This window comes from Ruegeria sp. SAZD011 (assembly GCF_059612545.1).
Genome location: NZ_JBXWQU010000013.1, coordinates 1 through 113214, shown reverse-complemented (window position 1 = coordinate 113214; position 113214 = coordinate 1). Strand labels below are relative to the sequence as shown.

General features: G+C 63.6%; 105 protein-coding genes, 3 tRNA genes and 3 pseudogenes. 46 read left to right on the top strand and 65 right to left on the bottom strand.

Annotated elements, in window-relative coordinates; translation table 11 throughout:
* Positions 1–74: 74 nt before the first annotated feature.
* Together AC2FLM_RS03140 and AC2FLM_RS03135 are read right to left on the bottom strand one after the other, a co-directional pair.
* A complete protein-coding gene (locus AC2FLM_RS03140; protein ID WP_496855486.1) occupies positions 75–1820 on the bottom strand; it encodes a SulP family inorganic anion transporter in 1746 nt (581 codons plus the stop codon).
* A gap of 142 nt (positions 1821–1962) precedes the next feature.
* Positions 1963–3189 carry an acyl-CoA dehydrogenase gene (locus AC2FLM_RS03135; RefSeq protein ID WP_496855484.1) on the bottom strand — a complete coding sequence of 409 codons (1227 nt, stop codon included), beginning with the start codon at positions 3187–3189 and terminating at the stop codon, positions 1963–1965.
* A 97-nt stretch (positions 3190–3286) separates the two neighbouring features.
* Here AC2FLM_RS03135 and AC2FLM_RS03130 point away from each other — a divergent pair, with 97 nt between their 5' ends.
* On the top strand, positions 3287–4198 hold the full coding sequence (locus tag AC2FLM_RS03130; RefSeq protein WP_496855482.1) for a LysR family transcriptional regulator: 912 nt from the start codon (positions 3287–3289) through the stop codon (positions 4196–4198).
* A 16-nt stretch (positions 4199–4214) separates the two neighbouring features.
* Here AC2FLM_RS03130 and phoB read toward each other — a convergent pair whose 3' ends face one another.
* The 10 genes from phoB to AC2FLM_RS03080 all read right to left on the bottom strand — a co-directional run bounded on the left by phoB (position 4215) and on the right by AC2FLM_RS03080 (position 13737).
* A complete protein-coding gene (gene phoB, locus AC2FLM_RS03125; protein ID WP_496855480.1) occupies positions 4215–4904 on the bottom strand; it encodes a phosphate regulon transcriptional regulator PhoB in 690 nt (229 codons plus the stop codon).
* 15 nt (positions 4905–4919) lie between these two features.
* Positions 4920–5621 (bottom strand): phosphate signaling complex protein PhoU, encoded by a 702-nt coding sequence (gene phoU, locus AC2FLM_RS03120; RefSeq protein WP_234144245.1) that lies wholly within the window; start codon positions 5619–5621, stop codon positions 4920–4922.
* A 17-nt stretch (positions 5622–5638) separates the two neighbouring features.
* Positions 5639–6436, bottom strand: a complete 798-nt coding sequence (pstB, locus tag AC2FLM_RS03115) for a phosphate ABC transporter ATP-binding protein PstB (RefSeq protein WP_496855478.1) — start codon at positions 6434–6436, stop codon at positions 5639–5641.
* Positions 6437–6449: 13 nt separating this feature from the next.
* A complete protein-coding gene (pstA, locus tag AC2FLM_RS03110; protein WP_496855476.1) occupies positions 6450–7802 on the bottom strand; it encodes a phosphate ABC transporter permease PstA in 1353 nt (450 codons plus the stop codon).
* The gene (gene pstC, locus AC2FLM_RS03105; protein WP_496855474.1) at positions 7799–9271 is read right to left on the bottom strand and encodes a phosphate ABC transporter permease subunit PstC; all 1473 of its coding nucleotides are present in this window, start codon (positions 9269–9271) and stop codon (positions 7799–7801) included. Before pstC ends, pstA begins: the two co-directional genes overlap by 4 nt.
* An 80-nt stretch (positions 9272–9351) precedes the next feature.
* Complete coding sequence (locus AC2FLM_RS03100) at positions 9352–10392, bottom strand: substrate-binding domain-containing protein (RefSeq protein WP_496855472.1); 1041 nt, start codon at positions 10390–10392, stop codon at positions 9352–9354.
* 212 nt (positions 10393–10604) lie between these two features.
* Positions 10605–11651 (bottom strand): sensor histidine kinase, encoded by a 1047-nt coding sequence (locus AC2FLM_RS03095; protein WP_496855470.1) that lies wholly within the window; start codon positions 11649–11651, stop codon positions 10605–10607.
* 14 nt (positions 11652–11665) lie between these two features.
* On the bottom strand, positions 11666–12190 hold the full coding sequence (locus AC2FLM_RS03090) for a gamma carbonic anhydrase family protein (protein WP_496855468.1): 525 nt from the start codon (positions 12188–12190) through the stop codon (positions 11666–11668).
* The gene (gene gmk, locus AC2FLM_RS03085) at positions 12187–12828 is read right to left on the bottom strand and encodes a guanylate kinase (RefSeq protein ID WP_234136715.1); all 642 of its coding nucleotides are present in this window, start codon (positions 12826–12828) and stop codon (positions 12187–12189) included. Before gmk ends, AC2FLM_RS03090 begins: the two co-directional genes overlap by 4 nt.
* A gap of 18 nt (positions 12829–12846) precedes the next feature.
* The gene (locus AC2FLM_RS03080; RefSeq protein WP_496855465.1) at positions 12847–13737 is read right to left on the bottom strand and encodes a YicC/YloC family endoribonuclease; all 891 of its coding nucleotides are present in this window, start codon (positions 13735–13737) and stop codon (positions 12847–12849) included.
* A 244-nt stretch (positions 13738–13981) separates the two neighbouring features.
* Between AC2FLM_RS03080 and AC2FLM_RS03075 the strand changes: the two genes are divergently transcribed.
* The gene (locus AC2FLM_RS03075) at positions 13982–14677 is read left to right on the top strand and encodes a PAS domain-containing protein (RefSeq protein ID WP_496855463.1); all 696 of its coding nucleotides are present in this window, start codon (positions 13982–13984) and stop codon (positions 14675–14677) included.
* Positions 14678–14752: 75 nt separating this feature from the next.
* Here AC2FLM_RS03075 and AC2FLM_RS03070 read toward each other — a convergent pair whose 3' ends face one another.
* Positions 14753–16123, bottom strand: coding sequence for a class II 3-deoxy-7-phosphoheptulonate synthase (locus AC2FLM_RS03070; RefSeq protein WP_496855461.1), 1371 nt, complete (start codon positions 16121–16123; stop codon positions 14753–14755).
* Between the two features lie 171 nt (positions 16124–16294).
* Between AC2FLM_RS03070 and AC2FLM_RS03065 the strand changes: the two genes are divergently transcribed.
* Entirely contained in the window at positions 16295–17299 is a 1005-nt protein-coding gene (locus AC2FLM_RS03065; RefSeq protein ID WP_234136711.1) for a GlxA family transcriptional regulator, read from the top strand.
* Between the two features lie 107 nt (positions 17300–17406).
* Here AC2FLM_RS03065 and AC2FLM_RS03060 read toward each other — a convergent pair whose 3' ends face one another.
* Positions 17407–18519 carry a PQQ-dependent sugar dehydrogenase gene (locus AC2FLM_RS03060; RefSeq protein ID WP_496855459.1) on the bottom strand — a complete coding sequence of 371 codons (1113 nt, stop codon included), beginning with the start codon at positions 18517–18519 and terminating at the stop codon, positions 17407–17409.
* A gap of 159 nt (positions 18520–18678) precedes the next feature.
* Between AC2FLM_RS03060 and AC2FLM_RS03055 the strand changes: the two genes are divergently transcribed.
* From AC2FLM_RS03055 to AC2FLM_RS03030, 6 genes are all read left to right on the top strand, one after another.
* On the top strand, positions 18679–19872 hold the full coding sequence (locus tag AC2FLM_RS03055; RefSeq protein WP_234136709.1) for an ABC transporter substrate-binding protein: 1194 nt from the start codon (positions 18679–18681) through the stop codon (positions 19870–19872).
* Between the two features lie 191 nt (positions 19873–20063).
* A complete protein-coding gene (locus AC2FLM_RS03050; RefSeq protein WP_234218040.1) occupies positions 20064–21251 on the top strand; it encodes an ABC transporter substrate-binding protein in 1188 nt (395 codons plus the stop codon).
* 136 nt (positions 21252–21387) lie between these two features.
* Complete coding sequence (locus tag AC2FLM_RS03045) at positions 21388–22176, top strand: ABC transporter ATP-binding protein (protein ID WP_496855456.1); 789 nt, start codon at positions 21388–21390, stop codon at positions 22174–22176.
* Entirely contained in the window at positions 22173–23003 is an 831-nt protein-coding gene (locus AC2FLM_RS03040) for an ABC transporter ATP-binding protein (RefSeq protein ID WP_234144259.1), read from the top strand. Before AC2FLM_RS03045 ends, AC2FLM_RS03040 begins: the two co-directional genes overlap by 4 nt.
* Before the next feature lie 3 nt (positions 23004–23006).
* Positions 23007–24017 carry a branched-chain amino acid ABC transporter permease gene (locus AC2FLM_RS03035; protein WP_234136706.1) on the top strand — a complete coding sequence of 337 codons (1011 nt, stop codon included), beginning with the start codon at positions 23007–23009 and terminating at the stop codon, positions 24015–24017.
* The gene (locus tag AC2FLM_RS03030) at positions 24014–25318 is read left to right on the top strand and encodes a branched-chain amino acid ABC transporter permease (protein ID WP_496855453.1); all 1305 of its coding nucleotides are present in this window, start codon (positions 24014–24016) and stop codon (positions 25316–25318) included. Before AC2FLM_RS03035 ends, AC2FLM_RS03030 begins: the two co-directional genes overlap by 4 nt.
* 125 nt (positions 25319–25443) lie before the next feature.
* On the opposite strand, the gene AC2FLM_RS03025 is transcribed toward AC2FLM_RS03030, so the two are convergent.
* Positions 25444–26997 carry a helicase HerA-like domain-containing protein gene (locus tag AC2FLM_RS03025; RefSeq protein ID WP_496855451.1) on the bottom strand — a complete coding sequence of 518 codons (1554 nt, stop codon included), beginning with the start codon at positions 26995–26997 and terminating at the stop codon, positions 25444–25446.
* 435 nt (positions 26998–27432) lie between these two features.
* On the opposite strand from AC2FLM_RS03025, the gene AC2FLM_RS03020 reads away from it, so the two are divergent.
* Positions 27433–28053 carry an invasion associated locus B family protein gene (locus tag AC2FLM_RS03020; RefSeq protein WP_234136703.1) on the top strand — a complete coding sequence of 207 codons (621 nt, stop codon included), beginning with the start codon at positions 27433–27435 and terminating at the stop codon, positions 28051–28053.
* 82 nt (positions 28054–28135) lie between these two features.
* Here AC2FLM_RS03020 and AC2FLM_RS03015 read toward each other — a convergent pair whose 3' ends face one another.
* The 4 genes from AC2FLM_RS03015 to AC2FLM_RS03000 are packed head-to-tail and all read right to left on the bottom strand — an operon-like array spanning position 28136 to position 32381.
* Complete coding sequence (locus tag AC2FLM_RS03015; protein ID WP_496855448.1) at positions 28136–29344, bottom strand: beta-ketoacyl-[acyl-carrier-protein] synthase family protein; 1209 nt, start codon at positions 29342–29344, stop codon at positions 28136–28138.
* Between the two features lie 8 nt (positions 29345–29352).
* Entirely contained in the window at positions 29353–29610 is a 258-nt protein-coding gene (locus tag AC2FLM_RS03010; protein WP_234144262.1) for an acyl carrier protein, read from the bottom strand.
* A gap of 31 nt (positions 29611–29641) precedes the next feature.
* On the bottom strand, positions 29642–30733 hold the full coding sequence (lpxD, locus tag AC2FLM_RS03005; protein WP_496855446.1) for a UDP-3-O-(3-hydroxymyristoyl)glucosamine N-acyltransferase: 1092 nt from the start codon (positions 30731–30733) through the stop codon (positions 29642–29644).
* Positions 30734–30767: 34 nt separating this feature from the next.
* The gene (locus tag AC2FLM_RS03000) at positions 30768–32381 is read right to left on the bottom strand and encodes a L,D-transpeptidase family protein (protein ID WP_496855444.1); all 1614 of its coding nucleotides are present in this window, start codon (positions 32379–32381) and stop codon (positions 30768–30770) included.
* A gap of 365 nt (positions 32382–32746) precedes the next feature.
* Here AC2FLM_RS03000 and mepK point away from each other — a divergent pair, with 365 nt between their 5' ends.
* Positions 32747–33316, top strand: coding sequence for a peptidoglycan L,D-endopeptidase MepK (gene mepK / locus AC2FLM_RS02995; RefSeq protein ID WP_234144265.1), 570 nt, complete (start codon positions 32747–32749; stop codon positions 33314–33316).
* Positions 33317–33643: 327 nt separating this feature from the next.
* On the opposite strand, the gene AC2FLM_RS02990 is transcribed toward mepK, so the two are convergent.
* The 9 genes from AC2FLM_RS02990 to AC2FLM_RS02950 form a co-directional block, all read right to left on the bottom strand.
* Complete coding sequence (locus tag AC2FLM_RS02990) at positions 33644–35344, bottom strand: alkaline phosphatase family protein (protein WP_496855442.1); 1701 nt, start codon at positions 35342–35344, stop codon at positions 33644–33646.
* Between the two features lie 45 nt (positions 35345–35389).
* Positions 35390–37348, bottom strand: a complete 1959-nt coding sequence (locus AC2FLM_RS02985) for a multiheme c-type cytochrome (RefSeq protein WP_496855440.1) — start codon at positions 37346–37348, stop codon at positions 35390–35392.
* 21 nt (positions 37349–37369) lie between these two features.
* Complete coding sequence (locus tag AC2FLM_RS02980; RefSeq protein ID WP_496855438.1) at positions 37370–38629, bottom strand: hypothetical protein; 1260 nt, start codon at positions 38627–38629, stop codon at positions 37370–37372.
* Positions 38626–40167, bottom strand: a complete 1542-nt coding sequence (locus AC2FLM_RS02975; RefSeq protein WP_496855436.1) for a VWA domain-containing protein — start codon at positions 40165–40167, stop codon at positions 38626–38628. Before AC2FLM_RS02975 ends, AC2FLM_RS02980 begins: the two co-directional genes overlap by 4 nt.
* Entirely contained in the window at positions 40164–41147 is a 984-nt protein-coding gene (locus AC2FLM_RS02970) for a VWA domain-containing protein (protein ID WP_496855434.1), read from the bottom strand. The genes AC2FLM_RS02975 and AC2FLM_RS02970 overlap by 4 nt, the downstream gene beginning before the upstream one ends.
* Complete coding sequence (locus tag AC2FLM_RS02965; RefSeq protein WP_496855432.1) at positions 41144–41629, bottom strand: DUF4381 domain-containing protein; 486 nt, start codon at positions 41627–41629, stop codon at positions 41144–41146. The genes AC2FLM_RS02970 and AC2FLM_RS02965 overlap by 4 nt, the downstream gene beginning before the upstream one ends.
* Positions 41626–42609: a DUF58 domain-containing protein gene (locus tag AC2FLM_RS02960; RefSeq protein ID WP_496855430.1), complete on the bottom strand. Its 984-nt coding sequence runs from the start codon at positions 42607–42609 to the stop codon at positions 41626–41628. The genes AC2FLM_RS02965 and AC2FLM_RS02960 overlap by 4 nt, the downstream gene beginning before the upstream one ends.
* A 10-nt stretch (positions 42610–42619) precedes the next feature.
* Positions 42620–43612: an AAA family ATPase gene (locus AC2FLM_RS02955; RefSeq protein ID WP_496855428.1), complete on the bottom strand. Its 993-nt coding sequence runs from the start codon at positions 43610–43612 to the stop codon at positions 42620–42622.
* A 129-nt stretch (positions 43613–43741) separates the two neighbouring features.
* Entirely contained in the window at positions 43742–45298 is a 1557-nt protein-coding gene (locus AC2FLM_RS02950; RefSeq protein WP_496855426.1) for an arylsulfatase, read from the bottom strand.
* A 138-nt stretch (positions 45299–45436) separates the two neighbouring features.
* Here AC2FLM_RS02950 and AC2FLM_RS02945 point away from each other — a divergent pair, with 138 nt between their 5' ends.
* Entirely contained in the window at positions 45437–46111 is a 675-nt protein-coding gene (locus tag AC2FLM_RS02945) for a Crp/Fnr family transcriptional regulator (RefSeq protein ID WP_496855424.1), read from the top strand.
* A 406-nt stretch (positions 46112–46517) separates the two neighbouring features.
* Here the strand turns inward: AC2FLM_RS02945 and AC2FLM_RS02940 are convergent, their stop codons facing one another.
* From AC2FLM_RS02940 to AC2FLM_RS02930, 3 genes are all read right to left on the bottom strand, one after another.
* Positions 46518–47387 carry a hypothetical protein gene (locus AC2FLM_RS02940; protein WP_496855422.1) on the bottom strand — a complete coding sequence of 290 codons (870 nt, stop codon included), beginning with the start codon at positions 47385–47387 and terminating at the stop codon, positions 46518–46520.
* A 418-nt stretch (positions 47388–47805) separates the two neighbouring features.
* Positions 47806–48135: a chaperone modulator CbpM gene (locus AC2FLM_RS02935; RefSeq protein ID WP_496855420.1), complete on the bottom strand. Its 330-nt coding sequence runs from the start codon at positions 48133–48135 to the stop codon at positions 47806–47808.
* On the bottom strand, positions 48132–49076 hold the full coding sequence (locus AC2FLM_RS02930; protein WP_496855418.1) for a DnaJ C-terminal domain-containing protein: 945 nt from the start codon (positions 49074–49076) through the stop codon (positions 48132–48134). The genes AC2FLM_RS02935 and AC2FLM_RS02930 overlap by 4 nt, the downstream gene beginning before the upstream one ends.
* A gap of 400 nt (positions 49077–49476) precedes the next feature.
* Here AC2FLM_RS02930 and AC2FLM_RS02925 point away from each other — a divergent pair, with 400 nt between their 5' ends.
* From AC2FLM_RS02925 to AC2FLM_RS02915, 3 genes are read left to right on the top strand one after another with little or no spacing between them, the layout of a single operon-like run.
* Positions 49477–50442: an efflux RND transporter periplasmic adaptor subunit gene (locus tag AC2FLM_RS02925; RefSeq protein WP_496855416.1), complete on the top strand. Its 966-nt coding sequence runs from the start codon at positions 49477–49479 to the stop codon at positions 50440–50442.
* Positions 50442–51647 carry an ABC transporter permease gene (locus AC2FLM_RS02920; RefSeq protein WP_496855414.1) on the top strand — a complete coding sequence of 402 codons (1206 nt, stop codon included), beginning with the start codon at positions 50442–50444 and terminating at the stop codon, positions 51645–51647. Before AC2FLM_RS02925 ends, AC2FLM_RS02920 begins: the two co-directional genes overlap by 1 nt.
* Positions 51644–52321, top strand: a complete 678-nt coding sequence (locus tag AC2FLM_RS02915; RefSeq protein ID WP_496855412.1) for an ABC transporter ATP-binding protein — start codon at positions 51644–51646, stop codon at positions 52319–52321. The genes AC2FLM_RS02920 and AC2FLM_RS02915 overlap by 4 nt, the downstream gene beginning before the upstream one ends.
* Positions 52322–52338: 17 nt before the next feature.
* On the opposite strand, the gene AC2FLM_RS02910 is transcribed toward AC2FLM_RS02915, so the two are convergent.
* From AC2FLM_RS02910 to AC2FLM_RS02895, 4 genes are all read right to left on the bottom strand, one after another.
* Positions 52339–53094 carry an SDR family NAD(P)-dependent oxidoreductase gene (locus AC2FLM_RS02910; RefSeq protein ID WP_496855410.1) on the bottom strand — a complete coding sequence of 252 codons (756 nt, stop codon included), beginning with the start codon at positions 53092–53094 and terminating at the stop codon, positions 52339–52341.
* Positions 53095–53179: 85 nt separating this feature from the next.
* Positions 53180–53503 carry a hypothetical protein gene (locus AC2FLM_RS02905; protein WP_496855408.1) on the bottom strand — a complete coding sequence of 108 codons (324 nt, stop codon included), beginning with the start codon at positions 53501–53503 and terminating at the stop codon, positions 53180–53182.
* Between the two features lie 62 nt (positions 53504–53565).
* The gene (locus AC2FLM_RS02900) at positions 53566–53877 is read right to left on the bottom strand and encodes an ElaB/YgaM/YqjD family protein (protein WP_496855406.1); all 312 of its coding nucleotides are present in this window, start codon (positions 53875–53877) and stop codon (positions 53566–53568) included.
* 81 nt (positions 53878–53958) lie between these two features.
* A complete protein-coding gene (locus AC2FLM_RS02895) occupies positions 53959–54390 on the bottom strand; it encodes a cupin domain-containing protein (RefSeq protein WP_456039443.1) in 432 nt (143 codons plus the stop codon).
* Positions 54391–54974: 584 nt separating this feature from the next.
* Here AC2FLM_RS02895 and atpD point away from each other — a divergent pair.
* The 18 genes and pseudogenes from atpD to AC2FLM_RS02805 form a co-directional block, all read left to right on the top strand.
* Positions 54975–56453, top strand: coding sequence for a F0F1 ATP synthase subunit beta (gene atpD, locus AC2FLM_RS02890; protein WP_496855404.1), 1479 nt, complete (start codon positions 54975–54977; stop codon positions 56451–56453).
* Positions 56450–56860 carry a F0F1 ATP synthase subunit epsilon gene (locus tag AC2FLM_RS02885; RefSeq protein WP_496855402.1) on the top strand — a complete coding sequence of 137 codons (411 nt, stop codon included), beginning with the start codon at positions 56450–56452 and terminating at the stop codon, positions 56858–56860. The genes atpD and AC2FLM_RS02885 overlap by 4 nt, the downstream gene beginning before the upstream one ends.
* Positions 56857–57150 carry an AtpZ/AtpI family protein gene (locus AC2FLM_RS02880; protein WP_496855400.1) on the top strand — a complete coding sequence of 98 codons (294 nt, stop codon included), beginning with the start codon at positions 56857–56859 and terminating at the stop codon, positions 57148–57150. Before AC2FLM_RS02885 ends, AC2FLM_RS02880 begins: the two co-directional genes overlap by 4 nt.
* Positions 57132–57437 (top strand): N-ATPase subunit AtpR, encoded by a 306-nt coding sequence (locus tag AC2FLM_RS02875; protein WP_456039446.1) that lies wholly within the window; start codon positions 57132–57134, stop codon positions 57435–57437. Before AC2FLM_RS02880 ends, AC2FLM_RS02875 begins: the two co-directional genes overlap by 19 nt.
* Positions 57434–58147 carry a F0F1 ATP synthase subunit A gene (locus tag AC2FLM_RS02870; protein ID WP_496855398.1) on the top strand — a complete coding sequence of 238 codons (714 nt, stop codon included), beginning with the start codon at positions 57434–57436 and terminating at the stop codon, positions 58145–58147. The genes AC2FLM_RS02875 and AC2FLM_RS02870 overlap by 4 nt, the downstream gene beginning before the upstream one ends.
* Positions 58147–58392 (top strand): F0F1 ATP synthase subunit C, encoded by a 246-nt coding sequence (locus AC2FLM_RS02865; protein ID WP_213633090.1) that lies wholly within the window; start codon positions 58147–58149, stop codon positions 58390–58392. Before AC2FLM_RS02870 ends, AC2FLM_RS02865 begins: the two co-directional genes overlap by 1 nt.
* Positions 58393–58396: 4 nt before the next feature.
* The gene (locus AC2FLM_RS02860; RefSeq protein WP_496855396.1) at positions 58397–59134 is read left to right on the top strand and encodes a F0F1 ATP synthase subunit delta; all 738 of its coding nucleotides are present in this window, start codon (positions 58397–58399) and stop codon (positions 59132–59134) included.
* The gene (locus AC2FLM_RS02855) at positions 59124–60647 is read left to right on the top strand and encodes a F0F1 ATP synthase subunit alpha (RefSeq protein WP_496855394.1); all 1524 of its coding nucleotides are present in this window, start codon (positions 59124–59126) and stop codon (positions 60645–60647) included. The genes AC2FLM_RS02860 and AC2FLM_RS02855 overlap by 11 nt, the downstream gene beginning before the upstream one ends.
* On the top strand, positions 60644–61498 hold the full coding sequence (locus tag AC2FLM_RS02850) for a F0F1 ATP synthase subunit gamma (protein ID WP_496855392.1): 855 nt from the start codon (positions 60644–60646) through the stop codon (positions 61496–61498). The genes AC2FLM_RS02855 and AC2FLM_RS02850 overlap by 4 nt, the downstream gene beginning before the upstream one ends.
* Positions 61499–61562: 64 nt before the next feature.
* A complete protein-coding gene (locus AC2FLM_RS02845) occupies positions 61563–62084 on the top strand; it encodes a hypothetical protein (RefSeq protein ID WP_496855390.1) in 522 nt (173 codons plus the stop codon).
* 63 nt (positions 62085–62147) lie between these two features.
* Positions 62148–62495 (top strand): hypothetical protein, encoded by a 348-nt coding sequence (locus AC2FLM_RS02840; RefSeq protein ID WP_496855389.1) that lies wholly within the window; start codon positions 62148–62150, stop codon positions 62493–62495.
* A 194-nt stretch (positions 62496–62689) separates the two neighbouring features.
* Positions 62690–64141, top strand: coding sequence for a YfcC family protein (locus AC2FLM_RS02835; protein WP_496855388.1), 1452 nt, complete (start codon positions 62690–62692; stop codon positions 64139–64141).
* On the top strand, positions 64138–65361 hold the full coding sequence (locus AC2FLM_RS02830) for an arginine deiminase (protein WP_496855387.1): 1224 nt from the start codon (positions 64138–64140) through the stop codon (positions 65359–65361). The genes AC2FLM_RS02835 and AC2FLM_RS02830 overlap by 4 nt, the downstream gene beginning before the upstream one ends.
* 10 nt (positions 65362–65371) lie before the next feature.
* Complete coding sequence (argF, locus tag AC2FLM_RS02825) at positions 65372–66373, top strand: ornithine carbamoyltransferase (RefSeq protein WP_496855386.1); 1002 nt, start codon at positions 65372–65374, stop codon at positions 66371–66373.
* Between the two features lies 1 nt (position 66374).
* Positions 66375–67364, top strand: coding sequence for a carbamate kinase (locus AC2FLM_RS02820; protein ID WP_496855384.1), 990 nt, complete (start codon positions 66375–66377; stop codon positions 67362–67364).
* Positions 67361–68065, top strand: a complete 705-nt coding sequence (locus AC2FLM_RS02815) for a GNAT family N-acetyltransferase (protein WP_496855382.1) — start codon at positions 67361–67363, stop codon at positions 68063–68065. Before AC2FLM_RS02820 ends, AC2FLM_RS02815 begins: the two co-directional genes overlap by 4 nt.
* A 127-nt stretch (positions 68066–68192) precedes the next feature.
* A complete protein-coding gene (locus AC2FLM_RS02810; protein ID WP_496855380.1) occupies positions 68193–68390 on the top strand; it encodes a hypothetical protein in 198 nt (65 codons plus the stop codon).
* 351 nt (positions 68391–68741) lie between these two features.
* A pseudogene (locus AC2FLM_RS02805) lies at positions 68742–68957 on the top strand (YMGG-like glycine zipper-containing protein); the annotation flags it as partial.
* Between the two features lie 102 nt (positions 68958–69059).
* Here the strand turns inward: AC2FLM_RS02805 and AC2FLM_RS02800 are convergent.
* From AC2FLM_RS02800 to AC2FLM_RS02785, 4 genes and pseudogenes are all read right to left on the bottom strand, one after another.
* Positions 69060–69149: pseudogene (locus tag AC2FLM_RS02800) on the bottom strand (DNA -binding domain-containing protein); the annotation flags it as partial.
* A pseudogene (locus AC2FLM_RS02795) lies at positions 69137–69361 on the bottom strand (DUF932 domain-containing protein); the annotation flags it as partial. The pseudogenes AC2FLM_RS02795 and AC2FLM_RS02800, both read right to left, overlap by 13 nt.
* Before the next feature lie 150 nt (positions 69362–69511).
* Positions 69512–69588 (bottom strand) — tRNA-Arg (locus tag AC2FLM_RS02790).
* Between the two features lie 55 nt (positions 69589–69643).
* Positions 69644–69755: transfer RNA gene (locus AC2FLM_RS02785), tRNA-Arg, on the bottom strand.
* Between the two features lie 96 nt (positions 69756–69851).
* Here AC2FLM_RS02785 and AC2FLM_RS02780 point away from each other — a divergent pair.
* Entirely contained in the window at positions 69852–71339 is a 1488-nt protein-coding gene (locus AC2FLM_RS02780) for a fused MFS/spermidine synthase (RefSeq protein ID WP_496855378.1), read from the top strand.
* A gap of 101 nt (positions 71340–71440) precedes the next feature.
* Here AC2FLM_RS02780 and AC2FLM_RS02775 read toward each other — a convergent pair whose 3' ends face one another.
* From AC2FLM_RS02775 to iscR, 12 genes are all read right to left on the bottom strand, one after another.
* Positions 71441–72661: a cysteine desulfurase gene (locus AC2FLM_RS02775; RefSeq protein WP_496855376.1), complete on the bottom strand. Its 1221-nt coding sequence runs from the start codon at positions 72659–72661 to the stop codon at positions 71441–71443.
* On the bottom strand, positions 72654–73241 hold the full coding sequence (locus AC2FLM_RS02770; RefSeq protein ID WP_496855374.1) for a Yip1 family protein: 588 nt from the start codon (positions 73239–73241) through the stop codon (positions 72654–72656). The genes AC2FLM_RS02775 and AC2FLM_RS02770 overlap by 8 nt, the downstream gene beginning before the upstream one ends.
* Positions 73238–73723, bottom strand: coding sequence for a YIP1 family protein (locus AC2FLM_RS02765; RefSeq protein ID WP_234136684.1), 486 nt, complete (start codon positions 73721–73723; stop codon positions 73238–73240). The genes AC2FLM_RS02770 and AC2FLM_RS02765 overlap by 4 nt, the downstream gene beginning before the upstream one ends.
* Complete coding sequence (gene sufD / locus AC2FLM_RS02760) at positions 73723–75003, bottom strand: Fe-S cluster assembly protein SufD (protein WP_496855371.1); 1281 nt, start codon at positions 75001–75003, stop codon at positions 73723–73725. Before sufD ends, AC2FLM_RS02765 begins: the two co-directional genes overlap by 1 nt.
* On the bottom strand, positions 75003–75758 hold the full coding sequence (gene sufC / locus AC2FLM_RS02755) for a Fe-S cluster assembly ATPase SufC (RefSeq protein WP_496855369.1): 756 nt from the start codon (positions 75756–75758) through the stop codon (positions 75003–75005). The genes sufD and sufC overlap by 1 nt, the downstream gene beginning before the upstream one ends.
* 12 nt (positions 75759–75770) lie before the next feature.
* Positions 75771–76607, bottom strand: coding sequence for a polysaccharide pyruvyl transferase family protein (locus AC2FLM_RS02750; protein WP_496855367.1), 837 nt, complete (start codon positions 76605–76607; stop codon positions 75771–75773).
* 1 nt (position 76608) lies between these two features.
* Positions 76609–77538, bottom strand: a complete 930-nt coding sequence (locus AC2FLM_RS02745) for an FkbM family methyltransferase (protein WP_496855365.1) — start codon at positions 77536–77538, stop codon at positions 76609–76611.
* A gap of 16 nt (positions 77539–77554) precedes the next feature.
* The gene (locus AC2FLM_RS02740) at positions 77555–77869 is read right to left on the bottom strand and encodes a heavy metal-binding domain-containing protein (RefSeq protein WP_234136679.1); all 315 of its coding nucleotides are present in this window, start codon (positions 77867–77869) and stop codon (positions 77555–77557) included.
* A 27-nt stretch (positions 77870–77896) separates the two neighbouring features.
* Positions 77897–78502, bottom strand: coding sequence for a hypothetical protein (locus tag AC2FLM_RS02735; protein WP_496855363.1), 606 nt, complete (start codon positions 78500–78502; stop codon positions 77897–77899).
* 36 nt (positions 78503–78538) lie between these two features.
* On the bottom strand, positions 78539–80059 hold the full coding sequence (sufB, locus tag AC2FLM_RS02730) for a Fe-S cluster assembly protein SufB (RefSeq protein ID WP_234145611.1): 1521 nt from the start codon (positions 80057–80059) through the stop codon (positions 78539–78541).
* A gap of 40 nt (positions 80060–80099) precedes the next feature.
* Entirely contained in the window at positions 80100–81143 is a 1044-nt protein-coding gene (locus AC2FLM_RS02725; protein WP_496855490.1) for a cysteine desulfurase family protein, read from the bottom strand.
* A gap of 75 nt (positions 81144–81218) precedes the next feature.
* Positions 81219–81677, bottom strand: a complete 459-nt coding sequence (gene iscR / locus AC2FLM_RS02720) for a Fe-S cluster assembly transcriptional regulator IscR (RefSeq protein WP_234136676.1) — start codon at positions 81675–81677, stop codon at positions 81219–81221.
* 184 nt (positions 81678–81861) lie between these two features.
* On the opposite strand from iscR, the gene AC2FLM_RS02715 reads away from it, so the two are divergent.
* Genes AC2FLM_RS02715 through AC2FLM_RS02705 form a run of 3 tightly spaced genes read left to right on the top strand, consistent with a single transcriptional unit; the run spans position 81862 to position 83911 of the window.
* Positions 81862–82515, top strand: a complete 654-nt coding sequence (locus AC2FLM_RS02715) for an alpha/beta hydrolase (RefSeq protein ID WP_011047753.1) — start codon at positions 81862–81864, stop codon at positions 82513–82515.
* Positions 82515–82754, top strand: coding sequence for a hypothetical protein (locus AC2FLM_RS02710; protein WP_234218018.1), 240 nt, complete (start codon positions 82515–82517; stop codon positions 82752–82754). Before AC2FLM_RS02715 ends, AC2FLM_RS02710 begins: the two co-directional genes overlap by 1 nt.
* Positions 82751–83911 (top strand): HD domain-containing protein, encoded by a 1161-nt coding sequence (locus AC2FLM_RS02705; RefSeq protein WP_496855360.1) that lies wholly within the window; start codon positions 82751–82753, stop codon positions 83909–83911. Before AC2FLM_RS02710 ends, AC2FLM_RS02705 begins: the two co-directional genes overlap by 4 nt.
* Positions 83912–83916: 5 nt before the next feature.
* On the opposite strand, the gene AC2FLM_RS02700 is transcribed toward AC2FLM_RS02705, so the two are convergent.
* Together AC2FLM_RS02700 and AC2FLM_RS02695 are read right to left on the bottom strand one after the other, a co-directional pair.
* The gene (locus tag AC2FLM_RS02700) at positions 83917–84054 is read right to left on the bottom strand and encodes a hypothetical protein (protein ID WP_234170105.1); all 138 of its coding nucleotides are present in this window, start codon (positions 84052–84054) and stop codon (positions 83917–83919) included.
* 349 nt (positions 84055–84403) lie between these two features.
* Positions 84404–85198, bottom strand: coding sequence for a class II glutamine amidotransferase (locus AC2FLM_RS02695; RefSeq protein ID WP_234145607.1), 795 nt, complete (start codon positions 85196–85198; stop codon positions 84404–84406).
* 227 nt (positions 85199–85425) lie between these two features.
* Between AC2FLM_RS02695 and AC2FLM_RS02690 the strand changes: the two genes are divergently transcribed.
* Both AC2FLM_RS02690 and typA read left to right on the top strand, forming a co-directional pair.
* Positions 85426–85761 carry a DMT family transporter gene (locus AC2FLM_RS02690; protein WP_234136672.1) on the top strand — a complete coding sequence of 112 codons (336 nt, stop codon included), beginning with the start codon at positions 85426–85428 and terminating at the stop codon, positions 85759–85761.
* A 103-nt stretch (positions 85762–85864) separates the two neighbouring features.
* Positions 85865–87685, top strand: coding sequence for a translational GTPase TypA (gene typA / locus AC2FLM_RS02685; RefSeq protein ID WP_496855357.1), 1821 nt, complete (start codon positions 85865–85867; stop codon positions 87683–87685).
* A gap of 94 nt (positions 87686–87779) precedes the next feature.
* Here typA and AC2FLM_RS02680 read toward each other — a convergent pair whose 3' ends face one another.
* The 3 genes from AC2FLM_RS02680 to recA form a co-directional block, all read right to left on the bottom strand.
* On the bottom strand, positions 87780–88067 hold the full coding sequence (locus tag AC2FLM_RS02680) for a DUF1330 domain-containing protein (RefSeq protein WP_234170108.1): 288 nt from the start codon (positions 88065–88067) through the stop codon (positions 87780–87782).
* A 4-nt stretch (positions 88068–88071) separates the two neighbouring features.
* The gene (gene alaS / locus AC2FLM_RS02675) at positions 88072–90744 is read right to left on the bottom strand and encodes an alanine--tRNA ligase (RefSeq protein WP_496855355.1); all 2673 of its coding nucleotides are present in this window, start codon (positions 90742–90744) and stop codon (positions 88072–88074) included.
* 148 nt (positions 90745–90892) lie between these two features.
* On the bottom strand, positions 90893–91954 hold the full coding sequence (recA, locus tag AC2FLM_RS02670) for a recombinase RecA (RefSeq protein ID WP_234136668.1): 1062 nt from the start codon (positions 91952–91954) through the stop codon (positions 90893–90895).
* Between the two features lie 192 nt (positions 91955–92146).
* On the opposite strand from recA, the gene AC2FLM_RS02665 reads away from it, so the two are divergent.
* Complete coding sequence (locus tag AC2FLM_RS02665) at positions 92147–92740, top strand: gamma-glutamyl kinase (RefSeq protein WP_496855353.1); 594 nt, start codon at positions 92147–92149, stop codon at positions 92738–92740.
* 6 nt (positions 92741–92746) lie between these two features.
* On the opposite strand, the gene AC2FLM_RS02660 is transcribed toward AC2FLM_RS02665, so the two are convergent.
* The 4 genes from AC2FLM_RS02660 to guaB form a co-directional block, all read right to left on the bottom strand.
* Complete coding sequence (locus AC2FLM_RS02660) at positions 92747–94981, bottom strand: hybrid sensor histidine kinase/response regulator (protein ID WP_496855488.1); 2235 nt, start codon at positions 94979–94981, stop codon at positions 92747–92749.
* 176 nt (positions 94982–95157) lie between these two features.
* A complete protein-coding gene (locus AC2FLM_RS02655; protein ID WP_496855351.1) occupies positions 95158–96333 on the bottom strand; it encodes an RsmB/NOP family class I SAM-dependent RNA methyltransferase in 1176 nt (391 codons plus the stop codon).
* Positions 96334–96336: 3 nt separating this feature from the next.
* Positions 96337–97122: an MBL fold metallo-hydrolase gene (locus tag AC2FLM_RS02650; RefSeq protein WP_496855349.1), complete on the bottom strand. Its 786-nt coding sequence runs from the start codon at positions 97120–97122 to the stop codon at positions 96337–96339.
* Positions 97122–98570 (bottom strand): IMP dehydrogenase, encoded by a 1449-nt coding sequence (gene guaB / locus AC2FLM_RS02645; RefSeq protein WP_234136663.1) that lies wholly within the window; start codon positions 98568–98570, stop codon positions 97122–97124. Before guaB ends, AC2FLM_RS02650 begins: the two co-directional genes overlap by 1 nt.
* A gap of 172 nt (positions 98571–98742) precedes the next feature.
* Here guaB and AC2FLM_RS02640 point away from each other — a divergent pair, with 172 nt between their 5' ends.
* The 4 genes from AC2FLM_RS02640 to AC2FLM_RS02625 all read left to right on the top strand — a co-directional run bounded on the left by AC2FLM_RS02640 (position 98743) and on the right by AC2FLM_RS02625 (position 103064).
* On the top strand, positions 98743–99900 hold the full coding sequence (locus AC2FLM_RS02640) for a CaiB/BaiF CoA transferase family protein (protein ID WP_496855347.1): 1158 nt from the start codon (positions 98743–98745) through the stop codon (positions 99898–99900).
* Between the two features lie 130 nt (positions 99901–100030).
* A complete protein-coding gene (locus AC2FLM_RS02635) occupies positions 100031–102073 on the top strand; it encodes an ASKHA domain-containing protein (RefSeq protein ID WP_496855345.1) in 2043 nt (680 codons plus the stop codon).
* 22 nt (positions 102074–102095) lie between these two features.
* Complete coding sequence (locus AC2FLM_RS02630; RefSeq protein ID WP_496855343.1) at positions 102096–102953, top strand: class I SAM-dependent methyltransferase; 858 nt, start codon at positions 102096–102098, stop codon at positions 102951–102953.
* Between the two features lie 37 nt (positions 102954–102990).
* Positions 102991–103064 (top strand) — tRNA-Gly (locus AC2FLM_RS02625).
* A 106-nt stretch (positions 103065–103170) separates the two neighbouring features.
* Here AC2FLM_RS02625 and dmdB read toward each other — a convergent pair.
* From dmdB to zwf, 4 genes are all read right to left on the bottom strand, one after another.
* The gene (gene dmdB / locus AC2FLM_RS02620; RefSeq protein ID WP_496855341.1) at positions 103171–104790 is read right to left on the bottom strand and encodes a 3-methylmercaptopropionyl-CoA ligase; all 1620 of its coding nucleotides are present in this window, start codon (positions 104788–104790) and stop codon (positions 103171–103173) included.
* 161 nt (positions 104791–104951) lie between these two features.
* Positions 104952–106571 (bottom strand): glucose-6-phosphate isomerase, encoded by a 1620-nt coding sequence (gene pgi, locus AC2FLM_RS02615; protein ID WP_496855339.1) that lies wholly within the window; start codon positions 106569–106571, stop codon positions 104952–104954.
* Between the two features lie 8 nt (positions 106572–106579).
* A complete protein-coding gene (gene pgl, locus AC2FLM_RS02610; protein ID WP_496855337.1) occupies positions 106580–107251 on the bottom strand; it encodes a 6-phosphogluconolactonase in 672 nt (223 codons plus the stop codon).
* On the bottom strand, positions 107248–108705 hold the full coding sequence (gene zwf / locus AC2FLM_RS02605) for a glucose-6-phosphate dehydrogenase (RefSeq protein ID WP_234218002.1): 1458 nt from the start codon (positions 108703–108705) through the stop codon (positions 107248–107250). The genes pgl and zwf overlap by 4 nt, the downstream gene beginning before the upstream one ends.
* A gap of 158 nt (positions 108706–108863) precedes the next feature.
* Here zwf and AC2FLM_RS02600 point away from each other — a divergent pair, with 158 nt between their 5' ends.
* The gene (locus AC2FLM_RS02600; RefSeq protein ID WP_496855335.1) at positions 108864–109817 is read left to right on the top strand and encodes a radical SAM protein; all 954 of its coding nucleotides are present in this window, start codon (positions 108864–108866) and stop codon (positions 109815–109817) included.
* Positions 109818–109837: 20 nt separating this feature from the next.
* Here AC2FLM_RS02600 and AC2FLM_RS02595 read toward each other — a convergent pair whose 3' ends face one another.
* Positions 109838–110107, bottom strand: a complete 270-nt coding sequence (locus tag AC2FLM_RS02595) for an usg protein (protein WP_234218000.1) — start codon at positions 110105–110107, stop codon at positions 109838–109840.
* A 191-nt stretch (positions 110108–110298) separates the two neighbouring features.
* Between AC2FLM_RS02595 and gyrA the strand changes: the two genes are divergently transcribed.
* Positions 110299–113037, top strand: coding sequence for a DNA gyrase subunit A (gyrA, locus tag AC2FLM_RS02590; protein ID WP_234217999.1), 2739 nt, complete (start codon positions 110299–110301; stop codon positions 113035–113037).
* The last annotated feature ends 177 nt before the right edge of the window (positions 113038–113214 follow it).

The following is a 113214-nucleotide window of genomic DNA, read 5'->3' as shown; positions in this document are numbered from 1 at the left end:
ACCCCAACCGAGGCCTTCAGAGAAGAAATGATGAAACTGAGATAGCGGAAACCGTCGCAACGACCCTTGAGCCATCAAGATTGGGCGTTCTTCGACCTAAGCGCAGCAAAGGCATCGTATTGCGACAGGAACACCCGCCCTGTCAGATCCTCAAGAAAATGACTGCGGGCCAGTCGGTCCATCACCGGGCCTTTGACCTCGGACAGATGCAGTTTGACTCCCAGATCGCCCAGCCGCCGATTGATCGCTTCAAGCGATTCCAGCGCGCTGAAATCGACCTCGTTCACCGCCGAACACATCAGGATTACATGGCGCAAAGTATCGCGGTCGCGCAGGACCCGGTTCAGGATCAGGTCCTCCATCCGGCGGGCATTGGCGAAATAGAGGCTCTCGTCTATGCGCAGCGTCACCACGCCGGGATCGGTTTCCACCTTGTGACGCAGGATGTTACGGAAATGCTGGCTGCCGGGCACCTGCCCCACCTCGGCCACATGCGGTCGCGAGGTTTTCCAGACGAACAGCAGCAGAGAGATCAGCACGCCGCTGGCGACACCTATTTCAACACCCGCCAACAAAGTCAGCGCGATGGTGGCAAAGACGGCGGCGAAATCGGCGCGCGAATAGCCCCAGGCCCGAGACAGGATCGACAGATCGACCAGCGACAGCACCGCCACGATGATGGTGGCGGCCAGCGTCGCCTTGGGCAGGAAATACAAGAGTGGCGTGAGAAACAGCGCCGCCACCAGCAGGCCCACGGCGGTAAAGGCGCCGGCGGCAGGCGTTTCGGCCCCGGCATCGAAATTCACCACGGACCGCGCGAAACCTCCTGTCACCGGATAGCCCCCGGACAGCGAAGACGAGATATTGGCGGCCCCCAGCGCGATCAGTTCCTGATTGGGGTCGATGCGCTGTTTGCGTTTGGTGGCAAGGGTTTGCGCGACCGAAACGCTTTCGACATAGCCGATGATCGAAAGCAGCGCGGCCGGGCCGATCAGTGCCGGTATGAGGGCCCAATCGACGCCAGACAGGCCTAGGGGCGGTAGGCCGGTGGGTACTTCGCCCACCACCGCCACGCCAAGTGAAGGCAGGTTCAGCATCCAGGCGGCCAGCGTGGTACCGATCACCGCAAAGATCGGGCCGATCCGTGCCAAAGTCGCGGCCAGAGGTTTCGCCAGACCCAGTTTTGCATGAAGAACCTGCGACAGCCCCTTGCGAACCCAGAACAAAAAGGCAAGCGCGACAATCCCCGTCACCAGCGTTGCCAGATTGACCTGCCCCAGATGCCGCGCCAGATCGAGCAGGATTTCGGGCAGCGTATGCCCATGCACCGGCACACCCAGGATATGCTTCAACTGGCTTGCCGCAATCAGCAGGCCCGAGGCGGTGATGAAACCCGCGATCACCGGATGGCTGAGGAAATTGGCCACGACACCCAGCCTGAGCGCGCCCATCGCCAGCAGCATCGCGCCCGACAACAGCGCCAGCACCCCCGCTGCCGCCACATATTCGGGAACGCTCGACAGGTTCAGCGGCGCCAGCGCCGAGGCAGTCATCAGCGAGATCACCGCCACCGGCCCCACCGCCAGCGCCCGGCTGGTACCAAACAGCGCATAGGCCACCAGAGGCAGGATCGAGGCATATAGCCCCACCTCGGCCGGCAGACCCGCCAGCAACGCATAGGCCAGCGATTGCGGGATCAGCATCACGGTCACGATGACTGCGGCGATCAGGTCGCCGCTAAACTCGGTCCTTCCATAGCTGCGGCCCCAGTCGAGGATCGGCAGATAGGTCCGGGCCAGCCCGCGTATCCGTTGATTCATCCCTACCCCCTGCCCGATCCGTGTCAGTAATACATATTCACTTTGTCTTATATGAAGGAAACACGGCGAATGTGAAGGGGGCGAGATGAAAAAAGCGCGAGGCCTGAGCCCCGCGCCTTTGATTTCAAAACCCGAGGGAGGGTCAGAAAAATGCCTGCAACCCGGTCTGGGCCCGGCCCAGGATCAGGGCATGCACGTCATGGGTGCCCTCATAGGTGTTCACCGTCTCCAGGTTCACCATGTGGCGGATCACCTGGAACTCCAGGCTGATGCCGTTGCCGCCATGCATGTCGCGGGCGTGGCGGGCAATTTCCAGCGCCTTGCCGCAGTTGTTGCGCTTGACGATCGAGATCATCTCGGGCGCGGCATTGGCCTCGTCCATCAGACGGCCGACGCGCAGGCTGGCTTGCAGGCCCAGCGCGATCTCGGTCTGCATATTGGCCAGTTTCAGCTGGAACAGCTGGGTCTGGGCCAGCGGGCGGTTGAACTGTTTGCGGTCCAGACCATACTGCCGCGCACCGTGCCAGCAGGCCTCGGCGGCGCCCATCACGCCCCAGCTGATGCCATAGCGGGCGCGGTTCAGACAGCCGAACGGGCCTTTCAGGCCCGAGACATGTGGCAACAGTGCTTCTTCGCCCACCTCGACACCGTCCATGACGATCTCGCCGGTGATCGAGGCGCGCAGCGACATCTTGTTCTCGATCTTGGGCGCGCTCAGCCCCTTCATGCCCTTTTCCAGCACAAAGCCGCGGATCTTGCCGTCATGCGCGTCCGACTTGGCCCAGACAACAAAAACATCGGCGATCGGCGCGTTCGAGATCCACATCTTGGTCCCGCTGAGCCGATACCCGCCCTCGGTCTTGACGGCGCGGGTCTTCATGCTGGCCGGGTCCGACCCGGCATCGGGCTCGGTCAGGCCGAAACAGCCGATCCATTCGCCGCTGGCGAGCTTGGGCAGGTATTTCATCCTCTGCTCTTCGCTGCCATAGGCATAGATCGGGTACATCACCAACGAGCTTTGTACCGACATCATCGAGCGATAGCCGCTATCGACCCGCTCGACCTCGCGCGCCACCAGGCCATAGGTCACATAGCCCGCGCCGATGCCGCCATATTGTTCTGGGATGGTGGTGCCCAACAGGCCCATTTCACCCATCTCGCGAAAGATCTCGGGGTCGGTATGTTCGGTCTGGAACGCTTGCGTGACGCGCGGTTGCAGCTTTTCCTGCGCATAGGCGCGGGCGGCATCGGCGATCATGCGTTCGTCTTCGGTCAACTGGTCGGCCAGACGGAACGGATCCTCCCAGTCGAAACCGCCCAGATCGGGCTTGTCCTTGTCACGCAGGGCGGGCTTGGCGGCGATATCCATCGGAAAACTCCTGAAATCCTGATTGGCCGCAAGATATCTTTCCTGAACCGCAAAATACAGCAAGACTTTTGCGGGTTTTCATGAGTAAAACGCATACATGCTGACCTCACGCAAGTTCTTTCCGTCGATCTCCTCGCTGCGCGCGCTCGAAGCGCTGGACCGGCTCGGCTCGGCCTCGGCGGTGGCCGAGGAACTGGCGCTGACGCAAAGCGCGGTCAGCCGTCAGTTGCAGACGCTGGAGGGGCAGATGGGGGTGGAGCTGATCCGGCGCGACCGCAAGCGGCTGTCGCTGACACCGGCGGCGCAGGACTACGTGACCGAGATCCGCGAGGCGCTGAACCGGATTGCGCAAGCCTCGCTCAGGTTGCAGGTGGCGCCAGCGGGCGGCACCGTCAATCTGGCGATCCTGCCCACGTTCGGGATGCGTTGGCTGATGCCGCGCCTGCCCGAGTTCTCGCGCCTGCATCCGGATATCACCATCAACATGACCACCCGGCTGCGTCCGTTCAACTTTGCCACAGAACCCTTTGATGCTGCGCTTCATTTTGGCGAACCAGACTGGCCAGGCACCGACAGGCTGCTGCTCAAGTCCGAGCGGGTGCTGCCGGTCTGTGCGCCCGGCCTTCTGCCACATGGCGCGCCGAAATCGCCCGGCGACCTGCTGCGCCTGCCGCTGTTGCACATCCAGACCCGCCCGCGCGCCTGGCAGGATTGGTTTGCCCAGATGGGGGTCGCCTGCCCCGAAACGCTGCCCGGCACGCTTTACGACCAGTTCGCCACCATCGGACAGGCGGCGCTGCATGGGCTGGGGGTAGCCTTGCTGCCAAATTACGTGGTCGAACAGGATCTGGCCACCGGGCGCCTGGTTGCCGCCTATCCCGACGCGGTCGAAACGCTCGGCGCCTATTACCTGGCCTGGCCACGCGCGCGCGGCAACGACCCGTCGCTGCGCGCCTTTCGCCACTGGCTGGCGGCACAGGCCGAGCCCGAGGAGGGCTTGCCGCGCTAGGTGCGCCCTGCCCGCCTCAGCCCAGCGCGTAACCCGCGCCGCGCACCGTGCGCACCGGATCGTCTCCGCCATGCTGGGTCAGCGCCTTGCGCAGCCGTCCGATATGCACGTCGACGGTGCGGGTATCGACATAGATGTCGCGCCCCCAGACCCGGTCCAGCAGTTGTTCGCGGCTCCAGACCCGGCCCGGTTTCTCCATGAAGGTCGACAGCAGCCGAAACTCGGTCGGGCCCAGCTTCAGCGGCTGGCCCGAGCGGCTGACCTTGTGGGTTTCGGCATCCAGCACGATATCCTCGTATTCCAGCCTGAGGCCCACGGTCGAGGGGCGGACCCGGCGCAACTGGCTGCGCACGCGGGCCATCAGCTCGACCACGGAATAGGGTTTGACCACGTAATCGTCGGCCCCGGTTTCCAGCCCGCGCACCTTGTCCACCTCTTCGCTGCGTGCCGACAGCATGATGATGGGGATGCTGCGGGTTTCGGGCCGGGTCTTGAGCCGCCGACAGACCTCGATACCGCTCAGGTTCGGCATCATCCAGTCCAGCACGATGATATCGGGCGTGTCCTCATCCACCAGCAGCATCGCCTCTTCGCCGTTCTCGGCGCGGATCACGCGAAACCCCTCTGCCTCGAGATTATAGGCCAGCACCTCGCGCTGGGCCATTTCATCCTCGACCACCAGAACGCTGGGTTGATCGGCTGACATCTGTCCCGTGCCTCCTTATGCGGTGGTCGAGGTCACATCGCCCTTGGGGCGCATCTCGTCGGGGCGGTTGCCGGTGACGAGATAGACGACCTGCTCGGCGATCGAGGTGACATGGTCGCCCATGCGCTCGACATTCTTGGCGATGAAATGCAAATGCATGCAGGGAGTGATGTTGCGCGGATCCTCGGCCATGAAGGTCAGGAACTGGCGGAACAGCGCGTTATACATCTGGTCCACCTCGTGGTCGCGCTCGATCACATCCGCGCCCAGTTCGGCGTCGCGCTGGATATAGGCATCCAGCGCATCCTTGAGCATCAGTTCGACCTCGCGCGCCATCCGGCGCAGGGCTGCGGCGCTGTCTCCAACCTGCGGCTGATCGACCAGAACCGTGGTCCGCTTGGCGATGTTCTTGGCATAATCGCCGATCCGCTCAAGGTTCGAGGCGATTTTGAGCACCGTCAGCACAAGCCGCAGATCGCCCGCCGTGGGCGCGCGCAGCGCGATCAGGCGCGCGGTTTCCTGGTTGATCAGCTCTTCGAGCGCGTCGATGGCCTTGTCGCCCGCGCGCACCTCGTTTGCCAGTTCCGCGTCGCGGGTTTCCAGCGAGCGGGCCGAAGCCATGATCGCCGCCTCGACCAGGCCGCCCATCTTCATGATATGGGCCTGGATCGCCTCCAGATCCCGGTCATAGACCGAGGTGATATGTTGTTGAGCCATGTGTCCTGCTCCTGTCCTCAGCCGATCCGGCCGGTGATATAGCTTTCGGTCCGGGGGTCTTCGGGATTGGTGAAGATCTGACCGGTTTCGCCGAATTCCACCAACTGGCCGAGGTGGAAAAAGGCGGTTTTCTGGCTGACCCGCGCGGCCTGTTGCATCGAGTGGGTGACGATCACCACCGAATAGTTCTGCCGCAGCTCGTCGATCAGCTCCTCGACCTGGGCGGTGGCGATAGGGTCGAGCGCCGAACAGGGCTCGTCCATCAGCAACACCTCGGGTTCGGTGGCGATGGCGCGGGCGATGCACAGGCGCTGTTGCTGGCCGCCCGACAGGCCGGTGCCCGGCGCGTCCAGCCGGTCCTTGACCTCGTCCCAGATGGCGCCGCGACGCAGCGCCTTTTCGACGATCTCGTCCATCTCGGCCCGGTTGCGGGCCAGACCGTGGATGCGCGGGCCATAGGCGACGTTGTCATAGATCGACTTGGGGAACGGGTTGGGTTTCTGAAACACCATGCCGACCTTGGCGCGCAACTGCACCGGATCGACCCGCTTGTCATAGATATCCTCGCCGTCCAGCATGAACGAGCCCTGGACCCGCGCCCCGGCGATGGTGTCGTTCATGCGGTTCAGACAGCGCAGGAAAGTCGACTTGCCGCAGCCCGAGGGACCGATAAAGGCGGTCACGGTCTTGTCCTCGATATCGACATTCACGTTCTTGATGGCGTGGGTGTCGCCGTAATAGACGTGGCAGTCCCGGCACTCCATCTTGGTTTGCTTGATTTCCACGGCTCTCTCCACTCGGGACATATCGTTCATTGTCTGCCTCCTTCTACCAGCGGCGTTCAAAGCGGCGGCGCAGGATCACGGCCAGCGTATTCATGGTGACGAGGAACACCAAGAGGATGATGATGCCCCCCCAGGCGCGTTCGTAAAAGGCCGGATCGGCCCGTTTGGCCCATTCATAGATCTGGGCGGGCATGGCCGAGTTCGGCGACAACAGGCCCGCCGCGATCCCGTCGGGCGGGTTCGAAGCGATGAAACCCACCATCCCGATCAGCAAGAGCGGCGCGGTTTCCCCCAGCGCCTGCGCCAGGCCGATGATGGTGCCGGTCAGGATGCCGGGCGCGGCCAGCGGCAGCACGTGGTGGAACACCGCCTGCATCTTGGACGCCCCAACCCCCAGCGCCGCATCGCGGATCGAGGGCGGCACCGATTTCAGCGAGGCGCGGGTCGAGATGATGATGGTGGGCAGGGTCATCAGCGTCAGCACCAGACCGCCCACCAGCGGTGCCGACATCGGCAGGTGCATGTAGTTGATGAAGACCGCCAGGCCCAGGATACCGAACACGATGGACGGGACGGCGGCCAGGTTCGAGATATTCACCTCGATCACGTCGGTCAGCCAATTCTTGGGCGCAAATTCCTCGAGATAAATCGAGGCGGCGACACCGATGGGCAGCGCCAGCACCAGCACCACCAGCATCATGAACAGCGAGCCGACCATCGACACGCCCATGCCGGCGGCCTCGGGCCGCTGGTCCGAGGCGTCCGAGCCCAAGATGAAATCGAGGTTGAAGGTCTTCCTGATCATGCCCGCCGCGATCAGCTGATCGACGAAATCCAGCTGCTCGGCGCTGATCGACTTGTCATTGGCGATGCTCTCGCGGGTGACGCGCCCCTTCAAGTAGCCATCAACCCGCGAATTGGCCAGAAAGCGAAAGCTGACGGTCTGGCCGATCCAGTCAGGATCGGCAATGACATAGTCGCGCAGCTGCGCGGCGGCGCTTTTCGACAGGATGGCGGCCTGATCCTTGGGCTTCAGCCCGGTCTCGATCCCGGCCTTGTCCGTGGCGGATTCAAAGGCCGCGTTGATCAGCGGCGCATAGCCGAAGGTCGAGACCTTCTTGATCGCCTCGATATCGCGGGTGCCTTTCTTGTCGAGCTTGCTTTCCAGCAGCTCCACATCCAGCGTCACAAAGGTCTGGGTATAGGCGCCGGTGCCGCGCGAGACGATGGTAACGACCAGCACCACCAGCATCAGAAGGCCGATCAGGATGGCGCCGATGCCATAGGCGCGGAACCGGGCCTCGGCACGGTTGCGGCGGCGGGTGCGTGCGTCCAGCGTCAGCAGCGACCCGCCATGGCGGCGGCCGGGGGCGGCGTCGGGGGTAAGGTCGGTCATTCGTACTGCTCCCGGAATTTGCGCACGATATAAAGCGCCAGGACATTAAGCCCCAGCGTCAGGACAAACAGGGTCAGGCCCAGGGCAAAGGCCACCAGCGTCTCGGGGCTGGCGAAATCCGTGTCCCCGGTCAGCTGGCTGACGATGCGGGTGGTGATCGTGGTCATCGATTCCAGCGGGTTGAGCGAGAATTTGGCAATCGCGCCCGCCCCCATCACCACGATCATCGTCTCACCGATGGCGCGCGATGCGGCCAGCAGGATGGCGCCCACAATGCCCGGCAGCGCGGCGGGCAGCACTACGCTGCGCACCGTCTCGGACCGGGTCGCGCCCAGCCCCAGCGAGCCGTCGCGCATGGATTGCGGCACCGCGTTGATGATATCGTCGCTCAGCGAGCTGACAAAGGGGATCAGCATGATGCCCATCACCACACCGGCGGTCAGGACCGAGGTGGCCCCCGCCATCCAGTCGACCCCCAGCGCGCCGCCCTTGCCAAAGATATCGGCAAGCATCGGCCCCACGGTGAGCAGCGCGAACAGGCCATAAACGATGGTCGGGATACCGGCGAGGATTTCGAGCAGCGGCTTGGCAAAGCTGCGGGTCGCCTTGCCGGCATATTCCGACAGATAGATCGCCGCGAACAGACCGATCGGCACCGAAACCAGCAGCGCGATCAGCGAGATATAGAGCGTGCCCCACAACAGCGGCAGGATCGACAACTCGCTGTCACCGCGAAAGTTGGGCGCCCAGGTGCTGCCAAAGAAAAAGTCGCGCCAGTCATGCAGGCCAAAGAAATTGGCGGTTTCGAACAGCATCGACAGCACGATGCCGATGGTGGTCAGGATGGCCAGCGAGGCGGCAAGGATCAGCAGCGCCAGAACCCCACGTTCGACCACGTTGCGGGCGCGGTAATCGCGGTGGGTGCGGGCATAGGACCAGGCCAGACCGGCCAGTGACAGGCCCGCAACCACGGCTGCCATTACCAGCGTGCCCGCATGGCTGAGCGCGCGATAACTGCGTGCCGCCGCCAGGACCTCGGGGCGCACATCCGAACCCAGCGCCACACCGACCTCGCCCAGCCGGGCGCGGATGTCGGAACTTCCGGCCTTCAGCGCACCGACCTCGGCCTCGCTCAGCGCGCCCTGCGCCACGGCGATATCCAGACCCTCGGCCACGCGGCGCACATCGGACATGACCAGTTCGCGGGTCAAGTCGGCGGGAATGCTGTCCTCGGGGAGCAGCGAGGACACGCGGGTGTCGATCAGCATCGGCTGCGCCAGAAGCCAGACCGCCAGCACGCCAAGCGCCGGAACCAGCCCGCTGAGGGCCACGTTCAGCCCGTAATAGACCGGCAGGGAATGCAGCTTGCGGGGGTCGCCACCGGCGGATTTCAACGCCCGTGCGCGACCGGCGAAAAATCCAAGGGTGGAAAGCAGGAGGAGGAACAGCACCAGCCAGAGGGTCGGCATTACAAAGCGTCCGTCATCTGAGGATCAAAAGCCGGGGCGAACATTGTCGCCCCGGCGGGTATCACGATCTGGGTCAACCCTTAGGAGTTGCCGCCCATGACCTTTTCGTCAGCCACGGCTTCCTGGGTCTCGACCAGTTCCGGGTCCGAGACCAGCCCGTATTCTGCCAGCGGGCCATCGGGGCCTGCAATCTCGTCGGCGATGAAGAATTCGGCATATTCCTTGAGGCCGGGGATCACGCCGATATGCGCCTTCTTGACGTAGAAGTAGAGCGGGCGCGACACCGGGTATTCACCGGTTGCAATCGACTCGGTCGAGGGAACGACGCCCGACATGGTCGCCACTTGCAGCTTGTCGGTGTTGTTCTCGTAGAAGGCCAGGCCAAAGACGCCGATGCCGTCCTTGTTGCTTTCGATGCGGGCCAGCGTTTCGGTATAGTCGCCGTCGATATCAACCGACACACCGTCGGTGCGCAGCGCGATACAGGCTTTCTCGGCGGCTTTCTTGTCGTCGCCATTGGCGGCCTTGAAGGCCTCGAAGGCACCGGTTTCCTCGCAACCTGCCAGGATCACCTTTTCTTCGAACACTTCGCGGGTGCCGTGCTTGGTGCCCGGGATGAAGGCCTGGATCGGCTGCGCCGGGAAGGCGGCGTTCACGTCGGCCCAGGTGCTGTTGGGGTTGTCGACCAGCTGGCCGTCGACCAGGATCTTGTCGGACAGGGCGAGGAACCAGTCGGTCGGGGTGAATTCAAACCCGTTGCCACCGATGTCGCTGGCAAACACGATGCCGTCATAGCCGATGCGGACCTCGATGATGTCGGTCACGCCGTTCTCGGCGCAGACGGCGATTTCCTTGTCCTTGATCTTGCGCGAGGCGTTGGCCACGTCGATGGTGTTTTCGCCCACACCCTCGCAGAAGCGCTTGAGACCGGCAGACGAGCCGCCCGATTCCACGACCGGGGTCGGGAAGTCGAAGTTTTCGCCAAAGGCTTCGGCGACGATCGAGGCGTAGGGCAGTACGGTCGAGGACCCGGCCACCTGGACCTGATCACGTGCAGCGGCAGCGGTGGCCGAAACAGCAGCAATTGTCAGGGCCGAAGCCGACAGTTTCACAAAGGACATTGCAGTCTCCTTGACAGCGGTAATCTAGCGATCATCCCCATGATGATCTCGGGCCGACTTCTAGGGGTCGTGCATGAGGCTTTTGTGACGGCTATGTAACAGGGATATGACAAAGCCCGGATTTGTGACGGCAAGTTTGCATGACAGCCATGTAAAGGCCGCATGACAGCCGGAGGCTATCGGCGATGACCGTCCCGGCGCCTGGATTGGCGCTATTTCGGTAGAATCACGGTAAAGGTGGTACCGCTGCCCAGCGTGCTTTCCACCCGCATCCGACCACGATGGCGGTTGACGATATGCTTGACGATGGCCAGCCCCAGCCCGGTGCCGCCCTTCTGCCGCGAGCGGTGGCTGTCGGCGCGATAGAAGCGCTCGGTCAGGCGCGGCAGGTGGACCGGATCGATACCTGCGCCTTTGTCCGACACCTGGATACGGGCGGCGGGGCCGCGCACCGCGGGGTCGCGCTCGGCCTCGCTGAGGGTGACACGCACCTCGCCGCCGCTGCCGCCATATTTGATCGCGTTCTCGATCAGGTTGGTCAGGACCTGGCGGATCTGGTCCTCGTCCCCGGTCACGTTGACCGGCGTTTCGGGGCCGGTGCTGTGCAGTTCGACCCCTGCCTCGGTTGCCAGCGGGCGCAGCGAATTGAGGGTCGAGGCGATCTGCGCCGTCAGATCCAACGCCCCCCGGGGGCGGATCCGCTCTTCGCTTTCGACCCGGTTGAGTGACAGCAGGTCACCCACCAGCCGGTTCATCCGGCCCGCCTCCTGCTCCATGATGCCCAGGAACCGGTCCTGGGCTGCGGGATCGTTGCGCGCCGGGCCGCGCAGGGTTTCGATGAAGCCCATGATCGCGGTCAGCGGCGTGCGCAGCTCGTGGCTGACATTGGCGACGAAATCGCGCCGCATCTGCCCTGCCTGTTCCATCGGGGTGACGTCGGTAAAGCTGACCAGCACCGCGCCGCCCGCCACCGCGCCGATCCCGTTCACATAGCGGCAGGTCACCTCGAACGTGGTATCCTGTGCGCCATCATTGGCCAGGTGGCGGCTGCGGCTGGAGCCCTTGTCGCGCAACGCCCGCTCGATCGCCTCGATCACCTGCGGCTGGCGCAGGATGGTGGCATAGTGCCGCCCGACGATCTGCTGCCCCAACAGCGTCTGCGCCTCGGTGTTGGCGGCGATGATGCGTTCAGACTGATCGACCAGCAGGGCCGCCAGTGGCATGGCGGCCAGGAAATCATGGTTCAGTTCGTCGCTCATGGCAGCGGTCGGGATCAGTCGACCGCGACCAGCGTGTCGCGGAACCGGCGCATGTTGTCATGATAGTGCTTGGCGCTCCAGGCGATACGGGCCACGGCGGCCTCGTCCAGCTGGCGCACCACCTTGCCGGGCGCCCCCATCACCAGCGAGTTGTCGGGGATTTCCTTGTTCTCGGTGATCAGCGCCCCCGCCCCGATCAGGCAGTTGCGGCCGATCCTGGCGCCGTTCAGCACGGTTGCGCCCATGCCGATCAGCGAGTTTTCCCCGATGGTGCAGCCATGCAGCATGACCTTGTGGCCGATGGTGCAATTCGCCCCGATGGTCAGGGGATAGCCCGCATCGATATGCATGACACAGTTTTCCTGCACGTTACTGCCCTGCCCGATCCGGATCTCTTCGTGATCGGCGCGGATGGTGCAGCCGAACCAGACCGAGGCGCCCTCTTCCAGCACCACCTTGCCGATCAGGTTGGCATCGGGGGCGACCCAGGTGTCGGGATGGATCTCGGGGCGGTGTTCGCCCAGGGCATAGATGGTCATGACAGGTCCTCGAATTCGCTTTGCAGCTTGCGCACATGTTCTTGCAGCGCCGGTTGCTGGATGCGGCGCATCCGCTCGGCACTGACAATGGTTTTCAGCCGTTCCTCGGTGGCGTCCAGATCGTCGTTGATCAGGACGTAATCGTAATAGCCCCAATGGCTGATCTCGTCCCAGCTTTTGAGCATCCGGCGCGAGATCACCTCGGCGCTGTCCTGGCCCCGGCTTTCCAGCCTGCGGCGCAATTCCTTGATCGACGGCGGCAGGATGAAGATCGACAGCGCATGCTTGCCCAGATCCGAGTTGCGGATCTGGATCTCGCCCTGCCAGTCGACATCGAACAGCACGTCCTGTCCGGCTTCGATCGTATCGCGCACGGGGCCTGCGGGCGAGCCGTAGAAATTGCCGAACACATGGGCATGTTCCAGCATTTCGCCGCGCCGCACCTGTCCCTTGAACTGCTCTTCGCTCAGAAAATAGTACTCGCGGCCATGTTCCTCGCCCGGTCGGGGCGCGCGGGTGGTGGCCGAGACCGAGAATTTCAGACCCGGATCCCAGGCCATCAACCGGCGGGCGAGCGTGGATTTCCCCGCGCCCGAGGGTGAGGAGAGAATGATCAAGAGGCCACGGCGGTCTGTCATCTGTCTTGCTTCCTGTCTTTATTCCACATTCTGCACCTGCTCGCGCATCTGGTCGATCACCGCCTTCAGCTCCAACCCTACCCCGGTCAGATCAGCGTTTTGTGACTTTGAACAGAGTGTGTTCGCCTCTCGATTGAATTCCTGCATCAGGAAATCCAGCTTGCGGCCCACCGCGCCGCCCTTGGCCAGCAGGTCGCGGGCGGCCTTGATATGGGCGTGCAGGCGGTCCAGCTCCTCGGTCACGTCTGCCTTGACGGCGAGCATGGCCAGTTCCTGCGCCACCCGGTCGGGATCGGCGCTGTCGCTGTTGCCCAGCACGCGGGCCAGATTGGCGCGCAGGGTTTCTGCCACCAGCGGTTTGCGCGCCTCGGCCAGATCCGCCGCCTGCGCGGTCAGTTCCGCGACGCGGGTCAGGTTGTTTTGCAGAATTTCGGCCAGCGCCTTGCCTTCGGTCTCGCGCATTTGCAGGAATGCGGCGATCAGCGGACCCAGTTCGGCCTTCAGCCGTTTCACCAGCGGGGCCGGATCGTCGCCGCCGCCACCGGCCTCCAGCACACCGCGCAGCGCCAGCAGATCGGCCGCGCGCGAGGGCGCCAGCGTCATGCCGCGCGCCAACGCCTGATCCTCGACCTCCGACAGCGCCTCCAGCACCGCAGCCAGCGCCGCGGGGTTCAGAGACAGCACCGCGCCCTCCTCGCCCCGGCTCAGCCGCAGGCTGAGCGTCACGCTGCCGCGCGTCAGCGCCTTGCCCAGATCGGCGCGGATCGCGGTTTCCAGACCTTCGAGCCAGTCCGGCACGCGCAGGCGCAGATCCAGCCCCTTGGCGTTCACGCTGCGCAGCTCCCAGCTCCAGCTGAACGGCGCCAATTCGCCGCGCGCCGAGGCGAAACCGGTCATGGATCTGATCATCGCTGCCCTCTCTGGTGGTTCCGGCCCAGCCGGAAATGCCCCCGCACCTAATGCCAAGCCCGCCCCTTGGGCAAGGCCCGGCCGGATTTTCGTCAAGTTTTACCCAGTTAACCATTCGTTAAGAAATAGGTCCAAGATTGGGGCAACCCGTGGCAGGTTAACGTTTAGGTAACCTGTCTTAAGCTTAGCCCTTGCCGTGCAAGACGCGAGCCAAGGCAGGAGAGCGGCGAGCAACAGGGTAACGATGATGAAGACTTTTTTTGGTAGCAGATCCCGGCCGGGTACCGGGGACAGCGCGGGGAATGTGATCTCGATGGACCGGTTTCGCAGCGGACGTACCGTGTCGCCGCTTCGGCAGGCCGAAGCCTATTGGGCGGCCCTGCGCGACGGTGACGGGGTGCCGAAACGCTCGGATATCGACCCGCGCGGGCTGGAAAACATCCTGGAATACACGTTCATTCTGGAACGGATTGCACCCGGTATCGCCCGGTTCCGCCTGGCCGGCAGCCATCTGAGCGAGATGGCCGGGATGGAGGTGCGCGGCATGCCGCTGACCGCGTTTTTCACCGCCGGTGCCCGGTCCGAGATCGGCGCCACGCTTGAACATGTCTTCGATACGCCGGCCATCGCCGAAATGACGCTGAACGCAGAACGGCGGTTCACCGCTCCTCGGGTCGAGGCGCGGATGATCCTCTTGCCGCTGCAAAGCGATTTCGGCGATGTCAGCCGGGCCTTGGGTATCATGATCTCGGATGGGCCGCTGGGCACTGGCGGGCGCCGCTTCGAGATCGCCGGATCGACCCTGCGCGACCTTCCTGCGGCAGCGGACACGGCAAAGGAACAGGTCTCTGGGCCTGCTGAAACTGTGGGGTTTGCCGAACCACGCACGGGATTTGCGGGCGGCAAGCCGCAGTTGCGCCTGGTTCTGCCCGAGGATTGAAGGAAAACTCGGGGTCACAACGGAAATGGCCCGGGACAATGTCCCGGGCCGCTTTGTCTAAGGTCTGATACTGCTTCAGCCCGCCGCGCGGCGGCGCTGATCGGCGCGCAGCCGGGTCAGTTCCTCGGCCACGAGAAAGGCCAGTTCGAGCGACTGGCTGGCATTCAGGCGCGGATCGCAGGCGGTGTGATAGCGGTCGCTCAGATCCTCGTCCGTCACCGCCCGCACGCCGCCGGTGCATTCGGTCACGTCCTGGCCGGTCATCTCGAAATGCACGCCACCGGGTACGGTGCCCTCGGCTTGGTGCACGGCGAAGAAGTCGCGCACCTCGCGCAGAACCGAATCAAAGGGCCGGGTCTTGTAGCCCGAGGCCGATTTGATCGTGTTGCCATGCATCGGGTCACAGACCCAAGTCACCTTGGCACCTTCCTCCCGCACCGCCTTGATCAGGCGCGGCAGGTGATCGCCCGCCTTGCCCGCGCCAAAGCGTGCGATCAGGGTCAGCTTGCCCTCTTCGTTTTCGGGGTTCAGCTTGGCCATCAGCACCTTGAGATCTTCGGCGGTGGTGGTGGGGCCGCATTTCAACCCGATCGGGTTCAGCACGCCGCGGCAGTATTCCACATGCGCACCGTCCGGCTGCCGGGTACGGTCGCCGATCCAGATCATGTGGCCCGACCCCGCCAGCCAGTTGCCCGAGGTCGAATCAAGCCGCGTCAGCGCCTCTTCATACTCCAGCAGCAGCCCTTCGTGGCTGGTGTAGAACTCGACCGTCGAGAACTGATGCGTGGTATCGGCGGTGATGCCGGCCGCGCCCATGAAGTCGATCGTGTCCTGGATGCGATCGGCGATCTCGGAGTATTTCTGCACATCCTGTTCGTCGGTAAAGCCCAGCGTCCAGGAATGCACCCGGTTCATGTCGGCGAAACCACCGGTCGAAAAGGCGCGTAACAGGTTCAGCGTCGCCGCCGCCTGGGTATAGGCCTGCAGCATCTTCTGCGGGTTGGGGATACGCGCCTCGGGCGTAAAGGCCAGCTCGTTGATGATATCACCGCGATAGCTGGGCAGTTCCACGCCATCGACCACCTCGGTCGGCGCGCTGCGCGGCTTGGCGAACTGACCCGCCATGCGGCCGACCTTGACCACCGGCACCTTGGCGCCAAAGGTCAGCACCATCGCCATTTGCAGCATCACCTTGAACGTGTCGCGTATGCCGTCGGCGCTGAACTGGTCAAAGCTCTCGGCGCAATCGCCGCCTTGCAGCAGAAAGGCCTCGCCGCGCCCGGCTGCGCCCAGATGCCGTTTCAGCCGCCGGGCCTCGCCGGCAAAGACCAAGGGCGGATACTGGGAAAGCTGCGCCTCGACCCGGGCCAGTTCGGCCTGATCGGTATAATCGGGCATCTGGACCCGCGGTTTCGCGCGCCAGGTCGATTTTTGCCACTCGCTCATCGCTCTCATCTCCGCAAGGATATTCACAGGGGGCCTCTATACAAAATGACCCGGGCAGAGACCATATCAGATTTGCGCCTCTTGACGTCGCAAACAAGCTCTGAGCAATGTGAATGACAACCCAGCGCAGACGCCCCCGACGTAGCGTCACATAAGCCAAGGAACGCGCGCATGAAAGAGCAACGCCAAGTTGTCAGAGTGGATACCGGCCAGAAGAAGCCGCAGAGGTTTGTCTTTGTCCTGCTCGACCAGTTCACGATGTTGTGTTTCGCCTGCGCTGTCGAGGCGTTGCGCATCGCCAACCGGATGGCGGGACAGCAGCTGTATGAATGGTCCGTCGTGGGCGAAGGCGGTGCCTCGGCCACCTGTTCCAACGGCACGGTGTTCAAGCTCGACGGCGATCTGGACGAGTTGCGGCGCGAGGATGTGGTGCTGGTCTGCGGCGGCATCGATGTGCAAAAGGCCACCACGAAAAAGGTGGTCAGCTGGCTCCGGCGCGAGGCGCGGCGCGGTCCGGTGATCGGTGGGCTCTGCACCGCCGGTTATACCCTGGCCAAGGCCGGTCTGCTGGACGGCAAGCGCGCCACCATTCACTGGGAGAACCAGGACAGTTTCATCGAGGAATTCGAAGAGGTCACGCTGACCAAGTCGGTTTTTGTCATCGACGGGCCGCGCATCACCACGGCGGGTGGTACCGCCTCGATCGACCTGATGCTGAAACTCATCGCCAATGCCCATGGCGAGGAACTGGCCAACGCGGTGGCCGACCAGCTGATCTATTCCTCGATCCGTACCGATCAGGACACCCAGCGCCTGTCGACGCCGACCCGCATCGGCGTGCGCCACCCCAAGCTGAGCCAGGTCATCCAGATGATGGAGCGCAATATCGAAGAGCCGATCTCGCCTGCGCTGCTGGCCAAGGATGTGGGCATGTCCACCCGCCAGCTGGAACGGCTGTTCCGCCGCTATCTCAGCCGCAGCCCCAAGCGCTATTACATGGAACTCAGGCTGCAAAAGGCGCGCAACCTGCTGATGCAGACGGATATGAGCGTGATCAACGTGGCACTGGCCTGCGGCTTTGCCTCGCCCAGCCATTTCTCGAAATGCTACCGCGCGCATTACAACACCACGCCCTATCGCGAACGCGGCGCGCAAAGCGCGCGACTGTCGGTCTAGCATCACGCGCCGCTTGTGTCGCCGCTACCAGCCAGAGGCTTGTGTTTTCGACACCAGGGCGCGTTCGGGCCCGATGAAAGACACCCGAAACAAGTGGCGAGCAGGGACTAACCCCCCGGCGCCACGCGATAAACCGCGCCCCGACCTTCGGAGATGAACCAGATCGTGCCGTCGGACGCCTCGACGATGTCGCGGACGCGCTCGGTCTCGAGGCCCTCGATCCGCTCGGCTTCGCGCAGGGGGCTGCCGGTCAGCCTGACAATATGGTCGAATTTCAGCGACCCGACAAAGATGTCTCCGGCCCAATCCGGCCAGAGCGCGCCGGAATAGACCAGCAGGCCAGACGGGGCGATTGACGGATCCCAATGGAATTGCGGCTGTTCCATCCCCGCCTTGTGGGTGCCTTCGCCGATCTTGGCCCCTGAGTAATGCCGGCCATATGAGATCACCGGCCAGCCGTAATTGGCACCGGGCCGGATCAGGTTCACCTCGTCACCGCCGCGCGCGCCATGTTCCGACGTCCAGAGCCGCCCCTGTGCATCCAGACCCGCGCCTTGCGGGTTGCGATGGCCCAGCGACCAAATCTCGGGCCGGATACCGCTTTGTCCCACAAAGGGATTGTCGGCGGGAATGCTGCCGTCGGGATTGATGCGGATGATCGAACCTTGCGGGTTGGTCGGATCCTGCGCGCTGGCGTCGTCGCCGCGATCGCCCAGGGTGACGAATAGCGTCCCATCCGGCGCCTCGACCACGCGGCTGCCAAAATGGCGACCGCCCTGCCCGCCCGCTGGAACCTGATAGATCTGGCGAAGGCCGGTCAGGCGGCGGCTGTCCTCGGACAACCGCGCCACCGCCACCGCCGTGCCGGCACCGCCGCCCGCCTGCGGCTGCGCATAGGTAAGGTACAGCCGCCGGCTGCGGGCGAAATCGCCTGCAAGGGTGACATCCAGCAGACCGCCCTGCCCCGCGACGCGTACCCGAGGCAGGCCGGCAACCTCACTCTTGCGGCCCTGTGCGACATGCACCAACACACCGTCCCGCTCGGTGACAAGAAATCCGCCGTCAGGCAGCGGTGCCACCGCCCAGGGCGAATCCAGCCCTTCTGCCATGGCTTCGATCCTGAGCGGCCCCGCCCGCGAGGACAGTTCGGCCCTGGCCTGCCCCGAGGCAAGCAGGCTCGCGATCGTCAGAATCACGCTGCCAAGTTGTACGAATGTCATCCCGTTTCCTCCCGTCCGCCCAGTCTCAATTCAAGACCAGAGTAACCAAAACATCCATGATTTCCGGCACCAAACCACTTTTTCGTTAGGACTTTTCTTTTGGTGACAGCTTGCCTAGGGTTTCGTCAGAACGATTACGTTCCAACAAGGGAGTAACACATGAAAAAGCTTCTCACGGCCACTGCGGCCTCTGCCCTGATGGCGAGCGCGGCCTTTGCCGGTGGTCATGCCAAAGAGGTGAAGATCGGCGTGATTCTGGGCTTTACCGGCCCGATCGAATCGCTGACCCCCTCGATGGCCGACGGCGCCGAACTGGCGATGAAGGAAGTCACCGATTCGGGCCTGCTGCTGGATGGGGCCACCGTGACCTCGGTCCGCGCTGACTCGACCTGCGTCGATGCCGCCGCCGCCACCGCTGCCGCCGAACGTCTGGTGACCTCGGACAAGGTCGACGGCATCATGGGCGCCGACTGTTCGGGCGTGACCGGTGCGATCCTGTCCAACGTTGCCGTGCCGAACGGCGTCGTGATGATCTCGCCCTCGGCCACCTCGCCCGCGCTGTCGACCGCCGAAGACAACGGCCTGTTCTTCCGCACCGCGCCCTCGGATGCCCGCCAGGGTGTCGTGATGACCGAAGTGCTGATGGAAGAAGGCATCAAGGAAGTCGCGCTGACCTATACCAACAACGACTATGGCAAGGGTCTGGCTGACAGCTTCCAGGCCGCGTTCGAGGCCGCTGGCGGCACCGTGACCATCTCGGCCGCGCATGAGGACGGCAAGGCCGACTATTCGGCCGAAGTGGGCGCACTGGCGGCCGCTGGCGGCGACCGTCTGGTGGTTGCCGGTTACGTCGATCAGGGCGGTTCGGGCATCGTGCGTTCGGCCATCGACTCGGGCGCGTTCGACACCTTCCACTTCCCCGACGGCATGATCGGCGCCAAGCTCGAAGAGAATTTCGGCGACGAAATCGAAGGCTCGAGCGGCCAGCATCCCGGCACCGACAGCCCGGGCGTGGCCAAGTTCTCGGAAATGGTGGGCGGCGCGTTCGATTCCACCTCGCCCTTTACCCCGGAATCCTATGACGCGGCGGCCCTGATCATGCTGGCCATGCAGGCGGCCAACTCCAAGGACTCGGGCGATTACAAGGATCACGTGATGCATGTGGCCAACGCACCGGGCGAGAAGATCTATCCCGGCGAACTGGCCAAGGCGCTTCAGATCATCAAGGACGGCGGCGAGGTCGACTATGTCGGCGCCACCGCGGTCGAGCTGATCGGACCCGGCGAAAGCGCCGGCAACTACCGCCAGATTACCATCGAAGGCGGCAAGATCACCACGGCCAAGTACCGTTGATAGGCTACTGATCGCAGATCGGGTCCGAGCGCTGAGCGTTCGGGCCCCTTTTTTTGTCCAACTTCAAAATTTTCCTATCCGAAAATTTTTCTTGTATGATTGGTTTGTTCTGAATTAAGCCTGATCGAATAAAGGTCGCGGTTAAAAAATTCGTATCCAACGCCGCGCAGTTTGATAACGGGAGGACAATGATGATAACCAAAGCACTCGCAATCGGAACGGCAACCGCCGCACTTCTGGCCGGCGCGACGATGGCCGACGAGGTCAAGATCGGTCTGATTGCCGGCTTCACCGGCCCCATCGAAAGCCTGGCTGGCCCGATCGCAGCGGCCTCGGAAATGGCCTTCGAGGAAGCCAGCGACAGCGGCAAGTTCCTTGGCGGTTCGACCATCCTTTCTGTTCGTGGCGACGGTACCTGCATCGACGCCGCGGCAGCCACCGCGACTGCGGTGCGACTTGTCACTGCTGATGGCGTGAAGGGCATCATTGGCGAGAACTGCTCGGGCGTCACCGGAGCAATTTTGTCAAACGTCGCCGTTCCCAACGGTATCGTGCAGATTTCACCGTCGGCCACGTCGCCGGCGCTCTCGACCGCCGAAGACAACGATCTGTTCTTCAGAACCGCGCCGTCGGATGCGCGGCAGGGCGAGGTGATGGCGCAAATCCTGATGGACAACGGCGTCAACACCGTGGCTGTTACCTACACCAACAGCGATTACGGAAAGGGGATTTCGGAAAGCTTCGAAAGCGCCTACACCGCTCTTGGCGGCAAGATCACCATGAATGCCGCACATGAGGACGGCAAAGCCGACTACTCCGCCGAAATCGGAGCACTTGCAGCCGCGGGCGGTGACGTTCTCGTGGTTCTTGGCTATCTTGATCAGGGCGGCGGCGGCATGGTCCGAGCTTCGCTCGACTCGGGCGCGTTCGACACGTTCCACTTCGCCGATGGCATGATCGGCGCCTCCATGGAAGAGCGGTTCGGAGCCGATCTGGACGGGTCTCGCGGGCAGCACCCCGGATCGAACTCGGAAGGTGCGAAGATCTTCGTCGACCTCGTTGGCGGTTCATTCGACGCCGCTTCGCCCTATGCGCCGGAAAGCTATGACGCCGCTGCGCTGATGATCCTTGCTATGCAGGCCGCAGGTTCGACCGAGTCGGCAGACTACAAGAGCAAGATATTCGAAGTCGCCAACGCCCCCGGGGAAAAAATCAATCCAGGCGAACTGGCCAAGGCGCTGGAAATTCTCGCGGCGGGTGGTGACATCGACTATGTCGGCGCCACTGACGTCGAACTGATCGGACCCGGTGAAGCAGCCGGCAGCTTCCGCGAAGTTCTCATTCAGGACGGTAAGTTCACGACTGCGGGCTACCGTTGATCGTCAATAGTGGCTATTGTCCGACAGCCCGGGCCTTGTGTCCGGGCTGTTTCAATGACAAAAGGCCGCACCTCTTTTCGGGGGATGAGGCAACAACCAACAAGGCCGCAGAAAACAAGCGGCCCCGGGGGAACACATGATCGTCGTCGAAGACGTGCACAAGCACTTCGGCGGATTCCATGCCGTCGATGGTGCGACGCTGGAAATCGCCAAGGGCTCTGTCACCGGTCTGATCGGACCGAACGGAGCCGGCAAGACCACCCTGTTCAACGTGATCGCCGGCGTCCTGCCGCCAACCAGCGGCAAGGTCTCCATGGATGGCGAGGATATCACCGGCCTGCCGCCGCACGAGCTGTTCCACAAGGGGCTGCTCAGGACCTTTCAGATCGCGCATGAATTCAGCTCGATGACCTGCCGCGAGAACCTGATGATGGTGCCGGGCGGCCAGTCGGGCGAGACGCTGTGGAACACCTGGTTCGGGCGCAAGCGGATCGCGGACGAGGAACGCGCCCTGCGTGCCAAGGCCGACGAGGTGCTGGAATTCCTGACCATCGAACATCTGGCCGATCACAAGGCGGGCCAGGTATCGGGCGGGCAGAAAAAGCTGCTGGAACTGGGCCGCACCATGATGGTGGACGCCAAGATCGTGTTCCTGGACGAGGTCGGCGCCGGGGTGAACCGCACCCTGTTGATGACCATCGCCGACACCATCCTGCGGCTGAACAAGGAACGCGGTTATACCTTTGTCGTGATCGAGCATGACATGGATTTCATCGGCAAGATCTGCGATCCCGTCATCTGCATGGCCGAGGGCAAGGTTCTGGCCCAGGGCACGCTTGACGAGATTAAGGCCAACGAGCATGTGATCGAGGCCTATCTGGGCACCGGCCTCAAGAACAAGGCACAGCTGGAGGCAGGCGCATGAGCGACAATCCCTATCAGGACGGTCGCGGCAACAAGGATGCCTCGATCACCAACACCAAGGGCATGGGCACCATGACCCCCGCCCATCGCAAGAGCGGCCCGACCTCCAAGGTCGATGGCGGCCCGTTTCTGATCGGTGACACCATGACCGGCGGTTACGGCAAGGGGCCCGATATCCTGCATGAATGCACCATCGCGGTGAACCCGGGCGAGATCGCCGTGATCGTCGGCCCCAACGGCGCCGGCAAGTCGACCGCGATGAAGGCGGTGTTCGGCATGCTCGACGTCCGTTCCGGCTCGGTCCGGCTGGATGGCGAGGACATCACCAAGCTCACGCCGCAGGACCGGGTGGTCAAGGGCATGGGGTTCGTGCCCCAGACCAACAACATCTTCACCTCGATGACGGTCGAAGAGAACCTGGAAATGGGCGCCTTCATCCGCCGCGACGATATCCGCGAGACCATGGAACAGGTCTATGACCTGTTCCCGATCCTGCGCGAGAAACGCTATCAGGCCGCCGGAGAGCTGTCGGGCGGCCAACGCCAGCAGGTCGCCGTGGGCCGGGCGCTGATGACCAAGCCCAAGGTGCTGATGCTGGACGAACCCACCGCAGGCGTCAGCCCCATTGTGATGGACGAGCTTTTCGACCGCATCATCGAGGTCAGCCGCACCGGCCTGCCGATCCTGATGGTCGAGCAGAACGCCAAGCAGGCGCTGGCCATCGCCGACAAGGGATATGTGCTGGTTCAGGGCCGCAACGCCTTTACCGGCACCGGCAAGGAACTGCTCGAAGATCCCGAAGTCCGCAAATCCTTCCTGGGGGGCTGAGACATGGAAATCCTCAACGCCCTTGTGGCGCTTTCGAACTTTGTCCTGATCCCCGCGATCGCCTATGGCAGCCAGCTGGCGCTGGGTGCGCTGGGCGTCACGCTGATCTATGGCATACTGCGGTTCTCGAACTTTGCCCATGGTGACACCATGGCGTTCGGCGCCATGATCACCGTGCTTGTGACCTGGTGGATGCAGTCGCATGGCATTCACCTTGGTCCGCTGCCCACCGCGCTTCTGGCGCTGCCCTTCGGCATCCTGGGCTGCATGGCGCTGGTTCTGGTCACCGACCGCGCGGTCTATCGCTTTTACCGCGAGCAAAAGGCGAAACCGGTGATCCTGGTCATCGTGTCGATGGGCGTCATGTTCATCATGAACGGGCTGGTGCGTTTCATCATCGGCCCCAACGACCAGAACTTTGCCGATGGCACCCGCTTCCTGATCTCGGCCCGTGATTTCAAGAAGATGACCGGGCTGGACGAAGGGTTGGCGATCAAGACCACGCAGGCGCTGACCGTGGTTGTGGCGGTGATCTGCGTGGCGCTTCTGTTCTGGTTCCTGAACCGGACCCGCACAGGCAAATCCATGCGCGCCTATTCCGATAACGAGGATCTGGCGCTGCTCTCTGGCATCAACCCAGAGCGCGTGGTCATGTACACTTGGCTCATCGTGGCGGCGCTGGCCACCACGGCGGGTGTGCTCTATGGCCTCGACAAAAGCTTCAAGCCCTTTGTCTATTTCCAGCTTCTGCTGCCCATCTTTGCCTCGGCCATCGTGGGCGGTCTGGGCAGCCCGCTGGGCGCCATCGCGGGCGGTTTCGTCATCGCCTTTTCCGAGGTGACGGTGACCTATGCCTGGAAAAAGGTGCTGGGCTATCTGGCGCCCGAGGGCATGTCACCCGACGGGTTGGTGCAGCTTCTGAGCACCGATTACAAATTCGCGGTCAGCTTCGTCATCCTGCTGATCGTGCTGCTGTTCAAGCCTACGGGCCTCTTCAAGGGGAAAGCGGTATGACCGAGACAGTGAAAAACACTGCCCTGTTTCTGGGCGTCGCCGTGCTGGTCGTGATCACCGGTTTCATGCAGAGCTGGAACTCGGCCATCCTGATCGTCAACATGGGGCTGATCTCGGCCATCATGGCGATCGGGGTGAACCTGCAATGGGGCTTTGCCGGGCTCTTCAACGTGGGTGTTATGGGTTTTGTCGCGCTGGGTGGCCTGGCCGTGGTGCTGGTGGCCGAGCCGCTTTCGCCCGAGGCGTGGAGCGCGGGCGGCTTCGGCATCGTGCTGGCGCTGCTGCTCGGCGCCGCCACCGTGGTGGCCGCCGTTCTGGTATCACGCCACATGCCCAAGGGACGCGGGCGTAATCTGGCGATGCTGGCGGTGCTGGTGCTGGGCTTTGTCCTCTATCGCGCGGTGTTTGACCCCAACGTGATGGCGGTCGAGGCAATCAACCCGGCCGCGGCGGGCAATATCGGTGGCCTCGGTCTGCCGGTGCTGCTGGCCTGGCCCGCCGGTGGTCTCTTGGCCGCAGGCGCGGCCTGGCTGATCGGCAAGACGGCGCTGGGTCTGCGCTCGGACTATCTGGCCATCGCCACGCTGGGTATCGCCGAGATCATCATCGCGGTGATGAAGAACGAGGACTGGCTGGCGCGCGGCGTCAAGAACGTGATCGGCCTGCCCCGCCCGGTGCCTTACGAGATCGACCTGCAAAACGATGCCGGATTCGTCGAAAGCGCCGCGTCGCTGGGCATCGACCCGGTCACCGCCTCCACCCTCTATGTGAAGCTGGGCTACTCGGTCCTGTTCATGGTGGTGCTGCTGGTCCTTCTCTGGATGGCGCAGATGGCGCTCAAAAGCCCCTGGGGCCGGATGATGCGGGCCATTCGCGACAACGAGGTCGCGGCAGAGGCGATGGGCAAGGACGTCACCCGCAGACACCTGCAAATCTTCGTGCTGGGATCGGCCGTCTGCGGCATCGCCGGTGCGATGATGACCACGCTTGACGGGCAGTTGACACCGGGCACCTATCAGCCGCTGCGGTTTACCTTCCTGATCTGGGTGATGGTGATTGTGGGCGGGTCCGGCAACAATTTCGGCGCCGTTCTGGGCGCGATGCTGATCTGGTTCCTCTGGGTTCAGGTCGAGCCTTTGGGCCTGTTCCTGATGCAGGTGATCACCAGCGGCCTGGCCGAGGGCAGCGCGCTGAAATCGCACCTGATCGACAGCGCCGCCCATATGCGGCTTCTGACCATGGGGATCATCCTGCTCCTGGTGCTCAGGTTCAGCCCACGCGGCCTGATCCCGGAAAAGTAACATCCAGAAAGGCCGCGCCCCTCCCGGACGCGGCCTTTCTTCTCTGGCGCGACGCGCCCCTTCCTCTTGCTCCAAATATCCCCGCCGGAGGCATGGGCGTCAGCCCATATCCCGCGTCAAGACACTCACCGCCCCTTGAACAGGCTGCCCAGAATGCCACGCACGATGCGGCGGCCTGTGGTGCCTTTCAGTTCCTTGATCACCGCCTCGCCCATGGCGCTGGTCAGGGTGTCCTCGCTGCGGCGCCGGCTGCTGGTCTGGCGCGCGGTCGAGCGGCCCACCCTGCTGCCGGAATAGCGGCGGGCCGAGTTGTATTCCCGTTCCCACGGGCTGGCCTCCTCGGCGCGTTCCTCGGCCTGTTCGGCCTCTTTCGCGGCCTCCTCGGCCCGTTTCGCCAGGATCTCGAAGGCCGATTTGCGGTCCAGCGGCGTGTCGTATTTCCCCGCCATGTCCGATATGGTCAGAATCGCCTTGCGCTCGGCCGGGGTGATCGGGCCCAGTTGCGACGAGGGTGGGCGGATCAGGGTGCGTTCCACCACCCCCGGCACGCCCTTCTTCATCAGCATCGAGGTCACTGCCTCGCCCACGCCCACCTCGCGGATCGCCTCTTCGGTGTCGAATGCGGGGTTCTCACGATAGGTCTCGGCCGCCAGCCGCAGGTTCTTGCGGTCGCGCGCGGTAAAGGCGCGCAGCGCGTGCTGGATGCGGTTGCCCAGCTGGCCCAGCACATCCTCGGGTACATCCGCCGGGTTCTGGGTGATGAAATAGACCCCCACCCCCTTGGAGCGGATCAATCGGGCCACCTGTTCCACCTTGTCCACCAGCGCCTTGGGCGCGTCGTCGAACAACAGATGTGCCTCGTCAAAGAAGAACACCAGTTTCGGCTTGTCGGGGTCGCCCACCTCGGGCAGTTCCTCGAACAGTTCACTGAGCAGCCAAAGCAGGAAGGTGGAATAGAGCCGCGGCGAGGCCATCAGCGTATCGGCGGCCAGGATGTTGACCATGCCGCGCCCCTGATCGTCGACCCGCATCATGTCGGCAAGATCCAGCGCCGGTTCCCCGAACAGGCGCGCGCCGCCCTGGTTCTCGATCACCAGAAGCCGACGCTGGATCGCCCCCACCGAGGCGGTCGAGATATTGCCATAACGTAGCGACAGCGACTTGCCATTCTCGCCGATCCAGACCAGCAGCGCCTGAAGATCCTTGAGGTCAAGCAGCGGCAGCCCCTCTTCGTCCGACAGCCGGAAGGCGATGTTCAGAATGCCTTCCTGCGCCTCGGTCAGCTCCAGCAACTGTGACAGCAACAGCGGCCCCATCTCGGCCACGGTGGTGCGTACCGGGTGGCCCTGTTCGCCGAACAGGTCCCAGAAGGTCACCGGACAGGCGCGATATTCATAGTCGGTCAGACCGATCTTTTCGGCGCGCGAGGTAAAGGCCGCGTGCAGCTTGTGATCGGCCGACCCCGGCTTGGCCATGCCCGACAGGTCGCCTTTGACATCGGCCAGAAAGACCGGCACGCCTGCCTCGGCAAAACCCTGGGCCAGGATTTGCAGCGTCACCGTCTTGCCGGTGCCGGTGGCCCCCGCGATCAATCCGTGCCGGTTGGCATATTTCAGGTCCAGCCCCTGCGCCACGCCATAGTCCGGGCCGCCGCCGCCCAGGAAAATCTTTCCGTCCATTTGGTTTACGCCTCGAAATTCATCGTCTCACCGCAACCATACAAAGTTAACCTTTGCCTGCGATAGTCCTTATTGCCCCTCAGACGACTGGTGCTGCGGGGGCACTTCCTCCCTGTCAGACTGGCCGTGCCTTCGGGCACGGCATTTTTCGACCTGACGGTCAAAAATCGTGCATCTCCAATCAATTGCCCCCGAGAGTCGAAAAAACCTGCGATAGCTGTTGACCCGTTGGCGCGCCTCTCGTAACGTCTGCTCACAATACTAAGTCGGCCAGTCCGACGGGGAGACAGATAAGAGGGAATCCGGTTCACGGGTTCCCTTTTTTACTCGGCTCCGCTGTCATCAAATCGCCGCTGATGCGCTGCTTTGTCCCTGACAGCGCCGAACACTCGTGATAGACGGGGCGCGAGCAGCTCATCTTTTGACGAGGCATTCATGACCAAGACCCTGATTACCCTGTCCGCCGCCGCCCTGCTGGCCCTGACCGGCGCCGCGACGGCACAGGACACGACCACACCGGCCGAAACGGCCCCGGCACAGGAAGAGCAGAAGACGGCCGACCAGCTTCTTGATCTGGGCACGCCGGCAGATGGTTCGCCACAGCTGGGACAGCGTTACTCCAAAGAGAAGATCGGCGACTGGGACATGGCCTGCATCAAGACAGAGGGTGAAACCGACCCCTGTTCGATGCTCCAGATCCTGACCGACGCCCAGGGCAACCCGATGGCCGAGTTTTCGATGTTCCGGCTCGAAGAGGGCGGTGTCGCGGTTGCCGGGGCAACCGTGATCGTTCCGCTGGAAACCCTGTTGCCGGCCCAGCTGACGATCTCGATCGATGGGGCACCCGGCAAGCGGTATAACTACTCGTTCTGCAACCCGATCGGCTGCATCGCGCAAATCGGTCTGACCCAGGCCGATATCGACGCGATGAAGAAGGGGGCCAAAGCAACGGTATCGCTGGTTCCCGCCCCGGCCCCGGATCAGACCGTGTCGCTGGAATTGTCGCTGACGGGCTTCACCGCCAGCTATGACAAGGTGGACGTGGTCAGCAACTGACCCTGTTTACCGGATTGCAGAAAGGCCGCCGGTTCGGGGGAACCTGGCGGCCTTTTCATATCCGTCTGATCCGGGGCGCGGGTCAGACCTTGCGCAGCGCCAGCACCGCGTTCAGCCCGCCAAAGGCAAATGCGTTGCTCAGCACCACATCGACCTTGGCCTCGCGCGCCTCGTTCGGGACCACGTCCAGCGCGCATTCGGGGTCGGGTTCCTCATAGCCGATGGTGGGGGCGATCACCCCATCACGCAGCGCCATGATACAGGCCAGCAGTTCCACCGCGCCAGTGCCGCCGATCAGGTGGCCATGCATCGACTTGGTGGACGAAATCATCAGGCTGTCGGCATGACGCCCGAACACATCGGCCACCGCGGCGCATTCGGTCTTGTCATTGGCCGCTGTGCCGGTGCCATGGGCGTTGATATACCCCACGTCACCCGGATTGATCCGCGCATCGGCCAGCGCGCCCGCCATCGCCCGCGACGCCCCCTGTTTCGATGGCATCACGATATCGGAGGCATCCGAGGACATGGCAAATCCCGCAACCTCGCACAGGATCTCGGCGCCACGGGCCTTGGCGTGCTCCATCTCTTCGAACACGAAGATACCCGCGCCCTCGCCCTGGACCATGCCGTTGCGGTTGGCGCTGAACGGGCGGCAGGCATCCTTGGACATCACCCGCAGCCCTTCCCAGGCCTTGACCCCGCCGAAACACAGCATCGATTCCGATCCGCCGGTGACCATCACCGGCGCCATGCCGCTGCGCACCATGGAAAAGGCCTGCGCCATCGCATGATTCGACGAGGCGCAGGCGGTCGAGACGGTAAAGGACGGACCCTTGAGGTTATGCTCCATCGACACATGGCTGGCGGCCGCGTTGTTCATCAGCTTGGGCACGACAAAGGGATGGACCCGGTTCTTGCCCTCTTCATAGACCGAGCGGTAATTCTCGTCCCAGGTACTGACGCCACCGCCCGCAGTGCCCAGCACCACACCCGATTTCGCCGCCAGTTCACCGTGAAAGTTCAGCCCCGACTGGTCGATCGCCTCTTTGGCGGCGGTCAGGGTGAACTGGGTGAACCGGTCATAGAGCGACATTTGCTGGCGGTTGAACCGGCCCTCGGCCTCGAACCCGCGCACCTGGCCGCCGATGCGGATGGCCAGCCGCTCGACATCGCGAAACTCCAACTCGCCGATGCCGCAATGGCCCTCGCGCATGGCGTGCAGCGTCTCGGGCACCGAATGCCCCAGCGCGTTGATGGTGCCGGCCCCGGTGATGACGACCCGTTTCATGGGCGCTGTCAGACCTTTTCCGCCACCAGCTTCTCGATCCCCGCGATGATCGCGGCCACGTTCGAGATGTCGAAATCGCTCTGGCTGGGTTCGTTGGCGTTGAAGGGGATCGAGATGTCGAATTCCTCTTCGATGGCAAAGATGCTTTCCACCAGACCCAGGCTGTCGATGCCCAGATCCTCAAGCGTGCTTTCGGGGCTGACGTCGGAGGGCTCCAGCACGGCCTGCTCGGCGATGATGGCGATGACGCGGTCGCTGATGCTCATGTCGATCCTCTGGGTTCTGTCTGGCGCTGATTTACTCGCTCGGTCCCGGTTTGGAAACCGCCTTTTTCAGTGCCGCGATGTCGCGCAAAAGGCGAGGAAGACGGCGCTGCGCCTTGTAGATCTCGGTGTGCTGGTCCATTTTCACGGCGGGATATCCCATGATCACCCGCCCCGCCGGCACGTTTGACAGGATCTTGGAGCCACCGCCCGCGATCACCCCGTCACCGATAAAGATATTGTCGACCACGCCGGTCTGGCCGCCCAGCACCACGTTGTTGCCGATCTCGACCGAGCCCGACACGCCGGTCTGGCCACACAGCAGACAGTCGCGCCCGACGCGCGTGTTGTGGCCCACATGCACCAGGTTGTCGAGCTTGCTGCCGTCGCCGATGCAGGTGTTGCGGATAGTGCCGTTGTCGACGGTGCAGTTGGCGCCGACCTCGACATCGTCGCCGATCTCGACCGCGCCCAGCGAATGGATGCGGGTCCAGGCCTGCGCCTTGGCTTCGCCCTGATCGCCCATCGTCTTGCGGGCGTTTTCGGCGCCCGACACCTCGGGCGTGACAAACGAAAATCCGTCGCCGCCGATCCGTGCGCCGGGTTGCGCGATGAAACGGGCGCCGATGGTGGCGCGGGCGCCAATGCTGACCATCTCGCGCAGGAAAGCGCCCGGCCCCAGCACCACATCCATGCCGATCACGCAATGCGGCCCGATCACCGAGCCCTCGCCGATCCTGGCCCGCGCGCCCACAACGGTCAGCGGCCCGATGCTGACATTGACGCCGATCTCGGCGCTGGGGTCGATCACCGCCGAGGGATGGATGCCCGCCGCAACACCCTGACCGGGGTCGAGCATGGCGGTCACGCCCGCCATGGCCAGACGCGGTCGGGTGGCAAAGATCGCGGCCTCAAGCCCCATCGCCTGCCATGCGGCGCCGGGCCACAGGATCGCGGCGCGCGCCCCCCCCTGTGCCAGCGCCTCGGCATATTTCGGTGACATCGCCAGCGCCAGCTGGTCGCGCCCCGCATCGCCCGGTTCCGCCGCGCCGGTGACGGTCAGGTCGAGATTGCCTGCGGCCTCGGCCCCGAGGGCGTCGGCGATCTGCGAAATGGTATAGGTCATCTGGGGCCTGCTTCTTGTGGTTGGCCCCGTGGATTTAACCCTGAACCGCGCTCAGAACCACCCCTGCCCGACTGAGCGCGTCCCAAATCTTTGCGTCACGCCCATAAACGTCGCGCCGATAGCCGGGCTGCCCCCGGTCATCCACCACCGCCGTGCGATAGATGATATGTACCGGCACATGGCGTTCCAGATCGACCTTGGTTTCGCGGCCGGTATTCAGCACGTTGTGAAAGAAGGCTTTCGGATCGGTTTCTTGCAGAGCGAGCAGCGCGTAAGCGAATTCAAAGGGTTGCGCCAGCCGGATGCAGCCATGCGAATAGGCGCGGACCTCGCGGGCGAACAGGTGTTTCTGCGGCGTGTCGTGCAGGTAGATGTTGTATTTGTTCGGGAACATGAATTTCACCAGCCCCAGTGCATTGCTCTTGCCCGGCGGCTGGCGCATGGCAAAGGGAAAGCTGCGGCTGGAGAACTGGCTGAAATCCACTGCACCGCGATTGACCTGACGGCCACGGCTGTCGGTGATTTCCAGATGCCGGACCGCATTGGGGTTCGCCCGCAGCTTCGGCAGATATTCCTTGGTGATGATCGAGCGCGGCACGTACCAGCTCGGGTTGATCACCATATGCTCCATCTCGTCCGAGAATTCGGGGCTGCGCCGGTCGCTGACATTCTTGCCGATGACCGAGCGGGTTTCAAAGGTGACGCGGCCATGATCCACGATCTTGGCGGTGAAATCGGTCTGGTTGACCAGGATATGCCGCTCGCCGCGATCACGCGGCAGCCAGCGTTCGCGCTCCAGCCCGACGATCACCGATTTCAACCGGTCGGCCACGGATTTGTTGATTTCGTCCAGGGTGCCGTCGCCGGCAACCCCGTCGGGCTCCAGCCCATGGGCCAGTTGAAACGCCTGAACCGCCTTTTGCAGCGTGCCGTCATAACTCGCCACCGCGCTGCGCTCCATGTATCCCATGGCGATCAGCCGGTTGCGCAGCGCCACGACCCGCGGGCCGCTGTTGCCCGGTTCCAGCTTGCCGCCCGAAACGGTCGGCCCCCAGCCACCATTGGCCAGAGCGTGTTCGAGGTCGAGCTTGAGTTTCAGAAGCGCCCGGTACTGCGCGGTATCCGGGGCCAGTCCACGCATGTAACGCGCAGGTTGTGCCGCCTGCAATTCGGTGAGATACACCTCGGCGCCCCGGCGTTCGACCTCGCGCACCAAGCCGTCGTCGATCTTCGAAGGTGTCAGCAGGCCGGTTTGCAGGTCACGGGCAAAGCGGGCGAATTCGCGGCTTAGTGCGACTTCGACCAGACCCATGTCACGGGTGGTGCGCGCGGACGCCATCTGCGCCCTTAGTGCCTCGATGTCATAGCGTCCAGCGGGCAGGCCATGCACCTCGGCCATGCTCAGCGCCTCGATCAGGGCGGCGCGACGGGCGGTGAATTCGGCCCCCTCTCCGGTCCAGACCGGTTGATAGCCGTTCTTGCGGTAAAAGGCGGCCACCCCGTCATCGCCATAGCTTGCCTCGGCAACTGCCTGTTTATATGCGGTAACTTGCGCATCTGCCGCGCCGACTGACCCGAACGCCGCGACTCCGGCAAGCAGCAAGGCTGTCAGCGTGAGACGAAGGCGGGGGCGTTTGAGATGCGGCATGTTCGGGTCCTGGTCAAATACGGTTAATCACGGGCAATGATGTGAATCTCTGAAAAACTTCGTGAGAACCAGGGGGAAAAGTCCATTCACAATTGCATCAGATGCCAACATGGCGGTCCGGATGATGCGCGGATGCATCGCCCTTCCGCGCCGGGGGCGCATTGGCTAGCGGCGAATTGCTGCATATGCATCACCTGTTTGGGCGAAAATCTGCCGAAAATTCCCCCTTGGATGACACATTCTGAAAGAAAACTTGGCGAACGAATCCCCCTGTGCCATACAAATGCGCAACCGGGGGATGGTTATTAACAATGTACACGTAACATCGTGTGCAGGCAGGACGACGTACGGGACGAAACAGTCACATGACTCACAACACCTCGACGGGCCTTACTCGGCGCGCACTTCTTCGGGCATTCACCGCAACCGCAGTGGCGGCCGCTCCCACCTACTCGATGGCCGCAGGGTTCCTGCGTGGCGGCGGCGACATCCGCCGCATCCGAATGTATTCTGGCCGCACCGGCGAACGCATCGACATGGTGTATTGGATCGACGGCGACTACATCAAGGACGCGGTGAAGGAGATCAATTACTTCATGCGCGACTGGCGCGTCGATCAGGTCAAGACCATGGATCTGCGTACCATCGACATCATGGCCGCCGCCCACAACCTGATGGACGTGAACGAGCCCTATATGCTGCTGTCCGGCTATCGCAGCCCGCAGACCAATGCCATGCTGCGCAGCCGCTCGCGCGGGGTGGCCCGCAACTCGCTGCACATGCAGGGCCAGGCCGCCGACCTGCGACTTGCCTCACGCTCGGTCAGCCAGATGGCAAATGCCGCGATTTCCTGCCGCGCTGGCGGTGTCGGCAAATACTACCGCTCGAATTTCGTGCACATGGATTGCGGCGAGGTCCGCTCCTGGGGCGGCTGACCGCCCCTAAACAGGAAAAAGACCGGATGTCCCCCGTGCCGCAGGCTCGGGGGTTTTTGTTTTACGAGTGCATCCGCCTCGTCATCCGCTCTAGCAGGATGGGCCGCGAGCCGTAGTATGGAGAGGGCCGCGCATTACCCAAAGGCTCATCCCCTTCGGAACCACCACCCCAGTCCTTAGCATTTTCATGCCGGAACCGCCATCCGCCCCTGTTCCAGAAACTGACCCGCAAGTACAGTCGGTTCGGGCGCGTCCGTTTGAGCGCGGAACCGGATACCGCCCCCGGGATCAATGTGTTCGAATTCGCCCGAGGTACCGGCCTCCCGCTCAGTCCAGCACCTCGGTCAACGGAACCCCGGTCGCGCCAGAGGGCAGCTTGGTGCCCAGATAGGCGGCGATGGTCGGCGCCACGTCCACCGTTTCGACATGGCGCGCAATGCGTGCCGGGGGGATGCCCGGGCCGTGAAAGATCACCGGTACATGGGTGTCATAGGTCCACGGCGACCCATGCGCCGAGGCCACCGTCAGCCCGTCAAAATCGGCGATGAACCAATGCGGTTCGAACACGACATAGATATCGCCCGACCGGTCGCGGTGAAAGTTGCGGCGCACCGCGTCCACCACCTTGCCCTCGCCGATCTGCCCCTCGCGCAAGCGGCGGCTGGATACGGCAAGGTCGATGCCGGGCAGCAGGTCGAGTTCACGCGCAACCGAATCCTCGACCGTCGCCGGATCGAGCCCCTTCTCTGCAATCAGCTCGCGGTTGAGATAGACATAGGGGCTGGAAAAGTTGCGGATCAGCGCGCGCGCCTCGCCGAACTGCGCGCCCAGACGCACGAAACCGGGCTCTGTATCGACACGCTCGAAATCGAAAGTGCCCGCCTTGATGCCATGGGTGGCAAGGTAGCCCGGGTTCTCGGGAGAGCCATGATCGGCGGACAGCACAACCAGCACCTGATCCAGCCCGACCCTGTCATCCACGAAATCCAGGAGATCGGCCAGCGTCCGGTCGAGGCGGCGAATGTTGTCTTCGGCCTCAAGGCTCGACGGTCCGAAGACATGCCCGACATAGTCGGTCGAAGACAGCGAGATGGACAGGTAATCGGGCACCGCGTCCTGCCCGATGCCCTCGGCCTCGATAAGCGCCTTTGCGAAATCCACGGTGATCTCGTCGCCTGCCGGGCTGAGCGTCAGGCGGGTGGTGTAATACTTGTCATCCGCCTCTCCCCAGGGATGGGGAAAGCTGCGCCCGAAACCGGGAAAGTCGGTCTCCCACGGCTGGTCGTCGCGGGTGCCGAACATGTAGCTTTCGGGCGCGTCCGCGAGCGTCCAGCTTGTCCCGGCATACGAGGCAACCATGCCCGACCCGTTCCAGTCGCGCACCCAGCCGGGGTAGTCGTCGCGGTAAAAGGTCGAGGTTACGAACCGCCCCTCGGATTTCGAGAACCAATAGGCCTGACCGGTATGGCCAGCCATCGAAATCGCGCCCCGATCCTTGATCGACACGCCAAAGACCAGCGCCTCGGGACCAAAGAACATGCCGATCTCGTCGGCGATGGTCGAGGTAAGGATGTTGCCGGGCGAGCGGCCATCGGTGGTGGCGGCGCGCTGGGTCGGGTCGATCTCGGTCGCCGCATCAACGCCGGCGGCGCCCACCAGCGGATAGTCGGGATCCTGCACGTTATAGACCTGACCGCCCTCGACCCGGTCGAACCAGACATTGGCGACCATCCCGTGCACCGCCGGATCGGCACCGGTGGCCAGCGTGGTGTGGCCGACGATGGTTTCGGTATTGGCATGGCCGTGATGGGCCTGGGTGAAATGGACACCGCCCCGGATCAGGCGGCGGAACCCGTCCTCGCCAAGTCCGGCACCGAACCTCTCGATCAGGTCGCCGCGCAATTGATCGACGGTGATCTGCAAGACCAGTTTCGGACGTTCCTGTGCCAGGGCGGGTACGGCGGGTGCAATGCAGGCTAGTGCCGCAACCAGCGCAGGCGCCGTCATTCTTGGGCTGCTGTTCACCATCTTGTTCCTCCTCCAAGTCAATTGTCCGGACCGCACGCGCCGCCGCTACTGTTCGGCAACCGAGCGTTTCATCTCGTTGAGCGCTGCGCTTTGCGGCAGCTTTCCCAATGCCTCGTCAAGCAGTTCAAGCGTCGCCTCGCGTCCGTCCATCGCTGCGGCGATGCGTGTCAGCATGATCCAGGCCTCTTCGCGCTGCGGGTCCATCGCGACCACCTGCCGGAACGCACCGCGCGCGGCGGGAATGTTGCGCATGGTCAGCGCCATGCCCGCCATCACCATATGGGTTTCGGGAAAATCGACACGTGCTGCAAGCGCCCTGCGCCAGTCGGTCATCGCTGCCTGCATCTGCGCCTCGATGCGGGCCGGCAGCCGCGCAATGGGAGCGTCCAGCATCGCCTTGGCAGTCTCGATCCGCACCATGCGCACCGGATCCGCCAGCAGCGGGATCAGCCGCTGCACACGTGTCTGCGGGGGCGCCGCGCGCTGAACCCCGATCGCCGCAGCGCGCACGAGGGGATCGTCGTCCTCGAGCAGCCCGGCCAGGAACTCGGCACTGTTGGCATCGCCCCCCTGAGACAAGAGCCAGAGTGCCGTCGCGCGGACCAGCCCGGCCTGATCCCGATCCTGGGCCAGAATGCGCAGCCCCGGCCCGGCCGCGACCGGATCGGCCCGCCCGGCTGCCAGCACCGTGCCGTAATGCGGACGTTTGGCCGCATCGGGATACCGCTTGGCGATTTCGGCCGCCGCCCAGCCCGCATCCTGATCCGCATGGCAATCGGTACAGGCATCGGGCCCGCCGGTCACCGCCGCCAGATCCGGTCGCGGGGTGCGGAAACTGTGATCGCGCCGTCCGTCTATCCCCATGTAATCGCGTTCGATCATGTGGCAGGACTTGCAGTCGGCCCCGGCAGAGCCCGCGGGGTGGAAGGTATGCGCGGGATCGTCGTAAAGCGCTGCTTTCAGGCTGGGAAAGCGCGGGTTCGCCGCCGGGGAATGGCACTGGGTACACAGGCTGTTATCCTCGGCCCGCAGCGTCGCGCCATGTGGGTCGTGACAGTCCAGACAGCCCACCCCGCGCTGATACATCTTCGATTGCAGGAACGAACCATAGACATAGACCTCGTCCAGGATCTGGCCGTCGGCGTGATAGAGACCCGGCCGCAACAGCGACAGCGTATAGGCGTCGTGATAGGGCGTTCCCGGTATCGGGTTGCCCTGCCCCATCGGCTCGCGCCGGGAATGGCAGCCGGCACATTGCTGGATCATCGCCTCGGTGCCGGCGGTGTTGAAGTCCATGGCAAGCCCATAGCCCTCGGGTGGCAGCAGCGGGTCCTGCGGGCTTCGCTCGCGGGCGGTTTCGGCCCAGGTCACATGCGCGGAACCGGGGCCATGGCAGGCCTCGCAGCCCACGCCGATCTCGGCCTGTTGCGAGTGGTAGCTATCACTGGCCGCATCGTAATTCTTCTCGAACCCGGTTGCGTGGCATTCGGCGCAGCGTGCGTTCCAGTTCTTGTAGGGGCCGGTCCAGTGCAGGCCGTCGCCCGGCGGCAGGTCCTGTTCGGGGTAAAGGTGGTACCAGCGGGCGCCGTCGACATCCCAGACCACGTCGAAGCTCTGAAGTCGCCCCGGTTCGGTCTCGATCAGGTATTGCTGAAGCGGCGCGATCCCGGCGACCGAGTGGATTTCATGGGTCTTTTCGCTGCCGTCGGCCTCGGTGATGGTGACGCGAAACTGTTCGCCCGCGCGGCTGAACAGATAGCGTACCCCGTCATGGTTGAACTCGCTGTCGTCGAAATCGGCCAGCACGGTCTCGGGCGTCGGCAGGGTCCAGGCCAGCGCGTGATGCGAGCCTTGCCACGCCCTGGCCTCGCCCTCGTGGCAATTGGCGCAACTGGCCGAGCCGACGTAATCGACGCTTCCGGTCTCTGTGTCACCGATCTGCGCCAAGGATGGCATCGCCAGGCTGATACAGGCCAGAACCGCGACAAGGAGGGAACGAAACATGGGCGACTCCGGTTTGCGCGGTCAGCGCGGATTGAGCGGGGGCAACCCGGCCAGTTGATGATGGCCCGCGCGGTCGGGGCTGTAAACCGCAAGTGCCCGGTCAAGCGCGCTCCAGTCCGCCAAATCGCCTCTGGGTGCATGTCCATAGAGCGCCGCGCCGAGCGCCCTGAGCGCGCTGGCGATGGCCGGATCGCGGCGCGGGTCCGGGGCGCCAAGCCGCGCCGCCCAGAGATCGAGCGCGGCCAGCGTCGCCGACAGATCGCGCCGCCGCGCCGCGTCGATGGTCAAGCTGCGCGCATGCGCAGGCGAGGCAAGATAGCGGCTAAGTCGGGTCGCGCGCCAGCGTTTCCAGCGCCGCAGCGCTGGACGGACGGCAAATGCGACGACACCCAGCACCAGCACCAGCACCAGTGCACCCAGGATCAGTAGCTGTGGCGAAAGCGCGGGCACACTGCGCGCGACGGGCGCGTCCACGGTCAGATCGACCCCCGGCACCGAGGCCGTTTCCACCTGACCGGTTTCCAGGTTGTACCAGTCGAGCGTGACCGGCGGGGCGGCGCCGCTTCCGCCGCTTTGCGCCAGATAGGTCACCCGCTCGACCCGGCTGCCGCCCGGTTCGCCGCGCGTTTCGGTCTCGCTCAGCACCGGTTCGGACGGGTAGACTGTCAGCCCGGTGACCGGTTCGACAGCTAACAACCCCGGCAGCAGCATCGCCGGTCCGCCCTCGATCGTGGCGGTCACTTCACGGATCACGCTGTCACCGGGGCCAAGGGGCGCTGTTGCCCCGGTTACCTCTTGCGTCAGCGTCACCGCGCGGGCGGCGATGAACGGGTCCAGCCCCTCGGCGCCATCGGGCAGGATGCCGGTGATCGTGAGCGCCTCAATTGGCACGACCTCTTCACGGGGGGCAGAGCTGTCGGGATCGGCCCAGGTCACGATCAGTTCCTGCGGCGGGATCACGAAGCGGCCCGGCACCAGCGGCGTGATCCGGTAGCGCCGCGAGACCCCGGACCAGGTGTCGCGGTCAATCCGTTCGCTGATCGGGTTTGTCGCCCGTTCGGGCAGGCGAACCATCAGGTTCGGCGCCTCGAAGGTGGGAAAGACCACCGGTTTGGGCAACCATGTGGGCACCAGAACCGTGATGCGCAGGTCAAGCGGCTGGCCCGGTATCGTCTCGGCGGTCTCAAGCTCCACCGTCACGCGGGGCGCGTCCTGCGCGCTAGCCGGTCCCGTCATGGCCAACGAGAGCACCGCAAGGACCAGGAACAGCGCGCCTCTCATTGACCCGCCCCCGATGCCTCGAACCGGAAGCGATAGCGCAGGAAATCCCCCGTTCGGGTGTCGACCGTGTTCATCCACTGGTCACTGGTCAGGATCGCCTCCTCACCGCGCGGTTGCCGGTCGGTCTGGGTGTCGACGCCCCGGTTGGCCTCGTTGTCAAACACCACGTCATCGGCGCCGATGCCGGTTTCTTCGCCCGTGTCCGAGGCCTCGCGGGCATCCTCGACATAGGTCACGATGCGCCGCGCGGTTTCCAGATTCTCTGCCGCGCCGGGAAAGTCCGGGTCGCGCTCCAGCGTGGTTTCAAAGGCGCGCACGCCATCGCGATACTGGCGGTTCTTGATATGGGCAAGGCCCTGGGCAAACGAGGCCTCGGGCGTCTCCAGCCGGTTCAGCACCTCGATCGCCTCGTCATAGCGCCCGGCCCGATAGAGCGCGTGACCCTTCCACATCGGATCGGCAAAGAGGTCACTCGCGCCGGTGAAATCGTTCCGGTTGAACGCGCGATAGCCCTGCTGGTCAGGTGTCAGGAACCAGTCGGCCAGCCCGTCGGCCCGTGCGGCACCAGGGTTGAGACCGACCGAGGCGACAAGGCAAAGCGCGCCCCAGCGCATGGTCCATCCCTGCCGGAACCACAACAGCGCCAGCAGCGCAGCAGGCACCGCCAGCCACCAGCCGCGATCCTCCCAGGGCTGGCTGTCATCGTCCAGCAGCGCGCGGCGGTAATCCACATTCAGGATCCTGTCCAGCCGCTGCACGTCGCTGTCGTCCGTTGTTGCCCGGACCACCGGCACCGTGCCAAGCCGGTCCAGCCCGATATCCGAAACGCCATCGGGCAGCATCGCCAGAACGGTCGTCGCCGCACCGGCCCCGGCGGAGTCGAAGGCTGCTACATCGGCACTGTCCAGCCCGTCCGCCACGACCAGCACCCCGCCTACGCCTTCGGCGGCAAGGATCTCTTGCGCCAATGCCAGCGCGGCGGTGGCATTCGCGCCCTCCTGCGGCATCACATCGGGCGTCAGCCCCTCCAGATAAGGCAGCATCACCTGCGCGTCCTCGGTAAAGGGCAAGACCCGGTGCGCCGTCCCGGCATAGGCCACAAGCGCGGTGCGCGCCCCGGCGCGCAGGTCCAGCAGGTCGCGGATCTTGAACTTGGCGCGCTCCAGCCGGCTTGGCGCCAGATCTGGCGTGGTCATCGAAGGAGTGACCTCGAGCACGATGACCACAGGTCCGGTCTGGGCCAGGAAAGGATCGGCCTGCCGGGTCCAGGACGGCCCCGCAGCGCCGATCACCGCCAATGCCAGCAGCGCCGAAACATGGTCGATGGGCAAGAAGCGCCGGGCCGCGCCACCGCCCACGGTCAACGCCGCAAGCAGATGCGGCGCGATCCCCTCGGGCAGCGGCGGCTTGCGGGTCGCCGCGCGCCGGTTCATCCACCACAGCGCCGCCAGCGGCATCAACAGGAGCAGGAACAGCGGGCGCAGGAAGTGGAATGCGTCAACCACCAGCCCGAGTTCGGAAAGCAGGATCTCGCTCATGCCGCCCTCCGCCCGCTGCGCGTGGCAGTCAGCAGCGTCAACGCCCCGATCCCAAGCACCGCCACCAGCCCGAGAAGCCATGAGGACAGAACCCTGCGCGGACGATACGTCACCTGTTCGACCAGCCGGGGGGACAGCGCGTCGATCCGCTGATAGACGCCGGCCAGCGCCTCTACGTCCGAGGCGAAAAAGGCGCTGCCGCCGGTGCGGCTGGCGATATCGGCCAGCGTGCGGGTGTCGACGCGGGTGTCACCGCTGGCCTGCGGGTCGCCCACCGCAATCGTGTGGATCTCGACCCCGCGCGTGCGGGCGATTTCGGCCGCGTTGAGCGGGCTCATCCGGCTGCCGGTATCGGCGCCGTCCGAAAGCAGGATCATCAAGCGCTGCTCGACCTCGCTGATTTCAAAGGTGCGAATGGCCAGACCGATCGCGTCGCCGATGACGGTATGTGGCCCGGCCATGCCGACCTCTGTTTGCTCGACCAGTGCGGCGATGGTGGCCAGATCCTCGGTCAGCGGCGCCTGGAGAAAGGCCTGGGTGCCGAACACGATCAGCGCGATCCGGTCACCCTCGCGCTCGGCCACGAAGCGGCTCACCACCTCTTTGACCGCATCCAGACGTTGCAGACGGGTGCCATCGGGGGCGGCGAAATCGACGATGTCCATCGAGCCGGAAATGTCGATGGCCAGAACCACATCGCGGGCCGAGCGTGTCATCTCGATCGGGGCGCCCAGCCGTTCGGGTCGTGCCAACGCCAGCACCAGCAGCACCCAGACGGCAATCGCCACCGTCATCTGGAGCCGCGTTCGCCGCAGGATCACCGCCCCCTCGCCCGGTGTCGCCTCTGCCGCGCGCACGATCTGGCGAAAGAAGGGAAAGCGCAGTGCCGAGACCTGCTCGCGCCGCGCAGGCAGAAAGCGCCAGACCACAAGCGGCAGCGGCAGGAGCAACAGCGCAAGTGGAAAGCCAAGGGCGATCATCGCGACACCTCGCGCCGATGGCGGCGGATCCAGCGTGCGGCCAGATCGGCGAGACCGGAGGGCGCGGTACTGCCCGACCGATAAGGCGCGCTGGCCAGTGCCATTCCCGGTCCCTGGGTGAATGCAGTGCCGCCGTCGTTAGTCCGGTCCAGAAAGGCCAGCCATTCGGTCCCGCTCAGGCTGGCCACCTCGTGTCGCGGAAAGGCCACCAACGCGGTGCGCCGCAGCACTTCGGCGATCGCCACTGGGTCGCCGCCCGCGCGTGCCAGCGCGGCCAGCGCCGCGCGCCGGTAGCGATTGGCGTGATAATGGCGCCACCAGCGCCAGAGGCCATAGACCACAGCAACGCCCGCAAGAAACGCCAGCACCGCCCAACCGGCGGTTTGCGGCAGCATCGACACTGGTGGCGGTGGATCGGGTGGCACCAGCTGCTCGATCAGATCGACCAGCGTGACCGGCGGGTCCTGCCCCTGCTCGCTCATCTCGGGCCAAGCCCCATCAGACGTTTCATCTGGGTCAGGCTGTCCTCGGCCGCGCTCAGCGGCAGCACCGGCACGCCATAGCGGCGCTGCCAGTCCAGCACCTCGGCCAGACGCCCGCGCGACATCTCGCGCAGGTCGCCGTGCACGGTCTTGTCTCCGGTGTCGATCTCGGCCTGAAGCTCACCATCCGAGATCACCAGTTTCAGCCCCTCGGGAACATCGTCCGCGATTGGGTCGGTCACCAGCCCCAGGATCAGGTCGTTCTGGCGCGACAGGGCATTGACCAGCTTCTGCGTCAGCCCGTCGATCACGTCGAAATCGGAAAAGACAAGGATCAGGTGATTGCGCGGCGCGATCCGTCCCACCGCCTGCAACACGTCGTTCAGGCCGACCGGCGCCACCTTGGGGGCATCGGCCCGCAACAGCGCATTGGCCCGCGCGATCGCCAGCAGCAACCGGTCAAGCGCGGCGCGGCTGCGCTGGGGCCGGATCTCGGCCAGGGTTTCGTCGCCAAAGACGATGCCGCCGACCCGGTCGCCCTGATCGAGAATGCGGAAGGCGGCAAGTGCTGCGCATTCCGCAGCCGTGACCGATTTCATGTTCCGCACCGAGCCGAAGAACATCGACATCCGCTGATCGACCACGATCAGCGTCGGGCGGTCGCGCTCTTCGGTAAAGACCCGGACATGCGGCTTGCCGGTGCGCGCCGTCACCTTCCAGTCGATCGAGCGGATATCGTCCGAAGGCAGGTAATCGCGCAATTCCTCGAAATTCAGCCCGCGCCCGCGCATCCGCGACGCATGGCGACCGTTCAGCGCGCTGCCGGCGGGTTGGCGTGGCAGAAAGCTGAGCGTCCGGGCGCGGCCTTCGAGCTTGCGCAGATGCACAAGATCCACATGCACGCGCGGGTCGGTTTCTGCCCCTGCCGGTGGCAGGGCGGGCAGTGTACCGGTCCGTATGCGGGCGGCCCTGTCGAACATCGTGACGGTCCTAGGTCAGCGCAACTTGCGCGATCATCTCAGAAATCACCCGGTCCGGGGTGATCCCGTCGCCCATCGCCTCGTATGTCAGTCCCAGCCGGTGGCGGAACACGTTGGGCGCCACCGCGCGGATATCGGCGGGATCGACATAATCGCGCCCTTCCAGCCAGGCATGGGTGCGCCCGCATTTATCAAGCGCCAGCGAGGCGCGCGGGCTGGCGCCCACCCCGATCCAGCGGCCCAGATCGGGCCCGAACCTGTCCGGCACCCGTGTCGCGTTGACCAGATCGGCCATGTAGCGTTCCATCGCGTCCGAGACGTGAATGCCGACGATCTCGCGCCGCGCCTCGAACACCGCCTCTTGCGAAATCGCGGGCGGGCGTTCCTTTGCCACCTTGTCCCTGGGCGGATTGGCCGCGGCCTCTTCGCCACGCACAAGGCGGATCACCTTCACCTCGTCCTCGACCGGGGGATAGGTGATCATCACATGCATCAGGAACCGGTCCATCTGCGCCTCGGGCAAGGGATAGGTGCCCTCTTGTTCGATCGGGTTCTGGGTCGCCATCACCATGAACAGCGGCGGCATCTTGTGCGTGGTGCCAGAAACGGTCACCTGACGCTCTTCCATCGCCTCGAGCAGCGCGGCCTGGACCTTGGCCGGGGCGCGGTTGATCTCGTCGGCCAGCACGATATTGGCAAAGATGGGTCCGGGTTCGAAGCGGAACTCCGACCCCTTGTCCGTCTGGTAATACACCTCGGTCCCGGTCACGTCCGAGGGCAACAGGTCGGGCGTGAACTGGATGCGGCTGAAATCGGTCTCAAGGTTCTTGGCCAGCGCCTTGATCGCCCGCGTCTTGGCCAGCCCCGGCAGGCCTTCGACCAGCAGGTTGCCATTGGCCAGAAGCCCGATCACCAGCATCCGGATCACGTCCTGCTGGCCGATGATCGCATCGCCCATGCGCGCAATCAGGGTGTCGATGTCATCGCGTGGCGTGCTGCCCATATACGGCTCCGTCGTTCTCGGGATTCGTGGCCTTCCCCCTCGCGGGGGCCGACACGGGTGGCGCCCGCCTGCCCGCCTCGGCAAGACAAGACCGGCGGGAATACACCCGCCGGCCCAGATGGTATCAGATCAGTTCGAACTGGTGTTCGATGTCAGTTTCTCCAGCGCGGCACCCAGGTTGAAGCTGCCCGGCGACTGGCGCGGCGGGTAGTCCTTGTAGGTTTCCAGATGCTGGGTCACATAAGCCACTGCCGGCAGCACCATGAACGCTCGGTCGAACCGCCACATGTCGTAATTGGCCGATTCGTGATCCGCCCGCTCGAACGGGTCGCCCAGCAGATCGAACAGCTTGGGCAGACGCAGTTCAAAGAACGGTTCCTGCCAGACCTCGAAGCCGTGGCCGCGCTGCTCCAGGAACACCATCTTCCACCGGCCATAGCGCAGGTTGGCCAGATCGCCGTCATCGGTCCAGTAGAAGAACTCCTTGCGCGGGCCTTCCTCGACCTCGCCCGAGAAATAGGGCAGCAGGTTGTAGCCGTCGAGATGCACCTTGTACTCGCGCCCGATCGCCGAATGACCGGTCAGGAGCTTGTCCTTGACGTCGGTCTCGCCCACGGCCGCGAGGATGGTCGGCAGCATGTCCTCGTGCGAGAAGATGTCATTATAGATGGTGCCCGGTTCGATGACGCCGGGCCACTTGATCAGGGTCGGCACACGATAACCGCCTTCCCAGTTCGAGTTCTTCTCGTTGCGGAAGGGGGTGGTGCCGCCATCCGGCCAGCTGAACACCTCGGCCCCGTTATCCGAGGAATACATGATCACCGTGTTGTCGGCGATGCCCAGCTCTTCGACCTTATCGAGAACCTGGCCCACGTGACTGTCATGCTCGACCATGCCATCGGCATAGATACCCAGCCCGGTGACGCCATCGGATTCCGGCTTCAGGTGCGTGTTCACGTGCATCCGGGTGGTGTTGTACCACAGGAAGAACGGCTTGTCGGCGGCCACCGCGCGTTCCATGAAGTCGATGGCCGAGGCGGTCACCTCTTCGTCAACCGTCTCCATCCGCTTCTTGGTGAGCGGGCCTGTATCCTCGATCTGGCCATCCGAGGTTGCGCGAATGACGCCGCGCGGGCCGAAATTCTCGCGGAAACCGGGGATCTTCGGATAATCGGGATGCTCTGGCTCTTCCTCGGCATTCAGGTGATAGAGATTGCCAAAGAACTCGTCAAAGCCGTGATTGGTCGGCAGATGCTCGTCCAGGTCGCCCAGGTGGTTCTTGCCGTATTGGGCGGTCATGTAGCCGTGATTCTTGAGCAGGCCCGCGATGGTCGGGTCCTTCTCGGACAGACCTTCCTTGGCGCCTGGCAGCCCGACCTTGAGCAGACCGGTCCGAAGCGGGCTTTGCCCGGTGATGAAAGCCGCGCGCCCGGCGGTACAGCTCTGCTGGCCGTACCAGTCGGTGAACAGCGCACCCTCGGAGGCGATCCGGTCGATATTCGGCGTCCGGTATCCCATCATGCCCCGGTTATAGGCCGACGTGTTCATCCAGCCCACGTCATCACCCCAGATGATCAGGAAATTTGGTTTCTGATCCTGCGCGATCGCGAAACTTGGCGCGATCGCCAACGTTAGTGCAACAGCGGCCTGCACCGCGCGTTGCCTCATACTCAATGTGGCAGCCACGAACCTTCTCCTTTTTGAACTGACCGGATGTCTCAAAATGGTATCAAGAAACGAGTGGACAAAAGTATCAATTGATTGCTTTGTGAAAATTCTCTCTTATTTTCTAGGGGTAACGGAAGACGTCAAGGAGTGCGCATCATGCCTGTCGATCCGGCTCTCTTTGGAGACAGCGGGTGGTTCGCCGCGTGTCCCGAGAGCCTGCGCGACGCACTGGTAACAAGGGGGCAGTGGCGCAAATACGCGCCGGGGGAACGGGCCACGGGCGATGTCGAGGCGCCGCAGGCCGGCATGTTCGGTGTCTATCAGGGGACCTTTGACATCAAGACTCCGCGCGCGGATGGTGAACTTGTCACCTTTCATTCCCTTTCCCGCGGGCACTGGATCGGCGATATCTCTATCCTGTCGGAGCAAAACCAGCTTGCCGTGATGGAGGCACGAGTCGCATCTGAAGTGCTGTTCGTTCCGGCCCCGGTGGTTCTCGACATCGTTACACGGACCCCAGCCCATTATCGCGATTTCTACCGGCTGACCCGGCGCAACATGAACATCGCGATCGAGGCGCTGATTGGTCTGGTCGCTTCGGATGCCGATCACAAGATCGCCTTTCGCCTGCTCCAGCTTGACCGCATGAACTATGTTCCCGGCGGATGGCTGGACATGTCCCAGAACGACCTGGCCGAGATGCTTGGCCTGTCCATCGCCTCGGTACGTCGCGGACTGGCCGAGCTTGCCGGGGCAAGCGCGATAGAACTCGGCTATGCCCGGATGCGTGTTCACCGGGCTAAGCTGGCTTCGTGGATCGAAACACACTGACTCCGGGGGGGAACCTGTTCCAATCCGCTAAACCGCCTTGCGGTTCAAAGCGTTGGCTCGGGCATAAACAAAAAAGGTTTGATATGGCGCACCCGAGAGGATTCGAACCTCTGGCCTCTGCCTTCGGAGCGGGTCTAATGGGCTTTCCTAATCATGCGATAGAGCCCTCTAGAACACTATAATCATTGGATAATTATAGACACGGCCAAAGGCCGCGCCGAAAGCTCTATCCGAGAATACGCCTTGGTTTCCGGCCGCGTGGTTGCGTCCTGCTTTCGTGAAACCGGGCGCAAAATGAGGGTATGAGCATGCCGAAGCTCACTAAGCGATTTGTCGAAGCGGTCAAGCCGGGACCCAAGGGCACAGCGGTCTGGGATGACGAGGTCGCCGGGTTCGGGCTCCGTGTCTACGCCACAAGCCGGAATCGCCCGGACGGAACATCGTTCTCGGTCGTCCAGGAGTGGATCAGCTGGTGTGGTCTGGCGGCCTTCACGACCGCACTGTCGTCCCGCACATACTTGCCCTTTAGGTATCTGAGCGTGACCCGTTCAGACATTTCGACGAGCGCAACACCGATGGGAACTTCGCCGATATAGGCGACGGTCGGACGGTGGGGCTCCCAGATCTTCCCACAGGAATAGCGCCCGTATTTGCGATCATTCTCAGGAACCTCCCGCTCTTCGATCTGCGCCCGAAACAATGGTTGATCAGGCGGCGCGAAGGTCACACGATACCCTTTTCGCTCGAACGCATCGTAGAGCCCATTCGCGAGATCCAATGCGCGTGTCAACTGCGCCTCGGACGTCACGATGTCCGGCAGAAGGAGTTTGTAGGGACGGAGAAACTCGTACTCGTCGATCTTGCGCGTCTTGCGGTAGTGCGGCTCGACGCCGCGAAGGATTGGGTGCCGGGCATCCTCGCGCTGCCTGCCACGACTTGGTGACGACACCGAAGATCTGGTGGCAGGCGTCACGGGACGCGCAAGCGGCGTGTCCGCCGACCAGATAAGCTGATCGCCTGGCTTTGCAAGGGAAAGTGGAGGTCGTGGAGAGGCCTTTCCGACCGCCTTCTTCTGCCAATAGCCAGCGGGAGGCCGAGGCACAGCCAGCGCCGTACAGACCCGGGCGAGATAGGAACCAGAGACACCGTACTCAGCCGCCAGGTGGCTGATCGGTGTTGACCAGACCTTTTCGTAAAGTTCTTCTCGCGTGACTTGTCTGGAGCGGGGCAAGTTGGTGTTGATGTCGTGGGGCAACTCTTTGTTCTCATGCAGCAATCAGGATTCATCAGGATTCACGGTCCAATGCGGTAGAGTGACCGATATCGCAACACAGTTGTTGGCGAAGCCGTGCAGAGGTTGATGTTGCCCTTGCGTTCCGAACCCAGGATCACGGCATAGTGGGTTATGTCAAAGCTGGAGCTACCCAGCCGGGATTGCACACGAAACGCACCTCGCCACCCCCTACCCGCCTCAAATCACTACGGAGTCGGTTCGATCCTCCATCGGCGCAAGAAGCGACTGAGTCTCAGAAAGACCTCAGCAAAGACGTTGCGACGACTAAGCGACAAGAAAAATCATCGTTCTTTGATGGGGCAGGCGCTGCGTGACCCGCATGCCAACGTCGGCGCCGGGAACAGGCGTAGCGTTTTGTTGGACGTAGGGACACCGCTTCTCGGTCCCGCTGGAATTCCGCTCAAGGCCTTTTCATTTCCGCCATGATCCGGGCCTGCAGGTCGGCCGGCAGGGCGGCTATCACGCGTGCCATGGTCGCGAGATCCTGCCGCGCGGTGTGCAATTGGTCAATGAGCGAGATCACGATGCCCAGGCCGGTCTCATCCAGATCGAGGTCTTGGGACAGATCGCACAAAAGCTCCAGCCGCGCGAGATCGATGCGGCGAAAGACATACGCGCCCGCTTCGCGCTCTGGCCGGACGAAATCACATTCGATGAAGGTGACAAGCTGGCTGCGGGTCAGCCGCGTCACGCTTGCAACGACGTCGTCTTCGGAATAGCGGTCTGTCATGTCCCGGCCCCTTTCATCAGATCGGCGCGCGGGTCGTAGGCATGGGTCTTGCGCCATTCCGCAAGGAACTCGCGCAGTCCAACGTCCACGTCAGGCGGCGCGACGATCTTCAGCTCGACCCGCTGGTCGCCCTTTGTCTGGCGCCCTGCCCGTGCGACCCCGCGCGCCCGCAGACGCAGAACCTGGCCAGAGCTTGTCCCCGGGGGAATGGTGAGACCTACGGGGCCGTCGATGGTCGGTGCTGTGACCTTGCCGCCGAGAACAGCCTCGTCGATGGTGATCGGGAGCGTCAGGAGAATGTCGTCGCCGTCACGACGGAACACCGGGTGGGGCCGCACCAGAACGGTGACGAGCGCATCCCCTGCCGGACCACCACCGAAGCCGGGCGCGCCTTTTCCGCGCAACCGGAGCGTCTGGCCGTCCTCGGTGCCCCTTGGGATCTTGACGGCGAGGCTCTGGCCATCCGGCAGCGTGATACGGGTCTCGGCACCTCGTGCAGCATCCAGAAACGGCACCTCAAGCGTATAGCGCACATCCGGGCCATGGGCTGAAAACCCACGGTCAGAAAAGTCGCCACCGGACGACCGCGAACGATTACGCAGGATCTCCGCGAAGATGTCCGCCGGATCGGCATTCTGCCCAAACCCGCGCGTTTGCTGGTAGGCGTTGTCCGACGCGTCTGCGAAATCACGATAGTACTGCCGCTGTGGGCGCTCTGCGCCGAGCCCGTCGATCTCTCCCGCATCATATCGGGCGCGGGTCTCGGGATCTTTCAGGATCTCATAGGCAGCAGAGATTGCCTTGAACCGCGCCTCGGCCCCGGCATCGTCGGGATGCAAGTCAGGATGGCTTGTCCGCACCAGTTTCCGATACGCCTTCTTGATGTCGTCGGCCAATGCGGCCTTGGTCAGGCCAAGCACCTCATATGGATCGTCGGGCATCGGGGCCTCCCATTGGACAACCGGCTCAAGGCCGGGCGACGCGCGCGCAGGTGGCCTCTTCCCTTTCTAAATGCCATGGCGATGCCGGTGGCGTCCCTGATCCATGTCAGGGCGCGGTCGCGCTGGCCGGATATCTTGTCCCGGCCGCTGTCTGATCGGAGCCATCACTCCGCCCATGCGGAATGACGTTCGGAAAGGATCCAGCTTGGCCTCGGCAAACACCATGGAGACACGGGATAACCCCCGCGCCGGAACGGAAAACGAGGCTGCTTCCGCGCCGCGCGTGCCAGCCCTGCGCCCGGTCGCGCCCGCGCCTGTCAAAAGGCGTCGCCGATGGCTTTGGGGGATTGCGGGCCTGCTGGTCCTTGCAGTTGGCGGCCTGGTCTGGTCGCAGGTCTGGATGGCACGGCCGACCGTTGTCACGGTCGAGATCGCCACCCTCGCCCCGGTCACGCGCGTGCTTGCCGTGAATGGCCGGATCGCGGCGGTCCGGTCCGTCGATGTCAGATCGGTGGTTTCCGGCACCCTCGCGACGCTTCCGGTGGCAGAGGGCGACATGGTCGAGGCAGACCAGGTCCTCGCGCAGCTCGATGCGGGCGCGCAGACCGCCGCCGTCCGGCAGGCCATGGCCGCGCTCGAAGCTGCGCTCGTGACGCAGCAACAAGTGTCGGAGGCCTATGATCGCGCTGTCGTGCTGGGCGACAACGTCGCAAGGACAGTGCTGGAGGCGGATGCCTTCGCCCTGCGATCCGCAGCACAGGAGGTGGCGCGCCTGACCGCGCTGCTCGACCAGGCGCAGATCGTGTTTGGCACCTACACGATCCGGGCGCCCGTTGCGGGCACCGTCCTTGAGCTTGACGCCGAGGCCGGGCAGATCGTCGGCCCGTCGGAACGGTTGCTGACCTTGGCCGATCTCACGGAACTGGTCGTCGAAGCGGATGTGGACGAGGCCTATGCGACACAGATCGCGGTCGACCTGCCCGCCATCGTGCAACTGGCCGGGGAATCCACTACGCGCGAGGGTCACGTCAGCTTCGTGTCGAACCGCGTGGACGAGGCCACCGGGGGCCTAGCCATCAAGATCGCCTTCGACAGCCCGGTTTCGGCCCCCATCGGCCTGACCGTGGCGACGAATATCATCGTCGAGCAGCGCGAGGCCGCGCTGACCGTGCCGCGCACCGCCTTGCTGAACGACGACGGGGTTTTCGTGGTGTCGGACGACGTGGCGGAGTTGCGGCCCGTGACGGTGGTGGACTGGCCAGCCGCGCGCCTGATCGTGACCGGGGGCCTTGAGGCGGGCGAGGCGGTGATCGTGGACGCCACAGGCATCGCGGATGGGCAGACGCTCGCGGTGGATCAACCCTGATGCTCTATGCCCTGAAGATTGCGACCCGGTATCTGACGGCGAGCAAGGCCCAGACGGCCCTGTTGGTCACAGGCGTGGCGGTGGGCGTGTTCATCTTCATCTTCATGTCGGCCCTGATCGGGGGGCTGGCCGAATTCATCTTGTCGCGCACCGTGGGCGACATCAGCCATATCACAATCGAAGCCGAGACCAACGACCCGTCCGTGCTGATCTCGCCCGAGGGCCATGTGCTGGTTGTGGCCGAACGGGGGCGCACCCGCACCGCGACGCTGTCCGAGGCCGCGACCTGGCTGCCCCTGATCGAAGGGGTTCCGGGGGTCAGGGCCGTCTCGCCGCAGATCAGCGGCGCGGGGTTCGTCACGCGCGGGGCGCAGGTCGCACAAGTCAGCGTGACCGGTGTGGAGCCGGGTCGCGAATCCGCCATCCTCGATCTGGCGGGCTACATGGTCGAGGGGGATGTGCGGCTTGGGTCGGGCCTGATCGTGCTGGGTCGCGATCTGGCCGATGATCTGGCGCTGTCGATCGGCCAGACGCTGCGGCTGGAAAGCTCAAACGGTGTCACGGCGGCGCTGACGCTCAGCGGTATCTTCAAGACCGGTAATGGCAGCATGGACAGCGCGCGGGCTTTCGTCAGCCTGTCGACCGCCCGGACACTCTATGCCATGCCGCAAGGCGTCACGCGGATCGAGATCAAGCTGGACGATCTGAACGCGGCCGATGCCACGGCCCTGCGGATCCGCGCCCTGACGGGCCTTGACGCGGTGCCCTGGACGGACGGGGCGGAGCAACTGATGGAGGCGCTGAACGCACAGGCGCAGACCGGGTATTTCCTCAAAACCTTCGCGCTCATCACCATCGTGATCGGCGTCGCCTCGGCGCTCTTGCTGTCGACCTACCGCCGCCGCCCCGAGATCGGGATCATGCGCGCGATGGGGGCCGGGCGCGGGTTCGTCATCTTCGTCTTCGTCACGCAGGGCGCGCTGATCGGGCTGATGGGGGGCATCATGGGCGCGGCGCTGGGATACCTTGCACTCTTGCCCTTCCCCTCGCGCGATGCCTTCGAGCCCGGCACCCTGCCAATGGACATCACGCAAGGATCCTATGGCCTGGCCATCACGCTGACCGTCATCGGCGCGATCCTCGCCTCGATCCTGCCCGCACGTTCGGCCGCCCGCGTGGATCCCGTCACGGCGATAGGCCAATGAGCGCGCTTCTGGAAGTAACCGACCTGTTCAAGACCTACGGGACGGGAGAGGCCGCGACACGGGTCCTGCGCGGCTTGTCCTTGCGCCTCGACACCGGAGAGATGGCGGCGCTGCTGGGGCCGTCGGGGTCGGGCAAGAGCACGCTCTTGACGATACTGGGCACATTGATGAAGCCTACATCGGGCAGCTACGTCATGCTGGGCGAGGACATGATTTCCGCCGATGACCGGGCCCTGACCGAGTTTCGCAATGCCCACATCGGCTTCGTTTTCCAGTTTCACAACCTTCTGCCGGATTTCACTGCGCTGGAAAACGTGATCTTCCCCACGGCCGTACGTGAAGGGCGCGAGACGCCTGCCGCCCGTGCACGTGGCCGCGATCTACTGTCCCGCATGGGGCTGGCCGACCGCATCGAGTTCCCCTCGGCCAACCTTTCGGGCGGACAAAAGCAACGAGTCGCAGTTGCCCGTGCCTTGATGAACAGTCCGGAACTGGTGCTGGCGGACGAGCCGACCGGGAACCTCGACCGAGACTCGGCAAACCAGGTGATGGACCTGATCGGACAGATCAACCGCGAGGAGGGCACGACCTTCCTGATCTCGACCCATGACGAAAAGATTGCCGGTTTCTGTCGGCGACAGATCGTCGTGGGTGATGGGGTTGTGACCGGTTAGGCCCACGCAGCGGGTGTTTACTGCGCGGTATAGCCCCCGTCGACGAGGTGGTAGCTTCCGGTGATGAAACTGGCCTGATCCGAGAGCAGAAAACAGGTCATCGTCGACACCTCCGCAGCCTCACCCAGCCGCCCGATTGGGTGCAGGGCGGCGATGCCGTCCAGCGCCGCTGCGTCGAGGTTCTTTTCCAGAAGCGGCGTCGCGATGAAGCCCGGACCAACCGCGTTGACCCGAACCCCGGCCTTGGCGTATTCGATGGCCGCAACCTTTGTCAGGCCAACAACCCCATGTTTCGCGGCGACATAGGCACCGGCCGTGGCAAAACCGACCGACCCGAGGATAGACGCCATATTGACGATCGCGCCGCCGCCCGCCTTGACCATTTCGGGAAGGCCAAAGCGCATGCCATGAAACACACCGGTCAGGTTGACGTCGATGACCTGCTGCCAACCATCCAGAGGATATTCCCCAACCGGATGCGCGGGGCCACCGATACCGGCATTGTTGACAAGAAGATGCAATCCACCCGTCTGCGCCACTGCGAACGCGACAAGGGCCTCCACCTCAGCGGCAACGCTTGTGTCGGTCTTGTGGATGAAAGCCTTCCCACCGGATACCTTGATCTGTTCGGCCACGGCAGACATCCCTGCCTCGTCCATATCCGCCAGAACGACCCGTGCCCCGTAGCGTGCCAGATCCTGCGCGATTGCGGCGCCGATGCCGGAGGCGGCACCTGTCACGATGGCTGTCTTGTCACTGAACTCAATGGTCATTCTCAGTCTCCTGCAAATGGATAATTCTGGGAGAGGCTTCGCAGATTGAATCGTAGCGCGCCAACTTGGGTGAACCGGGCCAATTTCAGTCCCGCCTGCCCTCGCCCAGGGATCGCGCCAGAACAAATGCTGCCGTGAACGCAACCTGAGAGGCTAAACCGGTTTCGCCGGTTGCAGGTGCCGCCGGTTGTGAGACCGGTGGGTCGGTCAGAGCCCTTTTCGCAAATCGGTTTCTGGCGAAGACCAGAAGGACCGCAGCCAAAATTGTTAATCCGAGGCCGATCAAGAGGGACGCCGGACCTTGCCCTACCGCAATACTGAGCGTGAGATACGCCCAGGCCGTCAGGAACGCCATTCCTGCGGCTGCGGTCAGACCCCCGGCCAGAGCAAGAAAGACCGGCAATAGCATTGGTCGCACCTCCCTTCGGATGTATCGGCCAATGCTGTGCACGATGTCATCGACAATACCCATCAGCGCCGCGACAGGGCGCCAACCAAAAAACCCGCGCCCGCGGCGAGGCCAATTGTCATGAAAGGGTGGGCCGCAACGGACGTTTCCAGTTGCGCCTCTGCAGAGCGGCCCTTGCTTGCTGCATAATGTTTCGCTTCGTCAAAGCCTTCCGCGATGTCCGCGGCCATGCGGCTGCCGCGCCGTCCCGCGATCCCGCTGACAGTCTCGGTGAGCCGCGACAAATCCTCTCGCAGGGCGGCCAATTGATGGGTTACTGCTTCGATATCAGTTGCGGCGGTAGCTTGAGGGTTCGTCTTGCTATCAAGTGACATTTTGATTTCCTTTGTTTGTTGGGGAGTGGGGTATTGTGCCGCCTGACCTTCTGTCCGAGAGCGGCCTGAATGCATCGCGCATCATGTTTGGGCCGATACCCGGACCACCTCTGCCGTCTGCTCGGTGGCTTCTCCCGAGAAAGCCTCGTCGGATGCATCCGCCTCGGCCTTGGTCTTTTGAACCAGTTGGTCCTCGTGATGCGGTGGACCGTAAAGGGTATAAAGCTTGAGCGCCTCATGGCCCGTGCAGATCACGTTGTGATGCGCACCTGCGGGCACAACCACACCATCGCCGGGGCCAACCTTGTGCGGCGTGCCATCGATCACGACACGTCCTTTGCCGTCTTCGATGCGAAAGAACTGGTCCGTGTCAGCGTGTATCTCGCCACCGATTTCAGTCCCCGGCTCGAGTGACATCAGAACCAGTTGCAGCTTTGTTCCTGAATAAAGAACACGCCGAAAGTCGGTGTTTTCTTCCGTCAGTTCCTCTATATTCGCAACATAACCGATCATGACGCCTCTCCGTTCATTTCATCGTCTGGCTAGACGACACGAACGTGTGTGCCGCAGATAAATCTTCACCGCACTGATCGGCGTTAGCAGCGTGCTCCGTTTATCTTCACTGCGGTGCGGTTGGCGGAAATCGGCCTTTGGTCGAGCGTCCTCACCCCGGGCGTCATGAATCGCGCCGCTTCGTTTCATGGCCCAATGACGCGTGCACTTACTGCGGCCTACCACCGCCAAAAGCGGGCGTGGGATCAGGTTTGGTGAACGTAGGCGCCAGGCGCCGCCACGATCGGACCCAAGCCCTTGTCCGGCGCACCGATGAAGGGTGCCGGCACGAAGCCGCTGCTATTTCCTTCCAGCCAGGTCGTCCGCGCGGGCCACTCGGAACTGGATGTCGCGCACTTTTCTTACGCCCTGTGTGGCAAACGACCGTGGTGGTCGCATTGATGCAGATCAGCGCCCACCGTCGCTGAAAATTCTATGCTGCTTTCAAGTGTTCCCCGCAGGCTGTTGTTTTCTGACTGGCTGCCCGCGACAGGCAAACTAAGAGGCCCCGTTTGACACCCAAAAGCTCAGATCAGACACCGAACATGGACACTACCCGGGTCGGGAACGGCGCACAGGTGGATGATTGCGGCTTGCCTCTCGACGGTGTTGTGCATGCCGTCAGAGGGGCGGTTGTAGATGTTGTCTTTGCCGGGGCCGAGCTGCCACCGATCAATTCTGCCCTGGTCGTGAAATGGGACCGCCCGACCGTCCTTACTCTCGAAGTCCACAGCCACCTCGATCAAAAGACAATACGCGCGGTGGCGTTCCAATCCACCGCGGGCCTTGCCCGTGGCGTTTTGGTTCATTCCAGCGGCGGGTCGGTTACCGTGCCCGTGGGCGAAGCCGTTCTTGGAAGGCTTCTGGATGTCGTGGGCAACGTGCAGGACGACGGGCCTGCCCTTCCTGACGATACACCGCGACGGTCGATCCACGCCCTGCCACCGCTTCTGAAATCCCAGACTGGCGCCACCGATGTGTTCGAGACGGGGATCAAGGTGATCGACCTGCTGACGCCGATGGCTCAGGGCGGCAAGGCCGCGATGTTCGGCGGCGCAGGCGTGGGCAAGACCGTTTTGGTGATGGAACTGATCAGCGCCATGGTCGAGAAATACGAAGGTATCTCGGTCTTCGCGGGCGTCGGTGAGAGATCACGCGAAGGGCATGAGCTACTGACTGAAATGCAGGACTCGGGCGTGCTGGAGCGCACCGTGCTGGTCTACGGCCAAATGAACGAGCCACCCGGAGCGCGCTGGCGGGCTCCGCTGACAGCCTTGACGATTTCGGAATACTTCCGCGACCAGAAGCACAAGAACGTCCTTCTTCTAATGGATAACGTATTCCGCTTTGTTCAGGCCGGGGCCGAGGTATCGAGCCTTTTGGGCCGCCTTCCCTCGCGCGTGGGCTACCAGCCGACGCTTGCGACCGAAGTGGCGGGCCTGCAAGAGCGTATTGCCTCTGTGGCAGGCTCTGCCGTGACCGCCATTCAGGCGGTCTATGTGCCTGCCGACGATTTCACGGACCCCGCTGTGACCACGATTTCCGGGCACATGGATTGCGTCATCATGTTGTCCCGCGCCCAGGCGTCCGAGGGGTTTTATCCGGCGATTGATCCGCTGGGCTCGTCATCGATGCTGCTCGATCCGCTGGTTGTCGGTGACGCGCATTACCAGACCGCCGAGGCGGTCCGGCAGGCGCTGGCAAGGTTCCGCGAGCTTACCGACATCATTTCGCTGCTGGGAGTCGAGGAACTGGGCACCGCCGACCGCTTGATCGTCAAACGCGCAAGGCGGTTGCAGCGGTTCCTGACCCAACCCTTCATGGTGACCGAGGCCTTTACTGGTACGCCGGGCGCCAGCGTGCCCCTCACCGAGACCCTCTCGGGATGCCGCGCCATTCTGGACGGCGAAGCCGACGCGTGGTCCGAAAGCTCGCTCTACATGGTCGGCACGCTGGAGGACGCAAGAAACAAAGAGGCCGCTGCAAATGCCTCGGACGCCGCCGACGCCGAGGAAGCGGCATGAGATTGCGCATCGTGACCCCCCTGTCCGTCGTTGTGGACGAGGATGCCGAAAGCTTGCGGGCTCAGGACGCCAGCGGAAGCTTCGGCATTCGGCCCGGCCACGCCCCATTCCTGACCGCGCTCGCGGTTTCCATCCTCAGTTGGAAGACCGCCGGTCTCGAGCGGTTCTGCGCATTGCGCGGCGGGGTGCTGACCGTGACTGCCGGTAGCAGTGTCGCGATCGCCACCCGCGAGGCCGTGGCGGGCGACGATCTGGCCACGCTGGACGCGGAGGTTCTGACCCGGTTTCAGACCGACGCCGACGAAGAACGGGTCGAACATGTCGAGACGATGCGACTGCAGATGAACGCCATCCGCCAGATGATCAGCGGGTTGCGCCGGGGCGCAGACACGGGAAAGTTCCGGTGACCGAAGACCCATCTGAGCCCCCAGAAACCGATCCTCTGATCGAGGAAATCCGCAAGCATCGCAGCCGGCGCGAGCAGTGGTTGCGCGAAGGTAACATGTCCGTCGGTCGACGTTTGGCGCAGATCGGCGTGCTGGGCTGGATTTTCGTGGTGCCGACTCTGGCGGGCCTGTTCTTCGGACGCTGGCTCGATGCGCAATTTGAGACGGGCATTTTCTGGAGCGCCCCGATGATGCTGCTCGGGCTTTGCATAGGCGGCTGGACCGCTTGGAAATGGATGAACGCACGATGACCGATCCCTCCACTCTCCCGCTAATCGTCCTTCTTCCGATCTGCTTTCTGGGTGGGCTCTTCATCGGATGGGGCTATTTCCGTGCGCTTCGCGAGACTGCCAACCTGATCGTGGGCGGAGGCAAACCGCTCAGGGCGATCGTCCTGACCCTCGCACGCATCTCGCTTCTGGCCACTGGGTTCTTCATCGCTGTGCTGGCAGGCGGCCTTGCCCTGTTGGCGGCCCTTGCAGGGGTCCTCTGCGCAAAGTGGATCATGCTCCGCAGGATGGGGGATATCCAAACATGAACTCTCCCCTCGACTCTACCGTCCTGTTCCAGATCGGACCGGTTCAGATCACGCAAGCCATTGTCACGACATGGGCGATCATGGCGATACTGGTGATCGGGGCGTTCCTCTTGACCCGGCGGCTTGACCTCAGACCAACCCGGCGTCAGGCAGCGCTGGAGCTGATGGTCGCTACGCTCGATACCCAGATCACCGAGACAACGGGCGCGGCACCCGCCCCCTATCGCGGGTTCATCGGCACGCTCTTTGTGTTCATCCTCGTGGCGAATTGGTCCTCGCTTGTGCCAGGGATCGACCCTCCAACCGCAAAGCTTGAAACCGATGCCGCCCTCGCCGTTCTGGTGTTCCTGTCCGTAATCTGGTTCGGCATACGCGCGGGCGGTGTTGGCGGCTGGCTGAAAACTTTCGCCGCGCCCAATCCGGTGATGATCCCGCTGAACATCCTGCAAAGCCTGACGCGGGTCTTTTCCATGTTCGTCCGGCTGTTCGGCAATGTAATGAGCGGTGTCTTCGTCATCGGCATCGTCGCCTCATTGGCTGGCCTGCTGGTACCGATCCCATTGATGGCGCTCGATCTGCTGACCGGGCTGGTGCAGGCCTACATCTTCGCGGTGTTGGCGATGGTGTTCATTACCTCTGCGGTCGAGGACGGCGCGCGAACTCAACCAAATATCGACCTTGCCCTTTCCACAACGAAAAAGGATTCATGATGGACTATGCTCCGCTTGCCAGTATCTTCTGTGCGGCCTTTGCGGTTGCCTTTGGCGCTATCGGCCCCGCCCTTGCAGAGGGTCGCGCCGTTGCCGCGGCGATGGATGCCATCGCCCGTCAGCCCGATGCCGCAAATACGATTTCGCGCACGCTGTTCGTCGGGCTTGCGATGATCGAGACGACGGCAATCTATTGTCTGGTGATTGCGCTCCTGCTGCTCTTCGCCAACCCGCTACTGGCATGAGCGCATGACCTTCGATTGGTGGGGACTGGGTCTTCAGGCCATCAACGTCCTGATCCTCGTCTGGCTGCTCAGCCGCGTGTTCTGGCGGCCGATAGCCGGGGCCATCACCCGGCGACAGGACGCGGCGCAGGCCATGCTGGAGGAAGGCAAGACAGCACAAGCGAAGGCCGATGCTGCGCTTGCAGAGGTCGCTGAGACTCGCGCAGGCATCGCGGCCGAACGCGAGGCCATACTTGCTGAGGCCAAAGCGACAGCAGACACAGTAGCGAAAGCCGCGCTGAAGGATGCTCAAACCAAGGCGGACGCCATGATCGCTGCCGCGCGCACCGCCATTGACCGCGACAGAAACACAGCGCGGAAAGAGAACGCAACGAGGGGCGCCGAATTGTCGGTCGAGATTGCAGCCCGGCTTCTGGGCCGGTTCAACACGCCTGCGGTTCAGGCGACGTTCCTTGCGCAACTTGTCGAGGCGATCGCGGGCATGTCCGCCTCCGACCGAACGGCGCTGATAGCCTCGGCAGACGACATCGAGATCATCACCGCGACAAACCCGGAGGACGCGGAAAGGGCCAAGATCGAACAAGCGGTAAAGGATGCGTTGGACGGCACGCCCAGCGTTCGTCTTGTCACCGATCCCGACCTGATCGCCGGACTGGAACTCCGCAGCGGGCATTTCGTGCTTCACAACAGCTGGCGGGCCGATCTGGAGAATATCCTGAAGGAGGTCGAGAATGCCGCCTGACGCGCCAGACTGGTTCGCCTCGGCGCAAGGCGCAGTGCGTCGCGCGGCACTGGGTCCGCGACCCGAACACAGGGGCCGTGTCGAGGAGATCGGGGACGGTGTGGCGATGATCTCGGGCTTGCGCGACGTGCGGTTGGACGAGGTTCTGCGGTTCGAGGGCGGCCAGTTCGGGTTCGCCCGGGTTCTGGACCCCGATCTGATTGGCTGCGTGTTCGTTGACGCCGCGACCAAGGTCGAGGCGGGCGATGCCGTTTTCGGCACCGGCGAAGTGGTAAGCGTGCCTGTCGGAGAGGCGCTGCTCGGGCGCATCGTCGACCCGCTCGGCCGCCCGCTGGACGGAAAGGGGGCAATTGAGGCCGAAGAGCGGTGGCCGATCGAGCGCCCGGCGCCGTCGATCATCGAACGAGATCTCGTGACCCAGCCGGTGCAAACCGGGATACTCGTGATGGACACACTGTTCGCGCTTGGCCGGGGCCAGCGCGAGTTGATCGTCGGCGACCATTCCACCGGAAAGACGACACTGGCCACCGACACGATGATCGCGCAGCGCGACAGCGACATGATCTGCGTCTATGTCGCGGTGGGGCAAAAGACATCCAGCGTACGCCGCGCCATCGACGCGCTGCAGGCGCATGGGAACTTCGCGCGCTGCATCGTGATTGTCGCGGGCTCCGCCTCGGCGCCGGGGCTGCAATGGATAGCACCGTATGCGGGCATCACGATGGCGGAGTATTTCCGCGACCAGGGCGGTCACGCTCTCGTGGTGATCGACGATCTGTCCAAACACGCCGCCACCCACCGCGAGATCGCCCTTCTGACCCGGCAATCTCCGGGGCGCGAGGCCTATCCGGGGGACGTGTTCTACATACATGCCCGCCTACTAGAACGGGCTGCCAAGCTGTCCAAGGCGCGTGGTGGCGGATCCTTGACCGCATTGCCGATCGCAGAAACCGATGCGGGGAACCTGTCGGCCTATATCCCGACCAACCTGATCTCGATCACGGACGGACAGATCGTGCTGGATGCGGCTCTGTTCCATCAGGGGCAGAAACCGGCTGTGGACGTGGGACTGAGCGTCAGCCGTGTGGGCGGCAAGACCCAAGCGCCTGTGCTGCGCGAGGCGGCCGGCACGCTACGGCTCGACTATGCGCAGTTTCTGGAACTCGAGGTCTTCACCCGGTTCGGCGGCATGCCCGAAGGTCGCGTGCGCGATCAACTCAGGCGCGGGAAAAAGATCCGCGCGATCCTGCGTCAGCCGCAGAATGCACCCCTTCGCCTGGCCGATGAGGTGGCGCTCCTGCTCGCCGTGCAGTCAGGGCTACTGGACCCCCTATCGCTCGATGCTGTTGCCACCTTTCGGGACAAACTGCCGGAAAATCTTGATCAGGATGCCGGCGATGCCCTGCGTGCCATTTCAGAGACCGGGGAACTGAATGAGACGGCGCGGGCCGCCCTGATGGCCGCGATGACCCGCCTTGCGATGCAGCTTGGCGATACGGAACCCGCGACATGACCGAACGGTTGGCCGATGTCAGCGCTCGGATCGACGGCATCCGCCAGTTAGGGGCCGTGGTGAACGCGATGAAGGGCATCGCCGCGGCGCGCGCCCACACCGCCCGTGCCGAGCTGGAGGCCGTCGACAGCTATGCCGCAACAATTGCCGCCGCCATATCCAACGCGCTAGGACCCGCAGGTCCTACGTCACCGGCCGAGACCTCTCGCGGCCGAACCGACGGTCGCATCGGTCTTTTGGTGTTCTGCGCCGAACAGGGCTTCGCCGGTGCCTTCAGCGAACGCGTTCTGGACAGCATCCAAGACGACCTGCCGGCCACCAGCCTGTTTCTGATCGGCACCCGTGGTCTGTCGATCGCTGCCGCGCGCGGTCTCCATCCGGTCTGGTCCGCGCCGATGTCCTCGCACACGCCTGGCATCCCGAGACTGGCCGATCAGATTGCCAAGGCGATCTACCGCGCCCTGGGCGAGGGTCGTTTTGAGCGTATGGATATGATCCATGTCGGATGGGCGTCCGGGCGACCTCAAGTCCTCCGGCAGGTTCTGTTGCCGGTCGATCTGTCGGCCCTGCCGCCGCCTGGAACGACACGTCCGCTGACCCAGCTGCCCACCGACGCCCTGATCAATAGTCTCAGCGGGGACTATCTCCATGCCCTGGTGTGCAAGGCGGCGCTTCATGCCTTTGCCGCAGAGAACGAGGCAAGAATGGAGGCCATGTCCGCCGCGGGCAGCCAGATCACGCGCGAGCTGGGCGAATTCGAGGCGACTCTGCGCCAGGTACGACAGGAAGCGATCACAGCCGAAATCATCGAACTGGGGACCGGCACGGCGTCCGCGCGCGGCGCAAGGTGAGCGCTACGGGGCTAACATAGGCTCCTATTGATCTGGGTCAGCACAAGCTGGCGCGGTTTGCGTCATGTTGGTCGTTAACCAAGGTGTGGCACCCGCCCGCTTTGGTTCGACCGGCGTCATGACATCGGCCAATCCGGCCCATGCAAACGGCGCCAGCAAGGATCCTGCAATGGCACACGCTGCGATGCAACTTGGACAAGACCCGCAATTCGAGCCGTTTCTGCACGCACCCTTGGGTGAAGATCGACGCGGAAGCAGCGTCACCGTTCTATCGATGCTCGCCTGGCTCGGCGTTGATCCCTGGAGCGAAGCCTCGGAGCTTTCCAGATTGCCCGCAGCGGCGGCAAGGCAAAGGTTGGAGGCGCTGATGACACGTTTCCATGACGTACCGACCCCTGTTCCGGATCGGAGCAGGATTGTCTCGGGCCTTCTTGCCCTGCTGCCGAGGCGGGCGACGACCGCAATTTCACCCCAGGACGGCACTTCGGCCAAGCTTGCACTGCCACCGCAGGGATCCCCATTCTACTGGATCATTGCTGCAGCCCTGTTCGTTGGCTGGGTCGCCATGCTTGCACAAGGCCAGTGAGATGAACCCCTGCGCGAAACAGCCATCACCCAGCACAACCGCCAATCTTGAAAGGAGCCTTGAATGACTGCAGATGACACCCTCTGGGATCTGGAAGAACGCTTCTGGACACAAGGTGCCGAGAGTGCGCGTCACGCGACCGGAAAGGGCGCTGTCTTCGTCTTGCCCTATCCTGCCGGCATTCTTCAGGGCGATGCGCTCTGGAGAGAAAAAGACGTCGCCCAAAGGTGGCGTTCGGTCGAAATGAGCGAGCGTTATCTCTCATGCCAGAACAACATTGCCGTATTGGCCTATCGTGTCTCTGCCGAACGGAGCGACGAACCGATCTACGAGGCACTCTGCACCTCGACCTACCTGAACGACGACGGCAAGTGGCTGCGGCTGGCGCATCAGCAGACCCCGCTGAGTTGATCGCGAGAGTTGTCTGGCGCGGGTTCCTTAGGGCGGCAAGGTTCAGGCCATGCATCGGCGCGGTTCGCGTTCCGATCCATGGCCTCTGTGATGCGCGCAGCCTAACCTCGGTCAGTCCGCGATCTGCGATCCTGGATCAAGATGAGGGTGGCCGCCGGTTCTTTTCAAAAACCGGACAGGGAAAGGACCTCATTATGCCACCCACCAAAACGACATCTGCCGAACGCAGCCCCCGTTTCCACTTCCCCTCAGCCTATACCATTCTTTTCGCGCTGATCGTGATCATCGCAGGGCTGACGTGGGTGATCCCAGCCGGTCAGTATGAGCGCGCTGCGTCCGAGGCCCTTGGCAAGGATGTTCCGGTGGCGGGAACCTACGCGCCCACCGACGCCAATCCGCAAGGCTTTTTCGACGTCATACTCGCTCCCATCGCAGGCTTCTACGATCCGGGAAGCTATTCTGCCAATGCCATCGACGTGGCGCTGTTCGTTCTGATGATCGGCGGGTTCATCGGAGTGGTCACGGCAACTGGGGCCATCGATGCGGGCATCAAGCGCGCAATGGTGCGGCTCGAAGGGCGGGAAAAATGGATGATCCCGATCCTCATGGCGCTCTTTGCGGCGGGCGGCTCAACCTATGGAATGGCCGAGGAAACTCTGGCCTTCTACGTCATCCTGACGCCGGTGATGATCGCGGCGGGCTATGACGCGCTGACCGCCGTGGCGGCGATCCTGCTGGGTGCCGGGGTGGGCGTGCTCGGCTCGACCGTGAACGCCTTTTCGACCGTGATCGCGTCGGACGCCGCCGGAGTGCCCTTCACCGACGGGCTGACGCTGAGGCTGGTCCTGCTTGCGCTCACTTTCGCTGCGGCCGTCACTTACGTCATGCGCTATGCCGCACGTGTCAAGGCCGACCCGTCCCGGTCGCTGGTCTTTGACAGAAAGGCCGAGAACGAGGCGCATTTCCGCAGCACGGCCGAGGCCGGACTCAGCGACTTTACCGGACTGCACAAGATCGTCCTGCTACTTTTCGGCGCGACCTTCGCGGTGATGATCTGGGGAGTCTCGCTGGGCGGCTGGTGGATGGCCGAAATGAGTGGGCTGTTCCTGTTCGCCGGTATCGCCATAGGGATCATAGGACGGTTAGGAGAGAAAGGGCTTGTCGACGCCTTCGTTGGCGGTGCGCGCGACCTTTTGGGCGTGGCGCTGATCATCGGGTTGGCGCGTGGCATCGTCGTGATCATGGACGCGGGCCACATAACAGACACGATCCTTCACTGGGCCGAAGGCACCGTCGCGGGCCTCAATGAGGTCGTGTTCATCAACGTGATGTACTGGATCCAGGTCGTCCTGTCCTTCTTCGTGCCCTCCACCTCCGGCCTTGCCGTCCTGTCCATGCCGATCCTTGCCCCCGTCGGCGACTTTGCGGGGGTATCTCGCAGCCTCGTGGTGACAGCGTTCCAGTCGGCAGAAGGCGTGGTCAATCTGGTCACACCCACCTCCGCGGTGGTCATGGGCGGGCTCGCCATCGGGCGGGTGCCCTATGAGCGCTGGCTGCGCTTCGTCTGGCCGGTGCTTCTGGGTCTCACGATCATCGTCATGGCTGCCCTCAGCCTTGGCGTTCTTTTGCAAGGAACACCGACATGAGCATCACCTACGGTGTCCATTCCGAGGCGGGCAAGCTGCGCCGTGTCCTCGTTCACAAGCCCGGCGCCGCGATGGCCCGGCTGACGCCCGCCAACTGCACCGAACTGCTGTTCGATGATGTGATCTGGGTGAAGCAGGCGCGGATCGAGCACATGACCTTCGTCGATGCGATGCGCAATCGCGGCGTCGAGGTCGTGTTCCTGCGCCAATTGCTCATGGAAACGCTGAAAGACATGGACGCCCGCAAATGGCTGCTCGATGCGCGGATCAGCGACAACACCGTCGGCGTCGGTCTGGCCGATGACCTCATGGCCCACCTGATGGAGGTCGACGCCGATCTACTGTCGACCATCCTGATCGGCGGCATGAGCAGGGCCGAACTGCCGATCCCGGAAAAGGGTGTGCTGGCCCCCATGCTGGAGCCCGCGGATTTTATCCTGGCGCCGCTGCCCAACCACATCTTCACCCGCGATACGACATGCTGGATCTATGGCGGCGTTACACTCAACCCGATGCACTGGCCCGCGCGGCGGCTGGAGACGCTGAACCTCGCCGCCATTTATCGCTTTCATCCCAACTTCAAGGACGCGGGCTTTCCCGTCTGGTGGGGCGACCCGATGGCCGATCATGGACCGGCAACGGTCGAAGGCGGGGATGTCATGCCCATCGGAAACGGCACCGTTCTGATCGGCATGGGGGAGCGCACGACACCACAGGCCGTCGGCCAGATTGCCCGTGGATTGTTTGCCGGTGGCGGTGCGACACGTGTCATTGCCTGTCAGTTTCCCCGTGCGCGCGGGTCCATGCACCTCGATACGGTCTTTACCTTCTGCGACCGCGATCTGGTCACGGTCTTTGCCGAGGTGACCGATGCCATCCGTTGCTACAGCCTGCGCCCCGGCAAGGGCGAGGACGTCGTCGTGGAGGCCGAAACGAAACCGTTTCTGGCGGTCGTGGCCGACGCCCTTGGCCTCAAGAAACTGCGTACCGTGCCCACGGGCGGCAATGCTTACGAATCCGCCCGCGAACAATGGGACGACGCCAACAACGTGGTCTGCCTCGAGCCTGGCGTCGTCGTCGGGTACGAACGCAACGTCTATTCAAACACCCTTCTGCGCAAGGCGGGTGTCGAGGTCATAACCATCCCCGGATCAGAGCTTGGGCGCGGGCGCGGCGGGTCACATTGCATGACCTGTCCGCTGATCCGCGACCCCATTTGAGGAACATCCAATGCCACAGAACCTGCACGGACGCAGTTTTATCAAGCTGCTCGATTTCACTCCGGAGGAGATCCGGCACCTGTTGCAACTCGCCGCCAGCCTCAAGATGGCGAAAGCAGGCGGATATGAACAGCAAATGCTTCAAGGTAAGAACATCGCCCTCATTTTCGAGAAGGACAGCACGCGCACCCGCAGCGGGTTCGAGGTGGCGGCCTACGATCAAGGCGCGCATGTCACCTATCTGGGACCATCCGGCAGCCATATCGGCCACAAGGAAACCATGAAGGACACCGCGCGGGTTCTGGGCCGGTTCTACGATGGCATCGAATATCGCGGCTTTGGCCAAAAGGATGCCGAGGTGCTGGCGGAGTTCTCCGGCGTGCCGGTGTTCAACGGGCTGACAGATGATTTTCACCCGACACAGATCCTCGCCGACCTGATGACCATGCGCGAGTTCACGCACAAGCACCTGTCTGATATCGCCTTTTGCTTCATGGGGGATGCAGGCAACAACATGGGCTCAAGCTTGATGGTTGGCGCCGCCCTGATCGGCATGGATATCCGCCTTTGTGGTCCCCAAAGCTGCTGGCCCGACGATGACCTTGTCGCGCAATGTCGCACCATCGCCGAGACCACGGGTGCGCGGATCACGCTGACCGAGAAGCATGCCGAAGGATTGGAGCGGGCCGATTTCGTTTATACCGATGTCTGGGTCTCCATGGGCGAACCTGACGAGGTCTGGGAGGAACGGATCGCTCTGCTGTCGCCTTACCGCGTGACAACCGAGGTCATGGAAAAGACGAAAAATCCCTACGCCAAATTCCTCCACTGCCTGCCCGCATTCCACAATAGGGATACCGAAGTCGGCGAAGCGACGTTTCAAAAATTCGGGATCGATTCCATGGAAGTGACCGAAGAGGTGTTTGAAAGCGCAGCGTCAGTCGTTTTCGATCAGGCAGAAAACCGGATGCACACGATTAAGGCGGTCCTCGTCGCCACAATGGGGGCCTGAGATGCGCATCGTTGTGGCCCTTGGCGGAAACGCATTGTTACGCAGAGGAGAGCCGCTGACCGCAGCCGTACAGCGTACGAACGTGAGGATCGCGGCACTTGCACTTGCAGATCTCGCGCGTGACCACGAAATCATCGTGGCCCATGGCAACGGACCACAGGTTGGTTTGCTGGCCCTCCAAGGTGCGTCCTTTGATCCTCAAAAACCATGGCCGCTGGATGTACTGGGCGCCGAGACAGATGGCATGATTGGCTACCTGATCGAACAGGAATTGATGAACGCGCTCCCAAAGGGTTCGCACTGTGCAACTCTTCTCAGCCGTGTGGAGGTGGACCCGAACGACCCTGCCTTTGGCACTCCCAGCAAGCCCATCGGTCCTGTCTATACCGATACAGAGGCTGCGCAGGCGGCCAGCGACCACGGCTGGCAGATGGTCCAGGAAGCAAACGGCGGCATGCGCCGCATTGTGCCGTCGCCAATGCCCCTTCGCATCATAGGTTTAGACGCCATAAAGGCTCTTTTGGACGCTAAGCATATAGTCATCTGCGCTGGCGGCGGAGGCATTCCGGTTATTCGAAATGCGAGCGGTGACATGGAGGGCGTCGAGGCGGTGATCGACAAGGACCGAACGTCAGCCCTTCTCGCCCTTGGCCTCGGCGCAGACGCGCTCTTGCTTCTGACTGACGTGCCTGCCGTCTACCGAGATTTTGGCGCTCCAACTCAGAGCGCTATCAGCACGACGACGCCGGCAAAACTTGGGAACCTTGACCTTCCGCCCGGTTCGATGGGTCCAAAGGTCGCTGCTGCGGTGGCCTTCGCAACAGCCAGCGGCAAACTCGCCGGTATTGGACAGCTGACAGATGCCCGCGCCATCCTAGAGGGTCGTGCCGGGACCCGGGTGCTGGGAGAGCAGCCCAAAGCCGGGCGACGTGCGACAGATGAAACGTCAGCACAGCAATCATTCGTATCTGACGTTCGAGGCAACGCGTGAAACTCACCACCTTCAAAACAACCCTCAAGAACGGCGCCACCGTTCTCGTAAGAGAAGTGACACCGGCAGATCGCCATCTGTTGGAGATTGGTTTCGCGCATTTGTCCGGTCGTGCCAGGTACTTCCGGTTTCTGGGGGCGCACAAGAACCTCACAGAGAAAGAACTGGACAGGTTCACAGCCACAAACGACCCGGACCACGTCGCGGTCGGAGCTTTGCTCGGAGATGGACCAATACAAAAACCGATTGGTATCGCTCGATATATACGGCTGCCCGATCAAAAGCATATTGCTGAGATTGCGGTCACCATTGCGGATAGCCATCAACGTCAGGGGCTGGGCAGTCTTCTCCTTGGAGTGCTGGCGGAATTCGCGAAGCGGGGCGGAATTACCGAATTTAATGCCCTGGTCCACAGCGAGAACACAGCAATGCTGGGGCTTCTGGATCAATTCGGCGGAACCCAGACAGAACTTGGCGGTGAAGATATCGAGGTAACATTTCCCGTATCCGCCATTTCTGTGCCTGTTTCCAAGTCGTCGGCTGCCAAGCGCGAAACACTGAGTGGAGCGGCGCGGAAAATCGTCAGGCTGACCTCGGCCAAACTCCACCGTTTCGTTAACGTTCCTACAGAAACAGCGGAAATTGCGGCTCCAGACCAACCTACATCAGTATGGGAGAACGAGGGTGGTGCCATAGTCTGAATGTCCGCCGGATCTCGGTAGACATGTACCAGTCCGAGTGAGCCAGAGACACGTGGGGCAAACTGTCCCAACTTTCCCATGCCCTGCGTGTTTCTCGTTTTCGGACCGTCCACGAAAGGACAATCCAATGACACCCGACACAAACAAATCCGCCAACGTCGCCGACAAGATGAAAACCGTGAAAGCCGCGTGGGACAAGGCGCCCTCCGGCCCGAAGAAGGACGCGGCGCTGAAGCACTATCGGGCTGCGGAAAAGGCCCATACGGCCAAGAACGACGCCGAGACGCACAAGGAACTGGACGCCACGACCCACGCTCTGGCGTGACGTCACCGCATGTCTGCCCGGCAATACATGCCGGGCAGGTGTACTCGGAAAACCAGTTCAGGAACTCCCGCTCAAGCGCTCACGCCATTTCACGAATAGCTGATCTAAAACCTTCGGGTGGCCGGTTTCTTTAGCCGTGCCGCCCTTATTCCGTTTCGTGACGCCCAAAGGCAATCAGATCACGGTTTTTCTTCATGGAGTGGGTCTGACGACTCAACAGCATTCTTTTCCATAGGCTAATCGGGGTTAGTGCGGCTCTTGGGACGACAGACGAAAAGGGTTCAATCGCTGAGTTCGGAACATGGCACCACGTCATCTTCTGGAAAGGTTCGCTCCAAAAGGACAAGTTCCATGATCAAGATTACTGGAATTCTCTCTGCCGCAACCGTCATCACCCTGGCGGGCTGCACCTACAACAATGGCACGCCGAACCAACCTGCAACGGGTGCGGTTATCGGCGGTGTGACAGGGGCGGCTATAGGCAACGCAATCGGCGATGACACGCGCTCGACCATCATCGGCGGCGCGATCGGCGCTGCGGTGGGCGGCGCCATCGGGGCCGACATAGCCCGACAGGAACGTGAGTTGAATCAACAACTGGCGGGCAGCGGCGCGGTACCCACCGTCAACCATCTTTCGCGCGTCGCGCAGCAAGGCCATGACGGCGAAGCGCTCCGGCGCGCTCTGCCACTCGTCCCGGCTGACCCGGGATAGCCGAAAGATCGCTTCGGCTATCTCGCGCTGCGACGCGCCAGCCAAGCGGCCATCGCCGCGCTCTCCACCGTGCGCGTCCGGCTCCGCTCCGCCCGGGCCTTGACCGAGGCGAAAAGGTCGTCGAGCGACAGATACCGCTCGTCATCCGGTCGCGAGAACCACTCCGACGACACGCGGTCCACATTCTCGCCGCGCGACACATCCACCTTGTAGCCGCGGCTCATGTCACGCCCGGCATCGATGATCTCGCTGTTCATTCGGAAACCTCCGCGACGGGCGCCGGAGGCCTCTCCTCCAACCCTCAACCCGTCACGGCCCTCCCTGCCCGCCTCTGGCTCTCAAGACGTCGAAAAGCAGGGGCCAGCGACACCGGCGCAGCGTAGAAATTCGCAAAACTTGGGGGGAAGTGGCGCACCCGACAGGATTCGAACCTGTGACCTTCGCCTTCGGAGGGCGACACTCTATCCAGCTGAGCTACGGGTGCAAACTGCTTACGCAGTGCTTACTTCAATTTTGCGCGGGATTAAAGCAAAGATCGGTAGCCCCGCAAGCCACTGATCCGAAACGTTTATTTTCACTCGTCTTCACACAAGGGACCCTTGACATCAGCCTTCGGAGGGCAGCGCTCTATCCAGCTGAGCTACGGGTGCCTGTGACCCGGGCTATAAGGTATCGCCGCGGCCTCTGCAATCGTCAATCTGCGGATTTTTCTTGCCTTCGTCACAACAGCTTCGCCAAATGCGCGGCATGGCTCGTACCCCATCTTTGATGTTGCTGATCCTGCTTCAGGTCACCGTCTCCGCCGCCTCGCTGGTGGTCGAGATCGTGGCCGGTCGCATGTTGGCGCCCTATGTGGGCATGTCACTTTATACCTGGACTTCGGTCATCGCGGTGGTGCTGGCAGGGTTTTCTTTGGGGCACTGGATCGGCGGTGTCCTGGCCGAGCGTCCCTCAGCACGCGCGCTAAGGCTGACTGGCTGGACACTTGTCGCGGCCGCCCTCACCACCGCCGCTGCGGCGCTTCTTTTGCGCAGTCTTTCGGAACCGGTGCTGGAACTGGTCGCGCATCCTGTCTGGGGGATCGCGCTGCTGACATTGGCGGTGTTCTTTCTGCCCTCCTGCTTTGCCGGGGTGCCCGCACCGGTATTGGCCGCGTTGTCGGTGCAACGCGGCACGGGCGCAGGCCGCGCCCTGGGGGCGATGTTTGCCGCCGGGGCCATCGGCGCCATAGCCGGAACCTTGCTGGCGGGGTTCGTTTTCATTTCCTGGCTGGGTTCATCGCTCACGCTGATGGCGGTGACGGCGGTTTATGCCCTGTCGGCGCTGCTCTGTTTCCGCCTCGGTGGCGGGCGCTGGCTGGCGCCTCTGGTCGCTCTGGGGCTGGTTTTGTCGCTGGCTGTCGCGGCGCTGGCCGCACCCGATCCCTGCACCCGCGAAAGCCGCTACTACTGTATCCGCGTGATCGAGCTGGGCACGCCCGAGGCGCCCGAACGGCTGATGGTGATCGACCATCTGGGCCACGGGATCAGTGCCCGCGATATGCCGCTGACCATGTATACCGACCATGCCGCCATGTTGGACGCGCTGGCCCGCATCCGCGCGCCGCGCCCCGATTTCTCGTCCTTCTTCATCGGCGGCGGATCCTACTCGATCCCGCGCGCCTTTGCGCTGCGCGGCACCGGCCCGCGCGTGGTGGCCGAGATCGACCCCGAGGTGACCCGCATTGCCGCCGCGCAATTCTGGTTCGATCCCGCCAGTGCCGAGATCCTGCACGAGGATGCCCGCCGGGCGCTGCTGACCCGGCCCGAGCGGCGCTATGATGTGATCCTGGGCGATGCCTTTACTGATGTGGCGGTGCCCGCCCATCTGGTGACGCGTGAATTCTTCGAACTGGCGCGCGACAGGCTGACCCCCGAAGGCACCTATCTGATGAACGTGATCGACTATCAGGATCGCTTGCAGGCACTGGCCGCGCTGGTGCACACGCTGGGCGCCGTCTTTCCCATGGTCGAGGTCTGGACCAGCACCACCCCGCCTCCACCGGGCGAACGCGCGGTCTTTGTCCTGGTCGCGGGCAGCAGCCCCACCCCGCATTCGCGTTTCGTCACCCGTGCGCCCGAGCCCACCGAATATGGCGCGCTCGCCCCGGACTGGGTCGCGCAACTGGCCGCCATGGGCACGCTGCTGACTGACGACTTCGCGCCCATCGACCGGCTGATCGGCCGGCCCGACTAAGCCCCTTCATTCCGCCAGAAATACTCCGGGGGGAGGTGACAAAATTCGCCGAATTTTGTCAGCGGGGGGCAGAGCCCCCCGACGCCCTTGCCGATCAGCGATCAGGCAAACAGCTCATGGGCCAGTTCCAGCGCCTCGATCAGCGTGTCCACCTCGGCTCGGGTATTGTAGAGGCCAAAGCTCGCCCGGCAGGTCGCGGTCACGCCCAGATGTTCCATCAGCGGACCCGCGCAATGATGGCCCGCGCGCACCGCGACGCCCTTCTTGTCGAGGATGGTCGAGATGTCATGCGCATGTGCCGCACCCTCAAGCGTGAAGGAAAAGATCGCCGCCTTGCCCGGCGCATGGCCCTGCACGTTCAGCCAGTTCAGCCCGGCGAAACGGCCGGCCGCATAGTCGCGCAACCCGGCCTCGTGGGCGGCGATGTTCTCCATCCCCAACGCCATCATGTAATCCAGCGCCACACCCATGCCGATGGTCTGTACGATGCCCGGAGTACCGGCCTCGAACTTCATCGGTGGATCGTTATAGATCACCATGTCCTTGGTGACCTCCTTGATCATGTCGCCACCGCCCATGAACGGCCGCATTTCGGCCAGCCGCTCGGCCCGGGCATAGATCGCGCCCGAGCCGGAGGGACCATAAAGCTTGTGCCCGGTGATGGCGTAGAAATCGCAGCCCATATCCTGCACATCGACCGGCATATGCACCGCGCCTTGAGAGCCATCGACCAGAACCGGCACGCCCTTGGCCCGGGCGCCCGCGCAGATGGATTTCACATCGACAACGGTGCCCAACACGTTGGAACACTGGGTGATCGCCACCAGTTTCGTCCGGGGGCCGATCGCGTCCAGCACCGCCTGCGGATCCAGCGACCCGTCGGGTTCGGGGTCGACCCATTTCAGCACCACGCCCTGGCGTTCGCGCAGGAAATGCCAGGGCACGATATTGGCGTGATGTTCCATGGTCGACAGCACGATTTCGTCGCCTGCCTGCATAAGCGGCATGGCCCAGCCATAGGCGACCATGTTGATCCCCTCGGTGGTGCCCGAGTTCAGCACGATCTCGTCCTCGGAGCCTGCGTTCAGGAACCGCGCCACGATGCCGCGCACCGCCTCGTATTTCTCGGTCGCGAGATTGGACAGGAAATGCAACCCGCGATGCACATTGGCATATTCCTCGGCATAGCCGCGGGTCACCGCGTCGATCACCGCCTGCGGTTTCTGGGCCGAGGCGCCATTGTCGAGATAGGTCAGCGGTTTGCCGTTCACCTGACGGGACAGGATCGGAAAATCGGCGCGGATGCGGTCGACGTCATACATAGGGGGTCGCTCCGGGGATTGGCCCTCCGACGAAGGACAACAGGACAAGTACGCCAACGGCGATGGCCAGTACCGACAGGATCAACACCGCCGCCGCACGCATGAGGGAATTCAGGCGATGGGCCTGATCGATGAAATGCAGGGTGACATACAGCGCCACCAGATTGGCAGCCAGCGCCAGCAAAGCCGACAACAGCGGTACGGTCAGCGCCAAGAGCAGGGTGGCGGCCTGCACCACCACCAGCACCAGCTGGATCCAGACCATAACCGCCATCACGTCCCAGAAAGAGCCCTCGCCACCCAGCAGCCGCCCGATCCGGTGGATCGCCGCGATGGTCAGGACCAGCCCACCGCCCATCAAAGCGCCATAGCCGACCACGGATTGCGGAATGCCGGGCATGGTCATCGCGCCAAAGGCCATGTTGGACAGCCCGTGCAACAGGCTCGCCAGCGCCACCGAGAGAGCCAGCGAAAGCCACAACACTTCGCGTCCCGGCTCGCGGCTGAGAATCACCCGCGCCGCATTGGCCGGATCGGTCACGGTAAGGGCGGCAAGCGACCGCAGCTCGGCAGATGTCATGGGGCGGGCCTCTGAGCTTCTCTGAGATTGGTTAGCCAGAACCAGGCAAAGACCGCAACCCATATCAGCCCGACCAGGCTCAGCGCCGGGCCGGGGCCGATGAAGCCCGCCACCAGCCCGTTGAGCAATACCAGCGGGGTCGAGGCCAAGAGCGACCAGAACAGTGCCAGCCGCGCGCCATAGGCGCTGCCCTGCCCGCCCAGCATGCGCGCGACCCAATGGGACAGCAACGCGATGACATAGAAAAGCAGCGGCAGCAGAAAGACGCTGCCGAGCAGCGCGCCGCCCATCAGCATGTTCAGATCGGCCTGTTCCAGATGCGCCCGCCGGGCCAGCGCCGGCAGCTGCGCGACAAAGGCGATGACACAGAACGCCATCACAAAGGCCAGCGCGCGATCCTCGCGCTGGCCCATGTCCAGCAGGTGACGCATCACCCGCGCCGGCCCGCGATAGCTGGCCGCGATATCGCTGGTGACCGGCATCAGGCCCGCCGCGCCAGCCAGCCTTCGAGCCGCGAGACGATATCGGCAGCCAGAGCCTCGTCCTCGATCTCTTCGACGGCCTCTGCCAGAAAGGCGAGCGTCAGCAGATCGGTGGCCTCTTTTTGAGGCACGCCGCGCGAGCGCAGGTAGAACAGCGCGGTTTCGTCGATAGCGCCACTGGTCGAGCCATGCGAACAGGCGACGTCATCGGCATAGATCTCCAGCTCGGGCTTGGCCAGGAACTGGCTGTCATCGTCCAAGAGCAGCGACTGGCTGATCTGATAACCGTCCGTTTTCTGCGCGCCGGGCTGAACCAGGATCTTGCCCTGGAACACGCCGGTGGCGCCATTGCGCAGCACCTTCTTGAACACCTGACGGCTTTCGCAGTTCACCGCGTCATGGGTCACGAACACGGTGTCGTCATGGTGAAAGTCGCCATCGCCCACGCAGGCGCCGGCCACATGGGCCACGCCCTCGTCGCCGGTCAGCTCGACCACCTGTTCATTGCGGGTCAGAACGCCGTTCACGGTCAGGGTAAAGGACTTGTAGACCGAACCCGCGCCCAGCCGGGTGAACATATGCGTCACCGCGCGGCGTTCATGGTCGCGGCCCTGGGCGCGCACATGATGCAAGGTGCCGCCATCAGCGATGTCGATCTCCATGCATTTGTTGAAGCGCGATGCGGCGGGGCCGTTTTCCAGGATCGTCACCTCGGCACCGCTTTCCACCCGGATCACGTGATGCAGCAGCGCGTCCGAGCTTTCCGAGGCATGGCGGTAGATCAGACTGATCGGTTTCGACGGTTTGCCGGTCACGTGAATGGCGATGCCATCACCGGCAAAGGCGGTGTTCAGCGCCGCCAGCGGGCGCGGCACCGGCGACTGGCCACGTGCTTCAAGAACGCCGTACAAGTCCTTGGCCCAATGGATATCCTTGCAGCAGATATCCTCGATCCGCTCGATCCGCACGCCCTCCATCTCCAGCGCATCCGACGCCTCGGCATCGAAAACCCCGTCGACAAAGACGATCTTGAGCCGGTCGATGGCGTCGAACATCATCGGTTCGTCGGTGTGGAATGTCGCGGCGCGCGGCGCCTCGGGGGCAATCAGCGTATCGGGACGGGTGTATTTCCAGTACTCGTCGCGCCGTCCGGGCACGCCCATTTCCCGCAGCCGCGCCAAAGCGGCCTCGCGCGCGGACTGGGTGCAGCCGGCGGTGGGCAGCGTCAGCGTCGCCAGCAACGCCTCGGTCACACTCTGTTTCTGTGCAGGAACCCCCATCAGTTCACCTCGGCCAGGATATCGGCGTAACCGTTGTTCTCGACCTCCAGCGCCAGCTCGGGGCCGCCGGATTTCACGATGCGGCCATCGGCCATGATATGCACGACATCGGGTTTGATGTGATCCAGCAGGCGCTGGTAATGGGTGATCACGAGGAAGCCGCGCCCGGCATCGCGCAGCGCGTTCACGCCCTCGGCCACCAGTTTCATCGCATCCACGTCAAGGCCCGAGTCGGTCTCGTCCAGGATGCACATCTTGGGCTCCAGCATCGCCATTTGCAGGATCTCGTTGCGCTTTTTCTCACCGCCCGAGAAGCCCACGTTGACCGGGCGTTTCAGCATGTCGGCGTCGATCTTCAGTGCCTTGGCCTTGGCGCGCACTTCTTTCAGGAACTCGGCGGCGCTCAACTCTTCTTCGCCACGCGCCTTGCGCTGGGCGTTCACCGCGGTGCGCAGAAAGGTCATGTTGCCCACGCCGGGGATCTCGACCGGGTATTGAAAGGCCAGGAACAGGCCCGCGGCGGCGCGTTCCTCGGGCTCCATTTCCAGCAGATCGGCGCCCGACAGGGTGGCGGCGCCCTCGGTCACCTCGTACCCGTCGCGCCCCGACAGAACATAGCTGAGCGTCGATTTGCCCGACCCGTTCGGCCCCATGATTGCATGCACCTTGCCCGCCTCGACGGTCAGGTCCACACCTTTGAGGATCTGCTTGTCCTCTTCTTCAAGTTTCACGTGCAGGTTTTTGATTTCAAGCATGGTTTCCTCGTCTCAATTCGGTTCCGCCAGAGTGGCGGAGGCAGGGGTTTGGGCGCGCATATGCGCCGGGAAAGCGGTCAGCAGATCGGCGCGGGCGCGGGCGATGCCCTCGGCCCAGGCCAGTCCGTCGTCGTCCTTGAGGCCACGCAGATGCGCGGCTACCTCGTCCAGCCTCAGTGGCATGTCCAGCGGACGGCCCACCGAGGCGGCATAGTCGTAATATTTCAGATGCTGCTGCCCGCCCGGCATCAGCCAGGTCGAGGGCACGCCGCAGGCATCAGCAACGATCAGCCCGTGCAGGCTGGCCGAGATCACATGCCGACAAGATGCGATGCGGCGGCAGACCTCCAGCGCGTCACCCGCGACGTCGATCAGTTCCAGCGCCGGTTCTGCATCCAGCAGTGCCGCCAGCGCCGGATCAGCCAGCATCGAGTGATGCGGCACCAGCGCGAACCGGTCATCGCGCGCGGGCAGCTCACCCAGCAGGTCGCCCACAAGCAGGCCGGGATCGCCAAAGGCGCGCATCCTCAGCCCCAAAAGATCGGCGCTGAGCGGTCCACGCAGCAGCGCCACCTCGACATTCTCAAGAAACCCGATGGAACCCACCGGATGCAACAGCCCCGCGCCCCAGATCACCGGGCGGCGCCCGTCGGGTGCCGGGTCGCCATAGTTGCGGCGCATCACCTGGATCAGCGAGCCGATGGCCAGCATCTCGCAATTCTTGGGCCCGGCATGGCGCACCGCACGGCCCGACACATGCGCCACCACCAGCGCCGACAGGGCGTCGCCGAAATTCGGCACGCCCTTCCACCAATAGAGGCGGATCGGTTCTGTGGGCAGCGCGCGCATCCTAACTCCCCTTCAGCATCCAGGCCGGCAGCGTGTCGACGAACTGCCCCGGCACCTCGGGCGCCGCGAGGCCGCGCCGCACAAGTTCGTCCAGGCAGAACACTGTAAGATCGAAGCTGGAGAACACGCAGGACGAGACCACAGCCAGTTGCCGCACCTGTTCAGCCGACCACCCCCCGATCGTTTCCGGGTCACGGATATAGATCGCATCGCCATCCATCATCTGGCTGCGGATGGTCTTGTAGGGCAAGCGCGCACTTTGCGAGTTGATCACCTGCCGCGACTTGGTGAACTGGAAGGTGTGAAAGCGAAACCCCTGATCGTGCAACTCCACGTCCAGCGGCCCGAACAGCGGCTCGTCCTCGTAGATGCGATAGAACCGAACCTCGGGAATGATACAGATCGCCTCGGACAGTTTCTGGCGGCCGGTGCGGATCACGTCCAGCTCGCCCCCCTGAATGTCGATCTTGAGCACATCCGGTCGCGGCAGCACCTCATCGTCGAGATCGTCCAGCGCGATCAGCTCCATGTCGATCGGCTCGCGTCGCGAGTCGTGCCACTGCGGCTTGCCCAGATAGGTGACCGATTCCTTGCGGATCGGAAACAGCGACCCCAGACCGCTCAGCCGATGCGGATGGAACCGGCCCGGACCGGTCACCCCCACCGCCTGTTGCAGGTAATGCGTGCCCGGACGCGGCTCTGCCATCAGCGCATCGAACGAGGCCTGATCGGGTTCAAAGCCCCAGACCTCGCACCCGCCGAGGGTCAGCAACCGGTCATAGTCGGGCACGTTGATCGGGTTGGCCCCCACATCGGTGATGCGCAGCGGTCGTTCGGGCGCGATGGCATCGGCGAGGAACGCATAGCGGCGCGCCAGCATCTGGTCTGCGCGGCTCAGCTGTGCGGCGGGTGCGATATCTTCGGTACTCACGTCGATCCTCCCACAATCAGTCCAGCACGACGGCGGTGCCCGAGGCCGAGACCATCAGCATCGACTGCCCCACCACCTCGTAGTCCAGATCGACACCAACGACCGCATTGGCCCCCAGCGCGGCGGCGCGGCCCTCAAGCTCGGACAGCGCGGTTTCACGGGCATCCTGCAACTTGCTTTCGTAGGCGCCCGAACGGCCGCCCACGATATCGGTGATCGAGGCAAAGACGTCGCGCACCACATTGGCACCCATGATCGCCTCACCCACCACGATCCCCTTGTAGGCGGTGATGCGGTGGCCTTCGACACTTGGTGTTGTGGTCACGATCATGGGTCGGATCCTCGTTACGGTTTCGGGTCAGGGGCTGGTCATGGTGCGGATCACCCGCAAAAGCGCCGCGGGGGGGATCGGCTGCGGCTCGACCTGAAAGGCAGCCATGCGGCCGATCATCAGCGGCGCGCCCAGAAACTCCTCGACCTGGTGTTGCCAGCGTCGTTGGCTGTAATCGTCAAACAGCAACGTCACCGGACGGGTGATCGAAAAGGCGGTGGCCAGCGCACAGCCGACCCGGAACCGCCCATCCACCAGCACCACATCGGGATGGCGGAACCCGTCTGCCCGCCAGACCGCCAGCGGATATTCGGGATAGCTGCGCCATTTGCTGTCCGAGACCGGATGCCCCCAATCGCCGGTCGGGCCGATATCGGTCCAGACGATATTGACCTCGGTCCCCTCGGCGGGCGGGTTGGCGGCCAGCCAGGCCTCCATCATCCGTGCCCAGGCCCGGTCGCTTTCGATCGAGGTGACATGCTTGCCCGGCAGTTCCGAGGCCAGAACGGTCGAGCCGCCGGACCCGTATTCCAGGATCACCCGCGCCTCTTCATAGGCCGTGCGCAGCGCCTCTGCCTCTGCCGGGGGCATGGTCAGCTCTGGCCGCATCTGTTCACCGGTCTGGTCGTCCACTGGCCTGATCCCTGCCGCAATGGCCCCGAAAGGGCCTTAGCCCACCGAGCCTTCGAGGCTGATCGCCACCAGTTGCTGCGCCTCCATGGCAAACTCCATCGGCAGCGCCTGCAACACGTCCTTGCAGAACCCGTTCACCACCAGCGCCACCGCCTCTTCCTCGTCCATCCCGCGCGAGCGGCAATAGAACAACTGATCCTCGTCCACCTTGGACGTGGTCGCCTCGTGCTCGCAGCGCGACGAGTTGTTCTTGACCTCGATATAGGGCACCGTATGCGCCCCGCATTTGTCGCCGATCAGCAGGCTGTCGCACTGGGTATAGTTGCGGCTGTTCTTGGCCTTGGGATGCATCGAGACGAGGCCGCGATAGGTGTTCTGCGCCTTGCCCGCGCTGATCCCCTTGGAGACGATGCGCGATTTGGTGTTCTTGCCCAGATGGATCATCTTGGTGCCGGTATCGGCCTGCTGCATGTTGTTGGCGATGGCAATGGAATAGAACTCGCCTTGGCTGTCATCGCCGCGCAGGATGCAGGAGGGGTATTTCCAGGTCACGGCCGAGCCGGTTTCAACCTGCGTCCACATCACCTTGGACCGGTCGCCCCGGCAATCGGCGCGTTTGGTGACAAAGTTGTAGATGCCGCCCTTGCCGTTCTCGTCGCCCGGATACCAGTTCTGGACGGTCGAGTATTTAACCTCGGCGTCTTCCTCGACGATGATCTCGACCACGGCGGCATGCAGCTGCGCGGTGTCGCGCTGGGGGGCGGTGCAGCCTTCGAGATAGGACACATAGCTGCCCTTATCGGCGATGATCAGGGTGCGTTCGAACTGGCCGGTATTTTCCGCGTTGATGCGGAAATAGGTCGACAGCTCCATCGGGCAGCGCACACCGGGCGGCACATAGACAAAGGAGCCGTCCGAAAACACGGCAGAGTTCAGCGTGGCATAGAAATTGTCGCTGACCGGCACCACGGTGCCCAGATACTTCTTCACCAATTCGGGATGCTCGCGGATCGCCTCGGAGATCGAACAGAAGATCACGCCGGCCTTTTTCAGTTCGGCCTGGAACGTGGTGCCGACGGACACGGAATCAAACACCGCGTCCACGGCGACCTTGCGACCCTCGGCGGGGGCGTTCTCGGCGCCTTCGACACCGGCCAGGATCATCTGTTCCTTGAGCGGAATGCCCAGCTTTTCATAGGTGGCCAGCAGCTTGGGGTCGACCTCGTCCAGCGATTTGGGCTTTTCGGTCATGCTCTTGGGGCGGGCATAGTAGTACTGATCCTGAAAGTCGATTTCGGGATAGTTGACCATCGCCCATTTCGGTTCGCTCATGCCGGTCCAGCGTTCGAACGCGGCCAGCCGCCATTCGGTCATCCATTCGGGCTCTTCGTTCTTGCCCGAGATCAGCCGCACGATATCGGGGTTCACGCCCTTGGGGGCGTATTCCATCTCGATCTCGGTTTCCCAGCCGTATTTATAGGTGCCCGCCTCTCGGACGGCATCCACCGTCTCCTGATCGACGCCTTCTTTTACCTGGGTCTGGTCCAATGCGGCCATAAGAGCCCTCCTTCGCGCTGAGCGCGCTGTTTGTTCTGTGTCACGCGGCGCGCGCGCGATGTTTCTTTTCTTTGTCCAGCCACGCTTCGGCAAAGCGCAGCACATCCGTTTCGGTCGTCTCGGGCCCCAGTGACACGCGGATCGCGCTTGTCGCCGTTGCCTCGTCAAACCCCATCGCCTGAAGCACCGCACTGGCGCGGACCTTGCCGCTGGAACAGGCGCTGCCGGCGCTGATGGCAAATCCGGCCAGGTCCATCTGCATCACCTGCGTCTCGCCCTTCCAGCCCGGCGTGGCCAGGCAGAGGGTGTTGGGCAGGCGGGGCCGACCTTTCCCGACAAAAATAGTAGATTTAGCCCCGGCCTCAAGAGCATTTTCTAGAATATTTCTAAGTTTCTCGACACGGCTCCACACGCCATTCGCCAGATCGCGCGCGGCGGCCTCGGCAGCAGCGCCGAAACCGGCGATGCCGATCACGTTCTCGGTGCCCGAGCGGCGCCCCATTTCCTGCCCGCCACCCTTGATCTGCGCCGCAAGATCGGTGCCGCGCCGCAATACCAAAGCGCCGATCCCCTTGGGGCCGCCCAGCTTGTGCGCCGAGATCAGCGCCATCTCGACCCCAAGCCAGTTGAAGGCGACCGGCAGTTTACCAAACCCCTGCGTCGCATCGGTCACCGCCAGCCCCTGCGGCAGGTCCTGAAGGAGACCGGTCTCGGAATTGGCCAGTTGCAATGTCGATCGCGCCGGATCCGAAACCGCGACCAGCCCATCGGCGGACACGGGCAAATCCTCTTTGATCCAAGCCCTTACCGCGTCATGCTCAAGCGCGCATCCGTGCAGCCCACGATCCTTGAGCGCAAGTGCCGCGGCCTCTGTCGCGCTGGAGGTAAAGACGATATCCGCCCCCTCGGCGCCAAAGGCGGCGGCGACCTGCGCGCGCGCCTTTTCCACCACCGCCTTGGCCGCGCGCCCCTCGGCATGGACCGAGGACGGGTTGCCGCAGACATCCATCGCCGCGATCATCGCCGCCCGCGCCTCGGCGCGCAGCGGTGTGGTGGCATTGTGATCGAGGTAAACGCGCATCAGAGAGTCATCATTTCTTGGCGGTTGGGTCCAGATAGACGGACCCGGCAAAAATGGCAATCAGGGGTCCAGACAGGGCTAGTCGTCAACGACCGAAAACAGATTGGGCACCGCCGGACACGGCGCCAGGTCGTTCTTGACCACATCCGACAGCCGGGTCTGGTGCAGGAACACATAGACATGCGCGCTCAGCCCCTCCCACAGCCGGTTGGTCAGCGATTGCGCGCGACTGCCAGACGACGCACCCGAGGCGCCCGCCCCCTTGTGCATCGCGTTCACCGTCTCGTCCACGGCGGCGAGAATATCGACCACCCGGATATCCGAGGCCGGCCGAGCCAGACGATAGCCCCCACCCGGACCGCGCACCGAGGCGACCAGATCGGCCCGCCGCAGCTTGACGAACAGCTGTTCCAGATAAGGCAGCGAGATATCCTGACGCTCGGAAATGTCACCCAGCGTGACCAGCTTGTCCGCCGGTTGCAGGGCAATATCGGTCAGCGCGACCATCGCATAGCGCCCCTTTGTCGATAGCTTCACGCTCCTGCCCTCCTCAACCGCGCCCAGATGCGCGAAATCATTGACCTTATCGCCCTCAGTGCGTATCTCCCACTGACAGCGTTGCCGGCAAGCGGCACGTTACTTAGAACCATTCTAAGATGCCCGAGGGAATTCGTCAAGTTTAGCCCGGCATCTCAGACCGCGAGACAGGACGAAAGCACATATGCCCGAGGTGATTTTTCCCGGACCCGAAGGCCGCCTGGAAGGCCGCTACCACCCGCAAAAGGAAAAAGACGCACCCATTGCCATCGTGCTGCACCCGCATCCGCAATTTGGCGGCACCATGAACAACAAGGTCGTCTATAACCTGCACTATGCCTTTTACAATCTGGGTTTCACCGTGCTGCGGTTCAATTTCCGCGGGGTCGGGCGCAGCCAGGGCGAGTATGACCAGGGTATCGGCGAGCTGAGCGATGCGGCATCGGCGCTCGACTATCTCCAGTCGATGAACAACAACTCGAAACATTGCTGGGTCGCGGGCTTTTCCTTTGGCGCGTGGATCGGCATGCAACTCTTGATGCGCCGCCCCGAGATCACCGGGTTCATCAGCGTGGCCCCGCCCGCCAACATGTATGATTTCTCGTTCCTGGCGCCCTGCCCGTCCTCGGGCCTGATCATCAATGGCACCTCGGACCGGGTTGCGCCGCCAGCAGATACCCGCTCGCTGGTCAACAAACTGCACGAGCAGAAAGGCATCACCATCACCCATACCGAGGTCGAGGGCGCCGATCACTTCTTTCAGAACCAGCACATGGACACGATGATCACCAGCGTGACCGATTATGTGAAGCGTCGCCTGACCGAGACCTCGCGCTGATGGCAGGCACGATCGAGACGCTGGCCGCCAAGCTGGCCGAGGACACGCTCAAGGCGATGGACGCGACCGGCGACGAGCGGCTCTATATGGAGATCGGCACGCAACTGGCCGCCTCTTCGCAATCGCTGGAAGAGGCGTTTCTGACCGAGGTGCGCGTGCGGCTGGCCGAGCGCGGCGCGCGACGGGTGCTGATGCGCCGCGTTGCCGAATTGAAGGCCAAAGCAAAGGACAGCGAATGAGCGCGCGGCTTGACGCCCAGATCGCCTTTCTGAAACAGGCTGACAGGTTGAAAACGGTCGAGCGGGCCAATGTGCTGCTTGATTTGTCGCGGCCTGAAAATTCCGCCGAACACAGCTGGCATCTGGCGCTTTGGGCGCTGGTGCTGGCGCCTTTTGCGGCACCGGATGTGGATGTGGACCGCGCCATTCGCATGCTCCTGCTGCACGATCTGGTCGAGATCGAGACCGGCGACCACCCGATCCACGAGGTGACCGACTGGCAAGCGGTGGAACGGGCCGAGCGGGCAGCGGCGCGCAAGCTGTTTGGCCTGTTGCCCCCCGATCAGGCGGCGGATTTCCACGCGCTCTGGACCGAGTTCGAGGCCGATGAAAGCCCCGACGCCCGCTATGCCAAGATGCTGGACCGCTGCCAACCGATGTTCCAGGTGCTCTGCGCCGACACGCCGCGCCCCGACCATGTCGAGGTGGTGCGCGAGAATCTGAGCAGCGGGCGCGCCGCCTATCTGGCCGAGGCTTTCCCCGAGGCGCATGCGCACGCGCAGGCGCTGCTTGACGGGCGCGCCCCCGCTGCGGGTGGTTTTGCCCACCGGCTGGCGTTTCTGGCCGAGGCGGATCAGCTGAAAACCGTGCTGCGCGCCTCGCGTCTGATGGATGACAGCCGGTTCGAAAACTCGGCCGAACACAGCTGGCACATCATGCTATACGCTTGGGTGCTGGGGGAATACGCGGCCCATCCGATCGACACGGACCGGGTTCTGCGCATGCTGCTGCTCCACGATCTGGTCGAAATCGACGCCGGCGACAACCCGATCCACGGCGATGTGGACCATGCCGCGCAAGAGGCGCTGGAGGCCGCCGCCGCCGAACGCCTGTTCGGCCTTCTGCCCGTGGAGCAAGGCGCCGCTCTGTGCGCGATCTGGCAGGAATTCGAGGCCGCCGAAAGCGCGGATGCGCTGTTCGGCAAGGCGGTTGACCGGGTGCAGACCCCGATCGCCAACCTGGAAAATGGTGGCGGATCGTGGATCACCTATGATGTCAGCCTGCCGCAACTGGTGGCGCGGGTGGGCACCCCGGTCAGCCGGGGCGCGCCGGGTCTGTGGGGTTGGCTGCACCCGCAGCTGAGTGAATGCTTCACCCGCCTGGGCCTGCAGCTCTGACCGGATCAGACGCCGCGTGCGGGCCGGGGCTGCTCCAGTTCGGCGGCGGGAAGGGTCACATCGGCGCGCGGGGCAAAGCCCAGACCGACCCCGACAACAAGCAATGCGGCAATGACGATGGCTTTCGCAAATGGTGTAAGCATGATGAACCTGAAAAAAATAGGTGTGGTTGGAATAGGGTCAGGGTAACCCGCCCTGAACCATCGCACCAGTCAGGTTTTCATCACCCTAGGCTCAGGACCCATTAATCCTGCGCCACTGGCGCCAAATCCGCGAATTATCAGGGGTTTGGCGCGCGCCGGGCATATTGGCGCTATTCCCAAGCGCGCCAAGCCGCTGAGATGAGATGGATTTGGCGTTCTTCGGATTTGGCGGATTTGCCGCCTGACGTCCTTTCAATGCCTTGAAATAGAACCACTATTCCTGCGGCATTGGACGTCGTCAGACAGCAAATCTGTCAAACCAGTGGCGCAGGATGAATGGGTCCTGAGTCTAGGCCGCCCGGCCAATATCCGCCGGTGCAAAGTCACGTTCCTGCACGCCTGAAGTGCCGATGCTCAGCATCCGACCCGGACGCAGTTCGGTCCAGTCGCCTTCGTCCTGCTCCAGCGGTTCCGAGACCACGGCCCAGCCCTGCCGGGCATTGCTGTAGCGGTAATAGACCGAAGGCGCGATATGGTCCGAGGAATAGCGCGCGGCATAAAGGGTCTGGCCGTCGCTGAAGGCCGCCGACAGGCGCATATGCGGCGTGGTGCCATGGGCCCGGCTCAACGTTTCGAGTCGCGCCACCGCGCGTTCAAGCGCACCATGCGGATCGCTTTCCAGCCCCTCGCTCAGCGCAAGCAGGAACAGCACTTCGGAATCGGTGCTGCCCTTGCGATAGGTATAGAACTCGTCAGCGATGGCCATGTCCGCCTGTTTGCGGAATGCCTCGAACCCGCCGACCTGGCCGTTATGCATGAACGACCACCGCCGCGCGGCAAAGGGATGGCAGTTGTTGCGGCTGATACACGACCCGGTCGAGGCGCGCACATGGCTGAGAAAGAGCCCCGAGCGCACGTGATGGGCCACCGCCCGCAGGTTCGGATCGGACCAGGCCGGATAGACATCGCGATACAGCCCCGGTTCGGGCCGGGCGTCATACCAGGCCACGCCGAACCCGTCGCCATTGGTGGCGGTCTTGCATTCCTCGGCATGAGCGCTTTGCGCGATCAGCGAATGCCCCGGACGGGAAATGACATCTTCGAGAAAGATCGGGGTTCCATGATAGGCGGCCCAACGGCACATGGTTCGCTCTCCGGCTGGGGCGACTGCTCCCGCGCCCCACGGGTCCGGGACACCGGCCCCGTCTGATCGCTCTCATTATCGTGAGTACGCCTTTCCGTCGAGTGAATCGCCGAACAGGTACCTGTGCGAATTTTCGCCTTTTGCGCCCCCCTGTCCCGAATCCGGAATTTGCGCTAGTCCGGGTCTGACACCCGGTTTCGACCGATTCACCTGCCCGGAGACCGGCCATGCCCCTGCACTATATCTACCTGATCCTTGCCGTCGCGGCCGAGACCGTGGGGACCACCGCGCTGCAGGCCAGCCAGCAGTTCACCCGGCTGGTGCCCTCGCTGATCGTGGTGGGCGGCTATGGCATCGCTTTTTTCCTGTTGTCGCTCACGCTGCGCGTCATGCCGGTTGGCATCGTCTACGCGATCTGGTCGGGGCTGGGCATCGTGTTCATCGCCGTCATCGGGCTGGTCGTGTTCGGCCAACGGCTGGATCTGCCTGCCATTCTGGGGATCTCGATGATCATGGCCGGCATCCTTGTCATCCACCTGTTCTCGGGCGCCTCGCCGCATTGATGCCGCGCCGCGGCGTATATCGGCGTAAAAGATGCATTTCCTCTGGCCTTTGGCCGGATCTCGGGCTATGCGCCGGGCCAACTCCCTTACAAAGGCGGACCTCATGGACCTGCGCAACATTGCGATCATCGCTCACGTGGACCACGGCAAGACGACGCTGGTGGATGAACTGCTGAAACAATCCGGTGCCTTTCGCGAAAACCAGGCCGTGGCCGAACGCGCCATGGACAGCAACGACCTCGAGCGCGAACGCGGGATCACCATCCTGGCCAAAGCGACCTCGGTCGAATGGCGCGGCACCCGTATCAATATCGTCGACACCCCCGGCCACGCCGATTTCGGCGGCGAAGTCGAGCGCATCCTGAGCATGGTCGATGGCGTTGTGCTGCTGGTCGATGCCGCCGAAGGCCCGATGCCGCAGACCAAGTTCGTGACATCCAAGGCGCTGGCGCTGGGCCTGCGCCCCATCGTCGTGCTGAACAAGGTCGACAAGCCCGATGCCGAACCCGACCGGGCGCTGGACGAATGTTTCGACCTGTTCGCCAATCTGGGCGCCAATGACGAACAGCTCGATTTCCCGCATCTTTATGCCTCGGGGCGTTCGGGCTGGGCCGACACCGATCTGGACGGACCGCGCAAGGATCTGACCGCTCTCTTCGAACTGGTGGTGCGCCATGTGCCCGCCCCGGCGCAGATCGCCCGCAAGGACGAGCCGTTCCGCATGCTGGCCACTACGTTGGGCAGCGATCCGTTCATCGGCCGCATCCTGACCGGCCGGGTGGAAAGCGGCACGCTCAAGGCGGGCGAGAGCCTGAAAGCGCTCAGCCGCGACGGCACCCAGATCGAAAGCTTCCGCGCTTCGAAGATCCTGGCCTTTCGCGGCCTGGGCCAACAGCCCATCGACGTGGCCGAAGCGGGCGATATCGTCACCATCGCCGGCATGAGCAAGGCCACCGTGGCCGACAGCCTGGTCAATCCTCAGGTGACCGAGGCCCTGCCCGCCCAGCCGATCGACCCGCCGACCATCAGCGTCACTTTCGGCATCAATGACAGCCCGCTGGCCGGCCGCGACGGCAAGAAGGTGCAAAGCCGGGTGATCCGCGACCGCCTGATGAAAGAGGCGGAATCGAACGTCGCCATCCGCGTTACCGACACGCCCGGCGGCGAGGCCTTCGAGGTCGCGGGCCGGGGCGAACTTCAGATGGGCGTTCTGATCGAGAACATGCGCCGCGAAGGGTTCGAGCTCAGCATCTCGCGCCCGCAGGTCCTGTTCCGCGAGGAAGACGGCCAGCGCATGGAGCCGGTCGAGGAAGTCACCATTGACGTGGATGACGAATATACCGGCGCGGTGATCGAGAAGGTAACCGGCCCCCGCAAGGGTGAACTGGTCGAGATGAAACCCGCCGGCGCCGGCAAGACGCGGATCATCGCGCATGTGCCCTCGCGCGGGCTTATTGGCTATCACGGCGAGTTCCTGACCGATACGCGCGGTACCGGCGTGCTGAACCGGGTGTTCCACGGCTGGACCCCACATAAGGGCGCCATCCCGGGACGGCGCGCGGGCGTGCTGATCTCGATGGAAAACGGCCAGTCGGTGGCCTATGCGCTGTGGAACCTCGAAGAGCGTGGCCGTATGTTCATCGGCCCGCAGACCGATGTCTACGAGGGCATGATCATCGGTGAACACAGCCGCGACAATGACCTGGAAGTGAACCCGCTCAAGGGCAAGAAACTGACCAACGTGCGTGCCTCGGGCACCGATGACGCGGTGCGGCTGACCCCGCATATCCAGTTCAGCCTGGAAGAGGCGATTGCCTATATCGACGATGACGAACTGGTCGAGGTGACCCCGACCACCATCCGCCTGCGCAAACGCTATCTCGACCCGCATGAACGCAAACGCATGGCCAAGGCAGCCAGCTGATAGAAAAAGGGGCGCCCGGCAGGGCGCCCCTTTTTGGTCCGGTCTGAGATTATTCGACGAATAATCTCAGACCCCGAAAATTCGCAGAATTTTCTTATTCGTTGGTCTCGACCACCATCAATTCGCGTTCCGATGCGCCGCGCGCATGGTCCAGCGCCGCCTGATATTCGGGCGAGTTGTAACAATCGACCGCCGCCTCGACGCTGGGAAATTTGGCGACCACGTTGCGCGGGCGCTCCTTGCCCTCAAGCTGAACGAAACGGCCACCCCGCGCGACAAATGTGCCGCCGTGTTTGGCAATGGCGGGCCCGGCCAATTCGGCATATTTTCCATATGCTTCGGCGTCTGTCACCGTCACATGTGCAATCCAGAGTGCACCCATCGTCTTATCCTCCCAATACCTGTTCCGCGGCCTTGATCGCCGCATCCGCTTTGCCTGCATCCTGACCGCCGCCCTGGGCCATGTCGGCACGGCCACCGCCGCCCTTGCCACCCAGTTCGGTCACGGCCGCGCGCACCAGATCGACCGCCGACACCCGGTCGGTCAGATCGGCCGTCACCCCGGCAGCCACCGCCACCTTGCCGCCGGTATCGGCGATCAGCAGCACCGCACCCGACCCCAGCCGGTCCTTGTGCTCGTCGATCAGCGCCGGCAGATCCTTGCCCGATACACCCGACAGAACCTGCGCAAGGAAAGGCACACCACCCACTTCGCGCGTCTCGGCGCCGCCGCCCTGCCCGGCCCCACCGGCCATGGCCAGATCGCGGCGCAACTGCGCCACCTCGTTCTGGAGCGCCTTGCGCTCGTCCAACAGCGTCCGCACCCGCTCGGCCACCTCGGCTGGTTGCGCCTTGAGCATCGCGGTCACCTCGGACAGACGACCAACCTCCTGCGACAGGTGTTCGAACGCGGCCTGCCCGGTCAGCGCCTCGATCCGGCGTACCCCGGCGCTCGACGCGCTATCGCCCAGGATCACGAACATGCCGATATCGCCGGTCTGCGCCACATGGGTGCCGCCGCACAGCTCGATCGACCAGGTCTTGCCATCGGCACCCTTGCCGGTCTCGGCCCGGCCCATGGACACCACCCGCACCTCGTCGCCGTATTTCTCGCCAAACAGCGCCTGCGCGCCGATGGCGCGGGCATCGTCGGGTGTCATGATCCGCGTCTCGACACGCGAGTTCTGCCGGATGAACCGGTTCACCTCGGTGCCGACCCGGGCAAGTTCCGCCTCGCTCAGCGCCTTGGCATGGCTGAAATCGAAGCGCAGCCGGTCGGCGGCGTTCAACGAGCCGCGCTGGGCCACATGATCGCCCAATGCCTCGCGCAGCGCCTCGTGCAACAGGTGCGTGGCCGAGTGGTTGGCCCGGATCGCGCTGCGGCGGGCATGATCCACTTCCAGCTCGACCGCGTCGCCCTTGGCCAGCGTGCCGCGCTCCATGGTCACCTTATGGGCATAGACCTTGCCATCGGCGAACTTGCGCGTGTCCTCGACCAGGGCCACGTGATCGCGGTTCTCCAGCCGGCGGATCACGCCGCTATCACCGACCTGACCACCGGATTCGCCATAGAACGGCGTCTGGTTGGTCACCACCCAGCCGCTGCCGCCCTCGGCAATCCTGTCGCTGACCGCACCATCGACCACCAGCACCAGCGCCTGACCCTCGGCCTTTTCGGTGTCATAGCCCAGGAAATCGGTCGCGCCCGCAACATCTAGCACGTCGAACCAGACGGCATTGTCCGCCGCCTCGCCCGAGCCCGCCCAGGCGGCGCGCGCCTTGGCCTTCTGTTCGGCCATCGCGGCATCGAACCCGTCGGTATCGACCTTGCGGCCCTTTTCGCGCAGCGCGTCCTGCGTCAGGTCCAGCGGAAACCCGTAAGTGTCATAGAGCTTGAACGCCGCCTCACCCGGCAGCGGCGCGTCCTCGGGCAGCGCGCCCAACTCGTCATCCAGCAGTTTCAGGCCCCGGTCCAGCGTCTGCTTGAACCGGGTCTCTTCCAACAGCAGAGTTTCTTCGATCAGCGCCTGCGCCCGGCCCAGTTCCGGATAGGCCGCGCCCATCTGGCCCACCAGCGTGCGCACCAGCCGGTGCATCACCGGATCCTTGGCGCCCAACAGGTGGGCATGCCGCATCGCCCGTCGCATGATCCGCCGCAGCACATAGCCGCGCCCGTCATTGCTGGGCATCACCCCATCCGCGATCAGGAACGAGGTAGACCGCAGGTGATCGGCGATCACCCGGTGGTGCACGTTCTGATCGCCATAGGGATCGACACTGGTGGCATCGGCCGAGGCCTCGATCAGCGCCTTGAACAGGTCGGTGTCATAGTTGTCATGGCTGCCCTGAAGCAGCGCGCCGATCCGCTCCAGCCCCATGCCGGTGTCGATCGACTGCATGTCGAGATCGACCATCGAGCCGTCCTCGAATTTCTCGTTCTGCATGAAGACGATGTTCCAGATCTCGATGAACCGGTCGCCATCCTCTTCCGGGCTGCCCGGAGGGCCACCCCAGATATGGTCGCCATGGTCATAGAAAATCTCGGTGCAGGGGCCGCAGGGGCCGGTCGGGCCCATCTGCCAGAAATTGTCCGAGGTGGCGATGCGAATGATCCGGTCCTCGGGCACGCCCACCTTCTTCCAGATCTCGAAGGCCTCGTCATCGGTGTGATAGACCGTGGTATAAAGCTTGTCCTTGGGAATGTCGAAATCGCGGGTGATCAGTTCCCAGGCAAAGGGGATCGCCTCGGATTTGAAATAATCGCCAAAGGAGAAGTTGCCCAGCATCTCGAAAAAGGTGTGATGCCGGGCGGTATAACCCACATTGTCGAGGTCATTGTGCTTGCCGCCCGCCCGCACGCATTTCTGTGCGGTGGTGGCGCGGACATAGTCGCGCTTGTCTACCCCGGTAAAGCAGTTCTTGAACTGCACCATGCCCGAATTGGTGAACATCAGCGTCGGGTCGTTGCGCGGCACCAGCGGGCTGGACGGGACGATCGTATGCCCCTGCTTCGCGAAATAGTTCAGAAAGGTCGATCGGATATCGTTCAGGCTGGGCATTCTGGCTCTCTCGGCGCGAATTCGACAAGGTCTGAGCCGGTTTAGCCGCAGCGTAAGCGATAGTCCACTCCTCGCAGCCGCAGCGCAGAAAAATGGGGCGCCCGCCATTGGACGCCCCTGTTGTCAGATTGCCTGGCCTCGGGTCTGTTCAGGCTTCGAGGATGTCCTCGCCATCCTCGGTCATGTCGAACTCCAGCCCGTGCGCGGCGCGGATCTTGTCTTCGATCGCCAGCGCAATCGACTGGTTTTCCTTGAGAAAGGTCTTGGCGTTCTCGCGGCCCTGGCCGATCCGCTCATCCCCGTAAGAGAACCAGCTGCCGGATTTCTCGACCACGCCGGCCTTGACGCCCAGATCCAGCAACTCACCGGTTTTCGAGATGCCCTCGCCATACATGATGTCGAACTCGACCTGCTTGAAGGGCGGTGCGACCTTGTTCTTGACCACCTTGACGCGGGTGGCGTTGCCCACAACCTCGTCACGGTCCTTGATGGCGCCGATACGGCGGATGTCCAGGCGGACCGAGCTGTAGAATTTCAATGCGTTGCCACCGGTGGTGGTTTCCGGGCTGCCGAACATCACGCCGATCTTCATCCGGATCTGGTTGATGAAGATCACCATGCATTTCGAGCGGCTGATCGAACCGGTCAGCTTGCGCATGGCCTGGCTCATCAGACGGGCCTGCACGCCGACACTGGAATCGCCCATGTCGCCTTCAAGCTCCGATTTCGGGGTCAGCGCGGCGACCGAATCGACCACGACCATGTTGACCGCGCCCGAGCGCACCAGCGTATCGGTGATCTCCAGCGCCTGTTCACCGGTATCGGGCTGGCTGATCAGAAGTTCATCCAGATCGACGCCCAGCTTGCGCGCATATTGCGGGTCAAGCGCATGTTCGGCATCGACGAATGCACAGACGCCACCGCGTTTCTGCTGTTCGGCGATGCAATGCAGGGTCAGCGTTGTCTTGCCCGAGCTTTCCGGCCCGTAAATCTCGACAATCCGCCCCATCGGCAGGCCGCCGATTCCCAGCGCGATATCCAGCCCCAGCGAGCCGGTCGAACTTGCCTCGATCTCCTGAATGGCGTTCTCGCCGCCCAGTTTCATGATCGAGCCTTTGCCGAACTGCCGTTCGATCTGGGCCAGAGCGCTGTCCAGCGCCTTTTGCTTGTCCGCGTTCTGTTTGCTGCTCATCGTCAGAAGATCCGCCATTGTCCTGTCCCCTTCCTTTTGTCACACGCCGTCACGGGCGGCAATCGGGTCTTTGTTCACCTCTTGTTCCTTATGGGGCCAAAAGGAGAACATTTCAAACAAAATCTTTCTTATTCACTCTTTTCCAATTGTGTTAAGGAGTGGTTTACGCTGAACAGGTTTCATGGGTCAGGCAGGAGGGTTGGAGAGCAGATGCTTGTTTTCTTTAAGGAAAGACTCGTACTTCTCTCTGTCCCCAAGACCGGAACCACCGCTTATCAGACCGCGCTGCGTGCCCGCGCTGACATTGTCGTGTCCGACCCGCCCGAGTTGAAACATGCGCCCATTTACCGCTATGACCGGTTTTTTCGACCGATTTTCGAGAAGATGTTCGGGGTCGAGATGGAGATCATGGCGGTGGTGCGCGAGCCGGTCGACTGGCTTGGCAGCTGGTATCGCTATCGCCAGCGCCCTTTCATGCAGGGCAAACCGAACGCGACCCATGGCATCAGCTTCGATGACTTCGTGAGCGCCTATATGCAGGGCAAGCGCCCAGGGTTTGCCAATGTCGGCTCCCAGGCGCGGTTTCTGACCCCGCGTCCCAATGGCTGTACCGTCAGACATCTGTTCAAATACGAGAACCAACCGGGCATTCGCGCCTTTCTGCAAGATCGCTTGCAGACCGAGATCGCGCCAGCCCGGGAGAATGTCTCGCCCGATCTGCCGCTTGAGCTGTCCCCCGACATCGCCGAGCGGCTGCGCCGCAAATGCGCCGACGAGTTCGAGTTGCACGCGCGCGCGATCTGATCTGCCTCAATGAAGCTGCTGGTGCACCGTTTCGGTCAGTTGTGTCAGCGAAAAGGGTTTCGGCAGAAAGACCGAATTCGGCAACGCGCTGTCTGTTTCGCCAAACGCGCCCTCGGAATAACCCGAAACAAACACCACCCGCACGTCGGGACGCTCTTCGCGCGCCTGACGCACCCAGGTCGGCCCGTCCAGCCCCGGCATCACCACATCGGTGACAAAAACATCGACGGCCAGATCGGGATCTTCAAGCAGGCGGAGCGCCTCTTCGGCCGAATCCGCCTCGATCACCGTATAGCCGCGCAGTCGCAGTGCGCGCGAGGCAAAGGCGCGCACCGGTGCCTCGTCCTCGACCAGCAAAACCACGCCCGCGCCATGGGTGGACACCGGTTTCTCGGTGCGAAGCGGCGCCGGTCGCACCTCGTCCGCCACCGCCTGATAAGCTGGCAGGTAGAGGGTGAATTCGGTGCCCTTGCCCAACACGCTGTCGACAAAGATGAACCCGCCGGTCTGTTTGACGATCCCGTAGACGGTCGAAAGACCCAGACCGGTGCCCTCACCGGTGCGCTTGGTGGTATAGAAAGGTTCGAAAATCTTTTGCAGCTTGTCCGGCTCGATCCCCACCCCTTCGTCGCGCACCTTGACGGTGACATACTCGCCGATCGGCAGCGTTGCGCGGTCGCGTTCCAACGGTTCGTCCAGCGTCATCACTTCGGTCTCGATCCGAATCTCACCACCCTGGGGCATCGCGTCGCGCGCGTTCACCACGAGATTCATCAGCACCTGTTCCAGTTGCCGCTTGTCGGCGCGCACCGATTTCAGCACCGGATCATGGCTGAGTGTCAGCGTCACCTTTTCCCCAACCAGCCGGTTCAGCAGGTGGATCAGATCAGCCAGCGTATCGCGCAGGTCCAGCACCTCGGGGCGCAGGGTCTGTTTTCGGGAAAAGGCGAGCAACTGGCTGACCAGCGCCGCAGCGCGATTGGCGTTCTGGTTGATCTGCACCAGATCGCCATAATCCGGGTCACCCTGATCGTGCCGCAGCAGCAGCAGATCGCAATGGCCCGAGATCGCCGTCAGAAGGTTGTTGAAATCATGTGCAACACCACCGGCAAGCTGGCCCACCGCCTGCATTTTCTGGCTTTGTACGAACTGCGCCTCAAGCGTTTTCAACTCGGTCGCGTCGTTCAGGACAGCGATCAGCCCGGTCTGGCCACCCTCATTGATCGGGCTCAGCGTCACCTGCACGAACATCTCGCTGTCACGCCCGCTGAGCCGGAGAAACTCTGACCGGGGCGCCCCCGCCTCTTCGACCGTTTGCCGCAGCCAGTCGGGGATCGGCCGGCCGAGACCCAGCATCAACTGGTCCAGCATCGTATCCGGTTCGACCGGACCACCCAGCAGGTCCTGCGCCAAGCGGTTGACCTCCAACACCTTGCCCGATGCCGTCAGACGCATCATCGCGACCGGCAAAGTGGCGAAATCAGGCGCCTTGCCCTGCCCCATCTCGCCCTTGACCGGGATCAGGAACAGTTCTTGCCGACCCGGACTGTTTGAGATCTCGACCACGATCGCGGGCGCGCTACCCTCGCCCGTGCTGACATGATTGATTTCACCGGGCCTGTAAGGCAGTTGCAGGAACAACCGGTCGAGCGATTTCACCCGCGAGCCGATAAACGCGCGCGCCGCTTCGTTCATGAACAGCACCGCGCCCGAGCGCCCGATCGTCAGCATCGGCAATGGCAGGTTGTCGGCGCGGCTGCTGGCGGCGGTGCGGTCGGTGACATCCTCGACCCGCCAGAGATAGCCGACCGCGCCCAGCACATGCACAGACAGGCGGATATGGCCGCGCCGGGTCACCACGTCCTCGCGTGCGTTGCCATCGACCCGTGCCCTGCACTGCAACCGGTACAGCACCGCCGAGGGGTTGCCAAAAATCGACCGCAGCGTGGCGGCAAGCGTTTCATCGCTGGCGCCGGAAAACCGGATCGAGGCCGCGGCGTTGCGCGCCTGAATGGCCCCCTCTTCATCGGTGACAAAGCTGGGAGTTGCGTCCTTTTCGATAAACCCCGCCAACATCTGGCGCATCTGTCCCTCGACGCCACGGGCACGGCTACTTTGGTAGAGCAGCAATCCGGTAACCAGGATCGAGGCGCCCCCCGCGGCGAACAGCGCCTTTTGCACGAAACCGGACAGGTCCCAGAACACCGCCGCACCAAAGGCCGCCAGCGCCAGCAACAGCATCGCCGCCACCCGCGCGCGGGTACTGCGCGGCTTGTTCGGCGCAGGTGAGATCGAGGCGGTGAATTCGGTCACATTCCGGCTCCGGCATCTGAGTCGTCAGGACTATGTCATCCATCAAGAGTTAAGCCCGCTTTAACACGACCAAAATCTCTGCGCCCCAACTATACCTATAGTTGCTAAAGCCCGAACTCCAATCTCGTCAAGAGTGCAAGATAAAATCCATCCGTTCCCGACAACACATTCCAGCGGTGGCTTTCGACCACCTGCCAGCCGCCCGCTTGCAGGAACGCATCGACCGCGCCTTCGTTTTCCTCGGCCAGCATCGAGCAGGTGGCATAGGCCAGCACCCCGTCCGACGCGGTCAGCGCGGCGGCGCGATGCAGGATCTCGCGCTGCACCGTCAGCAAGGCGGTGAATTTCTCTTCGGTCAGGTCCCACTTGCCAGCGGGCGCCCGGCGCCACGAGCCGCTGCCCGAACAGGGCGCATCGGCCAGTACCAGGTCGAAAGGCGCCGCTCGTGTCGCTTCGGCGGTATCGAGCAAGCGCACCCGCGCCCCGGCCCGAGCCGCGCGCGTCGGCAGGTCGCGCATGCGCTGCGGGGCGGCGTCATGGGCGAATACCTCGACCCCCGGAACCGCCGCCAGCGCCAATGTCTTGCCCCCGCCCCCGGCGCAATAGTCGAGCACGCGCATGCCCGGCGCCAGCGGCAGGGCAGCCACGATAGCCTGGCTGGCGGCGTCCTGCAACTCGACCAGCCCGTTCAGATAGGCGGTCGAGCGGGCGATACCTCGGGCGCCTTCGGTCACTTCCAGCGCGGTGTCGCAGGCGGGATGGGGTTGGGTAGCGATCCCTTCACCCGCCAATGCCGCGATGGCGCCGGCGCGGTCGGTGCGGGCGGTATTGACCCGCAGATGCACCGGCGCGCGGCTCTGCATGATTTCGCCCGCCTGTTGCGCCTGTGCGCCCAGGCTGGCCTGGAACCGGGGCCAGAGCCAGTCGGGAATATCCGCCGCTTCGGCCCCCGGCGCGGGGGCGCGTCCACCGGCCTGTTCCTCGGGTGTCAGCGGCGCGGGCGCATGGCCGATACCGGTAAACAGATCCGCAACGGTCAAGCCCTGTTCCCGGCACAAGCCAAGGATCAGGCCGCGCCCGGTCTCGGCCCCGCCGCGTGCCGCAAAGGAGCGTCGGGCGCGCAGCGCGTCGAACACGTGGTCGCGCAGCGCCGCGCGATCCTTGGACCCGGCAAACCGCGAGCGCCGCGCCCAACCGGTCAGCGCCTGTTCGGCGGGTTTTCCGGCCAGGATCTCGTCCAGAACCTCGATCGCGGCCTGAAGCCGGGCGGCGGGGGTCATCTCTCAGGTCTCCAGTTTCGCAAAGCCGTCACCGGCGCGATCTAACCGGGCGAATTTGGCGCCGATCAGGTGGCTGCCCGACCAGACAAGGTTGCGCTCGGCGATCTCGGCCAGCGCCGCGCGGCGGCTGGCAAGGGCCTGCGCCGGGTCCACGTCGAATTGGGTGGCGTTTTCCGGATCGGGCAGTTGCAGCGCCTCGGAATGCACGATGTCACCGGCCAGCACCAGATCGTCGCCGATCCGCAGGCCGAAATGACCGGGCGTGTGCCCCGGCAAGGCCCAGACCCGGACATCCGCGCCCAGATCCGCATCCGAGCCGACCAGCCGGAGGCGGTCGGCGCAGGTCTTGAGCACCTGGGCGCCGGGCGCCTCTGTGTCGCGCCAATGCGCAACCTCGTCGGGATGCAGCAGGATCTCGGCATCGGCAAACAGCGCCGCACCCGGCCCCAGCAGCCCGCCGCAATGATCGGCATGCAGATGGGTCAGGATCACCCGGCTGATATCGCCGGGCGCGATGCCCGCGCTTGCCAGCCGGTCGGGCAATTGCCCACCCTCGGGGCCGCAAATGCTGCCGCAACCGGTATCGACCAGCCAGATGCGACCATCGTCATGGCGCATCAGATAGGCGTTGAACTCGGTCACCGCCGCGCTCAGGCCCGCCGCGCCCAGCAACTCGGCCTGCAGGGCGGGCGCGACATTGGCAAACACATCCGTTCCGAATGTCATGCCGCCATCGACCAGACAATCGACCCGCCACGGGCCGCTGTGGACGCTGTCCACCGGACCCATCACCCGATCCGGTAGTTGGGGCTTTCGCGGGTGATCTGCACGTCATGCACGTGGCTTTCCTTGAGCCCGGCACCGGTGATCTTCACGAACTGGCAGTTCTGGCGCATCTCGGCCACGGTGGCGCAGCCGGTATAGCCCATCGCGGCCCGCAACCCGCCCACCAGCTGGTGGATCACCGCACTGGCCGAACCCTTGTAGGGGACCTGCCCCTCGATCCCTTCGGGTACCAGCTTGTCGCTGGCCGCGTCCTTCTGGAAATAGCGGTCGGCCGAGCCGCGCGCCATCGCGCCAAGGCTGCCCATGCCACGGTAGCTTTTGAAGCTACGTCCTTGATACAGAATGACTTCTCCCGGGCTTTCATCGGTGCCCGCGATCATCGAGCCGACCATGGCACAGGACGCGCCCGCCGCGATCGCCTTGGCGAAATCGCCCGAGAACTTGATGCCGCCATCGGCGATCACGGGCACGTCGCCCGCCGCCTGGGCGCAATCCATGATCGCGGTCAGCTGCGGCACGCCGACACCGGCCACCATCCGCGTGGTACAGATCGAGCCCGGCCCGATACCCACCTTGACCGCATCGGCACCGGCGTCGATCAGCGCCTTGGTCGCGTCTGCCGTGGCCACGTTGCCCGCGATCACCTGAACCATGTTCGACTGTTGCTTGATCCGGCGCACCGCGTCGATCACACCCGCCGAATGCCCATGTGCGGTGTCGACCACCACGATATCGACGCCCGCGTCGATCAGCGCCTCGGAACGGGCAAAGCCGCTGTCGCCGACCGAGCTGGCCGCCGCCACCCGCAGGCGCCCCAGATGATCCTTGCAAGCGGTGGGGTTCAGCACCGCCTGTTCGGTATCCTTGAGCGTCAAGAGGCCCGTCAACCGCCCCTGCCCGTCATGCACCAGCAGTTTCTCGATCCGGCGCGCGCGCATCAGGCTTTTCGCCTCGTCCAGATCGGCGGGTTCGGCAAGCATTGCCAGGTCGCTCGTGGTCATCACCGCGCTGACCGGCATGTCATCGCTGGTGGCAAAACGCATGTCACGGTTGGTGACGATGCCGACGATGTGACCGCGGTCATCCGTGACCGGGAAGCCGGTGAAATTATACCGCTCCACCAAGGCCTTGGCGTCGGCAATGGTCTGATCCGGACGCAGGGTGACGGGGTTGTAGACGATGCCGCTCTCGAACCGTTTGACCCGGCGCACTTCGCGCGCCTGCTCATCCACGCTCAGGTTCTTGTGGATCACGCCCATGCCACCGGCCTGGGCCATGGCGATGGCCATGCGCGCCTCGGTCACCGTGTCCATGGCCGAACTCAGCAGCGGTATGTTCAGCTTGATCTCGCGCGTCACGCGGGTTCTGGTGTCGGCGGTCGACGGCAGCACCGACGAGGCCGCCGGAACCAGTAGAACATCGTCAAAGGTGAGAGCCTCACGAATCTGCATTTGCGGTCCCCATGCATAATCCCGTTTGGCGGTGACCCTATGGCACAGTTATCCACCGGGTAAAAGGGCCAGCGCGCAGAAAACGGACGCGCCCGACCCTGATCTGTGTCAAGGCAGTGTCACGCGGGCGCGCTATCCCTGCCTCTTGCGCGAATGAAGAAAGGAAACGCCCATGCCCGGTCCTCTCAGCGGCACCCTCGTTCTGGACCTGACCCATGTTCTGGCGGGGCCCTTTGCCAGCATGACACTGGCTGATCTGGGCGCGCGCGTGATCAAGGTCGAGCGCCCCGGACAGGGCGATGACACCCGCGCCTTTCCCCCGTTCAAGGGTGGCAAGAGCGCCTATTTCGCCACTATCAACCATGGCAAGGAAAGCATCGCGCTGGACCTCAAGGCGCCTGAGGACCGGGCCATTTTCGACCGGTTGCTGGCGCGGGCCGATATCCTACTGGAAAACTACCGCCCCGGCGTGATGGAGCGGCTGGGTTACGGCTGGGAGGCGCTGCATGCGCGTCACCCGAAGCTGATTTATGGCGCCGTCTCGGGCTTTGGCCATACCGGCCCCGAGGCGCAGCGCCCCGCCTATGACATGGTGGTACAAGCGCGCGGCGGGGTGATGTCGATCACCGGCGAGCGCGACCGCGAACCGGTGCGCGTCGGCGCCTCGATCGGCGATATCGTGGCGGGCATGTATCTGGTGCAAGGCGTGCTGGCCGCCCTGTTGCAGTTAGACCGCGGCGGCGCGGGGCAAAAGATCGATGTGGCGATGCTCGACAGCCAGTTGGCGCTTCTGGAACATGCCATCGCCATCACCAGCGTCACCGGCGAGCCGCCGCGCCCCTCGGGCGCGCGGCATCCCTCGATCACCCCGTTCGAGACCTTTCACGCCGAGGATGGGCTTTTCGTCATCGCCGCCGGCAATGACGGCCTTTTTGCCCGCCTCTGCGACGCGCTGGACCTGCCGCTGGCGGATGATCCGCGCTTTGCCACCAACCCGGCCCGCTGCCAGAATGCGCGGCTTTTGAAACGGCTGATCGAGGCGGTGACCATCGACCGGCCCAAGGCGCATTGGATCGACACCCTGACCCGCGCGGGCATTCCCACCGGCCCGATCCAGAACGTGGCCGAGGTGCTGAACGATCCGCAGATCCGCGCCCGCAACATGGTGGTCGATGTGCTGGGACCCGATGGCGCCCCGGCCTATACCGCTGCTGGCAACCCGATCAAGATGACCGACTTGCCCGACTCGACCACCCGCGCCACGGCGCCGGATCTGGATGCGGATCGGGCCGCGATTCTGGATTGGCTCGACAAAGACGCAGCCGACTGAACCCACATCCAGGCCACATCTTTTTGCGGTAAATGCCGCCACCGGACAGGAAAATGCCGCGCGTCGCCTTTCCGTCGGCTCAAAACACAATATTGTCGCGCACAATCGGTACTCCGGAAGGCAGAAAGTCATGAGCAGCGATCCCCTTGTCGTATTCACCCCCTCGGGCAAGCGCGGGCACTTTCCCGTAGGCACTCCCATTCTGACCGCGGCGCGGCAGTTGGGAGTCGATCTCGATTCGGTCTGTGGCGGGCGCGGCATCTGCTCGAAATGCCAGATCACCCCATCCTATGGTGAATTCCCCAAACATGGTGTCACCGTACGTGACGGCGCGCTCAGCGAATGGAACGCGGTCGAGCAGCGTTACAAGGACAAGCGCGGGCTGATCGACGGGCGCCGGCTGGGCTGTCAGGCAACCGTTCAGGGCGATGTGGTGATCGACGTGCCGCCTGAAAGCCAGGTCCACCGCCAGGTGGTGCGCAAGCGGGCCGAGGCGCGAAAGATCACCATGAACCCCTCGACCCGGCTGTTCTATGTCGAGGTCGAAGAGCCCGACATGCACAAGCCCACCGGCGACATGGAACGCCTGATCGCGGCGCTCGCCGAACAATGGCAGCTGACCGGCGTACAGACCGACCTGCATATCCTGCACCAGTTGCAGCCGGTGCTGCGCAAGGGTGGATGGAAGGTCACCGTGGCGGTGCATCTGGGCGATGCCAGCCACCCGCCCAAGATCATGCATATCTGGCCCGGCTATTACGATGGCACCGTCTATGGGCTGGCGGTCGATCTCGGCTCGACCACCATCGCCGCGCATCTGTGCGACCTGCACAGTGGCGAGGTGGTGGCCTCGTCGGGTATCATGAACCCGCAGATCCGCTTTGGCGAGGATCTGATGAGCCGGGTCAGCTACTCGATGATGAACAAGGGCGGCGACCAGGAGATGACCCGCGCGGTGCGCGAAGGCATGAACGCCCTGTTTACCCAGATCGCCGCCGAGGCCGGGATCGACAAGGCGCTGATCGTGGATGCGGTGTTTGTCTGCAACCCGGTCATGCATCACCTGTTCCTGGGGATCGACCCGTTCGAACTGGGCCAAGCGCCTTTTGCGCTGGCCACCTCGGACGCGCTGTCGCTGCGGGCCTGGGAACTGGATCTGAACATCCATCCCGCCGCGCGCGTCTATATCCTGCCCTGTATCGCGGGCCATGTGGGCGCCGATGCCGCCGCCGTCGCCCTGTCCGAGGCGCCCGACAAATCCGAGGATCTGGTGTTGGTGGTCGATGTGGGCACCAATGCCGAGATCCTGCTGGGCAACAAGGACAAGGTGCTGGCCTGCTCCTCGCCCACAGGCCCAGCCTTTGAAGGCGCACAGATTTCCAGCGGCCAGCGCGCCGCCCCCGGCGCCATCGAACGGGTCGAGATCGATCCGGTCACCAAGGAACCGCGTTTCCGCGTAATCGGTTCGGAGATCTGGTCCGATCAGGAAGGCTTTGCCGAAGCGATCGCAACCACCGGCATCACCGGCATCTGCGGCTCGGGCATCATCGAGGTGGTGGCCGAGATGCGCATGGCAGGCATTCTGGACGCCTCGGGCCTGATCGGCTCTGCTGAACAGACCGGCTCGGCCCGCTGCATCCGGGACGGGCGCACCAATGCCTATCTGCTGTGGGATGGCTCCGCAGACGGCGGCCCGACCATCACCGTCACCAACCCCGACGTGCGCGCCATCCAGATGGCAAAGGCGGCGCTGTATTCCGGCGCCCGCCTGCTGATGGACAAGCTGGAGGTCGACAAGGTGGACCGGGTGGTGCTGGCCGGGGCCTTTGGCGCCCATATCTCGGCCAAACACGCGATGGTGCTGGGCATGATCCCCGATTGCCCGCTGGACAAGGTCACCAGCGCAGGCAACGCGGCGGGCACCGGTGCGCGGATCGCGCTGCTCAACACCGACGCCCGGACCGAGATCGAGGCCACCGTGCGCGCCATCGAGAAGATCGAGACCGCGGTCGAACGCCGGTTCCAGGAGCATTTCGTGAATGCCTCGGCAATCCCGAACTCGGCCGAACCCTTCCCCGAACTGGCCAAGGTCCTGACCCTGCCCAAGGTCTCGTTCAACACCGGGGGTGGTGACGACGAGGGGTCTGGCCGCCGTCGCCGCCGCAGGGCATGATACCTTCCCAAAGGGAGGTATCATGACAGAGACAAACCAGGAGCAGGCCGAGTATTGGGGCAAATCCGCCTCGGGCATGAAATGGCTCACCTTCGAGGAGCAGATCGCGGCCTCCTTCGCGCCGGTCGTAGAGCTTCTGCTTGATCGCGCGGAGTTGAAGCCGGGTCAGCGCGTGCTGGATATCGGTTGCGGTCTGGGCGACGTCACCCTGGCGGCAGGTCGGACGGTCGGGCCGAGCGGCCATGTGTTGGGGGTCGATATCTCGGCGCCGTTCCTTGAGCGGGCCCGGGAGCGGGCCGAGGGTATGGCGAATGTGGGTTTTGCCCGCGCCGATGCCCAGACCGAGCCATTTCCGCCGGCTGCGCGCGACGCGATGATCTCGCGTTTCGGCATGATGTTCTTTTCCGACAATGTCGCCGCGTTCACCAATATCGCCGGTGCATTGAAACCCGGCGGGCGCATGACCTTTGCCGCCTGGGGGCCACTGGCCGGAAACCCCTGGTTCTACATTCCCCACCGCGCGGCCACCGACCGGCTGGGCCAGATGCCCAAGGCAGACCGCAACGCACCGGGACCTCTGGCCTTTCACGACATTGACCGCGTCACCGGCTTCATGGCCGAAGCCGGTCTTGCCGATATCGAGGCCCATGCGGTTGAAGTTAAGCTGACCCCTCCCGGCGGGCTGTCAGGGGCCTCGGCCCTCTGCACCAGATTGGGACCAGCCGCGCGGGTGCTGGCACATTTCGACGGGTCCGAGGCGGACGAAGCCGCGATCCGCGACGCGGTCAGCACTGCGCTCGAACCTTACGTCGAGGACGGCCGGATCCTGATGCCCGCCACCATCAACCTGTTCCAGGCCCGGCGCGCCGGAACCGCTTGACGCGGCTCCGGCCATTGCGTATTCGAACCCGGTGAGCGCGGGTATGGTGTAGTGGTAGCGCGCCGGCTTCCCAAGCCTGAAGTGCGGGTTCGATTCCCGCTACCCGCTCCAATCTTTCCGTCAGAGAACCCGACGCAGCTGTTTTCCGGCACGGAAAACAGCCCGGAAAACATATGTTTTCCGGGCCGGAAATCCCCGATTTCCGGTTCCACCCGGCTCAGCCGGTCAGCACATCCCTGAACTGCTCCCGCAGCGTCCGCTTCAGCACCTTGCCGGTGGCATTCAGTGGCAGCGCGTCCACAAAGACGACGCGGTCGGGCACCTGCCATTTGGCGATCTTGCCGTCGAAGAAGGCCAGCAGCTCCGCCTCGTCGGGCGTCTCTCCCTCGGCGCTCACCGCCACCAGAAGCGGGCGTTCGTCCCATTTCGGATGCGGAACACCGATCACCGCTGCGGTGGCCAGTTTCGGATGCGCCACGGCGATATTCTCCAACTCGACAGAGCTGATCCATTCCCCGCCCGACTTGATGATATCCTTGGACCGGTCCCGGATCGTCATGTATCCGTCGCGGTCCAGCGTTGCCACATCGCCGGTGGCGAACCAGCCATCCAACAGAATCGGCTGGTCCTGCAACTGGAAATAACTATCCAACACCCAATGGCCCCGCACCATCAGATCGCCCTGGGTCTGGCCGTCATTGGGCAACTGGTTGCCGTCGTCATCGACGATCTTCAGCTCGACCCCATAGGGCGGCCGGCCCTGATTCTCACGCAGCTTGTGCTGTGCCTCGACCGGCAGTGCGCCATGTTTCGCCAATGGCTGGTTGGTGGTGCCCAGCGGGCTCATCTCGGACATGCCCCAGGCATGCACGGTGTCGACGCCGTAACGGTCGCGGAATTCGGCGATCATCGAGGGCGGACAGGCCGCGCCACCGATCACCGTACGGGCAAGGCTTTCCAGTTTGCTGCCCTTGGCGCGGGCGGTGGTCAACAGCCCCTGCCAGATGGTCGGCACCCCCAGCGCGATGGTGACGCCATATTGGTCGATCAGCCCCACCAGCGCCTCACCATGCAGGTCCGGCCCCGGCAGCACCATGCAAGAGCCCGACATCGCACAGGCATAGGGCGTGCCCCAGGCGTTGACATGGAACATCGGCACCACCGGCATCACCACGTCGCGCGCCGAAAAGCCGATGCAATCGCGGGTGTTCGACCCGAAACTGTGCAGTACCGTCGAACGGTGAGAATAGAGCACCCCCTTGGGGTTGCCCGTGGTGCCCGAGGTATAGCACAGGCTCGAGGCGGTGCGCTCGTCCAGATCGGGCCATTCAAAACCCGCATCGCCCGTGGCGACAAACTCGTCGTAGAATTCCAGCCCCTCGATCCGTGCCGCCGCCGCTTCGTCACGCGGCCCCATCAGCACCAGCCGCTCGACCGTGGTCAGATGCGGGCGAATCCCCTCGACCAGCGGCAGAAAGGTGGCATCGAAGAACAGGATGCGATCCTCGGCATGGTTGAGGATATAGACCAGCTGTTCGGGGAACAGGCGCGGGTTGATCGTATGCAGCACGAAGCCGGCGCCGGACACGCCGTAATAGATCTCCAGATGCCGCCGGTTGTTCCACGAGAGAGTCGCCACCCGTGACTGTGGCGCCAGGCCGACCCCGGTCAGGGCCGAGCCGAGACAACGGGCATTGGCCGCGATCCCGGCCCAATTGGTCTCCTCGACCCCACCTTCGGTACTGACCGACCAGATCGGCGCCTCGCCGTGATAACGCGCCGCATGGTCGATCAGCGACGAGATCAGCAGCGGCTGATACATCATCTGTCCCAGCATTCTTGGGTTCCTTCCCTGTTCTTCCGGTGACGGCCGCGCCCTGTGCGGCGTCACATGTCTCCTCTCCGTGGCCGCGTCGACGCGGCCCCGCCCAATGCCGGACCCTGCCAATCAGCGGGCCGCGTGACAATAACTTTGTGTCCCTGTGACGGACCGGAACCCTACGTCAGCCCGTGGTCACGATGACGCAGCACATAGGCCACCAGCGCGGCGGTCGAGCCATCCTTGCCGGTGGCGGATTGCGTGCCCTCGACAACGGGGCCCAGAGAGGTGGCCAGTTCCTTGCCCAGCTCGACACCCCATTGATCGAACGAGTTGATGCCAAGGATCACGCCTTCGACAAACACCCGGTGTTCGTAAAGCGCCACGATCCGGCCCAGCATGTTGGGCGTCAGTTGCGGATAGATCAGCGTGGTCGAAGGGCGGTTTCCCTCGAACACCCGATGACGGGCCTGTCGGTCCAGCTCGGCATCGTCATGACCCCGGCCCGCGACGATGGCGCGCGCCTCGGACAGGGACCGGCCCCGCATCAGCGCCTCGGACTGGGCCAGGCAATTGGCCAGCAGCAGGCGGTGGTGGTGGTCCAGCTCCGGCTCGTGCCCGCGGGCGGCGACCATGAATTCGCAGGGAACGATCTGCTTGCCCTGATGGATCAGCTGATAGAACGCATGCTGGCCATTGGTGCCCGGCTCACCCCAGACGATGGGACCGGCGGCCTGATCCAGCGCGGTGCCGTCCATCGCAACCGATTTGCCGTTCGATTCCATTTCGAGTTGCTGAAAATAGGCCGGCAGACGCGCAAGACGCTGGTCATAGGGCAACACCGCGCGGCTGGGATAGCCGCAGACCTGATGATGCCAGATACCGGTCAGGGCCAGCATCACGGGCAAGTTCTCGGCCCAGGGCGCGCTGCGGAAATGATCGTCCATCGCCTGCCCGCCGCGCAGGAAGGCGTCGAAATCGTCCGGGCCGATGGCAATCATCAGGCTCAGCCCGATCGGGCCCCACATGGAATATCGCCCGCCGACCCAATCGGCAAAGCCAAACACATGTGCGTCCGGGATACCGAAATCGGCGGTCTTGTCCGTCGCGCTGGAGAGCGCCGCGAATTGCCGCGCCGGATCGCCGCCGCCGCGCTGCATCCAGTCGCGGGCGGTGCTGGCATTGGTCATCGTCTCGATGGTGTTGAAGGTCTTGGAGGCGACGATCACCAGAGTGCGCGCCGGATCCAGCCCCCGCAGGGTATCCGCGATATGGGCCCCATCCACATTCGACACGAAATGGCAGCGTGGCCCGTCGTGATAGGGCGCCAGCGCCAGCGTGGCCATGGCCGGACCCAGATCAGAGCCTCCGATGCCGATATTGACCACATTGGTAAAGGCCCCGCCTGCCCCGCTCAGCGTGCCGGTCCGCACCGCATCGGCAAAGACCCGCATCCGTGCAAGGGTCGCGCGCACCTCGGGCATCACGTCGTGGCCCTCGACCAGAACCGGCCCGCCATCCAGATTGCGCAGCGCCGTGTGCAGCACCGCGCGGCCCTCGGTCTCGTTGATCGCGTCGCCCGAAAACATCGCGGCGCGGCGCGCGGCCAACCCGGCCTGTTCGCAGAGCGCGATCAGCGCGGCCCGGATATCCGCGTCGATCAGGGTCTTGGAGTAATCCAGCCGCATCGCACCCAGATCGGCACTGAACCGTTCGGCCCTCCCAGGCTCGGCGGCGAAAAGGTCGAGGATGCGGCGGCCCGACCGGTCAGCGTGAAGCGCGTGCAAATCTTGAAACATGGAAAAACCTATTCCGCCCAATGGACCGTGATACCGTCCAGAACCGCCGCCACCGGCGCCTCTTCGGGGGGCAAGGACATCGCCCGTTCCAGCGCCTTGCGTTTGGCGGCACCATAGATGATCAGGTGTTTTGACAACGCCCCGTTCAGCACCGGGGCGGTCAGCGTGATCCGGGCCTCGGGCTGGGTTTCAGGCCGGGCGACAGCCAGAACCGGCGCGTCCCCGTCCAGCGCCGCCTCAAGCCCCGGCATGCCGGGAAAGAGCGAGGCGGTGTGCATGTCCTCGCCCATGCCCAGCACCAGCACCGACAGCGGCAGCGCCGGGGTCAGCAGCGTCTCGACCTCGGCCAGACAATCCTCGGGGTCGGCGCCGGGCAGGTAAAGCGGCAGATAGCTGGCGTTTGCGGCGCGGTTGACCAGCAACTGCTCTGTGATCAGCCGGGCATTGGCGCGCGGATGGTCCTGCGGCACGCAGCGTTCGTCGGTCGGCAGCACCATGACCCGGTGCCAGTCCAGATCGGCGGCGCAGAGCACGTCGAAGACCGGGCCGGGCGTGGTGCCGCCTGCCACTGCCAGCGTGGCGCGGTCATGGGTCAGCAGTGTCGCCTCCAACTCTCCGGCCAGGTGGTTGGCGAGGTCGATGGCGAGCATTTCTCGGTCGGGATAGTCTTGGATATTCATGGGTTTATCCCCTGCCAGCGGCGACCGTCGCGTCTCATAAGCAGCTCGGCGTCGCCAGGGCCGGTGCTGCCGCAATCATAGGGTTTGGGCACATCGCCACGGGCCTGCCAGCCCGCGATGATCGGGTCTGTCCAGGCCCAGGCCGCCTCGACCTCGTCGCCGCGCATGAACAGGGTCTGGTTGCCCCGGATCACATCCATGATCAGCCGTTCATAAGCATCGGGCGGGTTCTGGTTCTCGGGCCCCAGCGCCTTGGCGAAACTCATGTCAAGCGGCACCTCGACCAGGCGCATGCCGCCCGGCCCCGGTTCCTTGATCGTCACCTTGAGCGTGATGCCCTCGTTGGGTTGCAGCCGGATCGACAACACATTGGCATGCCGCCCGGCCTCTTCGCCGAAAATCGAATGCGGCGCGTCCTTGAACATCACGTTGATGACAGAGGACCGCGCCACCAGCCGCTTGCCCGTGCGCAGGTAAAAAGGCGTGCCCGCCCACCGCCAGTTGCTGATATGGGCGCGCAGCGCGATATAGCTTTCGGTGATCGAGCGGGCATCGCCCACCTCGTCGCGATAGCCCTGTCCGGCACCGCCCACCGGCACCGCGTATTGCCCGCGCACGATATGGTGCGGCTTGACCGGGTCCAGTGCCCGGATCACCTTGAGCTTTTCATCGCGCACCGCGTCGGGGTCGAACTTGGCCGGCGGCTCCATCGCGATCAGACACAGCAGTTGCATCAGGTGATTCTGCATCATGTCGCGCATGGCGCCGGCCCGGTCATAGTAATCGGCCCGGCCGCCGACACCTACCGTCTCGGCCACGGTGATCTGGATATGGTCGACATACTGGCTGTTCCAGAGCGGTTCGAACAGCATGTTGCCAAAGCGCACCGCCATCAGGTTCTGTACCGTCTCCTTGCCCAGGTAATGGTCGATCCGATAGATCTGGCGTTCATGGAAATGCGCGGCCAGAGTGGCGTTCAGCGCCTGCGCGCTGGCCAGATCGTGACCAAAGGGTTTCTCGACCACGATGCGGGTATCCTGGCTGACCAGCCCGTGCTGATGCAGCCGCTCGGTCAGCGCACCAAAAAGACCCGGCCCGACCGAGAAATAGAAGGCACGAACGCCCTGCCCCAACGCCGCGGCCAGTCCGTCCCAGCCCTCGGGCCGGGTGGCATCCAGCGCCATGTAATCGAGCCGGGCCAGAAACCGGTTGAGCGCATCTGGCGATTGCACCGCCTCGGGCCACAGCTCGCGCAGGCCCTGCGCGATCAGGGCGCGATAGGCCTCGGCGTCCATGTCCTGACGCGCGACGCCGATGATGCGGGTGCCCTCGGGCATCTGCCCCGCCACCGAACGCCGAAACAGCGCCGGCAGGATTTTACGACGGGCCAGATCACCGGTGCCGCCAAAGACGACCAGATCAAAAGGCTCTACCGGGATGATACGCGATACCATGGCTGCTCCTTATCGCCTTGCCGGGCTTCTGTCCACTGTTAGCGCAAACATTTCCAAGCTCTCCCGGCATCACAAGCCCGTCAAACCATCTGATCCCGCTTTCTTTTCCCGTTACGTTGCTGCTAGATCAAGCCCATATGCAGGCACAGGCAGGATTGATGAAGGATCACGCGCAACAGACCGCCAATATCGGCAAGTTTCAGGACAGTTTCGTGACAGCGAACGGACAGCAACGGGCCAGCGTCGCCCTGAGCCGACCCGAGACGCTGTGGTTCAACACGGGCACCCTGTGCAATATCGAATGTGCCAATTGCTATATCCTGTCGAGCCCGAAAAACGACGCGCTGGTCTATACCACCGAGGATGAAGTCATCGGATATCTGGATCAGATCGCGGCGCGCGGCTGGCCGGTGCGCGAGATCGGGTTCACCGGTGGTGAACCCTTCATGAATCCCCAGATCATCACCATGGCGCGTGCGGCGCTGGAACGCGGGTTCGAGGTGCTGATCCTGACCAATGCGATGCGTTCCATGATGCGCAAGGCGATGCGGCAGGGGGTGGCGGCGCTGGTGCGCGAATTCGGCGACAGGCTGACCCTGCGGGTCTCGGTCGATCATTACAGCGCACAATTTCACGACGCCGAACGCGGGCCGGGCAGCTTCGCCAGGACGCTGGCCGGGATGGCCTGGCTGCGCGATGCCGGTGCGCGGATGACCGTCGCTGGCCGCACCGTCTGGGGAGAGAGCGAGGCAGAGGCGCGTGCGGGATATGCCGCGCTTTATGCCGAACACGGGTTTGCGATCGACGCGACCGATCCCGGCCAGACGGTCCTGTTCCCCGAAATGGACGAACGGGTCGAGGTGCCCGAGATCACCACCGCGTGCTGGGGCATCCTGGGCAAATCCCCCGACACGCTCATGTGCGCCAGTTCGCGCATGGTGGTGAAACGCAAGGGCGCGGCGCATCCTGTGGTGCTGGCCTGCACCCTTTTGCCCTATGCGCCCGAATTCGAACTGGGCGAGACCCTGGCCGAGGCCGAACGCCCGGTTCAGCTGAACCACCCCCATTGCGCCAAGTTCTGCGTGCTGGGCGGGGCCAGCTGCTCGGCCTGAAGCTGCCGAGGTGGCACGGCTCAGTGCAGCCGGAACTCGCCCACGACATTGCGCCATTCACCCGGCGAGATCATCTTGCGGTGGGTAAACCGCACCGAATGCAGCGGGCCGTCGATCTCGCGCTGCCAGAATTCGATGAAGCCGAACAGCCTGGGATGGTCCGGCGCAAGGTCGTAATCCTGCCAGACAAAGGTATTCAGCACATGGATATGGTCCGGCATGTGATAGAAGAATTCCGCCGTGGTCAGCCCATACCCTTTCAGCATCAGCTCGGTTTCTGTTGCGCCCATTTTGAACCTCCAGTTACCCCCGGTTCAATCAGGATGCCTGATTCTAATAAAAAATCCATAAAAACAGCATGTTGTCACTGTGGCGCCGTGGCTGCCAGCCTAATTTCGCTCTATGCATTGCACCTTATGTACGGGGTCTGTTAAGATGCGCCCACAATATATAGAACCTGCACAAGAAACGGGCAGTTTACGTGAGCGATACGCCAGAAACCCCTGAAAACGAAGACGAAACCCCCATAGCGCGCAGCGCCTATGTGGGGCCGACCGTTTCCATCGAATCCGAGATGCGCACCTCGTATCTCGACTATGCGATGTCGGTCATCGTCAGTCGTGCCATCCCCGACCTGCGCGACGGGCTGAAACCGGTGCATCGGCGCATCCTCTACGCCATGCACGAGACCGGCAACAGCCATGACAAACCCTATCGCAAATCGGCGCGTCCGGTGGGTGATGTCATGGGTAAATATCACCCCCATGGCGACAGCGCGATCTATGACGCGCTGGTGCGGATGGCGCAGGATTTCTCGATGTCGCTGCCGCTTCTGGACGGTCAGGGCAACTTCGGCTCGATGGACGGCGATAACCCCGCGGCCATGCGTTATACCGAAGTGCGGATGGACAAGCCCGCCGCCTTTCTGCTGAGCGATATCGACAAGGAAACCGTCGATTTCCAGGACAACTATGACGGCAAGGACCGTGAACCCACGGTGCTGCCAGCGCGCTTCCCCAACATGCTGGTCAATGGCGCCGGCGGCATCGCCGTGGGCATGGCCACCAACATTCCGCCCCATAACCTGGGCGAGGTGGTGGATGCCACGCTGGCGCTGATCGACGACCCGGACCTGACCAGCGAGCAGCTGATCGACTATGTGCCCGGCCCCGATTTCCCCACCGGCGGCGTGATGCTGGGACGCTCGGGCGCGCGCAAGGCCTATCTGGAGGGGCGCGGCAGCGTCATCATCCGCGCCAAGACCCGCGTCGAAGAGCTGCGCAAGGACCGTTATGCGATCATCGTGGACGAGATCCCCTATCAGGTGAACAAGGCCGCGATGATCGAAAAGATCGCCGAGGCGGTGCGCGAAAAGCGTATCGAAGGCGTCGCCCATGTGCAGGACGAAAGCGACCGCAACGGCGTGCGTGTGGTGGTGGAGCTCAAGCGCGACGCCACGCCCGAGGTGGTGCTGAACCAGCTCTATCGCTTTTCACCGATGCAGACTTCGTTTGGCTGCAACATGCTGGCGCTGAATGGCGGTCGGCCCGAACAGCTGACCCTGCGCCGCTTTCTCACCTGTTTCATCGACTTCCGCGAGGAAGTGGTCGCCCGCCGAACCGCTTACGAGCTGCGCAAGGCGCGCGAACGCAGCCATATCCTGTGCGGCCTGGCGGTTGCGGTGTCGAATGTCGACGAGGTGGTCGCCACCATCCGTTCGTCTGCCGATGCCGCGGACGCGCGCGAGAAACTGATGACGCGGCGCTGGCCCGCCGCCGAGATCGCCGGATACCTGCGATTGATCGACGATCCGCTGTCCAAGATGAACGAGGACGGCACCTATAACCTGACAGAGGTGCAGGCCCGCGCCATCCTTGACCTGCGCTTGCAGCGCCTGACCCAACTGGGGGTCAAGGAAGTCACCGACGAGCTTGAGGTTCTTGCCGGCAAGATCAAGGAATACCTTGAGATTCTGGGGTCGCGCGAGCGGATCATGGGGATCATCGCCGACGAGCTGCGCGAAGTGCGCGAGCAATTCGCGGTGCCCCGCCGCACCGAGATCGTCGACTGGGCCGGCGATATGGACGATGAGGACCTGATCGAGCGCGAGGACATGGTGGTGACCGTGACCTCGGGCGGCTATATCAAGCGTACCCCGCTGGCCGATTTCCGTGCCCAGAAACGCGGTGGCAAGGGTCTGAGCGGCATGCAGACCAAGGAAGAGGACGTGGTCACCACCCTCTTCGTGGCCAACACGCATACGCAGCTCTTGTTCTTTACCACCGATGGCATGGTCTACAAGCTCAAGACCTGGCGCCTGCCGCAGTCGGGGCGCACCGGCAAGGGTAAGGCCATCGTCAACATCCTGCCGATCCCGACCGGGGTTTCAATCGCCGCGATCATGCCGGTCGATGTGCCGGACGAGGAATGGGAAAACCTGCAAATCGTGTTTGCAACCACTGGCGGAGACGTGCGCCGAAACCGGCTGTCGGATTTCACCAATGTGCGCCGCAATGGCAAGATCGCGATGAAATTGCCCGAAGACGGGTCAATTCGCCTGGTCAATGCGCGCATCTGCTCCGAAGACGATGACGTGTTGCTGGTGACCAACTCGGGTCGGGCGATCCGCTTCCGTTCCACCGATGTGCGCGTTTTCAACTCGCGTGAATCCACCGGTGTGCGCGGGATCAGGCTGGTCAATACGGGGGATGAGGTCGTTTCCATGTCCGTCATCCGCCACTTCAGCGCCGAACCGTGGGAGCGCAATGCCTTCATCAAACGGTTCCGGGGCGAACTGGGCAACGATGTGACCGAGGACGACGCCAGCGATGACGCCGAGGGCGAAGTCGCCGAAGGCACCCTGTCCGAGGAACGCTATCAAGAGATGCTGGCCGCCAACGATCTGCTGGTGACCATCAACCGCGCGGGCATCGGCAATCTGACCTCGGCCCATGATTACCGCGTCAGCGGGCGCGGCGGCCAGGGGGTCGGCGCGATGCGGGGCGGCGCCATTGTCGCCACCTTCCCGGTCGAGCTTGAGGACCAGATCATGTTGGCCACCTCCAAGGGCCAGTCGATCCGCTGTCCGGTCAAAGGCATCTCTTTCCGCTCGCGCGGTGCCGGTGGTGTCCGGGTCTTCAACACCGGCAAGGGTGAAGAGGTCGTCAGCGTCGCCTGGATCGCCGAGCGCGACGACGAGGAAGAGGACGGCGCAGAGTAACCACGCCGAACAAGGTGAAAAAGGGCGCGGGACACCGCGCCTTTTTGCCTTTTAACCTGTTGGCAATTGCTTATGCGGCAATCTGGCCCGAACGGTCACATAGGCTCCAGACCCATTGATTTTGGTCATCTGCCGTGATTCAGGGCTCGCAAGGAGACCTGAATGATGAGCAACCTT

Coding starts and splice junctions, on each gene's coding strand:
- AC2FLM_RS03015 (WP_496855448.1), bottom strand. CDS start 29,344: ATGAAACGGGTCGTCATCACCGGGGCCGGCACCATCAACGCGCTGGGG.
- AC2FLM_RS02705 (WP_496855360.1), top strand. CDS start 82,751: ATGAGCGCGCGGCTTGACGCCCAGATCGCCTTTCTGAAACAGGCTGAC.
- sufD (WP_496855371.1), bottom strand. CDS start 75,003: ATGGGGGTTCCTGCACAGAAACAGAGTGTGACCGAGGCGTTGCTGGCG.
- sufB (WP_234145611.1), bottom strand. CDS start 80,059: ATGGCCGCATTGGACCAGACCCAGGTAAAAGAAGGCGTCGATCAGGAG.
- AC2FLM_RS02960 (WP_496855430.1), bottom strand. CDS start 42,609: ATGTTCGACAGGGCCGCCCGCATACGGACCGGTACACTGCCCGCCCTG.
- AC2FLM_RS02865 (WP_213633090.1), top strand. CDS start 58,147: ATGGACTATGCTCCGCTTGCCAGTATCTTCTGTGCGGCCTTTGCGGTT.
- AC2FLM_RS03095 (WP_496855470.1), bottom strand. CDS start 11,651: ATGAGCGACGAACTGAACCATGATTTCCTGGCCGCCATGCCACTGGCG.
- AC2FLM_RS02665 (WP_496855353.1), top strand. CDS start 92,147: ATGCTTGTTTTCTTTAAGGAAAGACTCGTACTTCTCTCTGTCCCCAAG.
- alaS (WP_496855355.1), bottom strand. CDS start 90,744: ATGCCCAGCCTGAACGATATCCGATCGACCTTTCTGAACTATTTCGCG.
- AC2FLM_RS03000 (WP_496855444.1), bottom strand. CDS start 32,381: ATGCCGCATCTCAAACGCCCCCGCCTTCGTCTCACGCTGACAGCCTTG.
- AC2FLM_RS03100 (WP_496855472.1), bottom strand. CDS start 10,392: ATGTCCTTTGTGAAACTGTCGGCTTCGGCCCTGACAATTGCTGCTGTT.
- AC2FLM_RS02915 (WP_496855412.1), top strand. CDS start 51,644: ATGAGCGCGCTTCTGGAAGTAACCGACCTGTTCAAGACCTACGGGACG.
- AC2FLM_RS02840 (WP_496855389.1), top strand. CDS start 62,148: ATGACTGCAGATGACACCCTCTGGGATCTGGAAGAACGCTTCTGGACA.
- AC2FLM_RS02660 (WP_496855488.1), bottom strand. CDS start 94,981: ATGCTGTTGCTGGCGCTGGCGGCCTTTGGTGCGGCGGTGTTCTGGGAC.
- AC2FLM_RS03025 (WP_496855451.1), bottom strand. CDS start 26,997: ATGGACGGAAAGATTTTCCTGGGCGGCGGCGGCCCGGACTATGGCGTG.
- AC2FLM_RS03070 (WP_496855461.1), bottom strand. CDS start 16,123: ATGAGCGAGTGGCAAAAATCGACCTGGCGCGCGAAACCGCGGGTCCAG.
- AC2FLM_RS03135 (WP_496855484.1), bottom strand. CDS start 3,189: ATGGATATCGCCGCCAAGCCCGCCCTGCGTGACAAGGACAAGCCCGAT.
- AC2FLM_RS02680 (WP_234170108.1), bottom strand. CDS start 88,067: ATGGGTGCACTCTGGATTGCACATGTGACGGTGACAGACGCCGAAGCA.
- AC2FLM_RS02595 (WP_234218000.1), bottom strand. CDS start 110,107: ATGGGCGCAACAGAAACCGAGCTGATGCTGAAAGGGTATGGGCTGACC.
- AC2FLM_RS02780 (WP_496855378.1), top strand. CDS start 69,852: ATGGCTCGTACCCCATCTTTGATGTTGCTGATCCTGCTTCAGGTCACC.
- AC2FLM_RS02630 (WP_496855343.1), top strand. CDS start 102,096: ATGACAGAGACAAACCAGGAGCAGGCCGAGTATTGGGGCAAATCCGCC.
- AC2FLM_RS03055 (WP_234136709.1), top strand. CDS start 18,679: ATGAAAAAGCTTCTCACGGCCACTGCGGCCTCTGCCCTGATGGCGAGC.
- lpxD (WP_496855446.1), bottom strand. CDS start 30,733: ATGACCTATACCATTTCGCAGATCGCCGACGCCCTCGGGGCCGAGGCC.
- AC2FLM_RS03020 (WP_234136703.1), top strand. CDS start 27,433: ATGACCAAGACCCTGATTACCCTGTCCGCCGCCGCCCTGCTGGCCCTG.
- recA (WP_234136668.1), bottom strand. CDS start 91,954: ATGGCGGATCTTCTGACGATGAGCAGCAAACAGAACGCGGACAAGCAA.
- argF (WP_496855386.1), top strand. CDS start 65,372: ATGCCACAGAACCTGCACGGACGCAGTTTTATCAAGCTGCTCGATTTC.
- AC2FLM_RS02600 (WP_496855335.1), top strand. CDS start 108,864: ATGAAGGATCACGCGCAACAGACCGCCAATATCGGCAAGTTTCAGGAC.
- AC2FLM_RS02930 (WP_496855418.1), bottom strand. CDS start 49,076: ATGCCCGACGATCCATATGAGGTGCTTGGCCTGACCAAGGCCGCATTG.
- AC2FLM_RS02690 (WP_234136672.1), top strand. CDS start 85,426: ATGCCCCTGCACTATATCTACCTGATCCTTGCCGTCGCGGCCGAGACC.
- AC2FLM_RS02830 (WP_496855387.1), top strand. CDS start 64,138: ATGAGCATCACCTACGGTGTCCATTCCGAGGCGGGCAAGCTGCGCCGT.
- pstA (WP_496855476.1), bottom strand. CDS start 7,802: ATGACCGACCTTACCCCCGACGCCGCCCCCGGCCGCCGCCATGGCGGG.
- AC2FLM_RS03080 (WP_496855465.1), bottom strand. CDS start 13,737: ATGATCAGATCCATGACCGGTTTCGCCTCGGCGCGCGGCGAATTGGCG.
- AC2FLM_RS03065 (WP_234136711.1), top strand. CDS start 16,295: ATGAAAGAGCAACGCCAAGTTGTCAGAGTGGATACCGGCCAGAAGAAG.
- AC2FLM_RS02845 (WP_496855390.1), top strand. CDS start 61,563: ATGTTGGTCGTTAACCAAGGTGTGGCACCCGCCCGCTTTGGTTCGACC.
- atpD (WP_496855404.1), top strand. CDS start 54,975: ATGGACACTACCCGGGTCGGGAACGGCGCACAGGTGGATGATTGCGGC.
- AC2FLM_RS02910 (WP_496855410.1), bottom strand. CDS start 53,094: ATGACCATTGAGTTCAGTGACAAGACAGCCATCGTGACAGGTGCCGCC.
- zwf (WP_234218002.1), bottom strand. CDS start 108,705: ATGGTATCGCGTATCATCCCGGTAGAGCCTTTTGATCTGGTCGTCTTT.
- AC2FLM_RS02920 (WP_496855414.1), top strand. CDS start 50,442: ATGCTCTATGCCCTGAAGATTGCGACCCGGTATCTGACGGCGAGCAAG.
- typA (WP_496855357.1), top strand. CDS start 85,865: ATGGACCTGCGCAACATTGCGATCATCGCTCACGTGGACCACGGCAAG.
- pgi (WP_496855339.1), bottom strand. CDS start 106,571: ATGTTTCAAGATTTGCACGCGCTTCACGCTGACCGGTCGGGCCGCCGC.
- AC2FLM_RS02765 (WP_234136684.1), bottom strand. CDS start 73,723: ATGCCGGTCACCAGCGATATCGCGGCCAGCTATCGCGGGCCGGCGCGG.
- AC2FLM_RS02980 (WP_496855438.1), bottom strand. CDS start 38,629: ATGAGAGGCGCGCTGTTCCTGGTCCTTGCGGTGCTCTCGTTGGCCATG.
- AC2FLM_RS02700 (WP_234170105.1), bottom strand. CDS start 84,054: ATGCTTACACCATTTGCGAAAGCCATCGTCATTGCCGCATTGCTTGTT.
- AC2FLM_RS03035 (WP_234136706.1), top strand. CDS start 23,007: ATGGAAATCCTCAACGCCCTTGTGGCGCTTTCGAACTTTGTCCTGATC.
- AC2FLM_RS02710 (WP_234218018.1), top strand. CDS start 82,515: ATGGCAGGCACGATCGAGACGCTGGCCGCCAAGCTGGCCGAGGACACG.
- AC2FLM_RS03050 (WP_234218040.1), top strand. CDS start 20,064: ATGATAACCAAAGCACTCGCAATCGGAACGGCAACCGCCGCACTTCTG.
- AC2FLM_RS03130 (WP_496855482.1), top strand. CDS start 3,287: ATGCTGACCTCACGCAAGTTCTTTCCGTCGATCTCCTCGCTGCGCGCG.
- AC2FLM_RS02975 (WP_496855436.1), bottom strand. CDS start 40,167: ATGAGCGAGATCCTGCTTTCCGAACTCGGGCTGGTGGTTGACGCATTC.
- AC2FLM_RS02990 (WP_496855442.1), bottom strand. CDS start 35,344: ATGGTGAACAGCAGCCCAAGAATGACGGCGCCTGCGCTGGTTGCGGCA.
- AC2FLM_RS02885 (WP_496855402.1), top strand. CDS start 56,450: ATGAGATTGCGCATCGTGACCCCCCTGTCCGTCGTTGTGGACGAGGAT.
- AC2FLM_RS02985 (WP_496855440.1), bottom strand. CDS start 37,348: ATGTTTCGTTCCCTCCTTGTCGCGGTTCTGGCCTGTATCAGCCTGGCG.
- sufC (WP_496855369.1), bottom strand. CDS start 75,758: ATGCTTGAAATCAAAAACCTGCACGTGAAACTTGAAGAAGAGGACAAG.
- AC2FLM_RS02945 (WP_496855424.1), top strand. CDS start 45,437: ATGCCTGTCGATCCGGCTCTCTTTGGAGACAGCGGGTGGTTCGCCGCG.
- AC2FLM_RS02870 (WP_496855398.1), top strand. CDS start 57,434: ATGAACTCTCCCCTCGACTCTACCGTCCTGTTCCAGATCGGACCGGTT.
- pstB (WP_496855478.1), bottom strand. CDS start 6,436: ATGAACGATATGTCCCGAGTGGAGAGAGCCGTGGAAATCAAGCAAACC.
- AC2FLM_RS02925 (WP_496855416.1), top strand. CDS start 49,477: ATGGCACGGCCGACCGTTGTCACGGTCGAGATCGCCACCCTCGCCCCG.
- gmk (WP_234136715.1), bottom strand. CDS start 12,828: ATGACAGACCGCCGTGGCCTCTTGATCATTCTCTCCTCACCCTCGGGC.
- AC2FLM_RS02750 (WP_496855367.1), bottom strand. CDS start 76,607: ATGCGCGCGCTGCCCACAGAACCGATCCGCCTCTATTGGTGGAAGGGC.
- AC2FLM_RS02640 (WP_496855347.1), top strand. CDS start 98,743: ATGCCCGGTCCTCTCAGCGGCACCCTCGTTCTGGACCTGACCCATGTT.
- AC2FLM_RS02650 (WP_496855349.1), bottom strand. CDS start 97,122: ATGGGTCCGGTGGACAGCGTCCACAGCGGCCCGTGGCGGGTCGATTGT.
- AC2FLM_RS03045 (WP_496855456.1), top strand. CDS start 21,388: ATGATCGTCGTCGAAGACGTGCACAAGCACTTCGGCGGATTCCATGCC.
- mepK (WP_234144265.1), top strand. CDS start 32,747: ATGACTCACAACACCTCGACGGGCCTTACTCGGCGCGCACTTCTTCGG.
- phoB (WP_496855480.1), bottom strand. CDS start 4,904: ATGTCAGCCGATCAACCCAGCGTTCTGGTGGTCGAGGATGAAATGGCC.
- AC2FLM_RS03075 (WP_496855463.1), top strand. CDS start 13,982: ATGATGAAGACTTTTTTTGGTAGCAGATCCCGGCCGGGTACCGGGGAC.
- guaB (WP_234136663.1), bottom strand. CDS start 98,570: ATGCAGATTCGTGAGGCTCTCACCTTTGACGATGTTCTACTGGTTCCG.
- AC2FLM_RS02810 (WP_496855380.1), top strand. CDS start 68,193: ATGACACCCGACACAAACAAATCCGCCAACGTCGCCGACAAGATGAAA.
- AC2FLM_RS02860 (WP_496855396.1), top strand. CDS start 58,397: ATGACCTTCGATTGGTGGGGACTGGGTCTTCAGGCCATCAACGTCCTG.
- AC2FLM_RS03030 (WP_496855453.1), top strand. CDS start 24,014: ATGACCGAGACAGTGAAAAACACTGCCCTGTTTCTGGGCGTCGCCGTG.
- AC2FLM_RS02875 (WP_456039446.1), top strand. CDS start 57,132: ATGGATGAACGCACGATGACCGATCCCTCCACTCTCCCGCTAATCGTC.
- AC2FLM_RS02965 (WP_496855432.1), bottom strand. CDS start 41,629: ATGAGCGAGCAGGGGCAGGACCCGCCGGTCACGCTGGTCGATCTGATC.
- pgl (WP_496855337.1), bottom strand. CDS start 107,251: ATGAATATCCAAGACTATCCCGACCGAGAAATGCTCGCCATCGACCTC.
- phoU (WP_234144245.1), bottom strand. CDS start 5,621: ATGGCTCAACAACATATCACCTCGGTCTATGACCGGGATCTGGAGGCG.
- AC2FLM_RS02635 (WP_496855345.1), top strand. CDS start 100,031: ATGAGCAGCGATCCCCTTGTCGTATTCACCCCCTCGGGCAAGCGCGGG.
- AC2FLM_RS02695 (WP_234145607.1), bottom strand. CDS start 85,198: ATGTGCCGTTGGGCCGCCTATCATGGAACCCCGATCTTTCTCGAAGAT.
- AC2FLM_RS02970 (WP_496855434.1), bottom strand. CDS start 41,147: ATGATCGCCCTTGGCTTTCCACTTGCGCTGTTGCTCCTGCCGCTGCCG.
- AC2FLM_RS02900 (WP_496855406.1), bottom strand. CDS start 53,877: ATGTCACTTGATAGCAAGACGAACCCTCAAGCTACCGCCGCAACTGAT.
- AC2FLM_RS02905 (WP_496855408.1), bottom strand. CDS start 53,503: ATGCTATTGCCGGTCTTTCTTGCTCTGGCCGGGGGTCTGACCGCAGCC.
- AC2FLM_RS03140 (WP_496855486.1), bottom strand. CDS start 1,820: ATGAATCAACGGATACGCGGGCTGGCCCGGACCTATCTGCCGATCCTC.
- AC2FLM_RS03010 (WP_234144262.1), bottom strand. CDS start 29,610: ATGAGCATCAGCGACCGCGTCATCGCCATCATCGCCGAGCAGGCCGTG.
- AC2FLM_RS02895 (WP_456039443.1), bottom strand. CDS start 54,390: ATGATCGGTTATGTTGCGAATATAGAGGAACTGACGGAAGAAAACACC.
- AC2FLM_RS02955 (WP_496855428.1), bottom strand. CDS start 43,612: ATGGGCAGCACGCCACGCGATGACATCGACACCCTGATTGCGCGCATG.
- AC2FLM_RS02835 (WP_496855388.1), top strand. CDS start 62,690: ATGCCACCCACCAAAACGACATCTGCCGAACGCAGCCCCCGTTTCCAC.
- AC2FLM_RS02775 (WP_496855376.1), bottom strand. CDS start 72,661: ATGTATGACGTCGACCGCATCCGCGCCGATTTTCCGATCCTGTCCCGT.
- AC2FLM_RS02850 (WP_496855392.1), top strand. CDS start 60,644: ATGACCGAACGGTTGGCCGATGTCAGCGCTCGGATCGACGGCATCCGC.
- AC2FLM_RS02935 (WP_496855420.1), bottom strand. CDS start 48,135: ATGACAGACCGCTATTCCGAAGACGACGTCGTTGCAAGCGTGACGCGG.
- AC2FLM_RS03060 (WP_496855459.1), bottom strand. CDS start 18,519: ATGACATTCGTACAACTTGGCAGCGTGATTCTGACGATCGCGAGCCTG.
- AC2FLM_RS02855 (WP_496855394.1), top strand. CDS start 59,124: ATGCCGCCTGACGCGCCAGACTGGTTCGCCTCGGCGCAAGGCGCAGTG.
- AC2FLM_RS03040 (WP_234144259.1), top strand. CDS start 22,173: ATGAGCGACAATCCCTATCAGGACGGTCGCGGCAACAAGGATGCCTCG.
- AC2FLM_RS02740 (WP_234136679.1), bottom strand. CDS start 77,869: ATGATCGTGACCACAACACCAAGTGTCGAAGGCCACCGCATCACCGCC.
- AC2FLM_RS02715 (WP_011047753.1), top strand. CDS start 81,862: ATGCCCGAGGTGATTTTTCCCGGACCCGAAGGCCGCCTGGAAGGCCGC.
- AC2FLM_RS02770 (WP_496855374.1), bottom strand. CDS start 73,241: ATGACATCTGCCGAGCTGCGGTCGCTTGCCGCCCTTACCGTGACCGAT.
- AC2FLM_RS02820 (WP_496855384.1), top strand. CDS start 66,375: ATGCGCATCGTTGTGGCCCTTGGCGGAAACGCATTGTTACGCAGAGGA.
- AC2FLM_RS03090 (WP_496855468.1), bottom strand. CDS start 12,190: ATGACCATCTATGCCCTGGGCGAACACCGCCCCGAGATCCATCCCGAC.
- dmdB (WP_496855341.1), bottom strand. CDS start 104,790: ATGCTGGGACAGATGATGTATCAGCCGCTGCTGATCTCGTCGCTGATC.
- AC2FLM_RS02655 (WP_496855351.1), bottom strand. CDS start 96,333: ATGACCCCCGCCGCCCGGCTTCAGGCCGCGATCGAGGTTCTGGACGAG.
- pstC (WP_496855474.1), bottom strand. CDS start 9,271: ATGCCGACCCTCTGGCTGGTGCTGTTCCTCCTCCTGCTTTCCACCCTT.